This window comes from Pseudomonas sp. 58(2021), from assembly GCF_017491585.1.
GTDB lineage: Bacteria > Pseudomonadota > Gammaproteobacteria > Pseudomonadales > Pseudomonadaceae > Aquipseudomonas > Aquipseudomonas fluorescens_BT.
The window spans coordinates 1-110788 of sequence record NZ_JAFGYZ010000013.1; the positions used below are offsets into that span (position 1 = coordinate 1).

109 protein-coding genes and 1 pseudogene are annotated in these 110788 nt (G+C 60.9%); 42 read left to right on the plus strand and 68 right to left on the minus strand.

Annotated features, from left to right (window positions below):
• From J5M72_RS16355 to tssB, 12 genes are all read right to left on the minus strand, one after another.
• Positions 1-442 (minus strand): helix-turn-helix domain-containing protein (locus J5M72_RS16355; RefSeq protein ID WP_207866390.1); only part of this gene is annotated, 442 nt, incomplete at its 3' end.
• A gap of 255 nt (positions 443-697) precedes the next feature.
• The gene (locus J5M72_RS16360) at positions 698-1240 is read right to left on the minus strand and encodes a toxin-antitoxin system YwqK family antitoxin (protein ID WP_169430835.1); all 543 of its coding nucleotides are present in this window, start codon (positions 1238-1240) and stop codon (positions 698-700) included.
• 12 nt (positions 1241-1252) lie between these two features.
• Positions 1253-3262, minus strand: coding sequence for a type VI secretion system tip protein VgrG (gene tssI, locus J5M72_RS16365; RefSeq protein ID WP_207866392.1), 2010 nt, complete (start codon positions 3260-3262; stop codon positions 1253-1255).
• A gap of 32 nt (positions 3263-3294) precedes the next feature.
• Positions 3295-3876, minus strand: a complete 582-nt coding sequence (locus J5M72_RS16370; protein WP_169430833.1) for a hypothetical protein — start codon at positions 3874-3876, stop codon at positions 3295-3297.
• An 82-nt stretch (positions 3877-3958) separates the two neighbouring features.
• Positions 3959-4597, minus strand: a complete 639-nt coding sequence (locus J5M72_RS16375; protein WP_207866394.1) for a YopT-type cysteine protease domain-containing protein — start codon at positions 4595-4597, stop codon at positions 3959-3961.
• Positions 4598-4634: 37 nt separating this feature from the next.
• A complete protein-coding gene (gene tssH / locus J5M72_RS16380; RefSeq protein ID WP_207866396.1) occupies positions 4635-7175 on the minus strand; it encodes a type VI secretion system ATPase TssH in 2541 nt (846 codons plus the stop codon).
• A 1-nt stretch (position 7176) separates the two neighbouring features.
• Positions 7177-8202, minus strand: a complete 1026-nt coding sequence (gene tssG, locus J5M72_RS16385) for a type VI secretion system baseplate subunit TssG (protein WP_207866397.1) — start codon at positions 8200-8202, stop codon at positions 7177-7179.
• Positions 8166-9959, minus strand: coding sequence for a type VI secretion system baseplate subunit TssF (tssF, locus tag J5M72_RS16390; RefSeq protein ID WP_207866401.1), 1794 nt, complete (start codon positions 9957-9959; stop codon positions 8166-8168). Before tssF ends, tssG begins: the two co-directional genes overlap by 37 nt.
• On the minus strand, positions 9943-10386 hold the full coding sequence (gene tssE / locus J5M72_RS16395; RefSeq protein ID WP_207866402.1) for a type VI secretion system baseplate subunit TssE: 444 nt from the start codon (positions 10384-10386) through the stop codon (positions 9943-9945). The genes tssF and tssE overlap by 17 nt, the downstream gene beginning before the upstream one ends.
• A gap of 15 nt (positions 10387-10401) precedes the next feature.
• Positions 10402-10899, minus strand: a complete 498-nt coding sequence (locus tag J5M72_RS16400) for an Hcp family type VI secretion system effector (protein WP_169430827.1) — start codon at positions 10897-10899, stop codon at positions 10402-10404.
• A 77-nt stretch (positions 10900-10976) separates the two neighbouring features.
• Entirely contained in the window at positions 10977-12461 is a 1485-nt protein-coding gene (tssC, locus tag J5M72_RS16405) for a type VI secretion system contractile sheath large subunit (protein WP_169430826.1), read from the minus strand.
• 29 nt (positions 12462-12490) lie between these two features.
• Positions 12491-13033: a type VI secretion system contractile sheath small subunit gene (tssB, locus tag J5M72_RS16410; protein ID WP_169430825.1), complete on the minus strand. Its 543-nt coding sequence runs from the start codon at positions 13031-13033 to the stop codon at positions 12491-12493.
• A gap of 228 nt (positions 13034-13261) precedes the next feature.
• Between tssB and J5M72_RS16415 the strand changes: the two genes are divergently transcribed.
• Genes J5M72_RS16415 through tssA form a run of 5 tightly spaced genes read left to right on the plus strand, consistent with a single transcriptional unit; the run spans position 13262 to position 20766 of the window.
• A complete protein-coding gene (locus J5M72_RS16415) occupies positions 13262-13708 on the plus strand; it encodes a type VI secretion protein (RefSeq protein WP_085732262.1) in 447 nt (148 codons plus the stop codon).
• A 46-nt stretch (positions 13709-13754) separates the two neighbouring features.
• The gene (gene tssK, locus J5M72_RS16420) at positions 13755-15086 is read left to right on the plus strand and encodes a type VI secretion system baseplate subunit TssK (protein WP_207866408.1); all 1332 of its coding nucleotides are present in this window, start codon (positions 13755-13757) and stop codon (positions 15084-15086) included.
• An 18-nt stretch (positions 15087-15104) separates the two neighbouring features.
• Positions 15105-15869: a DotU/TssL family secretion system protein gene (locus tag J5M72_RS16425; protein ID WP_207866410.1), complete on the plus strand. Its 765-nt coding sequence runs from the start codon at positions 15105-15107 to the stop codon at positions 15867-15869.
• On the plus strand, positions 15866-19687 hold the full coding sequence (locus tag J5M72_RS16430; protein WP_207866412.1) for a type VI secretion protein IcmF/TssM N-terminal domain-containing protein: 3822 nt from the start codon (positions 15866-15868) through the stop codon (positions 19685-19687). Before J5M72_RS16425 ends, J5M72_RS16430 begins: the two co-directional genes overlap by 4 nt.
• Positions 19684-20766 (plus strand): type VI secretion system protein TssA, encoded by a 1083-nt coding sequence (gene tssA / locus J5M72_RS16435; protein WP_169430821.1) that lies wholly within the window; start codon positions 19684-19686, stop codon positions 20764-20766. The genes J5M72_RS16430 and tssA overlap by 4 nt, the downstream gene beginning before the upstream one ends.
• On the opposite strand, the gene J5M72_RS16440 is transcribed toward tssA, so the two are convergent.
• On the minus strand, positions 20763-21731 hold the full coding sequence (locus J5M72_RS16440) for a 2-hydroxyacid dehydrogenase (protein WP_169430820.1): 969 nt from the start codon (positions 21729-21731) through the stop codon (positions 20763-20765). The genes tssA and J5M72_RS16440 overlap by 4 nt on opposite strands.
• A 172-nt stretch (positions 21732-21903) precedes the next feature.
• Positions 21904-22287, minus strand: coding sequence for a tautomerase family protein (locus tag J5M72_RS16445; protein ID WP_007958838.1), 384 nt, complete (start codon positions 22285-22287; stop codon positions 21904-21906).
• 499 nt (positions 22288-22786) lie between these two features.
• Here J5M72_RS16445 and J5M72_RS16450 point away from each other — a divergent pair, with 499 nt between their 5' ends.
• The 3 genes from J5M72_RS16450 (at position 22787) to J5M72_RS16460 (ending at position 26237) form a co-directional block, all read left to right on the plus strand.
• A complete protein-coding gene (locus J5M72_RS16450) occupies positions 22787-24067 on the plus strand; it encodes an HAAAP family serine/threonine permease (protein ID WP_207866414.1) in 1281 nt (426 codons plus the stop codon).
• Between the two features lie 138 nt (positions 24068-24205).
• Positions 24206-24589 carry a ParB/Srx family N-terminal domain-containing protein gene (locus J5M72_RS16455; protein ID WP_207866416.1) on the plus strand — a complete coding sequence of 128 codons (384 nt, stop codon included), beginning with the start codon at positions 24206-24208 and terminating at the stop codon, positions 24587-24589.
• On the plus strand, positions 24579-26237 hold the full coding sequence (locus tag J5M72_RS16460; protein WP_207866417.1) for a SulP family inorganic anion transporter: 1659 nt from the start codon (positions 24579-24581) through the stop codon (positions 26235-26237). The genes J5M72_RS16455 and J5M72_RS16460 overlap by 11 nt, the downstream gene beginning before the upstream one ends.
• A gap of 67 nt (positions 26238-26304) precedes the next feature.
• Here J5M72_RS16460 and acnB read toward each other — a convergent pair whose 3' ends face one another.
• Entirely contained in the window at positions 26305-28914 is a 2610-nt protein-coding gene (gene acnB, locus J5M72_RS16465) for a bifunctional aconitate hydratase 2/2-methylisocitrate dehydratase (RefSeq protein ID WP_039767143.1), read from the minus strand.
• A gap of 468 nt (positions 28915-29382) precedes the next feature.
• Between acnB and J5M72_RS16470 the strand changes: the two genes are divergently transcribed.
• Positions 29383-29853, plus strand: a complete 471-nt coding sequence (locus J5M72_RS16470) for a DUF1289 domain-containing protein (RefSeq protein WP_065260613.1) — start codon at positions 29383-29385, stop codon at positions 29851-29853.
• 42 nt (positions 29854-29895) lie between these two features.
• Here J5M72_RS16470 and J5M72_RS16475 read toward each other — a convergent pair whose 3' ends face one another.
• Entirely contained in the window at positions 29896-30759 is an 864-nt protein-coding gene (locus J5M72_RS16475; protein ID WP_207866419.1) for a universal stress protein, read from the minus strand.
• Between the two features lie 159 nt (positions 30760-30918).
• Between J5M72_RS16475 and miaE the strand changes: the two genes are divergently transcribed.
• The 3 genes from miaE (at position 30919) to J5M72_RS16490 (ending at position 33661) form a co-directional block, all read left to right on the plus strand.
• The gene (gene miaE, locus J5M72_RS16480; RefSeq protein WP_011334764.1) at positions 30919-31527 is read left to right on the plus strand and encodes a tRNA isopentenyl-2-thiomethyl-A-37 hydroxylase MiaE; all 609 of its coding nucleotides are present in this window, start codon (positions 30919-30921) and stop codon (positions 31525-31527) included.
• Between the two features lie 139 nt (positions 31528-31666).
• The gene (locus tag J5M72_RS16485; RefSeq protein WP_207866421.1) at positions 31667-32374 is read left to right on the plus strand and encodes a response regulator; all 708 of its coding nucleotides are present in this window, start codon (positions 31667-31669) and stop codon (positions 32372-32374) included.
• Positions 32375-33661, plus strand: coding sequence for an ATP-binding protein (locus tag J5M72_RS16490; RefSeq protein ID WP_207866423.1), 1287 nt, complete (start codon positions 32375-32377; stop codon positions 33659-33661).
• A 33-nt stretch (positions 33662-33694) separates the two neighbouring features.
• Here J5M72_RS16490 and J5M72_RS16495 read toward each other — a convergent pair whose 3' ends face one another.
• Entirely contained in the window at positions 33695-34594 is a 900-nt protein-coding gene (locus J5M72_RS16495) for a bestrophin family protein (RefSeq protein WP_207866425.1), read from the minus strand.
• A gap of 28 nt (positions 34595-34622) precedes the next feature.
• The gene (gene moaA, locus J5M72_RS16500) at positions 34623-35621 is read right to left on the minus strand and encodes a GTP 3',8-cyclase MoaA (RefSeq protein ID WP_207866427.1); all 999 of its coding nucleotides are present in this window, start codon (positions 35619-35621) and stop codon (positions 34623-34625) included.
• Positions 35622-35977: 356 nt separating this feature from the next.
• Here moaA and J5M72_RS16505 point away from each other — a divergent pair, with 356 nt between their 5' ends.
• The 4 genes from J5M72_RS16505 (at position 35978) to J5M72_RS16520 (ending at position 40999) form a co-directional block, all read left to right on the plus strand.
• Positions 35978-38302: an FdhF/YdeP family oxidoreductase gene (locus J5M72_RS16505; RefSeq protein WP_207866431.1), complete on the plus strand. Its 2325-nt coding sequence runs from the start codon at positions 35978-35980 to the stop codon at positions 38300-38302.
• Between the two features lie 109 nt (positions 38303-38411).
• Positions 38412-39827, plus strand: a complete 1416-nt coding sequence (locus J5M72_RS16510; protein WP_207866435.1) for a cytochrome ubiquinol oxidase subunit I — start codon at positions 38412-38414, stop codon at positions 39825-39827.
• 16 nt (positions 39828-39843) lie between these two features.
• Positions 39844-40860: a cytochrome d ubiquinol oxidase subunit II gene (cydB, locus tag J5M72_RS16515; protein ID WP_207866437.1), complete on the plus strand. Its 1017-nt coding sequence runs from the start codon at positions 39844-39846 to the stop codon at positions 40858-40860.
• On the plus strand, positions 40847-40999 hold the full coding sequence (locus J5M72_RS16520; protein ID WP_074688757.1) for a DUF2474 domain-containing protein: 153 nt from the start codon (positions 40847-40849) through the stop codon (positions 40997-40999). Before cydB ends, J5M72_RS16520 begins: the two co-directional genes overlap by 14 nt.
• Positions 41000-41081: 82 nt before the next feature.
• Here J5M72_RS16520 and J5M72_RS16525 read toward each other — a convergent pair whose 3' ends face one another.
• The gene (locus J5M72_RS16525; RefSeq protein ID WP_207866439.1) at positions 41082-41933 is read right to left on the minus strand and encodes a CAP domain-containing protein; all 852 of its coding nucleotides are present in this window, start codon (positions 41931-41933) and stop codon (positions 41082-41084) included.
• 201 nt (positions 41934-42134) lie between these two features.
• Between J5M72_RS16525 and J5M72_RS16530 the strand changes: the two genes are divergently transcribed.
• Positions 42135-42755, plus strand: a complete 621-nt coding sequence (locus tag J5M72_RS16530; protein ID WP_169430807.1) for a cell wall hydrolase — start codon at positions 42135-42137, stop codon at positions 42753-42755.
• On the opposite strand, the gene J5M72_RS16535 is transcribed toward J5M72_RS16530, so the two are convergent.
• Positions 42752-43639: a LysR family transcriptional regulator gene (locus J5M72_RS16535; RefSeq protein ID WP_207866441.1), complete on the minus strand. Its 888-nt coding sequence runs from the start codon at positions 43637-43639 to the stop codon at positions 42752-42754. The two genes, J5M72_RS16530 and J5M72_RS16535, sit on opposite strands and share 4 nt — an antisense overlap.
• Before the next feature lie 104 nt (positions 43640-43743).
• Here J5M72_RS16535 and J5M72_RS16540 point away from each other — a divergent pair, with 104 nt between their 5' ends.
• On the plus strand, positions 43744-45144 hold the full coding sequence (locus J5M72_RS16540; protein WP_207866443.1) for an MFS transporter: 1401 nt from the start codon (positions 43744-43746) through the stop codon (positions 45142-45144).
• Here the strand turns inward: J5M72_RS16540 and J5M72_RS16545 are convergent.
• The 4 genes from J5M72_RS16545 to J5M72_RS16560 form a co-directional block, all read right to left on the minus strand.
• A complete protein-coding gene (locus J5M72_RS16545; protein ID WP_207866445.1) occupies positions 45089-46504 on the minus strand; it encodes a heavy metal sensor histidine kinase in 1416 nt (471 codons plus the stop codon). The two genes, J5M72_RS16540 and J5M72_RS16545, sit on opposite strands and share 56 nt — an antisense overlap.
• Positions 46501-47172: a heavy metal response regulator transcription factor gene (locus J5M72_RS16550; protein ID WP_169430803.1), complete on the minus strand. Its 672-nt coding sequence runs from the start codon at positions 47170-47172 to the stop codon at positions 46501-46503. The genes J5M72_RS16545 and J5M72_RS16550 overlap by 4 nt, the downstream gene beginning before the upstream one ends.
• 9 nt (positions 47173-47181) lie before the next feature.
• The gene (locus J5M72_RS16555; RefSeq protein ID WP_207866447.1) at positions 47182-47439 is read right to left on the minus strand and encodes a DUF2790 domain-containing protein; all 258 of its coding nucleotides are present in this window, start codon (positions 47437-47439) and stop codon (positions 47182-47184) included.
• 167 nt (positions 47440-47606) lie between these two features.
• A complete protein-coding gene (locus J5M72_RS16560; protein ID WP_169430801.1) occupies positions 47607-48320 on the minus strand; it encodes a murein L,D-transpeptidase catalytic domain family protein in 714 nt (237 codons plus the stop codon).
• 152 nt (positions 48321-48472) lie between these two features.
• On the opposite strand from J5M72_RS16560, the gene J5M72_RS16565 reads away from it, so the two are divergent.
• A complete protein-coding gene (locus J5M72_RS16565; protein ID WP_207866449.1) occupies positions 48473-50068 on the plus strand; it encodes a L,D-transpeptidase family protein in 1596 nt (531 codons plus the stop codon).
• 3 nt (positions 50069-50071) lie between these two features.
• Here the strand turns inward: J5M72_RS16565 and J5M72_RS16570 are convergent, their stop codons facing one another.
• Together J5M72_RS16570 and J5M72_RS16575 are read right to left on the minus strand one after the other, a co-directional pair.
• Positions 50072-50587, minus strand: a complete 516-nt coding sequence (locus J5M72_RS16570) for a DoxX family protein (RefSeq protein WP_207866451.1) — start codon at positions 50585-50587, stop codon at positions 50072-50074.
• A 57-nt stretch (positions 50588-50644) separates the two neighbouring features.
• Entirely contained in the window at positions 50645-50842 is a 198-nt protein-coding gene (locus J5M72_RS16575; RefSeq protein WP_207866453.1) for a hypothetical protein, read from the minus strand.
• Between the two features lie 240 nt (positions 50843-51082).
• Between J5M72_RS16575 and glsB the strand changes: the two genes are divergently transcribed.
• Both glsB and J5M72_RS16585 read left to right on the plus strand, forming a co-directional pair.
• Positions 51083-51991 (plus strand): glutaminase B, encoded by a 909-nt coding sequence (gene glsB / locus J5M72_RS16580; RefSeq protein ID WP_085711458.1) that lies wholly within the window; start codon positions 51083-51085, stop codon positions 51989-51991.
• Between the two features lie 69 nt (positions 51992-52060).
• Positions 52061-53563 (plus strand): aldehyde dehydrogenase family protein, encoded by a 1503-nt coding sequence (locus J5M72_RS16585; protein WP_207866455.1) that lies wholly within the window; start codon positions 52061-52063, stop codon positions 53561-53563.
• A gap of 47 nt (positions 53564-53610) precedes the next feature.
• Here J5M72_RS16585 and J5M72_RS16590 read toward each other — a convergent pair whose 3' ends face one another.
• The 4 genes from J5M72_RS16590 to cynS all read right to left on the minus strand — a co-directional run bounded on the left by J5M72_RS16590 (position 53611) and on the right by cynS (position 56012).
• Positions 53611-54384 (minus strand): alpha/beta hydrolase, encoded by a 774-nt coding sequence (locus J5M72_RS16590; RefSeq protein WP_207866457.1) that lies wholly within the window; start codon positions 54382-54384, stop codon positions 53611-53613.
• Between the two features lie 171 nt (positions 54385-54555).
• The gene (locus J5M72_RS16595; RefSeq protein ID WP_207866459.1) at positions 54556-55215 is read right to left on the minus strand and encodes a carbonic anhydrase; all 660 of its coding nucleotides are present in this window, start codon (positions 55213-55215) and stop codon (positions 54556-54558) included.
• Positions 55216-55227: 12 nt separating this feature from the next.
• The gene (locus J5M72_RS16600; RefSeq protein WP_207866461.1) at positions 55228-55464 is read right to left on the minus strand and encodes a DUF2790 domain-containing protein; all 237 of its coding nucleotides are present in this window, start codon (positions 55462-55464) and stop codon (positions 55228-55230) included.
• Between the two features lie 83 nt (positions 55465-55547).
• On the minus strand, positions 55548-56012 hold the full coding sequence (gene cynS / locus J5M72_RS16605) for a cyanase (RefSeq protein WP_011334741.1): 465 nt from the start codon (positions 56010-56012) through the stop codon (positions 55548-55550).
• Between the two features lie 120 nt (positions 56013-56132).
• On the opposite strand from cynS, the gene cynR reads away from it, so the two are divergent.
• The gene (cynR, locus tag J5M72_RS16610) at positions 56133-57011 is read left to right on the plus strand and encodes a transcriptional regulator CynR (RefSeq protein ID WP_207866463.1); all 879 of its coding nucleotides are present in this window, start codon (positions 56133-56135) and stop codon (positions 57009-57011) included.
• A gap of 74 nt (positions 57012-57085) precedes the next feature.
• Here the strand turns inward: cynR and J5M72_RS16615 are convergent, their stop codons facing one another.
• The 4 genes from J5M72_RS16615 to J5M72_RS16630 form a co-directional block, all read right to left on the minus strand.
• Positions 57086-57415 (minus strand): hypothetical protein, encoded by a 330-nt coding sequence (locus tag J5M72_RS16615; protein ID WP_047293552.1) that lies wholly within the window; start codon positions 57413-57415, stop codon positions 57086-57088.
• Positions 57416-57590: 175 nt separating this feature from the next.
• Positions 57591-57980 (minus strand): hypothetical protein, encoded by a 390-nt coding sequence (locus J5M72_RS16620; RefSeq protein WP_207866629.1) that lies wholly within the window; start codon positions 57978-57980, stop codon positions 57591-57593.
• The gene (locus J5M72_RS16625) at positions 57928-58431 is read right to left on the minus strand and encodes a GNAT family N-acetyltransferase (RefSeq protein WP_207866466.1); all 504 of its coding nucleotides are present in this window, start codon (positions 58429-58431) and stop codon (positions 57928-57930) included. The genes J5M72_RS16620 and J5M72_RS16625 overlap by 53 nt, the downstream gene beginning before the upstream one ends.
• A gap of 47 nt (positions 58432-58478) precedes the next feature.
• Positions 58479-60422, minus strand: a complete 1944-nt coding sequence (locus J5M72_RS16630; protein WP_207866468.1) for a DNA topoisomerase III — start codon at positions 60420-60422, stop codon at positions 58479-58481.
• Between the two features lie 279 nt (positions 60423-60701).
• On the opposite strand from J5M72_RS16630, the gene J5M72_RS16635 reads away from it, so the two are divergent.
• Entirely contained in the window at positions 60702-62108 is a 1407-nt protein-coding gene (locus J5M72_RS16635; protein WP_207866470.1) for a serralysin family metalloprotease, read from the plus strand.
• 93 nt (positions 62109-62201) lie between these two features.
• On the opposite strand, the gene J5M72_RS16640 is transcribed toward J5M72_RS16635, so the two are convergent.
• Genes J5M72_RS16640 through J5M72_RS16665 form a run of 6 tightly spaced genes read right to left on the minus strand, consistent with a single transcriptional unit; the run spans position 62202 to position 68368 of the window.
• On the minus strand, positions 62202-63416 hold the full coding sequence (locus J5M72_RS16640) for an MFS transporter (RefSeq protein WP_064379501.1): 1215 nt from the start codon (positions 63414-63416) through the stop codon (positions 62202-62204).
• A gap of 45 nt (positions 63417-63461) precedes the next feature.
• Complete coding sequence (locus tag J5M72_RS16645) at positions 63462-63848, minus strand: ectoine synthase (protein WP_169430789.1); 387 nt, start codon at positions 63846-63848, stop codon at positions 63462-63464.
• A gap of 37 nt (positions 63849-63885) precedes the next feature.
• Entirely contained in the window at positions 63886-65067 is a 1182-nt protein-coding gene (locus J5M72_RS16650; RefSeq protein WP_169430788.1) for an acyl-CoA dehydrogenase family protein, read from the minus strand.
• Positions 65060-66094 carry a class I SAM-dependent methyltransferase gene (locus J5M72_RS16655; protein WP_207866472.1) on the minus strand — a complete coding sequence of 345 codons (1035 nt, stop codon included), beginning with the start codon at positions 66092-66094 and terminating at the stop codon, positions 65060-65062. The genes J5M72_RS16650 and J5M72_RS16655 overlap by 8 nt, the downstream gene beginning before the upstream one ends.
• Before the next feature lie 16 nt (positions 66095-66110).
• Positions 66111-67652 carry a class I adenylate-forming enzyme family protein gene (locus J5M72_RS16660; RefSeq protein WP_169430786.1) on the minus strand — a complete coding sequence of 514 codons (1542 nt, stop codon included), beginning with the start codon at positions 67650-67652 and terminating at the stop codon, positions 66111-66113.
• Between the two features lie 35 nt (positions 67653-67687).
• Complete coding sequence (locus tag J5M72_RS16665; protein ID WP_169430785.1) at positions 67688-68368, minus strand: class I SAM-dependent methyltransferase; 681 nt, start codon at positions 68366-68368, stop codon at positions 67688-67690.
• 424 nt (positions 68369-68792) lie between these two features.
• On the opposite strand from J5M72_RS16665, the gene J5M72_RS16670 reads away from it, so the two are divergent.
• The gene (locus J5M72_RS16670; protein WP_207866474.1) at positions 68793-69161 is read left to right on the plus strand and encodes a DUF427 domain-containing protein; all 369 of its coding nucleotides are present in this window, start codon (positions 68793-68795) and stop codon (positions 69159-69161) included.
• A 49-nt stretch (positions 69162-69210) separates the two neighbouring features.
• On the opposite strand, the gene J5M72_RS16675 is transcribed toward J5M72_RS16670, so the two are convergent.
• Both J5M72_RS16675 and J5M72_RS16680 read right to left on the minus strand, forming a co-directional pair.
• Complete coding sequence (locus J5M72_RS16675; protein WP_207866476.1) at positions 69211-70833, minus strand: MFS transporter; 1623 nt, start codon at positions 70831-70833, stop codon at positions 69211-69213.
• 70 nt (positions 70834-70903) lie between these two features.
• Positions 70904-72550, minus strand: a complete 1647-nt coding sequence (locus J5M72_RS16680; protein ID WP_207866478.1) for a GMC family oxidoreductase N-terminal domain-containing protein — start codon at positions 72548-72550, stop codon at positions 70904-70906.
• A 133-nt stretch (positions 72551-72683) separates the two neighbouring features.
• On the opposite strand from J5M72_RS16680, the gene J5M72_RS16685 reads away from it, so the two are divergent.
• Entirely contained in the window at positions 72684-73571 is an 888-nt protein-coding gene (locus J5M72_RS16685; protein ID WP_207866480.1) for a LysR family transcriptional regulator, read from the plus strand.
• A gap of 98 nt (positions 73572-73669) precedes the next feature.
• Positions 73670-74932, plus strand: a complete 1263-nt coding sequence (locus J5M72_RS16690; RefSeq protein WP_207866482.1) for an MFS transporter — start codon at positions 73670-73672, stop codon at positions 74930-74932.
• 31 nt (positions 74933-74963) lie between these two features.
• Here J5M72_RS16690 and J5M72_RS16695 read toward each other — a convergent pair whose 3' ends face one another.
• The 7 genes from J5M72_RS16695 to J5M72_RS16725 form a co-directional block, all read right to left on the minus strand.
• A complete protein-coding gene (locus tag J5M72_RS16695) occupies positions 74964-76331 on the minus strand; it encodes an ATP-binding protein (RefSeq protein ID WP_207866484.1) in 1368 nt (455 codons plus the stop codon).
• A complete protein-coding gene (locus J5M72_RS16700; RefSeq protein WP_169430779.1) occupies positions 76328-76990 on the minus strand; it encodes a response regulator in 663 nt (220 codons plus the stop codon). Before J5M72_RS16700 ends, J5M72_RS16695 begins: the two co-directional genes overlap by 4 nt.
• Positions 76991-77001: 11 nt before the next feature.
• Complete coding sequence (locus tag J5M72_RS16705; RefSeq protein ID WP_207866630.1) at positions 77002-77166, minus strand: hypothetical protein; 165 nt, start codon at positions 77164-77166, stop codon at positions 77002-77004.
• Between the two features lie 82 nt (positions 77167-77248).
• Positions 77249-78058, minus strand: a complete 810-nt coding sequence (locus J5M72_RS16710) for an SDR family oxidoreductase (RefSeq protein ID WP_207866486.1) — start codon at positions 78056-78058, stop codon at positions 77249-77251.
• Positions 78045-78719: an iron-containing redox enzyme family protein gene (locus J5M72_RS16715; protein WP_207866488.1), complete on the minus strand. Its 675-nt coding sequence runs from the start codon at positions 78717-78719 to the stop codon at positions 78045-78047. Before J5M72_RS16715 ends, J5M72_RS16710 begins: the two co-directional genes overlap by 14 nt.
• A complete protein-coding gene (locus J5M72_RS16720) occupies positions 78716-80197 on the minus strand; it encodes an AMP-binding protein (RefSeq protein WP_207866490.1) in 1482 nt (493 codons plus the stop codon). The genes J5M72_RS16715 and J5M72_RS16720 overlap by 4 nt, the downstream gene beginning before the upstream one ends.
• Positions 80187-80864, minus strand: a complete 678-nt coding sequence (locus J5M72_RS16725; RefSeq protein WP_169430775.1) for a thermostable hemolysin — start codon at positions 80862-80864, stop codon at positions 80187-80189. The genes J5M72_RS16720 and J5M72_RS16725 overlap by 11 nt, the downstream gene beginning before the upstream one ends.
• Before the next feature lie 208 nt (positions 80865-81072).
• On the opposite strand from J5M72_RS16725, the gene J5M72_RS16730 reads away from it, so the two are divergent.
• Positions 81073-81627 (plus strand): cytochrome b, encoded by a 555-nt coding sequence (locus J5M72_RS16730; RefSeq protein ID WP_207866492.1) that lies wholly within the window; start codon positions 81073-81075, stop codon positions 81625-81627.
• A gap of 209 nt (positions 81628-81836) precedes the next feature.
• Here the strand turns inward: J5M72_RS16730 and J5M72_RS16735 are convergent, their stop codons facing one another.
• The gene (locus tag J5M72_RS16735) at positions 81837-82415 is read right to left on the minus strand and encodes a DUF4337 domain-containing protein (RefSeq protein ID WP_169430773.1); all 579 of its coding nucleotides are present in this window, start codon (positions 82413-82415) and stop codon (positions 81837-81839) included.
• A gap of 515 nt (positions 82416-82930) precedes the next feature.
• Here J5M72_RS16735 and J5M72_RS16740 point away from each other — a divergent pair.
• The gene (locus J5M72_RS16740; protein ID WP_169430772.1) at positions 82931-83272 is read left to right on the plus strand and encodes a hypothetical protein; all 342 of its coding nucleotides are present in this window, start codon (positions 82931-82933) and stop codon (positions 83270-83272) included.
• Between the two features lie 67 nt (positions 83273-83339).
• Here the strand turns inward: J5M72_RS16740 and J5M72_RS28965 are convergent, their stop codons facing one another.
• Positions 83340-83546 carry a hypothetical protein gene (locus tag J5M72_RS28965; RefSeq protein WP_243433368.1) on the minus strand — a complete coding sequence of 69 codons (207 nt, stop codon included), beginning with the start codon at positions 83544-83546 and terminating at the stop codon, positions 83340-83342.
• A 439-nt stretch (positions 83547-83985) separates the two neighbouring features.
• Between J5M72_RS28965 and J5M72_RS16750 the strand changes: the two genes are divergently transcribed.
• The 4 genes from J5M72_RS16750 (at position 83986) to J5M72_RS16765 (ending at position 87103) form a co-directional block, all read left to right on the plus strand.
• The gene (locus J5M72_RS16750) at positions 83986-84255 is read left to right on the plus strand and encodes a hypothetical protein (protein ID WP_169430770.1); all 270 of its coding nucleotides are present in this window, start codon (positions 83986-83988) and stop codon (positions 84253-84255) included.
• 240 nt (positions 84256-84495) lie between these two features.
• Positions 84496-86025, plus strand: coding sequence for a DUF2235 domain-containing protein (locus tag J5M72_RS16755; RefSeq protein ID WP_207866494.1), 1530 nt, complete (start codon positions 84496-84498; stop codon positions 86023-86025).
• Positions 86025-86681 (plus strand): DUF2931 family protein, encoded by a 657-nt coding sequence (locus tag J5M72_RS16760; protein ID WP_207866496.1) that lies wholly within the window; start codon positions 86025-86027, stop codon positions 86679-86681. The genes J5M72_RS16755 and J5M72_RS16760 overlap by 1 nt, the downstream gene beginning before the upstream one ends.
• 122 nt (positions 86682-86803) lie before the next feature.
• The gene (locus tag J5M72_RS16765; RefSeq protein ID WP_207866498.1) at positions 86804-87103 is read left to right on the plus strand and encodes a hypothetical protein; all 300 of its coding nucleotides are present in this window, start codon (positions 86804-86806) and stop codon (positions 87101-87103) included.
• An 87-nt stretch (positions 87104-87190) separates the two neighbouring features.
• Here the strand turns inward: J5M72_RS16765 and J5M72_RS16770 are convergent, their stop codons facing one another.
• The 3 genes from J5M72_RS16770 to J5M72_RS16780 form a co-directional block, all read right to left on the minus strand.
• On the minus strand, positions 87191-87808 hold the full coding sequence (locus J5M72_RS16770; RefSeq protein ID WP_207866500.1) for a LysE family translocator: 618 nt from the start codon (positions 87806-87808) through the stop codon (positions 87191-87193).
• Positions 87809-87918: 110 nt separating this feature from the next.
• Entirely contained in the window at positions 87919-89022 is a 1104-nt protein-coding gene (locus J5M72_RS16775) for a DNA alkylation repair protein (RefSeq protein WP_207866501.1), read from the minus strand.
• Between the two features lie 2 nt (positions 89023-89024).
• Positions 89025-89630, minus strand: a complete 606-nt coding sequence (locus tag J5M72_RS16780) for a glutathione S-transferase (RefSeq protein WP_207866503.1) — start codon at positions 89628-89630, stop codon at positions 89025-89027.
• A 408-nt stretch (positions 89631-90038) separates the two neighbouring features.
• On the opposite strand from J5M72_RS16780, the gene J5M72_RS16785 reads away from it, so the two are divergent.
• The 3 genes from J5M72_RS16785 to J5M72_RS16795 all read left to right on the plus strand — a co-directional run bounded on the left by J5M72_RS16785 (position 90039) and on the right by J5M72_RS16795 (position 92596).
• Positions 90039-90443 (plus strand): TraR/DksA C4-type zinc finger protein, encoded by a 405-nt coding sequence (locus J5M72_RS16785; RefSeq protein ID WP_039767046.1) that lies wholly within the window; start codon positions 90039-90041, stop codon positions 90441-90443.
• A gap of 229 nt (positions 90444-90672) precedes the next feature.
• Positions 90673-92277, plus strand: a complete 1605-nt coding sequence (locus tag J5M72_RS16790; protein WP_169430762.1) for a methyl-accepting chemotaxis protein — start codon at positions 90673-90675, stop codon at positions 92275-92277.
• Between the two features lie 115 nt (positions 92278-92392).
• Positions 92393-92596: a hypothetical protein gene (locus J5M72_RS16795; protein ID WP_169430761.1), complete on the plus strand. Its 204-nt coding sequence runs from the start codon at positions 92393-92395 to the stop codon at positions 92594-92596.
• 6 nt (positions 92597-92602) lie between these two features.
• On the opposite strand, the gene J5M72_RS16800 is transcribed toward J5M72_RS16795, so the two are convergent.
• Positions 92603-92839, minus strand: a complete 237-nt coding sequence (locus J5M72_RS16800; protein WP_169430760.1) for a DUF2789 family protein — start codon at positions 92837-92839, stop codon at positions 92603-92605.
• A gap of 40 nt (positions 92840-92879) precedes the next feature.
• Positions 92880-93143 (minus strand): hypothetical protein, encoded by a 264-nt coding sequence (locus J5M72_RS28970; RefSeq protein WP_243433369.1) that lies wholly within the window; start codon positions 93141-93143, stop codon positions 92880-92882.
• A gap of 406 nt (positions 93144-93549) precedes the next feature.
• Here J5M72_RS28970 and J5M72_RS16805 point away from each other — a divergent pair, with 406 nt between their 5' ends.
• The 3 genes from J5M72_RS16805 (at position 93550) to J5M72_RS16815 (ending at position 95364) form a co-directional block, all read left to right on the plus strand.
• Complete coding sequence (locus tag J5M72_RS16805) at positions 93550-94020, plus strand: hypothetical protein (RefSeq protein WP_085711422.1); 471 nt, start codon at positions 93550-93552, stop codon at positions 94018-94020.
• Complete coding sequence (locus J5M72_RS16810; RefSeq protein ID WP_169430759.1) at positions 94020-94223, plus strand: hypothetical protein; 204 nt, start codon at positions 94020-94022, stop codon at positions 94221-94223. The genes J5M72_RS16805 and J5M72_RS16810 overlap by 1 nt, the downstream gene beginning before the upstream one ends.
• Positions 94224-94350: 127 nt before the next feature.
• Positions 94351-95364 (plus strand): ABC transporter substrate-binding protein, encoded by a 1014-nt coding sequence (locus tag J5M72_RS16815; protein WP_207866505.1) that lies wholly within the window; start codon positions 94351-94353, stop codon positions 95362-95364.
• A 38-nt stretch (positions 95365-95402) separates the two neighbouring features.
• On the opposite strand, the gene J5M72_RS16820 is transcribed toward J5M72_RS16815, so the two are convergent.
• Complete coding sequence (locus tag J5M72_RS16820; RefSeq protein WP_207866507.1) at positions 95403-97535, minus strand: TonB-dependent receptor; 2133 nt, start codon at positions 97533-97535, stop codon at positions 95403-95405.
• A gap of 94 nt (positions 97536-97629) precedes the next feature.
• On the minus strand, positions 97630-98016 hold the full coding sequence (locus J5M72_RS16825) for a DUF2946 domain-containing protein (protein WP_169430756.1): 387 nt from the start codon (positions 98014-98016) through the stop codon (positions 97630-97632).
• A 94-nt stretch (positions 98017-98110) separates the two neighbouring features.
• Here J5M72_RS16825 and J5M72_RS16830 point away from each other — a divergent pair, with 94 nt between their 5' ends.
• Positions 98111-98551 (plus strand): DUF3995 domain-containing protein, encoded by a 441-nt coding sequence (locus tag J5M72_RS16830; RefSeq protein WP_007950535.1) that lies wholly within the window; start codon positions 98111-98113, stop codon positions 98549-98551.
• On the opposite strand, the gene J5M72_RS16835 is transcribed toward J5M72_RS16830, so the two are convergent.
• The 7 genes from J5M72_RS16835 to J5M72_RS16865 form a co-directional block, all read right to left on the minus strand.
• The gene (locus tag J5M72_RS16835) at positions 98548-98910 is read right to left on the minus strand and encodes a Na+/H+ antiporter subunit G (protein ID WP_169430755.1); all 363 of its coding nucleotides are present in this window, start codon (positions 98908-98910) and stop codon (positions 98548-98550) included. The two genes, J5M72_RS16830 and J5M72_RS16835, sit on opposite strands and share 4 nt — an antisense overlap.
• Positions 98907-99185 (minus strand): K+/H+ antiporter subunit F, encoded by a 279-nt coding sequence (locus J5M72_RS16840; protein WP_003225959.1) that lies wholly within the window; start codon positions 99183-99185, stop codon positions 98907-98909. Before J5M72_RS16840 ends, J5M72_RS16835 begins: the two co-directional genes overlap by 4 nt.
• On the minus strand, positions 99182-99670 hold the full coding sequence (locus J5M72_RS16845) for a Na+/H+ antiporter subunit E (protein WP_207866509.1): 489 nt from the start codon (positions 99668-99670) through the stop codon (positions 99182-99184). The genes J5M72_RS16840 and J5M72_RS16845 overlap by 4 nt, the downstream gene beginning before the upstream one ends.
• Positions 99667-101346 carry a monovalent cation/H+ antiporter subunit D gene (locus J5M72_RS16850; protein ID WP_207866511.1) on the minus strand — a complete coding sequence of 560 codons (1680 nt, stop codon included), beginning with the start codon at positions 101344-101346 and terminating at the stop codon, positions 99667-99669. The genes J5M72_RS16845 and J5M72_RS16850 overlap by 4 nt, the downstream gene beginning before the upstream one ends.
• Entirely contained in the window at positions 101343-101687 is a 345-nt protein-coding gene (locus J5M72_RS16855; RefSeq protein ID WP_003192163.1) for a Na+/H+ antiporter subunit C, read from the minus strand. Before J5M72_RS16855 ends, J5M72_RS16850 begins: the two co-directional genes overlap by 4 nt.
• Entirely contained in the window at positions 101687-104587 is a 2901-nt protein-coding gene (locus tag J5M72_RS16860) for a monovalent cation/H+ antiporter subunit A (protein WP_207866514.1), read from the minus strand. The genes J5M72_RS16855 and J5M72_RS16860 overlap by 1 nt, the downstream gene beginning before the upstream one ends.
• 106 nt (positions 104588-104693) lie before the next feature.
• Positions 104694-105632, minus strand: a complete 939-nt coding sequence (locus J5M72_RS16865; protein WP_207866516.1) for a DMT family transporter — start codon at positions 105630-105632, stop codon at positions 104694-104696.
• An 85-nt stretch (positions 105633-105717) separates the two neighbouring features.
• Between J5M72_RS16865 and J5M72_RS16870 the strand changes: the two genes are divergently transcribed.
• The 3 genes and pseudogenes from J5M72_RS16870 to J5M72_RS16875 all read left to right on the plus strand — a co-directional run bounded on the left by J5M72_RS16870 (position 105718) and on the right by J5M72_RS16875 (position 108092).
• Entirely contained in the window at positions 105718-106281 is a 564-nt protein-coding gene (locus tag J5M72_RS16870) for an XRE family transcriptional regulator (RefSeq protein WP_207866518.1), read from the plus strand.
• A gap of 160 nt (positions 106282-106441) precedes the next feature.
• Positions 106442-106614, plus strand: a pseudogene (locus J5M72_RS28975) (5,10-methylene tetrahydromethanopterin reductase); the annotation flags it as partial.
• A 59-nt stretch (positions 106615-106673) separates the two neighbouring features.
• Positions 106674-108092 carry an FAD/NAD(P)-binding protein gene (locus J5M72_RS16875; RefSeq protein WP_207866520.1) on the plus strand — a complete coding sequence of 473 codons (1419 nt, stop codon included), beginning with the start codon at positions 106674-106676 and terminating at the stop codon, positions 108090-108092.
• On the opposite strand, the gene J5M72_RS16880 is transcribed toward J5M72_RS16875, so the two are convergent.
• The 3 genes from J5M72_RS16880 to ppnN all read right to left on the minus strand — a co-directional run bounded on the left by J5M72_RS16880 (position 108086) and on the right by ppnN (position 110718).
• Positions 108086-108295, minus strand: a complete 210-nt coding sequence (locus tag J5M72_RS16880) for a hypothetical protein (RefSeq protein WP_134826386.1) — start codon at positions 108293-108295, stop codon at positions 108086-108088. The genes J5M72_RS16875 and J5M72_RS16880 overlap by 7 nt on opposite strands.
• A 280-nt stretch (positions 108296-108575) precedes the next feature.
• Positions 108576-108953: a hypothetical protein gene (locus tag J5M72_RS16885; RefSeq protein WP_207866522.1), complete on the minus strand. Its 378-nt coding sequence runs from the start codon at positions 108951-108953 to the stop codon at positions 108576-108578.
• Between the two features lie 391 nt (positions 108954-109344).
• Positions 109345-110718, minus strand: coding sequence for a nucleotide 5'-monophosphate nucleosidase PpnN (ppnN, locus tag J5M72_RS16890; RefSeq protein ID WP_169430747.1), 1374 nt, complete (start codon positions 110716-110718; stop codon positions 109345-109347).
• Positions 110719-110788 lie beyond the last annotated feature (70 nt).

Genomic DNA, 110788 nt, shown 5'->3' on the forward strand with positions numbered 1-110788 from the left:
GGCCCTTGAAGTCCATCTGCCAGAGATCGTTGGGCGCTTCATGCTCGAACCGGATAAACGGTTTGATCTCAGCAGCCTTTGGATCAACGCGCGAATGACGCTGTAAAACTGCATGCACAGTACTGACGGAAGGCATCGCTAAACCTTTGTCTTCCAGCACGCGTTTGAGCTTGCGAGCGCCCCAAGCCGCGTACTCCCGACTCACGGTCAGAATCTGCTTCTCCACCTCGTCAGCACAACGTTTGGGGGACGTCTTCGGTCGTCGTGACTGATTGTTCAGCCCCTCGGCCCCTGATTTTTCAAACCTGCTGAGCCATTTGTAGGCAGTGCTTGGGCTGATGTTGAATCGACGGCAAAGCTGCCGAACATTGGCCCCTTCTTGCAGAGCCAAAAGCACGAATTCTGTACGTAGCTGCACGGTAGACACCTCTTCCCAAGACACAGGCCATCTCCTTCGCGATGAGCAATGTGTCTATTTAAAAGTGTCCACCATGTCTCCGAACACCTGTCCACCATGTCTCCGGTACATACACTCCCGGAGGGAGAGGGAGCTGACCGAGGTGTCATTCGCCCTACATCGACCTGAACGACCGAGTCGATTATGGATTCAGCGCAAATCTTTCACGTCGGTGTAATTCGCCAATATCCCCCAATCGGTTCCCTCTCCCTTTGGGAGAGGGCTAGGGTGAGGGGCTTTTCAGGCCTGCTGCGGATCCGTCCATTTGCGAAACCACCAGCGCACCCGGGAAATCGGCTTGCCATCGGCATCCAGCGGCCGCCCGTCCTCGGCGAACCCTTGCTCCGGCTCCATCAATTGCCCATTCAAATATCGCGCGTCCACCGCCGGTTTGCCGTTGGGATGAAAGCGCTGATAACGCCCCTCGCGCACGCCGTCGCGATAGACCTCGGCCTCCGCCACTTGCCCGTCGGGAAAGTAATTGAACGCCTCGCCATGCAATAACCCGCGCCGATAGGTCGCCTTGCGCTGCAGCCAGCCTTCGGGCGCATAGAAACTGGCGATGCCTTGCAGTTTGTCGCGCACGAACGGCATCTGCGCCGAGACCTTGCCATTGGGGTGGTAGAGCAGGCACGTGCCCTGCAATTGGCCCTGACTGTATTTCAGATCCGCCTGCTGGCGCCCGTCATCCTTGATACTCAACGGGCCATCGAGCTGACCGTCCTGCAGACGCCCCTTGAGGTGTTTGTCATCCTGCTGCAGATCCAGCGGTGTGATCGCCATGGCTTCTCCTTGTCAGTTGACCTGCACCAGCCCGCCCTTGATGGTCAGCATGCCGCCGCCGTCCACGGTCTGTGAGGCGGCGCCCTTGTTGGTCAGGCTGATGCCGGCGTCGTTGGTCAGCGTCGTCCCGGCCTTGTTGTCCAGCGAGGTACCGGCCTGATTGGTCATGGCGGTGCCGGCCTTCTGGGTGATCGAGGTGCTGGCGGAGGTCGCCAGATCCGCGCCGCTCTTGATCGTGAAACTGCCGCCGCTTTGCAGCGTAAGAGTGCCGCTGACCTTGATCGTCAGGTTGCCGTCCACCGTCAGGCTGTAGTCGCCGGTGACCTTGTCGGTGTAATTGCCGCCGGTACTGTGGTTCTGATCGGCGCCGACCTTCACCGTGCGGCTGTCCTTCACATCAAGGCTGTCGCTGCCGGTCTGGATCGTCACGCTGCGTTTGCCTTTCTCCAGCGTGACCGTTTCGTCGCCGTCCTTGACGGTGCGGGTGCGGGCGTTCTGCACCGTGAGGGTTTCGTCGTGGCCGACGGTGGCGGTGGTGTCGTTGAGTACGTTGATCTTCAGGTCTTTCTGCGCTTGCAGGAACACCTCTTCGGCATCCTTCTTGTCCTCGAAACGCAGCTCGTTGAAACCGCCGCCGCCCTTGGACGACTGGGTCTTGATTCCCGACTGGGTCTGGTTCGCCGGCAAGGCATAGGGCAGGGCGTTGTCGCCGTTGTACACACAACCGGTGACCAGCGGCCGGTCCGGGTCGCCGTCGATAAAAGTCACGATCACCTCCTGACCGATGCGCGGCACAAACTGCATGCCGAAACCCTTGCCGCTCCAGGGCAGCACCACACGCACCCAGCAGGAACTGGTTTCATCGTTCTTGCCGTCGCGATCCCAAGGGAACTGCAACTTGATCCGGCCGTATTCATCGGTCCAGATTTCCTCGCCGGACTTGCCGACGACGATGGCGGTTTGCGGATGCATGCGCGGTTTGGGTGTGAGGCGTTGCGGGCGAAAGGGCGTGGCCTTGGGGATCGCCTCGAAGCGGTTGCGATAGTTTTCATGACTGGCGTCGTGGGTGACCCGCGTGATGACCCAATCGATGTTCAGGCTTGCGTCTTCGTGGCCGTCGAGGGTGAACCAGTGACCCGGAATCAGCCAGCGGCAGTCGCTTTCGCCGACAAAACGTTTCTCCTCGCTGCGCAGCCCGTCGACCCGCTGCTTGGTCAACGCATCGCCCCGAGCCTTGGCGTTGTAACCGCCGGGATGCTCATAGATCGAACGCGGCCCGGCCACGGCTTCGGCCTGACCGTAGAGCGAGGTGGTCGGCGTGGTGAACTCGTAATCCGTCGCCTTGTACACGCCGGCCACCGCTTGCAGACACACCTGGCCCGAACGGATGCCGTGCAGCTCGCGCTCGCCTATTTGCTGGCCCAGATATTTGACCTTCGGCCCGTTGGGGATCTGTACGAAAGCATCGTTGCTGTCACCCAGCACCAGCGTGTGCTTGCCGTCCTCGTGGGTGAAGAACCAGAAGATGCCTTCCTCTTCCAGTAGCCGTGAGACGAAAGCGAAATCGCTCTCGCCATACTGCACGCAGTATTCCCTGGGTGCGTAGCTTCCGGTCAGCGAGAGTTTGAAATCGGTGAAACCGTGGGCCTTGAAGATTGTGGTGACAATGTCGGAGGTGGCGAGGTTCTGGAATACGCGGTTGTTGCTGGCCAGGGTCAGCCACCAGAGCCATGGCCTTAGAACCAGTTGATAGCGCTCGGCGGTGGCATCGGCGGGGAGCTGGCGGATCTCGGCGACCAGGGCGTCGAACGGGCGCAACTGCGCATCGTTGTGCAGGGTGGTGGTGACGTGGGTGGCGATGGCGCTGGTCAGGGTCAGAGAAGTGCCGTCGTTGAGCCCGTTGAGGGTTTGCGAGCCCAGAACGTTGAGCGCCTCGTCGCCGGACAGCGAATCAGGGTAAAGCGCCGACAGCGCGGTGGCGGTGAGGGACAGGGTGGTGTTGCTGTCGGTAGACCGGGGCATGAGCTGACCTCAGCTGTTGGTAGAGAAAAAGCTCACCACCTGAACGTACCGCCTTTCCCATGGATTGCAGCCTGGTTGTCACTGACCCACCCATCCATCTCTCTCTCGTTTCCATAAACGTAGCTGTACATCACCACCGAGTTTCTAATGTAAGGCTCGAGTTGCGGCCCACAAAGCGGGCAGGGGCTGAGTTCGATATAGATACGTGTAACGAAGTTGCTGTAATCACCGTCAGGGAGCGCAACACTGTTGATCGCCTGAACCAACGCACTGATTTCAGCGTGCCCGCGAAGGGTTGTGACGACTTTTTTGGTTGTTGTTGTGTAGTTTCCGAGAAGGTCCAGTTTCAGCGCACTGTCGCCGAATTTGTACATCAGTACGCCGCGTGAGGCATCAAAGTGTTCGACGACGGCAAAACAGGTTCCATGGGAGGCGCCCGAGCCGGCCAAGGCTCGGCGAGTTGAAGAGGATTCATGGCAGATGGTGGCCAAGTCAGGAATCGTCCCACCGTTGGTGGCGTGATTGGCCGCCAGCCAGTTGGCGTATAGCGGGTTTGTTCCTGTCATTGCGACATTGCCTCCTGAGTAACGACCGACTTTATGTATCTCTGCCATGGCAATCTCCGCTGGGATTCTTTCTGTTCGCGTCGTCAACAGGCGGCAACAAAAATTAATCTGTCCCCTTATAAAGTGCTTTTCAGCTGAAACCCCAAAGTCGATACCCCGTTGACAGACCCTGGTTGTAAGCCGTTGCGACCGCATCCATGCAAAGGGCTACGCCTTGGGCACCCTCCAGCTTGAATTCGCCAAAATTGGGATCGAAAAATACGCAGCTGCTGCTTTTGCCAAACAGTACCCAAGGTCGGTAAAAGGCCACGGAATGCCCGCCGAGCGTACCTTTGATCGACAGAATGAAGTAGCGACAAGACAAGGTGAGCACGAACTCGCCGATGGCTTTACCGGCAGTGGCGAAGCTCTGGTAGGTTTCCGCTTTTGTCTGGCCCAGCGATCCCACCCCACCGGTTCTCAATGCCCCCAGGGTCGCGGCTGACGGGGATCCGGGCGTATCGCCGCTGATGTCCACATACTCTGACTGGAAGTCCGAGGCCTGGCGCGCCGTCTTCTGTTCGTGCAGCAGTCCGGTTTTCATCGTTGGCTTGACGATGTCCTTGAGGTAGTCGTTGCCTTTTTTCTTGGCGATGAGCCATGCGGTGCTGACACCCCGGCAGATGCCGTCCCGGTTGTCGGCGACGAGCAAAAGAAAGCTGGACTGACCGAAGTTGTAGATGCCTTCGCCATGTCCGTCGATTTTGTCGCATATGGCCTTGTAGCTCATGTTGCCTCCCTGTTTCCGGCGATGCGCTCGCGCACAGCTACTCCAACACCCACTCCGCCAACTTCCCCGTCACCTGCGTCATCAACACGTTCTCGACATCCCGCGCACCCGCCGCACTGCACTTGGCGAGCACTGCTTTAACGATTCCCGAATCGAACTCGAACTGTTTGCCGGTCGCTGCCTTGTAGCGGCCCCGCAGTTTTTCCAGCTTCGCCAGCACAATCCCTTCCAGCGTTGTTTCATCCAGCGGTCGATAGGCGACCACCGTCATGCGTGCCAGAAACGCCGGGCGGAAGGCTTGCAAAAGGACTTTGTGCAGCGCCTCGTTGAAGGCTTCAGAGCCGATGTGTGACGCGGGAGTGTCGAGCAACAGTTCAGCCCCGACGTTACTGGTGGCGAGCATTACGGTGTTCTTGAAGTCGACAACCAGCCCCGTCCCGTCTTCCATCAAACCTTTGTCGAACACGTTGTAAAACGCTTCCAGAACATCCGGGTGCGCCTTCTCGATTTCATCCAGCAACACCACCGAATACGGTTTGCGCCGTACCGCTTCGGTCAGTACGCCGCCACTGCCGTAACCAACATAGCCGGGCGGGGCGCCCTTGAGCTGGCTGACGGTATGGGCTTCCTGATATTCGGAAAGGTTGATGCTGATCAGGTTGCGTTCGCCGCCATACAAGGCATCCGCGAGTGCATACGCGGTTTCGGTTTTACCAACGCCCGTAGGTCCAACCAGCAGGAACACGCCAACCGGTTTCTGCGGGTCGGTCAGTCCGGCGCGGTAGGCCTGTAGGCGCTGCGCGATGGTCGAGAGCGCCGTGGTCTGGCCCATCACACGCAAGCCCATGCGCTGTCCGAGGGTGCGCACGGCATGAGCTTCGTCGGCAAGCATTTTGCCGACGGGGATACCGGTCCAGCCTGCAATAACAGCCGCGACGGTCTTGCTGTCCACCTGTTCGGGCACCAGCGGGTCGTCCTGACGAATCGCATCGAGCCCGGCCTCCAGGCGCAGCAGTTCGGCGGCCAGATGATCGATGCGGCTGTCGGTGGCTTCGTCGGGCTTGTCGCTGTCGGCGCGTTCGCTGAGGTCGAGCAGTTCGCGGCGGGTGTCGAGCAGTTCGCGCACGGCCACGCGTTCTTCGCTCCAGCGGGTTTCCAGTTCGCGGATGGCCTGGACGTTGGTCTTCGATTCGCTTTCCAGCAAGGTGATGCGCTCGCGATGATCCAGCCCGGTGGCCTGTTCGCGGCGCAGGCGTTCGACTTCTTCTTTCAGGCTTTGCTGGCGATGGCGCAGGCTCTCCAGCGGTGGCGGCACGTCGTGCTGACCGAGGGCGACCCGGGCGCAGGCGGTGTCGAGGACGCTGATGGCCTTGTCCGGCAGCTGGCGACCGGAGATGTAGCGATGGGAGAGTTTCACCGCTTCGTGGATCGCCGCGTCCAGCACTTGCACCCCGTGGTGCTGTTCCAGTTTTGCTGCCACGCCACGGAGCATTTCCACGGCGGTGATTTCGTCCGGCTCTTCCACTTGCACCAACTGAAAGCGGCGGGCGAGGGCCGGGTCTTTTTCGAAATACTTTTTATATTCCATCCAGGTCGTGGCGGCCAACGTGCGCAATTCACCTCGGGCCAGCGCGGGTTTGAGCAAGTTGGCCGCGTCGCTGCCGCCTTCGGCACCGCCAGCGCCGATCAGCGTGTGGGCCTCGTCGATGAACAGAATGATCGGCTTGTCGGCGCTGCGAACCGCGTCGATCACACCTTTGAGCCGCTGTTCAAATTCGCCTTTGACCCCGGCCCCGGCCTGCAACAGACCGAGATCGAGCACCCGCAAACTGACTTCCTGTAACGACGGCGGCACGTCCCCGGCGGCGATGCGCAGCGCCAGGCCTTCGACCACGGCGGTTTTGCCAACGCCCGGCGCACCGACCAGAATCGGGTTGTTCTGCCGGCGTCTCAGAAGAATGTCGATGCACTGACGAATCTCGCCGTCGCGACCGACAATCGGGTCAATGCGCCCGGCGTGAGCATCGGCGGTCAGATCCTGGGTGTATTGATCGAGCACCGAGTCTTGCCGTGGTGTTGGACTCCCCGAAGATACAGAGTGCGGGCCAACGTGCTCCCGGGAGTTTTCCGTCCATTCCAGCAGGTTTGCGCGCAGGGCTTCTTTCGGAATTCGCAACAATGAGGACGCGCTGTTGAGCAGCAGGCTGCGGCGCTCGTCACGGTCGATCAGCGCCAGCAACAGCAGCCCGGAACGAATACTCTCGACGCCCAACACACTGGCCTGTACCACGGCGTCTTCCAGCAATCCCAGGGTGTGCGAAGACAACGCCGGCGTGCGCGTGCTGCCAGCCTTGAACAGGTCCAGCGCCTTGTTGATCTCCGCCGTCAGCGCATCACGCTCCAATCCAAAACGCGGCAGCAGAAAGGCAAAATCGCCGCCCTCGATATCCAGCAATTCCAGCAACAGATGCTCGATCTCGACAAAGTGATGTCCGCGCTGCAAGCACCGTTGCGCGGCACGTTCGAGGGCGCGGCGGTTGTCCGGGTTGAGGCGTCCGATCAGGCTGGCCAGTTCCATTTCAGGTGATCTCCAGCTGACGCAGGCGGGTTTCGATCCGTTGCACGGCCAGGCTGGTCTGGCGTTGCAGGCCACCGTTCCAGCTCAACAGGACCGGGGTTTGTCGGCCGAGTTGCAGCGGCCCGGCACCGCGCACCAACAGCACCAGTTTCACGTCCAGATCCGGGCCGAAATACAGTGCAGCGAGGCTCGCCAGCGCCGGATGCGTTTCGCCGTCCGGCAGAAAGCGTCCGGCCTGCGCCGAAGACAATGGCCCGAGCGTCAGGCGAATCCCGGCGTGTTCATCCCACACCCGAGTACCGGCGACAGCGCTGCGGCCGAGTTGCAGATTGCGTCCCCCCGCCTTCATGACGCTGCGGCTGGCACGTGGAATCTCACGCCACGCCCCTTCATAGGCGCTCAGTTCCACCGCCACGGCAAATTGCTCGCGGACAATCGCCGCGAATCCGGCCAACGACCGACGGCCATCGGCGTACAACGCCGTGCAGGCCAGAACGGCGCAGTCGGGAATCGCCTGGCGCTCTTGCAGGGATTTGGGCAACAACCCGGTCAGCGCCCGAAGTTGCGCCTGCACCGGCGAGGCGCCGGGCGTGGTGAAACCGAGGGCGATCCGGTGTTTGCGCATCACCTTGTACAGCAGGCTCAGCAACCGATGCTGGAACAGGTCGAGGAACTCGGCGGGTGCATGATCCCTGGCTCGCGCCCGTTGTTGCAGCCATTCCTGATAGGCGTAAGGCAGCGGGCCGTCGGGGCCGCCGAGGCCGAACATCGGCGAGTTCAGGGTCAGCGGTTCACCGGGGATTTCCTCCAGGCTTTCGATCTGGCTGGCGGCGAACAAGGGGGTCAACGGCCCGCGCAATTTCAGCGCTTCGGCCTGTGGCGATGTACCCGAACCGAGGGAGTCGGCCTGTGGCTGTTCGCGCTCCAGCAACAGCAACGCCTGCAACCATTCGAACGCCTGCGGATCACGGCGCAGGCGCTGGCTGAGGGTCAGAGCGACAGAGGCATGCCGGCTTGGGGTTGCCATGCCTTGACCTCCTTGTCTGCCTGCATGAGCACGGTGCGCACAAAGCGATTGGCCGTGGCGTACACCGAAAAGAACTGCGCGAGCACCGCTGAAAACAACACCGCGCTGCTACCGACGAAATGCTGTGGATCGAGCTGCAGTTGCACTTCAAGTCCGTTGCGCCAGCCGCGCCAGGCGTCGGCGCCGACATGGCCGATCACCCGCTCGCAACCGAGGCTCACCAGACCTTCAATCTGGCGCAGGGCGCTGGCCTCATCGCGCAGGTTGTGCAGGGTGAGGATTTCCTTCAGTGCATCCAGCGCCTGCGGCCCTTCGACCAGCGACAGATGATTGAGGGTCAGTTGCGACACCAGCCGCCAGCGCGAATCGCCGTCCAGTCGCGGCAGACTCTGCGGGCTCGGCGGATTGCGCAGGCGTGCCCACGCCACCGGGCCCGGCCGCTCGAATCCCAGCGGCGTACCGGCGGGCAGGCTCTGGGCCAGATGCCGATTGGTGCACAGCAGTTCGGCAGTCAGGCTGTAATCGGGCAGGTCGGTCTGCGGTTCGAAACGGGTGTCGACGACGCTGACCAGAAGATCGCTGCCGAGCCGGTTCGGCGTCTGCCCGTTGACCCGTCGCGCATGCCAGTAACGTTGCCGGTCAGCGCTGCTGTGCTGGCTGCCGAAATACGCCGGCAGCCGTTGCACACCGCTGGCGGAGCTGGCGCGGATGCCACGAATGCTGTGGATTTCGACGCTGTTTTCCCGGTGGCTGTCGGCGACCAGTCGATACTCGCTGCGGGTGCCGTCCGGGCGCAGCGGCTCCGAGGTGCGCGGAAACAGGTTGATCACCGGCGCGCAGCCGAGGGTGATGTCGCTGGCCTGCAAGTGCAGGCGACCGGCCGGGGCTCGGTCAAAAACGATGTAGAGGTACAGCGTCTGGCTGTCACTCGAAACGCCGGACAGTGGCAGATCAAAGAAGTGGAATTTGTCCGGGAACGCGAAGTACTCGGCCAGCAGGCGCATGCCCGGATGCACGCCGTCTTCGTCCGGCAGCAGCGCTTCGTCGTCTGCAAAACCGACGATCCTCGGCAGGCCTTTCACGCTGGCGGGAATGCTCCCCGGCGAGCCGGCCAGTACCTGCACCGCGTGGGCGCCGAGCAGGTCATAGAGGCTGGCATTGACCACCGGAGACGCGGCCAGGTGAATGCGCAAGTGTTCGATACCCAGCTCCGACCACTGGCTGTCGCCCAGGCAGCACAGACTCAGACGCAGCGCCGAACGGCACTGCGCCACACCGGTCAGGGCCTGCGCTTCATCGCTTCCCAGCAACAAGGCTTCGCTGACTTCGACCGGCCACAGACGCACGGCGGCACTGGTGCGAAAGTGAAGGCTTTCGCCCTTGCTGGTGGTGACGAACAGCGGCGTGTCCCGGGGCAGGGGATAGCCGCCGTCGAGGTTGCCTTTGCTCGGGTCCGGTTCGAACTGGACGATGGCGCAGGACGGCAACGGGCGCATGGCCAAGGGATAAAGCTGTTCGAGCAATGCGTCGCTGAACTCGGCGTAGTCGTCATCCAGCCGCCGCTGCAGGCGTGCGGCGAGCAGGGCGAAACCTTCGAGCAATCGCTCGACGTGCGGATCCGGGCATTCACCGGGAGACAGCTCCAGCCGCCTCGCGACTTTCGGATAGCGTTCGGCAAACTGGCTGCCGGCATGGCGCAACCAGGTCAGTTCACGTTGGTAATAGTCGAGCAGTTGCGGGTCAATCGAGTCGCTCATGGCGCACCTCCAGCCCTTCGTTGCCGGGCTCGATGACAAAGGCCACCGGCCAGTGCTGCGAGCCGCTGCGCAATTCGCCAAGCAGGCGGATGCTCAATCGCTGTGGCTGTTCGGGGAGGGGATTGACCTGAACCTCGCCCAGCAGCAGGCGCGGTTCGAAATGGGTGATGGCCTCGCGAATGTCCCGCGTCAGCCGACGACGGTCATCGCTGCGCTGCTGTTGCAGAGCGCTCCAGTCGGCGATGCCGTAATCGATCACGCTGGGGGGCACCGTCAATGTGCGCGGGCCACGGCGGGTGTTGAACAGGCGCGCCAGTTCGGCGTGCACCGAGTCGAGCAGGCTCTGACGATCGAACGCCTGCACGCCGTCCGCCTCGCCGGACGCGAGGCGTTCGAACAGCGGCGGGAGAATTCCCGAGCTTGTCATGGCCGTTGCGTCCGGTTACTTGCCGGCCTTGTTCGCGGCCAGGTCCCAGACCGTGCCGGCGGTGCCTTCCTTGGTGCCGTCGTCTTTTTGCGCGGTGAGTTCCCATTTGATCTTGGTGAAGTTCAAAGAAAGCGTCTCCACCGGTTTGCCACCGGTGCCGCCACTGACGCTGACGTTGGAGATCACCACGTTGGTCAGGGTGTAGATGATGAACGGCATGATCTGCCCGCTGCCCTCGGCGGCGTTGCGGCCGATGGTGATCTTGGCTTCCGGGATCGGCTTGCCGGCGCAGCAATATTCGTTGAGCGAAGGGGTCGAGCTGTCGATGAATTTGGTCAGGGTAAATTCACCGATGTGCGGCCGGCCGGAGGTGCGCTCCGAGTTGCTGACGTCATTGGTCACCTGCATCGCCACGTTGTGGCTGTAGGACATGACTTCGATCTTGTCCTTGTAGCCCTCGAGCAGGCTGTCGCCTTTGATGTCGCCGCCGAGGTCGAGAATGATTGCATCCATCGCTTGTAACTCCTGAAGGGTGTCGCGCTAGACAAACAGGGGAGCGCCCGCAGGAATATCCTGCGGGCGCAGGCGGGTCAGGCGGCTACCGGAGGCGGCAGCGTGGCGACCAGGCGGATCGATGCCGTCAGTTCTTCCAGCTGGAAGTGCGGCCGCAGGAACACGGTTGCGCGATAGGCACCGGGTTTGCCGGCGACTTCGGTGACGTCCACCCGCGCTTCACGCAGCGGGTATTGCGCCTTGATTTCCTGCGGTGCGTTGTCGTTGATCAGCACGTAGTCGGCGATCCAGTTGTTGAGGTAGGTCTGCACGTTGTCGCGGGTCATGAAGCTGCCGACCTTGTCGCGCATGATCACCTTCAGATAATGAGCGAAACGCGATGCCGCGAGCACGTAAGGCAACATCGCCGAGATGCGTGCGTTGGCATTGGCCTCGTTGGTGTTGTAGACCTTGGCTTTGTTGGTGGTCTGGCCGCCGAAGAACACCGCGATGTCGCTGTTCTTCTTGTGACACAGGGCGATGAAGCCGAGGTCGTTGAGTTCTTTCTCGCGGCGGTCGGTGATTGCCACTTCAGTCGGGCATTTGAGCGACAGGTCGCCGGAGCTGGTGCGGAAGGTGTGTGCCGGCAAGCCTTCGACCGCGCCGCCACCTTCAGCACCACGGATTGCCGCGCACCAGCCGTACTTGGCAAAGGCTTCGGTGATGCGTTGCGACAGCGCCCATGCGGCATTGCCCCACAGGTATTTGCTGTGATCGGTGCCATTGGTGTCTTCGACGTAGTTGATGCCTTCCACCGGCGAAGTGTCCGGGCCGTAAGGCAGACGCAGCAGGAAGTGCGGCAGCACCAGCGAGACGTAGCGCGAGTCTTCGCTTTCACGGAACGAGCGCCACTTGATCAGCTCCTGACTCTCGAAGACCTTCGACAGGTCTCGCGGCACGGCCAGTTCGGTGAAGCTGTTCATGTCGAACAGACGCGGGCTGGCGGCGGCAATGAACGGGGCGTGAGCAGCGGCGGCGACGTTCGACAGTTTCTCCAGCAGGCCGATGTCCTGCGGGTGACGGCCAAAGGTGTAGTCACCCACCAGCAAGCTGAACGGGTGACCGCCGAAGGTGCCGTATTCCTCTTCGTAGATCTTCTTGAACAGGGCGCTCTGGTCGAATTCGACGGCTTTTTCCAGGTCGTTCTGCAGCTCTTTCTGCGTCACGTTGAGCAGTCGCAGTTTCAGCCGGGTGCTGGTTTCGGTGTTCTGCACCAGCATGTGCAGGCCACGCCAGGACGCTTCGAGTTTTTGCAGGTCCGGGTGATGCAGCACTTCGTTGAGCTGGGCGCTGATCAGCTCGTCGATCTGGCTGATGCGGTCGTTGATCATCGCCACGGTGTCCTTGTCGATGGCCATGCCTTCGTCGAGTACCTGGGTGGCGAATTCCGCGAGCATGTCGCGGGCGTAGTCCTGCTGGCTGTCGTCATGGGCCATGCGGCCCTCGGCGATGATCCGGTCAAGCAGGGATAAAGTCTCGGCGGCAGCATTTTCGCTGGCTTGATTCTGGGCGGCGGCGGGCATGGCGAATTCTTCCTCGGTCAGGTGGACGATCAGGCTTGCGGTTCGGCCGGGGCCTCGGCATCAGCGGCCGGGACAGCGGTGTCCGGGCGAGCCGATTTGATCTCTTGCAAGCCTTCGGTGTTGGCGATGACATCGCGCAACAGCTTGTCGAGATCGTCGTTGCCGTCGAGTTTGGTCAGCAGGTCGCGCAGGCGCTGACGGGCCTCGAACAGGCGGCGCAGCGGGGTGACTTGCTCCACCACCTTGACCGGGTCGAAATCGTCGATGTGTTTGAAGTTGAGCTCGATGTTCAGCTTGCTGTCGTCACCGCTGAGGGTGTTGTTGACTTGCAGCGTGGCGCGGGGGCCGATGGAGGCGAGCACTTCGTTGAAGTTGTCGCGGTCGATTTCGGTGAAACGGCGTTCGGTCAGTTTTGCCAATGGTTCGAGCGGCTTGCCCGAGAGGTCGGCCAGGATCCCGACGACCAGCGGCAATTCCTTTTTCTCGATGGCGTTGCCGATTTCGACGTCATAGGTGATTTGCACTCGAGGCGGGCGAACCCGGTCGAGCTTGTGCTGGGTACTTTCTGCCATGTCGGCGGACTCCGATGCGATGAGCGGGCGCAATGCATCGGGGAGGCCCGTTCATCGCTTTCCCTTGCTGGACCACAGGTTAGAAAGGGAGGCAGATGACCTGTCGTTCCTTTGACAAACCTTCCACATTCGGCTGTAGGAACCGAACTACCCAAGACGCTAGAACAGGTCTATAAAAATGCAAGCGAAAAACATTTTTGGACTGTCTCGCGAAAAGGAAAATTCATTTTGTCTTCACGACTTTTTCTAACAATCGGTTTTGCGCTGCTTGCCGGTTGCTCGTTTTTCGGGCCGAAAGTGGACCTCGACAGCTTGACCCTCGACGTCGCGCCCAAGGCCAATGACGACACGCCGATCGCCGTGGATTTCATCGCGGTCAATGACCCTGATCTGCTCAAGCAACTGTCGGGCATCAGCGCCCAGCAGTGGTTTGCCGGGCGCGAGCAGTATCAGCGCGACTATCGTCAGCTGATGAGCGTGTGGGGACTGGAGCTGGTGCCGGGGCAATTCATCGATCGCCAGCCGTTCCCTTTGGGGGGCAAGCGGGCGGCTGGACTTTTAGTCTTCGCCAGCTATAACACACCCGGAGCGCACCGCTTGCGGCTGGACGATCAGAGCGATGCATGGCTCAAGTTCGACAGTCGCGAGATGACGCTGGTCAGCAAGGAAAACTGAAACACACCGTCCGCCGCCGGTTCGCGGTGCAGTCGAAGGGAGTCGTATGAGTCTGCTACCTGACGCGGTCTGCTGGCATGAAGGCATGCAATTGCTGCCACAGCACTTTCAGTTGCAGGGTCTGCGGGCCGAGGCGCTCGGTGCGCATCTGGCCCAGGCCTGCAATCCGTGGTTCTTTGGTGTCAGTCAGATGACGTTCGACCCTTCGGCGATGAGTGCCGGGGTCGTGCGAGTGTTGTCGTTGCAAGGGACGATGCCTGACGGTTTGCCGGTCAATCTGCAGGCGGGTGTCGGGCCTGCACTGGAGCTGGATGTCGGCCCGTCGATCGATGAAACCGATGACGCTACCGTCACGGTGTACCTGGCCATCAGCCCTTTGTGGCGTGCCGGTCAACTGCTGCCGCTCAAGGGACGTTTGCAGTCGGTGGTCGGCGAAGCGTTGCCCGATCTCACCAGCGGTGAATTTCCCGAATCGATTACGGTATGGCGACCCAATCCGCGTCTGTGCACGCAACTGAACAAAGCCGATTCGATCTGCCTGCCACTGCTGAAAGTCCGCAAGGAGGGCGGCGGTTTTTTGCCGTTGCCCTATACGCCGCCGACGCCGGTCCTGTTGCCGGAGTCGCCGCTGGGTCGGCGGATCGCCGGGCTCTGCGCGCGAGCCCGGGAGAAATGCCTGTTCCTGGGCGGGCGCCTGCGTCAGGCACAACAGTCAGGCAATCAGGACGATGCGCTGGAGATTCGCCGTCAACTGACCGCGTTGTGGTCGCGTCTACCGGAAGTCGAAGGCTCGCTGAACAGCCGCATTGCTCATCCGCAGGCATTGTATGTGCAGTTGCTGGGCCTGGCCGGGGCGTGGTCGGCGCTGGACCCGCTGGCAGGCGTGCCGTCGTTCGCGCCGCTGGATTTTTTCGAGTTGCACCTCGGTTACGAGCCGTTGCTGGAGTGGCTGGAAACCACCCTGGAGCTGATCCGTGCGGGTTACCGCAGCATCGCATTCGAACGCAGCGAACACAGTTTTTCCATTCAGTTGCCGGACGAGCAGCCGAGCCAGCGGCTGGTCATCGGCCTGCGCATGCCCAACGGCGCCAGCGAGCAGGCGGCCGGCGAATGGCTGCGCGGCGCGATCATCGCCTCGGCGCCGCACATCGCCTTGCTCAGCCGCCAGCGCATGAGTGGCTTGACGCACCAGGCCATGAGCCGCAACGAGCAAGTGGCCTACAGCGTGGGTGACGACACCCGGCTGTTTGTGGTGACGGCCGAAGGCAACTGGTTCGACGCGCAATTGCCGCTGGTGATCGCCGCGCCGGCCACCCGGTTGACCAGCAGTCCGTGGCAAGTGGTGCTGTTTGTTGCCCAGAACAGTGAACGTGCCTGATCACACAAGGAACGCCGTATGTCGCAAGGAAGTGTCGCAAACCTTGGGTTGCAGGACGCACCGCTGAGCAGCGCGTTCCGTCAGGCGTGGCAGCAATGGCAACTGGACTGGAGTCAGTTGCCCAAGGACAGCGATGACGAAGCGGCGCTCGTGGAGACCGTCGTCGAACTGTCGACCCAGGCGTCCCAACGATTGTGGCGTACGGCGTATTCGCGGGTCGGCGATTCGGCCACCGAGCAGGTCAAGGCGCTGGTGTATGCCTTTGTGGCGCTGGTTGATGAAACATTGCTGTTCAGCCCGTGGCCGGGCCAAGTGGCGTGGCAGGACAAACCCCTGGAGTCACGCTTGTACTCGAGTCGTCAGGCCGGTGAACAGTTGCCGGCTGCAATTCAAACCCTGCTCGATGAACAACAGCCCACCAGTCGCGACCTGGCCAACGTCTATCTGCAATGTTTGATTCTCGGTTTTCATGGCCGCCTGCGTGGTGAGCACAGTCAGGCGCAGCTGGAGAAATGGCGTCTGGCGTTGTTCAGTTTTGCCTGGCAGGACGACGCCAGTTACGAAGGCGTGAGCCAGCGGCTGGTGCAGCCTTCGTGGATCCCGCCGTTGCAGTTACCGGTACGTACCGCGCTGCCGGACGGTTTTCGACTGGCGTTGGGCATGCTGGCGATGGTGCTGCTCTTGACCGGGATCGGTCAGTTTCTCTGGCGTGACATTCGTTCCGAGCTGGAACCGGTGTTGCAGATGATCGACTCGGTGACGGTGTCGGAGCAGGATTCATGAGCACACTGACGATTGTCGCCTGGGTCGTCGCCGTGCTGTTGTTGCTGGTGATCATCGCCGTGGCGGTGTGGTGGCTGCGCACACGGAGCGGCGCGGCGATTCGCAGCTTCTACGGTGCAGTTCGCCATATGGAGCAGGAACAGGGCAGTCGCGATCGCTATCAGATGCCGTGGCTGCTGTTGCTGGGCGATGAGACCCAGGGCACCCAGCTGGTGACTGAATGGCGCTTGCAACCCACGGACAAACCCGCGTGGTTCGGCCGTTGGTGGTCGGACCCCGAGGGGGCGGTGCTGGTGGTGCCACAGGCGCTTTTTCTGCCGGACGAAGGCATGCATTTGCAGCGCGGCGGCTGGTGGCGCCTGCTCGGGCTGATCTTGCGCCTGCGCAGCAAACGCCCGCTGGACGGGGTGATCTGGACGGTTCCGGCCAGCCGCCTGAGCAATCTGGAACAGGCCACGCAGCTTGGTCTGGCCGCGCGACGGCGCTTCATCGATCTGCTGCAGCGCTTCGGATTGAGTGTGCCGGTCTATGTGATCGTCACCGGGCTGGAAGAACTGCCCGGGTTTCAGGAACTGATCAGCGCGTTGCCCGAGCAAGCCCGCGAGCGCACTCTGGGCTGGTCGTCACCCTATGCGCGCGACGCGGTGTGGCAGGGGCAGTGGAGCGATCAGGCGCTGGATCGCCTGCATCGTGCCGTCGCCGAAGCGGTCATCGAAATCGGCACGTTGTCCGGGTACCTGAGCGCCGATCTGTATGCCTTGCCAGAGCGCCTGGAAACATTGCGTCGTGGTTTGCAGAACGTGCTCGAGCCGGTGTTCCAGGGCAATGCGCAGGGTGAGGCGCCGTGTTTTCGCGGAGTGTATTTGAGTGCCAGTCAGCCATCGGAAGATGCGCTGGACGGATTCTCCGTTGACGACAGTGGCCTGCAGCGCAGCGCGTTCATGCGTCCCTTGTGGCGCCAGCGGCTGGTAGGCGAGCGGGGCCTGGCTCTGGGCGTACCGCGCCTGTTGCGCTTGCGCCAGCGCTGGCAGCGGGTGACTGCCGGCATTGCGCTGGTGGTCGGGGTGATCTGGGCGGTGGCGATGGTCTGGGTCTGGCGCGATTCGGTCAGGGATGCTCACGAACTGGCGCGACTGATGCAGAGTGCGCAGAAAAGCTACGTCGCGGTCACCGACGATGAGCACCGTGTCGAGCCAACCCGGCGCAACGTGCAGGGTTTCTGGCGGGTGCTGGAGCGAGCACCGCACTGGCATTACGTTTCGCTGGCGTTTCCGGCTTCGTGGTTTTCCTCGGTGGACGTAAAAATCGAACGGGCACTGTTCAAGTCTGCGCAACGCCAGATGGTGCAGCCGTTGCACGATCTGCTGTTGGCGGAGCTGGCGAAGATCAAGGCGATCCGCGCCACCGATCGGCGCGCCAGCATTGAAAGCGAAGACCCGGCGCAGTGGCAGAATTACCAGAAGGCCACGGATCTGGTCGACCGGGCGTTGCGTCTGGAGCAGCAGAACCAGTTGTTTGCCGAGGTGCAGAACAATCAGCGCGCTCCGCTGGAGGATCTGGTGCAGTTGAGCAACAGCGCGCTGTCGTTGAACCTCAACGCTGCCACGGTTCCCCATTCCGCGTATTACAACCGTCTGCTGGCGGCGGGTGATGGCGATGACTTGCAGGCGCTGGACCTGAGTGTCGAGCGGCCGCTGATCGTCAGTAACTTCAACGGACTTATGGAGCGCTGGCTCGATCAGTATTTCCTCGCCGACAACTTCGTGAGCAAGGCCGGCTACCTCAAGTTGCATCTCGAAAAACTGGAGGCCGGGAGCGGTAACAACCTCAATGAGCTGGAGGATCTCACCGCGCTCATCGACGACCTGCAAGCTGCGGTGGCCCTGACCAATTCGGCCTGGGGCCGGGGCAAGGGACAGGAGCTGGTACCGGGCTATCGCGAGTTTCTCGACAAGGTGCGCAAGAGCGCGCTGCTGGGGCCGCCGGTCCAGCAACAACTGGACATGCAGGCGAACAAGCTGCAACAGAGTTTTCGTGACCAGTGGATAGCCCAGGTCGGCTCGCGCGGCAACCTGCTGGTGCAGCAAGGGAGCGGTCAACTGGCGTTGCAGGATCACGTCGTCAAACTGGACAACGCGGTGCATGCGCTGTTCAAGCGAGACTTCGTTTCGGTGGCGATGCGCGCCGATCAGGACAACGTCAACCTGCAAGGCCAGAACGTGGACGGCGATGACCTCGACACGTCGTTGAACTATTACGCGAGTTACAAGAGTTATCTCGCCGAAGAGCTGCCCCGCATTCCTCCGGCCTATCGCGGTGCGCTGCTGCAAGCAGCCCAAAGTGCTGCGGCCCAGGCCATGTGGCTGAGCCTCAAGGATCACAACGACCAGACTCATGCTTACGCAGTGTTCAACGTCAAGGCCGAGCAAGCCATGGCTCTGCAAAAGGCGTTTGTCGAAGTCCATCGCAGTGACCTGGCGGCTCGGCTGCAAGGTGCGCTCAACCGCCGGGCCTTGGCGCAGATCGTCAGCGGGCTGGATGAAATCACCGCACAACCGCTGTTCGGTGGCCGGACTGAAATCAGCCAGTGGGACGGCTCGAAAAACCTCGGCCTGCAACTGTACGGCGCCAGCGATGTGCAGGATTTGAAGCTGAGCCTCAAGCAGCAATTCAACACCATGCTCGGCATCACCGAGCGGCGTACATCGGCATTGCAGTGGCTGATGACCCAGCAGGGCAATCTGTCGGCGCTGGACTATGAACGGGTGACTCAGTTCAGCGCACTGAACGACGAACTGCTCAAATACAAGGATTCGAATCCGGCCAGTTCACCGGCGCAAATCGAGCAACTGGTCAGCCGCGATTTCATCGACATGGACACCGGTTCCTGCGTGCAGGTGCTACAGACCGCCAATCTGGCAGGCGGGCGCGGCACGCTGGCAATGCGTGCAGTGGAGTTGCAACAGTCGGCCATGCAACGTTGTCAGTACCTGCAACAGCAGCAGGCCGCGGCGGCATGGAATGAACTGGCCAACTATTTCAATCAGTACCTGGCCGATCGCTTTCCCTTTGCCAGCGGCGTGCAGGCCCAGGATGCCGACCCGGCGCGGGTCCAGCACTTTCTGGAAATCATCGAGAAGCGCTTGCCGGTGGCCCAGGCCGGACTGGTTCTGAGCCAGACCCCGGAGCGGCTGGCGGCGGAAGATTTTCTCAACCGCCTGAAGCAGGCGAGCCTGTGGCTGACGCCGCTGTTCGTGCGTGACAAGAGCGGCATTCTCGGTGTCGAGATGGACGTTCGCTGGCGCACTGATCGTGATGATGAGCGCGGCGCCGATCAAGTGATCGCCGGGGGCTTGCTGGCCGGCAGTCAGCAAATCAGCTATCCCGCCGCCGAGCAGCCGAACCTGCGCTGGATGGTCGGCCAGCCGATCCGCCTGACCCTGCGCTGGGCGCGTAACGGTCGCGAGCGCCCGGTCAACGATCCACTGCAACCGAACCTGGTGGTGCGGGACCTGGAGGCAGGGTGGGAATATGGCGGGCCATGGTCGTTATTGCGGCTGATGCGCGCGCACTTTTCGGTCCTGCGCCAACCGAGCACGGATTACACGGATTTCCCGCTGACGCTGCGCTTGCCCGTGACTGCGCTCAACGACAGCGTGACCACCGAATTCACCCGCATGTTCGTGCGCCTGTCGTTGATGAGTCAGGGCTCGAAGCAGCCGTTGTCGATTCCGCCGTTACCGACCCGGGCGCCGCGTTCGCCGTTCCAGGTGACCGCAACCACTGCGTCCATTGAATCTCGAAAGGAGGGCCTGTGAGTCTGCCATCTGCCACGTTGCCGAACCTGATGGATCAATTGCTCGAACCGATCAGCGAAGACGCGCCTTGTGGTGCGGATCTGCGTTACGAACATGAGTTCGATCTGATTCGCGAGCTGCGTCGTGAAGACGACGCCAGCCTGCCGACCGGGGTCTGGCAATCAACGCTGAAACAGGCGAACTGGCCGCAAGTGCAAAGGCTCACCACGACGTTGCTGATCGAACGCAGCAAGGACCTGATGCTCAGTGCCTGGCTCGGCGAAGCCTGGTTGCATCTGCAGGGGCTGGACGGACTGCCTGGCAGCCTGGCGCTGATTGTCGGATTGTGCGAGCGCTATCCGGAACAGTTGCATCCACAGGCCGAGGAGGGCGACCAGTCGTGGCGCGTGATTCCGCTGGAGTGGCTGGTGCGCCGGTACAGTGAAGTGCTGCTGACCCGGGTGCCGCTGTTCGGTTCGCACAACAGCGATTTCGAGGCGTACAACCTGGAAAGCTGGCGCCGTCTGCAGGTGCAGCAGGTGCTGGTCAATGACAGCAAAAATGCCAAGGCTCTCGCTGAATCGGCGCGCAATGAACAGAAGAAACTCAGCGATCAGGTGCGTGCCACGCCGCTGGCGTTCTGGCTGCGGCAACAGGGCAACCTGCTGCTGAGCCAGCAACATCTGCAACGTCTGAGCGCCTGGAGTGATACGTATCTGGGCGATCAGGGGCCGGGATTACGGCCCCTGCAGGACATCCTTCAAGCGCTGCTGACTCTGGTCCAGGAGTTCATCGCCATGCATCCACAAAAACCGGTGCCGGTCGCACCTGTCGAAGCCCTTGCGGTGGAAGCGCAACCGGTCGATGAAGCGCCTGTCGCGGCGCAGGTCTTTCGTGAACCGGCGAGCCGTGAAGAGGCCTATCGGCAATTGCTGCTGATCGCCGAATACCTGGCCCGCACCGAACCCCACAGCCCCGTGCCTTATCTGATCCGGCGCGGGGTCGAGTGGGGCAACAAGCCGTTGAGCGAGTTGCTCGGCGAGTTGATCTCGGCCGACGCCGAGTCGCGGCGCTTGTGGACGTTGCTTGGCGTGCTTTAGTGCACGCGCTGGTTGTTCTGTTTTGGTGGCAGTGTCAGCGGTGTCAGTACCGGTTCTCCGGAAAAAAACGCCACCAGGTTTTTTCCTGCCAGTTCCACCGTGCCCTGTGTGGCTTCCGGTGACAGGCCGGCCACATGCGGCGTGAGAATCACGTTGCTCAAGGTTTTCAGTGCATCCGGCACCTGCGGTTCGTGATCGAATACATCCAGTGCAGCGCCGGCGATCCGCCGTTGTTCGAGGGCGGTGATCAGGTCCGCGGTGTTTATGACACTGGCTCGAGCGATATTGACGATGAAGCCTTTCGGTCCCAGGGCATCGAGCACCGGGCGGGTCACCAGATGCTGGCTGCCAATACCGCCGGGCGTTGCGACCACGAGAAAGTCCGAGGCCCGGGCCAGTTCGGTCGGAGTCGAGCAAAACGCGTAAGGCACGTCACTGCGCACCTGACGGTTGTGGTAGCTGATCTCCATGTCGAAACCCAGGTTCGCCCGTTTGGCGATGGCCATGCCCACTGCGCCGAGCCCGAGAATCCCCAGCCGCTTGCCCGCCAGGGACGGGCGCATGATCTTCGGCCATTCACCCCGACGCACGGCGGCATCGCAGCGCGGAATGTCGCGTACCAGCGCCAGTAGCAATGCCATGGCATGGTCGGCCACCGACGAGGCGTTCACCCCGGCGCCGTTGGTTACGGTCAGGCCCCGATTGCTGGCGGCTTGCAGATCCACCTGCTCATAGCCGGCACCGATCACGCAGATGATTTTCAGTGCGGGCAGCGCGGCGATTTCTTCAGCGTACAAACCCAGCGGGCCTCGGGTCAGCACCGCGTCGATGCGGGTGCCATGGGTGGCAATGGCCTGGGCGCGTTCGGCGGGAGTCGGGGCGAGGATCAGGTGAAAGCCCTGTCGTTCAAGAATGGGCAGGTAGTCATTGATGGTTTCAACCAGTACCAGAACGGTGGCGGGCATTGCTCGGCTCCTTTGATCGTCGGTCTTCGGGCGCAAAAGTCGGTTCAGAGTGCTGATTCCAGAGCGGTTTGGCAATGGCTGGCGCGGCCCCGCATCAGGCAGTGTAGGAGCTGATGCGAGGAGCGCGCGGGTGCTTCGTCAGAAGGTGATGTCGGCGCGGGTGGTCACAGGATCAGGTCACGTACTGGGCGATGCCGTTGCCGAACGACCAGTTCTCTTTTTTCACTTCCACCAGATTGATGAACACGTCTTCCTGGCGCACGGCCAGTTGCTGGTTCAGGTTGCGCGCGATGGTCTGGAACAGCCGTTGTTTCATCTCCACGGTACGGCCTTCGCTGATGGTCAGCTGGATGAACACGATGCCGTCGCTGCGCTGGATCCCAAGGTATTGCGGGTCGTAGACGAAGTGCTGGTCGTCGTGCTCGGCCAGCACCTGGAAATTGTCGTGTTCCGGCACATTGATCTCGCTGCGCAGTGCGGCGTAGATCACTTCGCCAATGCGTTTGGCGAAAGTCGGGTCCGGGTTTTTCTTGATGTCGACGCGGACGAGGGGCATGGGATGGCTCCACAGGCGAGGGGACTGGACGGGGATGTCAGTCAATTCGCCATTGGGTATAGCCGAAAAATGCCAGTCAGTGAGGTTGTTTAAAAGCGATAGGAAATGGACGCACCGTCCTGCGGGATTTACGGATGTTGCCTACGAATACTGGTGGATTCATCGAAATGCTTCCGATGTTGGGGTTACCGGGTTTCGGCATCTTTTGTATGTCTCTTGGCTTCATGTTGGCCCGATCGATCTGAACAGGCCCTCATGAGCAAGTTCGGCGCCGGCACATGCCATAAAACGACATTTTACGTATCTGTTGCCGACAGTCTTTTTCCCAAAAACGACAACGCTCCCATCTGCTCCGCACAACCATTCCTCAGCTAAGTCTTTGCTTCCGCTCATTTATCGCGGAGAATCGCGCCCCTGTTTCGGCCGGAGCATGTCTGTCGGTTTTTTCCGACGCGTCCTGACCGAGTGGCAAGTGACCGGAATGCGGAGATCCGACCGGATGAATGATCAGGCCAATAGCGTCGAACAACGCTTTGAAGCGGCAGCACCAGCCGAACTGTCGAGCTGGAATCGCCATGACACTACCTGGATGTTGGGACTGTTCGGGACGGCCATCGGCGCCGGTACCCTGTTTTTGCCGATCAACGCAGGTCTGGGTGGCTTCTGGCCGCTGGTGATCCTGGCGCTGCTGGCATTCCCCATGACCTTCTTTGCACACCGCGGCCTGACCCGCTTCGTGCTCTCCGGTCGTGAAGGCGCCGACATCACTGAGGTGGTGGAGCAGCATTTTGGCATCAAGGCCGGTGCGCTGATCACCCTGCTGTACTTTTTCGCGATCTTCCCGATCCTGCTGATCTATAGCGTCGGCCTGACCAACACCGTCGCCAGTTTCCTCGAACACCAACTGCACATCACGCCGCCACCGCGCGCGCTGCTGTCGTTCGTGCTGATCCTCGGCCTGCTGGCTGTTGTTCGTTGCGGCGAGCAGGTGATCGTCAAGGCCATGACCCTGATGGTGTATCCGTTCATCGTCGCGCTGCTGTTCCTGGCGGTGTACCTGGTTCCGCACTGGAACGGCGGCATCCTGAGCACCGCTTCGCAGGTGCCGGCTCCATCGGCGCTGTTGCACACGCTGTGGCTGGCGATTCCGGTGATGGTGTTCTCGTTCAACCACTCGCCGATCATCTCGGCGTTTGCGGTGGACCAGAAGCGTCGCTACGGCGTTCACGCCGACGAGCGCAGTTCGCAGATCCTGTCGCGCGCCCACCTGCTGATGGTGGTGATGGTGCTGTTCTTCGTCTTCAGTTGCGTGCTGACCCTGTCGCCGGAACAACTGGCTGAAGCCAAGGCGCAGAACCTGTCGATCCTGTCGTACCTGGCCAACCACTTCAGCAACCCGACCATCGCGTTCGCAGCGCCGTTGATTGCGTTCGTGGCCATCTCCAAGTCGTTCCTCGGTCACTACATCGGTGCCAGCGAAGGCCTGAAAGGTTTGATCGTCAAGAGCGGCAAGCGCCCGGGCGCCAAGGCCCTGGATCGCATCGTTGCGGCGTTCATGCTGGTGGTGTGCTGGATCGTGGCGACCCTGAACCCGAGCATCCTCGGCATGATCGAAACCATCGGTGGCCCGGTCATCGCGGCAATCCTGTTCCTGATGCCGATGTACGCGATCCGCAAGGTGCCGGCGATGGCGCGCTATCGTGGTCAGGCGTCGAACGTGTTTGTCACCGCCGTAGGCCTGGTGGCGATTTCGGCGTTGATCTACTCGCTGGCGGCCTGATTCCAGTCCGGCAGTACCAGACGGGGGCGAGCCATGCGCTCCCGTTTTCTGCAAATCCTCCCCGATGCCTGATCCAGGGCACACTTCCCAAGGCATAAACGGCTACGCTTGAAAGGCACTTTTTCCCGGAGATGCCTCATGCCCCGAGCCCGACCGCAACTGATCAGCGCCAAACTGGAAAAACTCCATCCCACGCAGCTTGCGGTGGGCCTCGCTGAAGTCGCCGACAAGCGTCAGGAATGGAAAAAGCTCAAACGCAAGGAGCGGGCGGCAGCGCTGGACAATCACTGGTTCCCCAGTGTGCTTGGGCCTGAAGGCGTCTACTACATCGTTGATCACCATCACTTTGGTCTTGCGCTGATCGAGGAAGAGGTCAAAAAGGCTTCGCTGCTGGTGCTCAAGGATCTTTCGTTTGTCGACACGGTAACCTTCTGGAACGTGATGAAAGCAGACCAAAGCCATGAACCTGGCGCGCAGCCAGGAGGCTCGGTATCTGCCAGGGTGGGTCCGATTGTCAACTGAACCGCTGAGTGCCGCTTCCCGGCCCGAAGTACCCAGTCGCAGTCAGGACCTGCTGGCCGGGCTGTCGATTGCCGGTCTGTTGCTGCCCGAAGCGGTGGCGTATTCCAGCATTGCCGCTCTGCCACCCCAGGCCGGGGTGATCGCGTTGTTCGCCGGACTGCTGTGTTACGCGTTGATGGGCACCAGCCGCTTTGCCGTGGTCTCGGCGACGTCGTCATCGGCGGCGGTGCTGGCGGCTGCGACGGCCTCGCTGGCTGGCGGCGATCCGGCATTGCGCCTGAGCCTGGCGGTCGGTCTGGTGATGATGACCGGTGTGCTGTTTCTGCTGGCGGGGTTGTTCAAGCTCGGCAGTGTGACGTCCTTCATCGCTAAACCGGTGTTGCGCGGCTTCGCCCTGGGATTGGCGGTGACGATCATCCTCAAACAGGTAGCGAGCGTCGTCGATGTCCACCTCACGGACAGCAACCTGATCCGTTTCCTGCCGCAACTGATCGAGCAGTGGCCAAAATGGAACCTGGCCGGCGCCGCAGTAGCGCTGGTGGCGTTGCTGGTGCTGATGGCCTGCGCCCGCTTTCGCCGGGTGCCGGGTGGGCTGATCGTCGTGGCGCTGGGCGTTGCCGCCAGCCAATGGCTGAACCTGCCGGCCTATGGGGTGAAACTGATCGGAGTCATCGACCTGGCGCTGGAGATGCCACAGCTGCCGAACATGCCGTTTGCCGATTGGCTGCGCCTCGGCGAGCTGGCGTTTGCCATGGTGATGATCCTGTACGCCGAGTCCTATGGGTCGATCAGCTCGTTTGCCCTGAAGCACGGTGACCGGGTTTCCTCGAACCGCGATCTGCTGGCTCTTGGCGCGTCCAATCTGTTATCGGGCCTGTTTCACGGCATGCCCGCCGGGGCCGGGTATTCGGCGACTTCGGCCAACGAAGCGGCGGGCGCTACATCGCGGTTGGCGGGCGTTGTCGCCGCGGCAGTGGTGTTGCTGATCGTGTTGACCGTGCTGCCGTACATCGCTCTGACCCCGGAACCTGTGCTGGCCGCGATCGTGATTCACGCCCTGGGACGAGCGTTGAGCCTGCAACCGCTGGGTCGCTACTTCATCTGGCGCCGTGATCGCTTGCTGGTGATCTGCGCGGTGGCAGCGGTGCTGGTGCTGGGCGTGCTCGACGGCTTGCTGCTGGCGGTGGCGATCAGCGTGGTGCTGATGCTGAGGCAGATGTCTTCGGCGGAAATTCAGGTGCTGGGGCAAATGGGCGGCGGTCACGATTATGTCGACCTGCAACGTCATCCGGATGCCCGGGAAATCCCCGGCGTGCTGATCGTGCGGCCGAGTGAAGCGCTGTTCTTTGCCAACGTGGAACGGATTCTCGGCGGCGCGCTGCGGTTGGCTCGTCATGCGCCGGCGGCGGTGCACACGATCATCCTGAGTCTTGAGGAGTCACCCGACCTGGACGGCACCAGCATCGAAGCGCTGGAAGCGTTCTTCCTGCAAGTGCGGGCCGAGGACAAACTGTTGATTCTGGCGCGCCTCAAAGATCAGGCGCAGACCGTGCTGGCGCAATTGCCAGAGCTGGAACGCGAGCAGGTGCTGTTGAGCGGTTTGAGTGTGGATGAGGCGGTTCAGCAGGCACTCAAGCTCAATGCCTGAATGTCAGAGGGCATAAAAAAACGCCGCTCATCTCGCGATGGGCGGCGTTTTTCATTGCGTTGCAGCGTCAGGCTTGAACGACAGGGATCTTGGCGTTCGCAGCAGCTTCACGGAACTCGGCAATCTGGTCGAAGGACAGGTAGCGGTAAACGTCGGCCGCCATGCTGTCGATCTTGCCAGCGTATTCCATGTACTCCTCGACGGTCGGCAGGCGACCCAGGATCGAAGCAACGGACGCCAGCTCAGCCGAAGCCAGGTAGACGTTCGCGCCGTCGCCCAGACGGTTCGGGAAGTTACGGGTCGAGGTCGACACCACGGTGCTGTTCGGCTCAACGCGTGCCTGGTTACCCATGCACAGCGAGCAGCCTGGCATTTCCATGCGGGCGCCGGCCTTGCCGTAGATGCCGTAGTAGCCTTCTTCGGTCAGCTGGTGAGCGTCCATCTTGGTCGGTGGCGACAGCCACAGACGGGTTGGCAGCTGACCCTTGACCTGATCCAGCAGCTTGCCGGCAGCACGGAAGTGACCGATGTTGGTCATGCACGAACCGATGAACACTTCGTCGATCTTCTCGCCAGCGACGCTGGACAGCAGACGGGCGTCGTCCGGGTCGTTCGGCGCGCACAATACAGGCTCGCTGATGTCGGCCAGATCGATTTCGATGACTTCGGCGTATTCGGCGTCGGCATCGGCTTCCATCAGTTGCGGGTTGGCGATCCAGGCTTCCATCGCTTGGGCACGACGCTCCAGGGTACGCGCATCGCCGTAGCCTTCGCCGATCATCCAGCGCAGCAGGGTGATGTTGGACTGCAGGTACTCGGTGATCGACTCTTTCGACAGCTTGATGGTGCAACCGGCAGCCGAACGTTCGGCCGAGGCGTCGGACAGTTCGAACGCCTGTTCCAGGGTCAGACCTTCCAGGCCTTCGATTTCCAGGATGCGGCCGGAGAAGGCGTTTTTCTTGCCTTTCTTCTCGACGGTCAGCAGACCGTTCTGGATGGCGAAGTAAGGAATGGCATGAACCAGGTCACGCAGGGTGATGCCAGGTTTCATTTTGCCTTTGAAGCGCACCAGGATCGATTCCGGCATGTCCAGCGGCATGACGCCGGTGGCTGCGGCGAACGCGACCAGACCGGAACCGGCCGGGAACGAGATGCCCATCGGGAAACGGGTGTGCGAGTCACCACCGGTACCCACGGTGTCCGGCAGCAGCATGCGGTTCAGCCACGAGTGGATGATGCCGTCGCCCGGACGCAGGGAAACGCCGCCGCGGGTCATGATGAAGTCAGGCAGGGTGTGGTGGGTGGTCACGTCGATCGGCTTTGGATAGGCCGCGGTGTGGCAGAACGACTGCATCACCAGATCAGCGGAGAAGCCCAGGCACGCCAGGTCTTTCAGTTCGTCACGGGTCATTGGACCGGTGGTGTCCTGAGAACCTACGGTGGTCATCTTCGGTTCGCAGTAGGTGCCAGGACGAACGCCTTTGCCCTCTGCCAGACCGCAAGCCTTGCCGACCATTTTCTGCGCCAGGGTGAAGCCCTTGGTGCTTTCAGCCGGAGCTTCAGGCTTCTTGAACAGGTCGAACGCTGGCAGACCCAGTTCGGCGCGAGCCTTCTCGGTCAGGCCACGGCCGATGATCAGCGGAATACGACCGCCGGCACGGACTTCGTCCAGCAGCACAGGGGTCTTCATTTCGAAGGTGGTGATGACTTCGTCGGTACCGTGCTTGCAGACTTTGCCAGCGTGCGGGTACAGGTCGATCACGTCGCCCATGTTCATGTTCGATACGTCGAACTCGATTGGCAGTGCGCCGGCATCTTCCATGGTGTTGTAGAAGATCGGAGCGATTTTGCTGCCGAAGCAGAAACCGCCAGCGCGCTTGTTCGGTACGTAAGGAATGTCGTCGCCGAAGAACCACAGGACCGAGTTGGTCGCCGATTTACGCGAGGAACCGGTACCGACCACGTCACCGACGTAGGCGATAGGGAAGCCCTGGCCGCGCATTTCTTCGATCTGCTTCATCGGGCCGGTCTTGCCTTGCTCGTCCGGCACGATGCCGTCACGGGCCATTTTCAGCATGGCCAGGGCGTGCAGCGGGATGTCAGGACGCGACCAGGCGTCTGGAGCAGGGGACAGGTCGTCGGTGTTGGTTTCGCCGGTCACCTTGAACACGCGCAGGCTGATCTTGTCGGCCAGCACAGGGCGTTTCTTGAACCACTCGCCGTCAGCCCAGGATTGCAGCACGGCCTTGGCGTGAACGTTGCCGTTCTTGGCTTTTTCAGCCACGTCGTGGAAGGCATCGAACATCAGCAGGGTGTGCTTGAGTTCTTCGGCGGCCACTGGTGCCAGCTCGGCATTGTCCAGCAGTTCGACCAGGGTCACGATGTTGTAGCCGCCCTGCATGGTGCCGAGCAGTTCTACAGCGCGTTTCTTGTCCAGCAGAGGGGAGGAGACTTCGCCCTTGGCCAGTGCGGAGAGGAAACCGGCCTTGACGTAGGCGGCTTCGTCCACTCCTGGTGGTACGCGATTGGTGATCAGGTCAACGAGGAAAGCTTCTTCGCCAGCCGGAGGATTCTTCAGCAGCTCGACCAGGCCTGCAGTTTGTTCGGCGTTAAGCGGCTGGGGAACGATACCCAGGGCTGCACGCTCTTCGATATGTTTGCGGTAGGCTTCAAGCACAGTTATTACCCTCATCAGTGGTCCCAAATGGGTGTCCGGGACGCTCATCCCGAAATTGCCGTACTCATGCTCCTCACGACGTTGTGGGTCGTTCGGCCAGAATTACCGGCAATTCCTTACAGAAGCTGCTTTCAAAGTTTTACGCCTGCAGAACGGGGAGCTGATGAGGGTTGGCGTTGGGTTTTTCCCCGCTGGAAAAACCCTTCGCCAACACCGCTCTGAAGGAACGACTGTGCTCGTGACGCTTTGAAAACAGCTTCTAACGGACATTGGCGCCTAAAAAGGCTGGCTGATTCTACGGCAAAAAAAATTTAAAGGTAAGTCGGGCTCTATTGGACTTTGGTGGCGTTGTGCGCGGGCGGGGCAAACCTTGATCCAGCGCTTGCCCCTGACGTTTGAGGGGTGATGTATGCCGGACAAAGGGCTAACATGCCGACCTGTTCCGCGTTTCAAGTGTTCTGCCCATTTATGCCCAATCAGACCATCAAGACCCCCTGCGTCGGCCTCTGCTCCACTGTTTACGGAGATCTGGTGTGCCGTGGCTGCAAGCGTTTCCACCACGAAGTGATCCACTGGAACGGTTACAACGAGGAGGAAAAGCGCGCGGTGTGGCTGCGTCTTGAGCAATTGCTGTCACAAGTGATGGCGAGCAAGGTCGAGGTCTTCGACCCGGCGCGCCTGCGCCAGCAGCTTGAGCAGAGAAAGATCCGCTTCGTGCCGCATCAGTCGGAGTATTGCTGGGCTTATCAGCTGATCGCCCGGGGCGCGCGAGTGATCATTAATCTGGAAGCCTACGGAATGGTGCTGCTGCCGGAGTTTCGCGACTGGAACCTGCCGGAACTGCGCGATGCCATTGATCGGGAATTTTTCCTGCTGTCGGAAGCGCACTATCAGCGCTACATCGCGCCCGGTTTTCTCAAGGATGCCCTCGGCGACTGAGACTGGCTGGCGGCCAGGGAGATTGTTCCCTGGCTGCCAGGATCAATGCTTCACCGCCAACTCCACCAAATGGTCTTCAACCTCCTGCGGCTTGAGCACCAGCACGTCGCTTTCCAGCTGATCCAGCACCTGTTCGGCCGTATTGCCGATCAACGCCCCCGACACACCGCTGCGCGCCACCGTGCCAATCACCGTCACCGCCGCCTGCAGCTTGTGCGCCATGAACGGAATCAGTACATCCGCCGGGCCTTCCTCGACATGCAGATGCTCGTCGTCGACATCGAATTCAGCCTGAAACGCCCGGCATTGCTCGCGATAGCGCGCTTCGATGGTTTCCTTGAGTTGGAACGTCGGATCCGCCGCCGAGAGCATCGGTGACGGATGAGCGGTAATCACGTGCAGATACCCTTTGGCCAGGCTGGCAATGTCGAACCCATGGTCGATGATGGTGGTGTGCAGGTGACGGTGCTCGCCGTCGGCATTGCCCACGTCGACCGCGGCCAGAATCACCCGGTCTTTCCAGGAGGCGGCGGTTTTCACCAGCAGCACCGGAGTAGGGCAATGGCGCAGCAGTTTCCAGTCCGCGGGGGTCAGCAGGGCCTTTTTCAGCGAACTGTCGGGGAAGTGCTGCTTGATCACCAGGCCACAGCCTTCGGCCTGCTGCACGTCGATGATGGTTTCGTGCAGGCTCTCGTTCCACGCCTGTTCGGTGGTGACGCTGTAACCGTCCGCCAGCAGCGCGGCCTTGAGCACGCTGAGCATGCCGGCGTGATCGTGCTTCTTGTCGCAGACCAGCAGGTGCAGATGGGCCTGGGTCACCCCGGCGATCAGCTTGGCGCGCTTGAGCGCCAGGCTTTCCGCGTGTTCGGGTTCGATGACCACCAGAATGCTGCGAATGGCTTGCATGAGTGAGTCTCCAGCAATGAAAAGGCACGGCGTTGCACAACTATAGTTGTTGCTGATGCGCTTGCGACTTGATGCATATCAAGGGCTGGCGCTGGTGGTCTGCGGGCAGGCCGGTATAATCGGCGCCCTTCGCTCGAACACCTTTTGACCGTGAGCCCCATGATCCTTCCCGAAATCCACGAATTCCTTGGCTGTCGCACGCCTGACGCCTGGGTCCAGGCCGCGCTGGCCGATCAGGAAACCCTGCTGATCGACCACAAGAACTGCGAGTTCAAGGCCGCCAGCACCGCGTTGAGCCTGATCGCCAAGTACCACTCCCATGTCGATCTGATCAACATGATGTCGCGCCTGGCCCGGGAAGAGCTGGTGCACCACGAGCAGGTCATGCGCATCATGAAACGGCGCAAGATCGAACTGCGCCAGCTCCACGCCGGCCGTTATGCCTCAAGCCTGCGCAAAGTGGTGCGCAGCCACGAACCGGTGAAACTGGTCGACACTCTGGTGGTCGGCGCCTTCATCGAAGCGCGCAGTTGCGAACGTTTCGAAGCGCTGGTGCCGCATCTGGACGAAGAACTCGGCAAGTTCTATTTCGGCCTGCTGAAAAGCGAGGCCCGGCATTTCCAGGGTTACCTGAAACTGGCCTACCAGTACGGCGACGCCAAGGACATCGCCCAGGTGATCGAGAGAGTCCGCGCCGCCGAGCAGGACCTGATCGAGTCGCCGGACGAGGAATTCCGTTTCCACAGTGGCGTCCCCGTCGCGGCATGAATTGTTAAAAACTCTTAAGAGTATGAAACATCAACGAAAACCGGCCCCAGAGGCCGGTTTTTGCTGCCCCCGCTAAACGTCTTGTCCACGAATGCCGCCATAATGGCGCCCACTTCACTGAGGGTTGGCGACGATTGTTATGGATAACCTGGGTTTTGGCAGAGTCCTGCTGGTGGAAGACGATGAGCGCCTGGCCGCACTGATCGCCCACTTTCTTGAACAACACGGCTATGAGGTGCGCACGGTGCATCGCGGCGATCTGGCCGTGGCCGCGTTTCTTGAATTCAAGCCCAAAGTCGTGGTGCTCGACCTGATGCTGCCGGGGCAGAGCGGCCTGCATGTGTGCCGGGAAATCCGCAGCGTGTCTGACACGCCGATTGTCATCCTGACGGCCAAGGAAGATGACCTCGACCACATTCTGGGTCTGGAGTCCGGCGCCGACGACTACGTGATCAAACCGATCAAGCCGCCCGTCCTGCTCGCACGCCTGCGGGCCCTGCAACGCCGGCAGGTGCCGGACAGCGGCGTGGTCAGCTCGCTGGAATTCGGCAACCTGATCATCGACCGCAGTTGTCGCGAAGTGCGTCTGGCGGGCGAGTTGATCGAGCTGACCACCATGGAATTTGAACTGCTGTGGCTGCTCGCCAGTGCCGCCGGCACCATCCTGTCGCGCGATGACATTCTCAATCGCATGCGCGGCATCGCTTTCGATGGCCTCAATCGCAGCGTCGATGTGTACATCAGCAAGCTGCGCAACAAACTCAAGGACAATCCCCGCGAACCGGTGTGCATCAAGACCGTGTGGGGCAAGGGCTATCTGTTCAATCCGTTTGCGTGGGAGCTGTAGATGCTGCGGTTATTCCTCGGGCTGTTTCTGGTGATGACCGTCGGGCTGGTGGCGGCGCTGCAAACTGTCGAGCACACTTTCAACGCGTTGCTCGACAACCAGATGCAAGCCTACAACCGTGAGGCGGTGCGCGGTCAGGCCTGGTCGTTGATCGAGCACATGCGCGATCAGCAGGGCGCGGCGCGCGAGGCGCAGTTGGAGGCGTTGCGGCCGCACTACGGGTTGACGCTGAGTCTGGTGGAGGCCGATCAACTGAACCTCAGCGATGAAGAAAAAGCCGAACTGGCCCAAGGCCTGTTGGTGATCCGTCACGACTACACCCAGTTCATCAGTGACATCGACGGCGGCTCGCAACTGCTCAGCATCAAGCTGCCGCCCGAGCCGAGTCTGATGCCGTTCTATATCTCGGCGGCTTACATGATGCTGGCCGTGCTGCTCGGTATCGTCCTGTATTTCTGGGTGCGCCCGCACTGGCGTGACCTGGAAAAACTGCGACTGGCGGCAGAGCGCTTCGGCGACAACGACCTCTCGTCGCGCATCCAGCTCTCCAAGCGTTCGAACATTCGCGATCTGGCCGAACACTTCAACCTGATGGCGGCGCGCATCGAAGGCCTGATCGCCAATCAGCGCGAACTGACCAACGCCGTGTCCCACGAACTGCGCACGCCGATTGCCCGGTTGTCGTTCGAACTCGACCAACTCAAGCAACAACCCGACGCCAGCCAGAACCGCGAACTGATCGCCGACATGTACGCCGACCTCGGCGAACTGGAAGAAATGGTCTCCGAGCTGCTGACCTACGCCAGCCTCGAACGCGGCGCGACCGTGATCACCCGCGAGAATATTCAAGCTGCCAACTGGCTCGACAGCGTGGTCGGCAGCGTGGCACTGGAAGCCGAGGCGGCCGGGGTGCAGCTATTGATCGTTGATTGCCGGGTCGATGAAGTGCGGATCGAGCCGCGGTTCATGGCGCGGGCGGTGATCAATCTGCTGCGCAACGCCATTCGTTATGCCGAGCAGCGGGTCGAAGTGTCGCTGGTGCGCATCGGCGATCAATACGAAGTGCAGGTCAATGACGACGGGCCGGGTGTGCCGCTGGCAGGGCGGGAGAAAATCTTCGAACCGTTCTCGCGCCTGGACGCCAGTCGCGACCGCCGCACGGGCGGCTTCGGACTTGGTCTGGCGCTGGTGCGGCGGGTGTCGCAATCCCATGGCGGGCAGGTCGAGGTCGGTGATTCGCCGTGGGGCGGCGCATCGTTTCGCATGACCTGGGCGCATCTGGATTGATGACTTTCCCTCCCCGAAGGGGGAGGCAGTCGATTAACTGAGGACGTAGTCCACCGGTTTCAGCGCCGGCGGCAAAGGCTCAGTCCCCAGCTCCGAAAGAATGTCCCGCTCGATACCCCGCACCAGCGCATCGGTCGGCAGGTCGTTTTCATCCCGGCCGAACGGGTCTTCCAGCTCATCGGCAATCGCATCCAGGCCGAAGAAGGTGTAGCTGACAATCGCCGTGAACAGCGGCGTCAGCCAGCCCAGCGGTTCGGCCATGGCGAACGGCAGCAGGATGCAGAACAGGTAAATCGTGCGGTGCAGCAGCAGGGTGTAAGGGAAGGGCAGCGGCGTGTTCTTGATCCGCTCACACACCGCCTGCGCCTGAGTCAGGCTGGTCAGGTGATTGGCCAGCGCCATGTAGCGCCATTCGCTGAGATCGCCCGCTTCATGCAGATCGGAACATTGCTGACCGACGGTTTGCAGGATCCGCCCGCTGTAGTCCGGCACCTGCGCATCGTGTTGCGGGGTGATCCATTCGGCGCTGGCAGCCGCTTCGTTTTCCCGGCGCAACCGCGCATTCAACGCATGAGCGAACCCACAAAGGTTAAGCAGCAATAACCGACGCTGGGCCGATTCGCGGATCACATGGGTCTCGCGAATCACCGAGCGCACATGCACGATCACTTCACCCCAGGCCTTGCGTGCTTCGTACCAGCGGTCGTAGCAGGCGTTGTTGCGAAAATTCATGAAGATCGACAGCGACAGACCAAGCAAGGTGAACGGCGTGGCGTTGACCTTGGTGAAGTTGCTCGGGTGGAGCATTTCCACCAGCACGATGGCCGACGCCAGCAACGTCACCATCAGGGTGCGCAGGGCGATGCGCTTGGCAATTGAACCCTTGAGGGTAAACAGGACGGCGAACTGATTGATCTTGGGCCGGATGATCATGCTTTTTTTGCCTTGAAAACGTGGCGGCTCAGCCGCCGGTCATGTTCATGAAACGCACCACTTGCACGTCGTCGTTCACTTCAAAATTGTGCCGGTAAGGCTTGAGTTTCATTGCTTCGATGATGGCTTTCTCCAAGCGTTCCGGTTGGCCCGGATGAGCCCGAAGCACCGCTTTCAAGTCCACCGAATGCTCGTTCCCCAGACACAGTAGCAAACGCCCCTCGACGGTCAGCCGCACCCGGTTGCAGGTGCCGCAGAAGTTGTGGCTGTGGGGCGAAATGAACCCCAGCCGGATGTGCGGCGCTTCGGCCAGCCGCCAGTAGCGCGACGGGCCCTGGGTCGACTCGGCGGAGTCGATCAGGGTGTAGCGCTCGGCAATCCGCTCACGCACCTGGGCACTGGAGAAGAACGACTCGGCGCGGCTGTGTTCGCTGATGATCCCCAGCGGCATTTCCTCGATGAAAGAAATATCCAGATCCCGCTCGATGGCGAACTGCACCAGATCGTTGATCTCGTGATCGTTGCGGCCCTGCATCACCACGCAGTTGAGTTTAGTGCGGGTAAATCCGGCGGCGCGCGCGGCGTCGATGCCGTCGATCACCTGAGTCAGGTCACCGGTGCGGGTCATCTGCTTGAAGCGCTCGGCATCAAGACTGTCGAGGCTGACGTTGAGGCGTTTGACCCCGGCGTCGAACAGCGGACTGGCCAGTTTGCCGAGCTGCGAGCCGTTGGTGGTCAGGCACAGTTCGCGCAGGCCGGGCAGGGCGGCGATCTGCTTGCACAACCCGACGACACCGGGGCGAATCAACGGCTCGCCGCCGGTCAGGCGAATCTTGCGGGTGCCCAATGCAACGAAGCTCTGCGCCAGTTGATAGATCTCCTCCAGCGTCAGCACCCGTTGGCGCGGCAGAAACTGCATGTCTTCGGCCATGCAGTACACGCAACGAAAGTCGCAGCGGTCGGTGACCGACATGCGCAGGTAGTCGACGCGGCGGTTGTAACCATCGATCAAGACGCGCTCTGACATGACAGCCTCGCTTGGGTGAAATCCGCTATTGAAGGGATTGGGTCGGCGCAGGTTATGAGCAACTTGAGACAGCGTCCAATCACTCTTGATTACCGGCCGATTGATGCTGTCGATGATGAAATAATTATTGCGGATTTATCGCTTCCCGGTTTTGCAAGTGCCCGAATTTAAAGGGTTTAAGTCCGTGATAGATGCTTTCGATAACGCAGTCATTAATAGCGATTAGACAAGCTTTTGCAGCGGTTCCTATCCTTGGCCCCGTCAAACGAAACGACCGCTTTTGAACTTGAAAGTCAGTCGTCGCTGTTTAAACCCGATCAGGTTTTTGCCTGTGTGCATCGTCATGGAGAAGTCCCATGTCACAAGTCGACCGTTACAAACCCTACAAGGGCGCCGCTGCGGGTTGGGGCGCTGTGATCAGCCTCACCAGGAACTGGCTGGGCAGTGAAAACGCCCTGAAGAACATCCGCGCCATGCTTAAGACCAACCAGAACGGCGGCTTCGACTGCCCCGGTTGCGCCTGGGGTGAAGCACCCGGCGCGAGCATGCTCAAGTTCTGCGAGAACGGCGCCAAAGCGGTGAACTGGGAAGCCACCGGCCGCCTGGTCGACCCGGCATTCTTCAACAAGTACACGGTGTCGACCCTGGCCGAGCAAAGCGATTACTGGCTCGAATATCAGGGCCGGATCACCCATCCGATGCGCTACGACGCGCGGGTCGACCGCTATGTCGAAACCACCTGGGACGACGCTTTCGCGCTGATCGCCAAACATCTCAAAGGCCTGAAATCGCCCCACGAGGCCGAGTTCTACACCTCGGGTCGGGCGAGCAACGAAGCGGCGTTTCTCTATCAGTTGTTCGTTCGTGCCTACGGCACCAACAATTTCCCGGACTGCTCGAACATGTGCCACGAAGCCAGTGCGGTGAGCATGGGCGAGAGCCTGGGCGTGGGCAAAGGCACGGTGGTCTATGAAGACCTGCACCACGCCGACGCGATTTTCGTGATCGGCCAGAACCCCGGCACCAACCACCCGCGCATGCTCGAACCGCTGCGTGAAGCGGTGAAGCGCGGCGCTCAGGTGGTGTGCATCAACCCGCTCAAGGAGCGTGGGCTGGAGCGTTTCCAGAACCCGCAGAACCCGATCGAGATGCTCAGCAACGGCTGGGAAGCGACCAACACCGCGTATTTCCGTCCGGCACTGGGGGGCGACATGGCGATGATTCGCGGCATGGCCAAGTTCCTGCTGGAGTGGGAGCGCGAGGCCCAGGCCACCGGCGGCGAACCGGTGTTCGATCACGCCTTCATTGCCGAGCACACCTCGGGTCTCGACAGCTATCTGGCCGAAGTCGATGCCACGCGTTGGGAGCACATCGTCGAGCAGTCCGGCGTGCCGCTGCATGACATCGAACTGGCCGCGCGCATGTATGCCCGGGCCAAGAGCGTGATCATGTGCTGGGCCATGGGCCTGACCCAACACGTGCACTCGGTGCCGACCCTGCAGGAAGTCATCAACCTGCAACTGCTGCGCGGCAACGTCGGCCGTCCGGGCGCCGGGCTGTCGCCGGTGCGCGGCCACAGTAACGTGCAGGGCGACCGCACCATGGGCATCAACGAACTGGCCCCGACCGAACTGATGGACGCCCTGGAAAAACGCTTCAACTTCAAGGTGCCGCGCATGCACGGCCACAACACGGTCATGGCGATTGGCGCCATGGAACGTGGCGAAGCCAAGGTGTTTATCGGTCTGGGCGGCAACTTCGCCCAAGCCACGCCGGACACCCCGCGCACCCATGCAGCGATGCGCAAACTTGATCTCACCGTGCACATCTCGACCAAGCTCAACCGCAGCCATCTGGTGACCGGGCGTGATGCGTTGATCCTGCCGTGCCTGGGCCGTACCGACATCGACGTGCAGGCCGAAGGCCCGCAAGGCGTGACCGTGGAAGACACCTTCAGCATGGTGCATTTGTCGTTCGGCCAACTGAAGCCGAAGTCGGCGCACCTGAAATCCGAGCCGGCGATTATTGCCGGGATCGCTGCCGCCACATTGGGCAAACACCCGATCGATTGGGAATGGGCGGTGGGCGACTACGGGCGCATCCGCAACCTGATCGCCGACGTGATTCCGGGTTTCGAGAACTTCAACGAGAAGCTGCTGATCCCCGGCGGTTTCCACCTCGGCAACAACGCTTCCGACCGGGTCTGGAACACCGAATCCGGCAAGGCCCAGTTCACCCCGTGCGTGCTGCCGGAACATTTGATCAGCGAAGGCGTGCGCAACCTGCCGGTCAAGCCGCACCTGATCCTGCAAACCATGCGTTCCCACGATCAGTACAACACCACGCTGTACGGCCTCGACGACCGTTATCGCGGGGTCTATGGCATGCGCGACGTGGTGTTCGCCAACGAGCAGGACATCCGCCGGCTCGGTTTTGAACCGGGGCAAAAGGTCGATCTGGTGGCGCTGTGGGGCGACGAGCGCGAGCGTCGGGTCAGCGGTTTCACGCTGATCGCCTACGACATTCCCGCCGGGCAGGCTGCCGCGTACTACCCGGAAACCAATCCGCTGGTGCCGCTGGAAAGCTACGGCGAACGCACCTACACGCCAACCTCCAAATTCGTGGCGATCCGCCTCGAAGCGGCCGAGGCGAGCAACCTGATTCCGTCGTCGGTGGCGTAACCGACTCACGCGATCCAACCCTTTTGCATTTTGACTGGCTGCAGGCGTTCGCGCTTGGCGGTGGCCCGGCCGTGTGCTGCCGCTTTTCAGCCTGGATGAGGACATCATCATGTTCAACCTGGAGGCACTGGACCTGGCGCGAATTCAATTCGCGTTCACGGTTTCGTTCCACATCATTTTCCCGGCGATCACCATTGGTCTTGCGAGTTTCCTGGCGGTGCTCGAAGGCCTGTGGCTGAAAACCCGCAACGACACTTACCGCGATCTCTACCATTTCTGGTCGAAGATCTTCGCCGTCAACTTCGGCATGGGCGTGGTGTCGGGGCTGGTCATGGCGTACCAGTTCGGCACCAATTGGAGCGGATTCTCTGATTTTGCCGGCAGCGTCACCGGGCCGTTGCTGACTTATGAAGTGCTGACCGCGTTCTTCCTCGAGGCCGGGTTCCTCGGGGTAATGCTGTTCGGCTGGAACCGCGTCGGCCGTGGCTTGCACTTCTTTGCCACGGTAATGGTCGCCATCGGCACGCTGATTTCGACCTTCTGGATTCTCGCCTCCAACAGCTGGATGCAGACCCCGCAAGGCTTCGAACTCGTCGACGGCCGGGTGATGCCGGTCGACTGGCTGGCCATCGTGTTCAACCCGTCGTTCCCGTTCCGCCTGGCGCACATGGCGATTGCCGCGTTCGTCGCCACGGCGTTCTTCGTCGGCGCTTCGGCGGCCTGGCATTTGCTGCGCGGCAATGACACCAAACCGGTGCGCAAGATGTTTTCCATGGCGCTGTGGATGGCGCTGATCGTTGCACCGATTCAGGCGGTGGTCGGTGACGCCCATGGCTTGAACACCCTGGAGCACCAACCGGCGAAAATCGCCGCCATCGAAGGCCACTGGGAAAACCCCGACAACGGACCGACCCCGCTGGTGCTGTTCGGCATTCCGGACATGCAGGCGGAGAAAACCAAGTACGCCATCGAGATTCCGTACCTCGGCAGCCTGATCCTCACCCACAGCCTCGACAAACAGATCCCGGCGCTCAAGAGTTTCCCGAAAGAAGACCGGCCGAACTCGACCGTGATCTTCTGGAGCTTTCGCGTGATGGCCGGGTTGGGCATGTTGATGATTCTGGTCGGCGTGCTGGGGCTGGCGTTGCGGCGCCACGGCAAGGTCTACCGACATCGCGGCTTCCAGCGACTGGTGCTGTTGATGGGGCCGAGTGGTCTGATCGCGTTGCTGGCCGGCTGGATCACCACTGAGGTCGGGCGTCAGCCGTGGGTGGTGTATGGACTGATGCGTACCCATGACGCTGCGTCCCACCACTCGGTGGCGCAGATGAGCACCTCGCTGGCGCTGTTCGTCGTCATCTATTGCTCGGTGTTCACCGTGGGCATCGGCTACATGATGAAACTGGTGAGCAAGGGCCCGCAGCCGCACCACGAACATCCGCCCGAAGGCACTCAGGTGCAGACCCCGCGCCGGCCACTTTCGGCGGTCACCGACAACCTCGAATCCGCGACCCGGATCCACTGAAAAGGAGCGTTGAGTCATGGGTATTCAAGGTATCGATCTCTCGTTGATCTGGGGCGTGATCATTGCCTTCGGCGTGATGATGTACGTGATCATGGACGGCTTCGATCTGGGCCTCGGGATCCTGTTTCCGCTGATCGGCGACGAGCAGGAACGTGACGTGATGATGAACACCGTCGCGCCGGTCTGGGACGGCAACGAAACCTGGCTGGTGCTCGGCGGTGCGGCGTTGTACGGCGCATTTCCGCTGGCGTACGGAGTGATTCTGGAGGCGCTGTATCTGCCGCTGATCTTCATGCTGGCGGGGTTGATTTTTCGCGGGGTGGCGTTCGAGTTTCGCTTCAAGGCACCGGCCGAAAAACGTCATCTGTGGGACTGGGCGTTCATTGGTGGTTCGCTGCTGGCGACGTTCTCTCAGGGCGTGGTGATCGGCGCTTATGTGGCCGGGATTCCGGTGGTGGATCGGCAGTTTGCCGGTGGCGGTCTCGACTGGCTGGCGCCGTTCCCGCTGGTCTGTGGCGTCGGTCTGGTGATTGCTTACGCGTTGCTCGGCAGCACCTGGCTGCTGGTCAAGACCGAAGGCATGCTCGAATCGCGGATGCGTCACTACAGCCGTCCGCTGGCGTGGCTGTTGCTGGCGATGGTGGTGGTGATCGGCGCGTGGACGTTGCAACTGCACCCGGAACTGGCCACACGCTGGTTCAACCATGCGCACCTGACCGTGTTCGCCGGGCTGGTGGTGCTGGCGGCGCTGTCGCTGTTCGGGCTGTTGCGTTCGTTGCGTCAGCGGCACACCCACTGGCCGTTCGTGTTCACCCTGGTGCTGATGTTCCTCGGTTACATCGGGCTGGCGCTGAGCATCTGGCCGAACATCATCCCGCCCTCGGTCAGCCTGTGGGCGGCGGCTTCACCGGCCACCAGCCAGCTGTTCGCCCTGATCGGCGCGCTGTTCATCCTGCCGGTGATCCTGATGTACACCTTCTGGAACTACTACGTGTTCCGCGGCAAAGTGAGGATTGGCGATGGCTACCATTGAGATGCGTGAAGTGAAAAGCCGCTGGTACAAACGCCTGGGCTGGCTGCTGCTGATCTGGTCCGGCAGCGTGGTGTCACTGGCGGTGGTGGCGAGTCTGCTGAAACTGGCGATGTATGCGGCGGGAATGAGAACCCACTGACCATAAAAAAACCGGAGCCTGGCTCCGGTTTTTTATTGCCTGCATTTTGGGTTTTCCTCTTGGGGGGAAGGAACCTTGAGGTTTATTCCCCGCCAAACATCGCCGTCCAGTAGATCCCGGCGCTGCTCTTCGGGTCGACTGCGTAAGCAGCACCCAGTTCGCGATACTGCGGGTTCATCAGGTTGGCGCAGTGGCCGGGACTCGCGAGCCAGCCATCGACGACCTTCTGCACGGTGTCCTGCCCGGCGGCGATGTTCTCGCCAACCAGCTGGCCGCTGTAACCGGCCAGTTCGGCGCGATCACCGGGGGTGCCGCCGTTGCGATCCTTGTGGTCGAAATAGTTGTTGTTGGCCATCTCGCGGCTGTGATCCTGAGCGACACCGCCGAGCACCGCATTCCACGCCAATGGCGCAGCCGCGGAGAAGGCCTGGCCGCCGCACTGGCGTGGCTGGCTGCGGGCGGCGTTGAGTTGCATCAGCAGTTTCTGGCCCTCGGCTTGTCCGTCACCCAGGCGGGCGGACAACAGCGGCCGCGCCAACGTGATGCGCCAGTCTCGGTCGGCGCGGCTGACGCCGATATCGACAAACTGCGGATCCAGCACCACCTGACAGAAGCTCTCCTGAATCGCCTTCATCGCTGAAACCGGATCGCGAGGGCCGTTGAGGGTGATCGCCTGCACGTTGACCATCGGGTAGCTGGCGCTGGCCATGGCCTGTTGCAGATCGACCATGCCACTGGCGGGCAGACGCAGGCGCGGGTCGGCCGACAGTGGCGGCAATTCACTGGACGCCTGCGCACCGCAACGCTGGGGCTGGCTGCGGTAGCTGTTGATCGACTCGATCAATTGCGACTCATCGCTGGCCATGGCCGAAGCGGCCAGCGCCAGGCCCACGGACAACGCGGCGAATCGCAGAACGGATGGCATGAAGCGCATGGAAATCTCCCTTGGGCTGAGAGTGCCCATGATGCGCGAAACGCCCCGGGGTCGTGCAATGTCTTTTTTCTTCATCGAGTGGTTTTCAGCGCGGAACGTTGCGCCGGATTCTGCCGTCTACACTCTGCGAAGTCCCCGGAAACCGGGCGTCTCAGCCACGCAACACTTTGCCCGCATCGGGCGCTGCCGGAAGAAACGATCATGAAATTGCACGGGCTGATCTGTTGTTTTTTATTGACCCTGCTGAGCGGTGCGGTGCTGGCCACCGATCAGGCGCCGATCAAGGAAAAGGCCGAGGCAAAAGCCGAGGTACTGGAAGAGAAAGCGGCCGACAAGCCCAACGCGCCCCCGGCGCCGAAGTCCGAAGCCATCACCCCCAAAGAGGTGCAAGCCGTCGACCCGGCCGGCACCGCGCCGCTCGACGACCCGATCACCTGTCTGGCGCGCAGCATCTATTGGGAGGCCAAGGGCAAGGACACGGCAGAGATGGAAGCCGTGGCCAGCGTGGTGATGAACCGCCTCGGCCACGACGGATTCCCCGGTACCGTGTGCGAGGTGGTCAAACAGGGTTCGGAAACCAAGAGTTGCCAGTTTTCCTGGTGGTGCGACGGCAAGTCCGATCAGGTCAAGGAAGACGCCGAATATGCGCTGGCCAAGGAGATCGCGGGCAAGGCCCTGAACCGTCAGCTCATCGATCGCACCCGCGGCGCTTTGTACTTCCACGATCACAACGTCGACCCGAGTTGGGCCAAGGAGTACACCAAGACCGCCGAGACCGGGAAATTCCTGTTTTACAAACCCAAGGATGGAGAGGCGCGCTAAGCGCAGACTTCCCTCACGCAGTTGCGCAACCAGCGATGCGCCGGGTCGGCGTCCATGCGTGGATGCCAGAGCATGGACACGCTGATGTCCGGCATGCGCAATGGCAGGGCGAAACTGAACAGTCCCGTTCGCAGTTTGCTGGTGTGGCGTTCCGGGACGGTGGCGATCAGGTCGGACTCTCGGACCAGTGTCAGCGCTGCCGAAAACCCGCCGAACGAGGTGACGATGTCCCGCGTCAGGCCGAAAGCAAGCAACGCCTCGTCCACCGGTCCGCTGCTGCGACCACGGCGTGACACCAGAATATGCTGGCCCGAGGCGAAGCGTTTGGCGCTGACCTTGCCGCTGCTCAGCGGATGTCCCTCACGCACCACACCAATCCACTGATCGCGGAACAGGATGCGGCTGTGCAGCGTCGGGTCGGTGCTGTCGTCGACCACGCCGGTTTCCAGATCCACCCGACCTACGCGCAGCAATGTGCTGTCCTTGTCGGCCTTCTGCACAAAACGCAGGCGCACGCCGGGCGCCTCTTCGGCGATGCGGGCGAGCAGGGCGGCGGCAAAGGTTTCGACAAACCCGTCGGTGTTGCGCAGGGTGAAGGTGCGCCGCAACTGACCGGGATCGAGCACTTCTGCCGGGCGCAGAACCGCTTCGGCTTCCTGCACCAGATAACTGACCCGGTCGCGCAGCTCCAGCGCACGCGGGGTTGGCACCAGCCCACGACCGGCGCGCACCAGCAGCGGATCCCCGGTGGTTTCGCGCAGCCGGGCCAGCGCGCGGCTCATGGCTGACGGGCTCAAACGCAGGCGCTCGGCGGCGCGGGCGACGCTGCCTTCGCTCAGCAACACGTCAAGGGTAATCAACAGGTTCAGATCCGGTGCATTCATGACATGGCGTTCCATGCAGGTATCAAGTGCAAAGCATGCGTCTTGCGCCTTGTATTGTCGAGGCTCAGGCTATGTCCCATGACCTCTGCCGCAATGAGCCTCCCATGCACCGAGAACCCCTGAGCCCTTCCGCCCGCTGGGCGCTGACCAGTCTGGCGCTGTCGATGTTGATGCCGTCGCTGGACACCAGCATCGCCAACGCCGGATTGCCCACGCTGGCGGCGGCATTCGATGCGACGTTTCAACAAGTGCAGTGGATCGTGCTGGCCTATCTGCTGGCGGTCACCACGTTGATTGTCAGCGTCGGGCGGCTGGGTGACGGCTTCGGGCGGCGGCGCTTGCTGTTGATCGGCATCGGTATTTTCAGCGCCGCTTCCCTGGCTTGCGCACTGGCGCCGAGCCTCGCCTGGCTGATCGGCGCGCGGGCGGTGCAAGGCCTGGGCGCGGCGATCATGTTCGCGCTGACGGTGGCGCTGGTGGCCGATGCGGTGCCCAAATCCCGGGCCGGCAGTGCGATGGGCTTGCTGGCCACGATGTCGGCGACCGGCACCACCCTCGGGCCGTCGCTCGGTGGGCTGTTGATGGCGCATGTCGGCTGGCAGTCGATCTTTGTAATCAACGTGCCGTTGGGATTGCTCAATGGCTGGCTGGTGTATCGCTATCTGCCGAAGGATCGAAGCGCTCGCACGGGTATGGCGTTCGATTATCCCGGCACCGCCGTGCTGATGCTGACATTGGCGGCCTATGCGTTGGCGATGACGGTTGAAGGATTCACCCCGGCATTGCTGTTGCTCAGCCTGTTGGGCGTTGGGTTGTTCATCCTGGTCGAGAAACGGAGCAAGGCACCGCTGATTCACCTGTCATTGTTCACCGATACGCGAATCAGCAGCAGTCTTGCGCTGACCTTGCTGGTGACGACGGTGATGATGACCACGCTGGTGGTCGGGCCGTTTTATCTGAGCCGAGGCTTGGGTCTCAGCAGTACTCAGGTCGGCCTGGTGTTGTCGGTCGGGCCGTTGCTGGCGGCGTTCAGCGGCGTACCGGCCGGGCGTCTGGTGGATCGTTTCGGCGCGCGGCGGGTGGTGCCCGGCGCTTTGCTCGGCCTGGGCTGCGGTTGCGGTTTGTTGGCGCTGTTGCCGATGAGTCTCGGAGTGCTTGCGTATGTGCTGCCGATCACGGTGGTGGCCTTGAGTTATGCGCTGTTCCAGGCCGCCAACAACACCGGGTTGATGTCCGGCGTCGCGCAGGATCAGCGCGGGGTGGTCTCGGCCATGCTCGGGTTGTCGCGCAATCTGGGCTTGATCACCGGGGCGGCGGCGATGGGCGCGGTGTTTGCCCTGGCCACGGACGATCCGACTCAGGCGCCGGCCGCGGTCATCGCGGGCGGCTTGCACATGACCTTCGGCGTTGCCACGGCGCTGATGTTCGCGGCCCTTGCGCTCGGCGCCTTCACACACGTCCGTCTTGCGTCTGCCGCGCCGGAAAGAACAGCTCAAAGCAGGTGACGCCGTCCACGCTGGTGACGCTGTAGCGGCCCTGATGCAACTGCATGATGGTCGCGACGATCGACAGGCCCAGACCGTTGGATTGGGCCGAGCGTTCGCGAGACGGATCGACGCGGTAGAACCGCTCGAACAGTCGCGACAGATGCTCGGGGGGAATCGTCGCCCCGTGATTGCGCACTCGCAGGTAGCTGCCATCCGCTTCGGCGATGGCTTCGACCTGCAACGTCGAATCCGCCGCGCCGTACTTGATCGCGTTGGCGCACAGATTGGCCAGCGCCCGGCGCAGCAGCATCGGCTCGGCCCAGATCACGCCGCTGCCACTGGCCTCGATGGTGACGCCGACGTCCGCCGCCAGCCCTTCGAAGTAATCGGCAATGCGTTGCATCTCATCGCAGGCGTCCAGCTCCTGCCGCTGGCTCAGCGCGCTGGTTGGGTCAGTGCGGGCGAGAAACAGCATGTTGTCGAGCATCCGCGCCAGCCGTTCGAGTTCTTCGACGTTGGAGGCGAGCAACTGCTGGTAGGCGTCGACACTGCGGTGCTGTTGCAGGGCGACCTGGGTTTCGCCGAGCAGGTTGTTGATCGGCGTGCGCAGCTCGTGGGCCATGTCAGTGGAGACCTGGCTCAGTTGCGCAACACCTCGGTCGAGCCGGTCCAGCATCGCATTGAAGGCTTCGATCATCGGCTGCAATTCCCGGGGCGTGCCGTGGCGGTCGAGGCGTTCACCGAGGTTGGCGATGCCGATCCCGTGGGCATGCCGGGCAATCCGCCGCAGCGGCAGCAGGCCGCGATACACCAGCAGACAGCCAACCAGCGCCAGCACAATCGCCGCCAGTGACGCCAGGCCATACACGCTGAGTCGATAGCTGGCGAGCATCGCCGTGCGCTCGCTCATCACCTTGCCGATCAGCACTTGCAGATTGCCCTGATCGCCGGAGTCGATATTGGCCGCCACCGCCGAGAACGGAACGCCGTTGATACTCGGCAGGTGCTGCACATCGTTGAGGGCCATCACATGGTTGATCGGCACGGCGGGCACGGTCGGCAATGTCAGGTTGCTGGGATTGACCACGAACAAGGGCGGTTGCCCCGGCGCGCCGATGGTCAACAGCGCTTCGCGGTTGCCGAGCATGTTCTGGAACAGCGCCGGTTTGTTCTGGATCAGTTCAAGGGTATTGCTGTCGTTGAGGATGGTGCGCAACTGATCGATGCGGCTGACCAACTGGATGTCGTCGCGGCGGGTCAGTTGTTCTTCCAGCTGGTTGTAAAGCGCCGCGCCCAGGCCCGCCAGGGACGCGAAGGCGAGCACCGCGAACACCAGCGCCAGGCGCAGCGTCAGGGAATACGTGCCGGCGATTTTCATGGCTGGGTATCGAAGCGGTAGCCGATGCCGCGCACGCTGTGGATCAGCTTGAGCGGGAACGGATCATCGATCTTCGCCCGCAGGCGGCGCACGGCGACATCGACCACATTGGTGTCGCTGTCGAAATTCATGTCCCACACCCGCGAGGCGATCAGCGAGCGCGACAGCACTTGCCCTTCGTGGGTGGCGAACAGTTGCAGCAGGGCGAACTCCTTGTTGGTCAGGGTGATCCGGCTGCCGGCGCGGGTGACCCGGCGCTTGAGCACATCGATCTGCAGATCGGCCACCTGCAATTGCTCTTCTTCGTGAATCGGCCCGCGCCGGGTCAGGGTGCGCAGGCGCGCCACCAGTTCGGCGAAGGAAAACGGTTTGATCAGGTAATCGTCGGCGCCCAGCTCCAGGCCCTTGACCCGGTCGGCGATGTCGTCCCGGGCGGTGAGGAACAGCACCGGCGTGTGGGCTTCCTTGCGCAGCCGGCGCAGGACTTCCCAGCCATCCATTTTCGGCATCATCACGTCCAGCACGATCACGTCGAAATCGAATTCCAGTGCCAGGTGCAGACCGTCGGCGCCGTCCCGGGCCAGGCTCACGCTGTAGCCCAGTTCCTGCAAGCCGTTGAGCAGGTAGTTGCCGGCCTTGGGTTCATCTTCGACGACAAGGATGTTCATGAACGTGCCTCAATGATCATTCGTGCAGCCGCTGCCTTGCACTTGATAGTCCAGCACATGTTCGCGGCCCTGGTGGTCGAGGTAATTGAGCCGAGCGGGGATGATGCCGCAGGCCTGGGAAATATCGGTGCTGGAAAGGACTTTGTCGACATCCAGATGCACGTAAAAGCCGTTGGTGTCGTGAATGACCGTGCGCTCGGGCATTTCGGCGGCGAACACGGAGCCGGCGGCGAGGAGGGCGGTGAAGGCCAGAATCAGGGTTTTCATGATGAGTCACTCGGGTCGGTGAAGTGGATCGGCAGGTGTGCCGGAACAACTTCAGGCTACCGAGCGATCCGCTCGGCAAACCGACAACTCAATGACAAAGTTGTAATGAAACCCTGAAAACAAAAATCCCCTGTGGGAACAGGGGATGATTTTTACAGCGCAGACTTTCAGCTGCCGTGAGTGCTGAGAATGCTCGCAATCTGCTGTGGCTGGCAGTTGAGGTACGGCGAGGACTTCAGCCAATGCTGGTCCGGATACCAGGAAAACATGTACTGCCCGTCCTTCAGGCTGTCGATCACCCGTCTGGCGACCTGCGGCCGCACCGCCGGGCAACCCTGGCTGCGACCCAGTCGGCCCGTACGTTTGCTCCAGAACAGATTCACGTAGTCGGCGGCATGGATCACGATGGCGCGATCGCGGGCCATGTCGTTGACGCCCGGCTCCAGACCGTCCATGCGCAGCGAATAACCGTGGGTGCCTTCGTAACTTTCCTGGGTGCGGAACAGGCCGAGGCTGGACTGAAAGCTGCCTTCACGGTTGGAGAACCGGGTGGCGAAGTTGTCCCCGGAGTTTGAGCCGTGGGCGACCAGGTCGCGCAGGATCAGTTTTTTCTGCGTCAGGTCGAAGATCCACAGGCGCCGCTCGGTGGACGGTTGCGAATAATCGATGATCGCCAGGTGCCGGGACTGCTTCGCGCCGTTGTTGATTGCGCATTGCATGGCGTTCAGGGCACCTTTAAGCGCCTGGGGATTGAGTTCCGGAGCGGCGTGGGCGAGGCTGCTATAGAGAACCGGCTGCGAGGTGCCGGCGGCAAAAACCTGACTGGTCACCAGCCCGATGGCAGTGGCAGTCAGCAGAAGTCGGCGCAAAAACGTCAACATTTAAAGTGAATCCTCACTGGCTACATGTTTGGCACTTTGGCTCCTGACGTCCAGTCGTCCCCGGCAGGCCCGCGAATCGGACCTGACTGTATCACCGCACCTGATGTAAGGTTGACCGTCAATCAAGACGGCCATGGATTGGAGTAAAGCAGTTGTTCAAAAAGTACGCATGCTACTTGAGCATTTGTTTGCTCGCTGCGCCGTTTGTCGCTTGCGCCGAAGAGCCATTGCCGGCACTCCCGGCGCAAGTGCCCGTGGAGCCGCAAAGTCCGTTGCACGCCGTGCTGATCGGTTTGCCGCAGGCTTGCCCGGCGATTGCCGCCCGTCTCAGCGGCCCGGCCCTGGAGCAGTTGCAGTCCTTCTACCAGCAGCATGACTGGATGCCGGTCTGGGCGGCGGCCGGGCAATTGCCGGCCTTGCACGCGCAATTGCAGCTGTTGGCCGACGATGGCCTCAATCCGAAACGCTATCCGGTCGCCGACACGGCCCCGCAGGATGGCGAGCTGTGCGCTGACATCGACATCAGCCGCAACTACCTGCAGGCCTTGCAGGACCTGCATTACGGTCGCCTTCTGCAGTCTCACTTCGAGCCGCTTTGGCATGCCGACGATACGCCCCGTGACCGACAGGCGGAGCTGCTCGCCATCGCCGTGCCGGGCATGCATGACGTTGCCGCCGCCTTCGATCTGGCCCGCCCGCGCCTGGCGCAATACCAGAATCTGCGCCACCTCTATGCCGCGCAACGCCTGCAGGCCTTGCCGCACTGGCAATCGGTGGGCAACGGGCCGCTGCTGCGCCCGGACATGGAAGACAAACGCGTGCCGGAACTTGCCAGGCGGCTGTACAGCGAAGGTTATTTGAGCCATGTGGTCGGCACGCCGGACAACGCTTATCACGGTGTTTTGGTGGAGGCCGTGAAAAGCTTCCAGGCCAGCCATTCGTTGCAGGCCGACGGCGTGGTCGGGCCGGGAACGATTGCCGAAATGAACATCAGCCCACTGACTCGCCGCGAACAGCTGCGGGTCAACCTTGAGCGTTTCCGCTGGCTGGCCCAGGACATGGAGCCCGACGGCCTGCTGGTCAACGTTGCCGCTGCCGAACTGACCCTGTATCAGGGCGGCCTGCCGGTGTGGCAGACCCGCACCCAGGTCGGTCGCGCCGAACGCCAGACACCGCTGCTCAAATCCCGGGTCACTCGCTTGACGCTGAACCCGACCTGGACCGTGCCGCCGACCATCTGGAAAGAGGACAAGCTGCCGGAAATCCGCAAGGACCAGACCTTTCTCAGCCGTCAGAACCTGCAAGTGCTCGACGCCAACGGCCAGCCGCTGGCTGCTGCCGACATCGACTGGGACAACCCCGGCAATATCCTTTTGCGCCAGGACGCCGGGCCGCGCAACCCGCTGGGGCAAATGGTCATCCGTTTCCCCAACCCGTTCTCGGTGTACCTGCACGACACTCCGAGCAAGGCGCTGTTCGACAAGGGGCCACGGGCGTTCAGTTCCGGTTGTGTGCGGGTCGAGCATCCGATGAAACTGCGCGACTTCCTGCTCAGCCCGGCGGAAAGGGCCCGCACCGACACCTTGCTCGCCACCGGCACCACCCATGAGTTTCGCCTGAGCAATCCGGTGCCGATCCTCATGACTTACTGGACGGCGCAGGTCGACGGGCAGGGCCGGCTGGTGTACGCGCCGGACATCTACAGCCGTGACAGCGCATTGCTGGCGGGGCTCGACCGGGCGCCTTGATCTTCAGTGGCTGGCGCGTTTCCAGAAACATTGCGCCAGCCACGCATCCACGCTCAACTTGCCGGCCCCGGCGAACACCAGCGGCACCAGTGCGGCCAGGTAGATCGCCGGCAGCTTGAAGTTGCCGAAGCCTTTGTTGGTGATCGCGTAGCCCTGGGCCAGTTCGCTCAAGGACGACCAGTCTGCCGGCCAGTGCACCGCAGCGGTGGCGACGACCGTCACCACGATCAGCGAAATCGCCGAGATCCGCGTACCCAGCCCGATCAGGATCGCCAGGGCGCAGATCAGCTCGGCCCACATCGACAGCTCCCAGTTCAGCGTGGCCGGCAGACGATCGAAGGGAAACGGGAACCGCTCCTGAATGTCTTCGAACCAGTTCTGGCCGTTGAATTTCTCCAGGCCCGATTCGAAAAACTCCCAGGCGATAAACAGGCGCAGTGTCAGCGGCGCCAGCCATTGGCCTGCGCGATCAAGATTCAGGTGCAGGCCTTTGACGACGGTCGAGAGAGCAGTGGTCATGGGATGGCTCCGTTCAATCAAGGGAAAACGGGGCACCGACGTGCCCCGTGAAGAGGGTTATTCGCCGGCACCGCACTTGCCTTCGCCGCACTTGCCTTCCGAGGTTTTTTCCGGGGTGTCGGCCTGGGCCTGGCTGTAGCCGTGATCCAGTTGCTTGACGCTGAAGGCCTCGGAAGCCGAAGCCGCGTTGGACAGGGCCAGGCCGCCAGCCAACAGCAGGCCGAGCGTCAAAGAAGTTTTCGAGAGCTTGGTCATGGTGAATCTCCGATAAAAATGTGAGTTCAAAGGCTTGATCGGGGCTGCCGATCGACAGGTTCATTTGAGCGTCGGGCTGTATCGGGGATGTGTCGCCAGCGGGGGGATTTGTGCTCATGGTGTGTCCGTAGCCTTGCCGTATACAGTGCGATACACGAACGCGGTGTGATTCGGCCGGCGGGCGCAGCGTCTAGCCACGGTGTCCCCGCAATCCCATGGGGCGAGACTTCGAGACCCGGCATGCAAGCGCTGTTGAACGAGATCCTTGACGCTGTCCGGCCCCTGATCGGGCAGGGCAAGGTGGCTGACTACATTCCCGCCCTCGGCACCGTGCCGCCGGACCAATTGGGCATCGCCGTGTATGGCAACGACGGCGAAATGTATTGCGCCGGCGATGCCGAGACGTTGTTCTCGGTGCAGAGTATTTCCAAGGTGTTCAGCCTGGTGCAGGCCATCGAACACTCCGGCGAGGCAATCTGGGAACGCCTGGGTCACGAGCCGTCCGGCCAGCCGTTCAACTCGCTGGTGCAGCTGGAGTTCGAGCGCGGGCGCCCGCGCAATCCGTTCATCAATGCCGGAGCACTGGTGATCTGCGACATCAACCAGTCGCGCTTTGCCGCCCCGGCGTTGTCGATGCGTGATTTCGTGCGTCGGTTGTCGGGCAATCCGCAGGTGATGGTCGATGGCAAGGTCGCCGATTCCGAATACCAGCACCGCGCACGCAACGCGGCGATGGCCTACCTGATGCAATCCTTCGGCAACTTCCACAACGACGTCGAAGCGGTGCTGCGCAGCTACTTCAGCCACTGCGCGTTGCGCATGAGCTGCATCGACCTGGCCCGGGCGTTCTGCTTCCTGGCCAACGACGGCTATTGCAAGCACAGCGGCGAACAGATCCTGACTCGCCGCCAGACCCAGCAAGTCAACTCGATCATGGCCACCAGCGGTCTGTACGACGAAGCCGGCAACTTCGCCTACCGCGTTGGCCTGCCGGGCAAAAGCGGTGTCGGCGGTGGCATCGTCGCGGTGGTGCCCGGGCAATTCACGGTGTGCGTGTGGTCGCCGGAACTCAATGCGGCGGGCAACTCGCTGGCGGGCATGGCGGCGCTGGAAATGCTCAGTTCGCGGATCGGCTGGTCGGTGTTCTGAGCCTGTGTTGCTTTGAGGGAGGCCAACCTATACATTTTCCGGCCGCCCTCAATATGGTGAATCCGCTCCATGTCTCTCGCGCTCGAACGTCTCGTCGCTGGCACGCCTATCCCTTTCGCCGGTAACCGCGTCACCGTGGTCAGCCCCGAACTGGCCGAGCGTTTCCGACCCGGCGACCACCTGTTGGTGGAGCAGGTGAGCGGCGAGCTGTTGCTGATTCCGGTGGCGGATCAGCAGGCCGCGTCGGTGGCGATCGAGCGTGCAGCGGCGGCGTTTACTGCGTTGTCTGCTGTGTCGGATGAGGCCATCAGCCGCTTCTTCGATCTGTTCGCCCAACGCCTGGAAAGCCCGGACGCCTGGGCACTGATCGAAACCGCCAACCTCGCCGACATCGAACGGGCCAAGGCTCGCGGTCGTTCGACTACCCGTTTGCTCGCCGACGAGCGCATGCGCCGCGACATGATCGCCGGCCTGCGTGCCTGGCGCGACGCGCCGGCCACCCGTGGCAAGGTGATCAGCAGCGTCGAACATGACGGCTGGAAGGTCGAGCAGGTGGTGTCGCCGCTGGGCATCGTTGCGTTCGTGTTCGAAGGTCGGCCGAACGTCTTCGCCGACGCCGCTGGTGTATTGCGCACCGGCAACACAGCCGTACTGCGCATTGGCAGCGATGCATTGGGCACCGCACAAGCCATCGTCACCCATGCCCTGAACCCGGCACTGGCCGATGCGGGTCTGCCGGCGGGGGCGGTGTCGCTGGTGGAGAGCGTCAACCACGCCGCCGGTTGGGCGATGTTCGCCGACCGGCGTCTGTCGCTGGCCGTGGCCCGTGGTTCGGGCTGTGCGGTCAGCCAGTTGGGCAGCATTGCCCAGCAGGCCGGCACCGCTGTCAGCCTGCACGGCACCGGTGGCGCGTGGCTGATTGCCGATCGTGATGCCGACGCCAAACGCTTCGCCGCCGTGGTGCGCAACTCGCTGGATCGCAAGGTTTGCAACACTTTGAACGTCTGCCTGATCCAGCGCGATCGCGCCGCTGAACTGGTGCCGTTGTTCCTCGATGCCTTGCAACAGGCCGGTGCTGCGCGCGGTCAGGGCTGCAAATTGCACATCGTCGAAGGCAGCGAAGGTTACCTGCCGAGCGATTGGCAGAGCGCGACGGTCGAGGTTTATCGTGCCGAGGGCTATCAGACCGAAGCCTTGGCCGAACCATTGCCGCAAGCACAACTGGGCCGTGAGTGGGAATGGGAAGAAACCCCGGAAACCAGCCTGATGATCGTCGACGATCTGGATCAGGCCATCGCGCTGTTCAACCGCTACAGCCCGCAGTTCACCGTATCGTTGATCAGCGAAGACGCAGCGGTTCAGGAGCGTTTTTACAGCGCGGTCAACGCGCCGTTCGTGGGCAATGGCATCACCCGTTGGGTCGATGGCCAATATGCGCTGAACAAGCCGGAGCTGGGGCTTTCGAACTGGGAAAGCGGTCGCCTGTTTGCTCGCAGCGCGATTCTCTCGGGTGACGGTGTGTTCACCGTCCGCAGCCGCATGACCCAGGTCGATCTGGGCGTAAAACGCTAAAACAAAAACGCCGCGCCTGTCGCAATGACAGGCGCGGCGTCTTCTTGTCACTTGGCGGTGGCGGCGGATTCGATCAGGCTGGCCACGGCTTTCGGATTCGACACCATCACCACGTGGGACGCACCCTTGACCACAAGGGTCTTTTTGGCGTGCGCCCGTTCGGCCATGAACGCCATGGCTTGCGGCGGGATGTTCTTGTCCTTGTCGCCATACACGAACCATGACGGAATCGTCTTCCACGCTGGCTCACTGGCGGCTTCGTTGAGCGCCGCCTCGGTAACGGGGCGCTGAGTCGCGGCCATCAGTTTCGCGTCGGCGTTCGGTACGTCGGCGGCAAACTGGTCGTGGAACTTGTCCTGCTGGATGTACAGATCCTTGCCGCCGTCCTTCAACGCAACGGGCGGCGCCAGAGTCGGGCCGAGGGTGCTTCCGGGGAATTTTCCGGCCAGCCCGGCCACGGTTTCACCCGCTTCGGGCGCCAGCGCTGCCACATACACCAGTGCCTTGACGTTGGCGTTGCCGTACGCGGCTTCACTGATCACCGGCCCACCATAAGAATGGCCGACCAGCACCACCGGCGATTTGATGCCGGCCAGCACGTCGGCAACCGATTGCGCATCACCCTTGAGCGTACGCAGCGGGTTGGCCGCCGCGATTACCGGATAACCGTCCTTTTCCAGAATCTTCACCACACCGTTCCAACTGCTGGAATCGGCAAAGGCACCGTGCACCAGCACCACGGTGGGTTTCTCGGCGGCCATCGCCGAGGTGGCGCCGGCCATGGCGGCGGTAAGGGCCAGTCCTGCAAACAGCTTGTTCATCGAGTGTTCCTTGTGTCGGGAGGAGGGATGCAGCGTTCGGGCTTATTCAAGGCGTTCGCTGTATCGGGGATGTGTCCGCCTCCCGGTTCGGGTGCATGGAACTGTGTCTGGCGGGGTGCTGGCTACACGCTGATACAAAGCAAACGCCCCGACAGGTGCGGGGCGTTCGGTTCAGGCGGCATCGACCGTCTGGCCATGCACTGCGCACGTCGACGGCTGTTCGGCCAGCGAGACGAAGGTGCGACGGTCGGCTGTGAGGGCATCGATGGAACCGGTCTCGATGTCGTAGACCCAGCCGTGCAGGTTCAGCAAGCCTTTCTCCTGGGCCAGACGCATACTCGGGTGGGTCTGGATGTTCGCCAGTTGGGCGATCACGTTCTCGCGCACCATCGAACTCAGCTTGGCCGCGTCATTGGCGTGTGGCCGTGATTCGTTGACCACTTTCGCCGACTCGGCATGTTGCAACCAACCGCTGACGGCGGGCAGGTGATCCATGCATTTGCACTGGGCGATGGCGGTCATGGCGCCGCAATCGGAGTGACCGCAGATCACTATGTCGGTGACGCCGAGCACGGCTACCGCGTATTCCACCGTCGCCGAAACCCCGCCCGGATGCGGGCTGTAGGACGGCACGATATTGCCGGCGTTGCGGATCACGAACAGCTCGCCGGGTTCTTGTTGCGTCAGCAGCTCGGGCACTACACGGCTGTCGGAGCAAGTGATGAACAAGGTGCCCGGGGTTTGGGTAGTCGCCAGGTGTTTGAACAGTTCAGTGCGTTGCGGGAACGCTTCGTTCTGGAACTTCAGAAAGCCTTCGATCAGGTTTTTCATGGGGCAGTCCTCTCAGTTCGAGCAGCCGGTGCCGAACTCGCTGTATTGAAGAATGTGTTTTGCGCCTTGACTGTCGAGGTAAGTCATCTCGACCGGCACTACACCGCAGACGTCGGCGACCGGGGTGATGCTCACGACTTCAGCGATATCCAGAGACATGCCGTAGTGATAGGCGACGGCCTCTTCATCAGCCTGAGCCTGGGCGGCAAGGCCGGCGAGCAGGGCCAGGGTCAACAGAATTTTTTGCATGGGGCAGCCTCCAGGCAGGTGGGGTGACGACTTGGCGAATCAGGTTTGGATGAGCCCGCACGCGAGGTGCGGGCCCGGAGGGATCAGAACGGACGCAGCGGGAGGAACTTGCCGTCGAGGGTGACCACGGCGCGGGAACCGCCTTCAGGATCTTCGACTTTCTTGATGTCGAGCTTGAAATTGATCGCGCTGATGATGCCGTCACCGAATTGCTCGTGAACCAGGGCTTTCAGGGTGGTGCCGTAGATCTGGATCATCTCGTGGAAGCGGTAGATGGTCGGGTCGGTCGGCACACCGTCGAGGCTGCCGCGCAGCGGGATGATTTGCAGGGCGGCGACGTCTTCGGCGCTCAGCTCAAGCTTGTCGCCGACCACTTCGGCAGCGGCTTTCGGCAGTGGATGCTGGCCGAGGAGGGCGGCGGTGACGTAGGCCAGGCTCAGGCCGGTGCCGTCCGCCAGATCCTGCCACGACAGGTTTTTCTGAGCCTTGGCATCCAGGGCGCGGGTGGTCAGGGCGATGCGGCTGTCGTTGTAGGCTTGGGATTGCATGGTGCTTCTCCTTTCGGGGTTGGCTTGCTGTGTGGGATTCATCTTCTGCCGATTGATCCATAGCGTCCAAGACCGATATACAATGCAAGGCATAAGCACTGCCTATAGATGGAGCGTCCCATGCTGTTGCGACATTTGCGATACCTGCTGGCCGTGGCCGATCACGGTGGCTTCACCCGGGCGGCCGAGGCGCTGCATGTGTCGCAGCCGACCTTGTCGCAACAGATCCGCCAGTTGGAAGAAAGCCTCGGTGTGGATTTGTTTGATCGCACCTCGCGTTCGGTCAAACCCACCGACGCCGGTCAGGCCTACATAGAATGTGCGCGGCGGGTGCTGGTGGAGCTGGAGGCGGGCAAACGCGCGTTGCATGACGTGAAGGATCTGTCCCGAGGCTCGTTGCGCCTGGCCATGACCCCGACCTTCATGGCATATCTGGTCGGGCCATTGGTGCGAGACTACGTGGCGCGTTATCCGGGGATTCACCTGGAGATTTTCGAGCTGTCGATGGACGACATCGAGGCCGGGCTGGCGGATGACTCGCTGGACATCGCGATTGCCTTCACCCCGGTGCGCAACCCGGACATTGAATGCATTCCGGCGTTTGTCGAGACGCTGGGAGTGATGGTCGGGCGTGGGCATCCGTTGTATGACAGCGCTGGAGTGCTGACGCCGGATGACATTGCGCAACTGGATTTCGCCTTGCTGGCACCGGACTTCATCACGCGGTTGTCGATTGACGAGTATTTCCGTCAGCATGGGATTGCGCCCACGGTGCAGATCGAAGTGAATTCGGTGAGCACGTTGCTGGAGGTGATCCGGCATGCGCCGATTGCGACCATGTTGCCGGAGGCGATTGCGACCGAGGATCGAGCGTTGCGCCGGTTACGTGTGGAGAGTGAGGCGCCGCAGCGAGGGGCGGCGTTGTTGCGGCGCCAGAACAACTATCACAGTGCGGCATCTGTGGCGTTCATGGAGATGGTGCTGGAAACCCGTTCATGAACAGGGTTTGCGATCAATAAAAAAGGGCCTGCTCCTTATCGGAAGCAGGCCCTTTTGTTTATTGAAAATTCAACTTAGCAGAACCGATCAATCACCCGAACTTCGTTCTTGTTCTGCATCGAGTCCCACGCCTGTTTCAGCGTTTGCAGAACATTACCGATGAAGTCCTTGTCGGCCGCGGCTTTCTTGCCGACGTAGCCGTGGCCGCGGCGGTACATCTTCAGGCGGGCCAGCAGGTTCTGGTTGTTCCGGTCGAACTCTTCTTCACCAGCATGGGGCGACAGGCAGTCGATATGCACCTGACCCGACTTGCTGATCCACAGAATATGGCTGTCATGGCTGTCTTTTTGTGCAGCGAACATACGAGCCAGTTCTTCGATAGTAGGTTGATTGTTCAGATTCATGATATTGCCCCTTGACCAGTCTGGTGATCTTTCAAAGTTGATTCGCTAATACAGGTAGCCCATCGGTTAGTTGATCCCTGGCACCGAAACCAGGACGTCAGCGGTCGCCCGTGTGAAGTACGGGGTCATGCGTCTGTTGCATGTAGTCGTGTTGAATAACTGCTACGCAATAGCGTCACAACGAGGAGAAGCAGCGAAAACCGGGAGGCTCCTTGACGACGTTTTCAGGGTCGACCACAAGCGTCTTGAGAATTTTCGCCAGCGCTTCTCGTCCTTGTACTGGACGTTCAGGCCAGGTCAGCTTCTTCAATCTGCCTTGTGGGCAGCGTGTATCCGGAAAAAACAGCTCGGCGGTCAGACGAGCTTGCTCAAGCGTGTTGCCAGTGCTCCCGATCAGGGAGACGTCTGCATCATGCAAAAGCCAAACGACGCCGTCAACGGTTTTGTAGTGATTATTTTCAGTAACTACATATTGTCGGACAAAGTCATTCTGGAATGAAAAAAGGAGGGCTTCAGGCAGCGGGAGAAAGGCTTCGCAGGCCGTAGAAGGTGCAGGGGTAGCCATCCACGGTTTTGGTCTGGCGGGTAAAGTCGCCGCCGCTCAGCTCGGGGATGAGCCGGGCCCAGAACCGCTGCGCAGGCAGGTTGGCGTCGACATGGAAAATCTGCCATCGACCGGGCAGGTGGCTCAAGAGGGCAGAGGCGACAAACTGCGCGACACCTTGGCCACGCCAGCGTCGGCTGACGAAGAAGTAGCCGATGTTGTAGTCGGCGCCTTCGATGAGGAGGTGGTCGTCCACGGTCACGAACCCCGCCAGCTCATCGTCGACGTGGATCAGGAATGGCCGGGTCGCCGGTTGACGCCAGTAATCGTCTTTCAACTGGATCGGGAAAAAACCATGCCCGCCCAACTTCAACGGCACCCACTCGCTGAAGTCATAGGTGTAGAACTGCATCAGGTTTTCGAGGGTTTCCAGTTCGTCGCGCCGGGCGACGCGCAGTTCGATGACAGACATGCCGCAGGCTCCTGACAATCACTGCAGAAACAGTAGCGCGCAACGAGCTATCTGGCAGCCGGTTTTGCCGTACGTTTGCCGGTACCCGTGGTTTTTCGCCGGGTGGTCTTGCGCTTGTTCTTCCACGGTGCTGCGGCCTTGCCGGCAGGCGGCGGGCCGCTGATGGTCAGGCTCAACCCGGCACAACGGGTCACTTGCTTGCTCATCCACGCCGCCTGTTTGGTGACGAACTCTTCCAGACTCATCTCGCCACTCTGCACCATGTCCAGCGCCTGTTCCCAGATTGCCGTGGTGCCGGGGTCGGCAATCGCGCGCGGCACGGCGTCGATCAGGCTGAACGCGGCGGGCGTGGCGGACAATGCCTTGCCGTTCTTCACCAGATAACCGCGATCCAGCAGGCCTTGAATGATCGAGGCGCGGGTGGCTTCGGTGCCGATGCCGGTGGTGTCCTTGAGTTTCTGCTTGAGCAGCGGATCTTCCACCAGTTTGGCGACGTTCTTCATCGCCTTGATCAGGTCGCCTTCGGTGTAGGGTTTGGGCGGTTGCGTCCAAAGGTCCTTGAGCTTCACGTCCGCCACGGCGCATTCGGCACCTTGGGTCAGTGTCGGTAGCGTTTGTGGCGTGGGGGCTTCACGGCCCTTGGCCGGGGCCAGCGCTTCGGGCAATGCGCGTTTCCAGCCCGGTCCGATGATTTGCTTGCCGACGGCGCGCAAGGCCTCCCCGGCGCAATCGAAATCGGCCTGGGTGCGGTCGTATTCATGATTGGGCAGAAACTGCGCCAGATACCGCGCGCGGATCAGCGTGTAGACCGCGCGGTGCTTGCCGGTCAGGCGTTCGAGATTTTTCGCGGCAGCGGTGGGGATGATGCCGTGGTGAGCGCTGACCTTGGCGTCGTTCCAGGCGCGGGAGCGGCGCTGTGGCTCCAGATGGTCACGCAACGCTTCGAGGCCCGGATCGGCCTGACGCAACGCCGCGAGAATCCCCGGTGCCTCGCTGTGCTGGCTCAGGGGCAGGTAACCGCAATCGCTGCGCGGGTAGGTGATGACTTTGTAGGTTTCGTAGAGGGCCTGGGCGATGTCGAGGGTTTCCTGGGCGCCGAGGCCGAGCTTCTTCGAGCAGACCTCCTGCAAGGTGCCCAGATCGAAGGGCAGGGGCGCTACTTCGCGCATGCGCTCGGTGCGCAGCTTGACCACCCGGGCGCTGGCGGCGCTGCCGATTGCGGCGGCCGCTTGCTGGGCGAGTGCCTGATTGAGGCAGCGGTCCTGATCATCGCAGGCATCGTTCGGGGCGCGCCATTGGGCGGTGAACGATGTGCCGTTGTGCAGCAGTTGCACATCGATGGCCCAGTACGCGACCGGCACGAAATCGGCGATGCTGCGGTCGCGATCCACCACCAGCCGCAACGTCGGCGTCTGCACCCGGCCTACCGGCAGCACGCCTTGATAACCGGACTGCCGGCCGAGCAGGGTGAACAGGCGACTCATGTTCATCCCGATCAGCCAGTCCGCCCGTGAGCGGCCCAGTGCCGAGTGATACAGGCTGAAGGTTTCGGCGCCCGGCTTGAGCGCCGCCAACGCCTTGCGAATCGAGGCTTCGTCCAGCGCCGACAGCCACAAGCGGCGGATCGGCCCGCGATAGCGACAATGCTCCACCAGTTCCCGGGCGATCATTTCGCCTTCGCGGTCGGCGTCGGTGGCGATGATCAGTTCGCTGGCCTCGCCCAGCAGGCGCTTGACGGCTTTGTACTGGCTGGCGGTACGCGGCTTGACGGTCATTTTCCACTTGTCCGGGATGATCGGCAGGTCGGCCAGCACCCAGCGCTTGTATTTGGCGTCGTAGGCGTCCGGCGGCGCGGTTTCCAGCAGGTGGCCGATGCACCAGGTCACCGTGACGTCCGTTCCCAGCCAGCAGCCGTCGCCTCGGCGCTTTGCGCCCAGCACGGCCGCAATATCCTTGGCCTGGGAAGGTTTTTCACAGAGGTACAGCCGCATAACCACCGTCGTCGATCATTGCCCGAAGAGGCGCACAGAATGGCCTGAGTCGGGCGCCGGGGCAACTTTTATCTGTATGGATATACAGATAAAGGAATTACCGGTGATGACAGACGTCGCCGGGGCAATCGGGGACGCTATCGAGAAATTGAATGGCGTTCACGCCCGGCACTGTGTCAGGTTCGAGTCGCCTCAAAAGGGCGAGTGACAGGACGATCTCGCCAGAAGATCGCCGTTTTACTGTCTGACACTGACTCTTCAGCAACAAGGACGTACACCATGTCTCAACCTTCCTCCCAGGCCAGCAGCGCCTTCACTGCTGTCGACACCTTCAGCCACCTGTATGACCGTGGCACCGGGACCGTCAACGGCAAACCGTCGTTCACCGCCGACCAGGCCGCTGCCGAAATCCTGCGCAAGGGCATGTCCTGGCAAGACAAGAACGCCGACGGCAAGATTGATCTGACTTACACCTTCCTGACCGACAAACCGTCGAACTACAACCCGAAACTCGGCAACTTCAGCGAGTTCAGTGCCCAGCAGAAAGCCCAGGCTGTGCTGTCGATGCAGTCGTGGTCGGATGTGGCCAAAGTCACCTTCACCGAGGGCAAGGGCGGTGACGGTCACATGACCTTCGGCAACTACGATGTCAGCACCGGCGGCGCAGCGTTCGCCTACCTGCCGCAGGGCAGCAGCTACGACGGTCAATCGTGGTATCTGATCAACGATCAATATCAGGTCAACAAGACCCCGGACACCAACAACTACGGGCGTCAGACCCTGACCCACGAAATCGGCCACACCCTCGGCCTGTCGCACCCGGGCGCCTACAACGCCGGCAACGGCAACCCGACCTACGGTGACGCCAAATACGCCGAAGACACCCGTGGCTACAGCCTGATGAGCTACTGGAGCGAGGCCAACACCGACCAGAACTTCAGCAAGGACGGCAGCGGCGCCTACGCTTCGGCACCGTTGATGGACGACATCGTCGCGGTGCAGAAACTCTACGGTGCCAACCTCGAAACCCGTGCCGACAACACTGTGTACGGCTTCAATTCCAACGCCGATCGCGACTTCTACAGCGCCACGTCAAACACCTCGAAAGTGGTGTTCTCGGTGTGGGATGGCGGTGGTAACGACACCCTGGATTTCTCCGGCTTCAGCCAGAACCAGAAGATCAACCTCAATGAAGGTTCGTTCTCTGACGTCGGCGGTCTGGTGGGCAACGTGTCCATCGCCTATGGCGTGACCGTGGAAAACGCCATTGGCGGTTCGGGCAATGATTTGCTGATCGGCAACAGCGCGGCCAACGAACTGATCGGCGGTGCCGGCAACGACATCATTTACGGCGGTGGCGGCGGTGATTCGCTGTGGGGTGGTGAAGGCGCGGACACCTTCGTGTTCGGCGCGGCCAGCGATTCGACCATGACCGCGCCGGACTGGATCATGGATTTCACCAGCGGCCTGGACAAGATCGACCTGTCGGGCATCGCCGGGTTCGCCACCGGCGTAGCCACGCTGAACTTCGTCAGCGGCTTCACCGGCCACGCGGGCGATGCGATCCTCACTTACTTCGAACAGACCAACCAGACCAGCCTGATGATCGACCTGACAGGCCAGGGTTCGGTGGACTTCGCCGTGGGTGTGGTGGGGCAGGCCGTGGCGACCGATATCGTCGCCTGATCTGAAAACGGAAATCTGAAACGAAAAAACCGCAGTCCTTCGCAGGCTGCGTTTTTTTTGTTTTCGGACATCGCTCTACGACATTGAAATCGGTTACTGCTCGGTTTCGAGGATCGAAGCGGCGGATGTATTACGTACTCTGGCAAACCACCAGAGAGCCGCAACGCCCAGCAGCGTCGCCAGCACAGCCAGGATCAGGATCACACGTTGTGCCCCCAAAGGCGCGGCGAGCAGCGCAACAAGCAGTCCCGCGAGCGGTTGTGACAAGTTGTTGAGCAGGGTGATCACGCCCACGGTCTTGCCGAAGTCCTGAGGGGGAATGACTCGCTGGCGAATGCTGCGCATGTAAACGTTGAACATCTTGTCGAAGCCGACGATCAACAGGAAACCCAGCACATAACCCGCCAGGTTCGGGCTCAGGGCGCTGATGAAGGCGCCGGCGGCGAGCATCGAACAGGCAACGCCACCCAATACGCGCAACGGCAATACCACCCGGGCGAGGAAAAACAGAATCACGATGGTGGTCACCGCGCCAGCCGCTTGCAGCACGGCGTAGTCGTCCTTGCCGGCGCTGTATTGACCGAGCACCATGGCCGCCGAAGTGGCCAGGGTGACCCCGACAATCAGGTTGACCCCGATCGCCAGGGTGATGATCTTTTTCAGCTCCGCCAGTTCGCGGATATGCCTGAACGCGATGCGCAGAGGCTGCAGCCAGATGTCCTGATGCTGCTCAAACACCTCGAGGGTGATACGACTGAAACGTTGCCACACCAGCATGCTCAGGTCGGCCAGCAGGAACAGCCCGGCCACCCACAGCACCACCCAGTGCCAGGCCGAAACCTCCAGCAGCAATGCCGCCACCAAGGGTCCCAGAACCAGTCCGGTCTGGTCGGCTATCTGCGAGTAGGAAAGGGTTTTGGTGTAGCTGTAGTGCTGGAAAATATGCGGCATCAGCACTTCGCGGGCCATGATGCCCTGAGTAGTCAGCACGCCGCACAGCGCAGACAGCACCACAAGCCACGCGATACCGCCGAAGACGGCATAAAGCCCAACCGCCAACACGCAGAGCAGCGCCCGGTAGACCTGACTGATGTGCAGAATCCTGATGGGCGAGAACTTGTCGCACAGGGCCCCACATAGTGGAAACGCGAGAAAACGCGGCAGCGACTCGACGAAAAATGCGAGCCCCGCCCAGGACGCGCTGTTGGTGGTCTGGAACACCACCAGCGGCACGATGAACAACAGGATCTGATCCGCCAGCCGCGACAGGAACAGCGAGATGAAGAAAGCCAGGTAATCCTTACGCATGATGACACTCCTGTGGGTGGGCGCCCTGGCGGGGCTGCCGCAACATCAGTAAGCCGAGCCCGAGCTGTCGTTGAGGTTATGTCGCTCGTCGCCACGCAGGGGCGGGTTGAACACGCTGACCAGAATCAGATCCTTTTCCTTGCCCCCGCGCAGATAATGGCGATCGTGCTGGTCAAGCACATACACATCGCCGGGCCGAATCGGGTAGACATTTCCCTGCATATCTTCGACTTCGCCTTCCCCGGCAATGCAATAACACGCCTCCAGATGATTGCGATAGTGCAACAGCGATTCGGTGCCGGCGCGGACCACGGTGTGACACAGGGTAAAGCCCATGGCATCGCGTTCGGTGAGCAGCCGATGGCTGGTGCCGGCGCCCCATTCGACGAAGTACGGGGTTTTTTCTACATCGGATTTGTTGCGAATGAACATGTAAACCTCGCTGAGACAATCGCTAATGAAATATCAGTCAGGCCGTTTTGGCGTCGACGCTGGAAGGGTTCAATATGGCCTCGCCACAGGCCAGCATCGTGTCGTTCCACACCAGGTCGCGGTGCGCGGCGATGGCCTGGATATCGCGCCAGTGACGCTGGAGCGGGTTGCCGGCCACCAGTGACGAGGCACCAAGTCGTTCCACCAGGCGCCGGACCACTTGCACGCATTGCTGTGCCAGATAGGCGCGGTCGCGCTTGAGCTGTAACACCTGGCCGCTGTCCAGTGGGCAATTCTGGACACCTGCCTCATGCAGTCGGGAAACCAGCGAGTCATACAGCAACCCGGCGCTGTACAACTGCGCGGCCGAATGGGCTGCTTGTTCGGCAATCCGTGGGTCACTGGCCAGGGACGATCCGGTGAGCGCCGTCACAAACGCGGCGTGGGCGCCCTCGGCGCAACCCAGCAACGGACCAATGATCGAGGTCGTGAGATAAGGCACCAATGGAGCATGGTCGATGTAGTCGGTGCCGGGCATAGGCGAATGTCGGGCAAATACCTCATGCAGCGCGAACACCCGTTCATGGGGTATTAGCAACTGATGGGTCAGCACATCGTGGGAACCGGTGGCCGACATGCCACAGCTGTCCCAGCTGTCGAGCCGCTGAACATCATTAGCAGCGACCAGCAGCAGGAATCGAGGAGTCTTTTCGGCATCCGGATGGTTCGGGCAGGGAGCATTGAGCATCAGCCAGGTGGCGTCTTCGATACCCGAGCTGAAGCGCCACCGCCCGTTGACCCGAATGCCATCGGATTCTCGGGATAACTGGCTGTTGGTGCTGCCGGACGCCGAAGCGAACAATTGCCGGGACCCTTCGGCGTACAACAGGTCCTGGCAGGCCGGCGGCAGGCGCCGGGCGATGCAGCCGTGGCCGCCGACCAGGGCCAGCATCCAGCCCGTGGAGGCACAGGCTCTGGCGGCGATGCGCGCGCTTTCCACCAACGTTGGCCAGTGCCCGCTGCTGGTGGTCTGCGCGCGCGGCGAGAGCAGGTCCAGCCAGTCGCCAGCGAACAGTTCGCTGAAGGTGCTGCTGCTCAGTCGGCGGTTCTTTTCTGCCGCGGCTGCGCGTTCGCGCCAGACCGGAAGATGCTCCAGCGCCCGTTGGCACAGTGCGGGTGACGCGGCGTGGTGAAACGCTTGGCCGGTGCGATCAATCATCGACTGGCTCCGCGACAGCATTGTGGGGAGCTGACAAGTCGCCAAGGCGCGCCCTTTCAAAACAGAATGCTGCGGGTTGCACTACCGGTCCCAGCAGACCGAGGAAACGTTCGATTTGCGCTGGATCGTCCGAGGCAACGAATTCGCAGAAATTGCTGCTGCTCCACAGCAAGTGGACATGCTTGAATCGGGCCGACAGGGCACTGACCAATTCTTCCAGGGTGACCTGTCCATTCTGCATCTGCTCAAGCATCTGCTGGCGTTTCCAGCGGATTTCTTCCTCGCTGAAGTAGCGAGTCTTGAATACTTCGTCCTTGATCCGTTCGCGCCGCAGGTATTCCTGCGGGTCGGGGTGGTTGAGTTTTTCAAGGAAGAACACCAGCCCCCCAGGTTTGAGAAACTGTTTGATATGACCGATCTGCCGCTCGCGATCGCGGGTATAGAACTGAAACGCGGCCATTTCATAAATGAAATCGAACCCCTGGCTGAAGCGTTCGTAGTCGGGACTTTGCAGCAGCGCAGGGGTGACTTTGAAGACCGATTGCGGATAGAACAGCGACAGCGCCGGGTCTGCATGGCGCTCGAACGGAATCCGGTTGGCCTGGTTGGGCGATGAGGTAAAGCTGCGAATCAGGCCCTGCGAGTGGCCGGCCAATGCGCGGCCGTTGCTGCCATCGAAAGCGTCCACCTCGAACAGACTGAAGGTCTGGTCGACGCTTCGGGTGTTGGCCCGGGCCAGGCGGTTCAGGGCCACGCCGACCCTCGACAGTTCTTCGAGGATGTACGGCACGCTGGCCAGAAAGTGCGAGAACAGCGGACCCGCACCTTCGATCAGACGATCGTGATAGTCGAGGATCTCAGGGTCTCCGATCTCTGACATCAGATGGCTGTGCAGCGACTGCAAAGGCACCTGGCTGGCGCCCGTGGCCAGACTGTGGAAGTGCCCGGCCAGTTTCAGCATGGCGCTCTGTTGCAGATTGTGGTCCAGACCGATGTCATCCAGTGACGGCTGCGGACAAGTGTTCATGAAGTAGCTCCTGCTGTCAGATCAGTCCTTTGGCGGTGAACTTGCCCGAATCGGTTTTTGGCAAGGCTTCGAGAAATACGAATTGGGCCGGCACCATGTGCCAGTCCAGGCGGCTTTTGCAGTAATCCAGCAAGGCCTGTTCGCTGGTCTGGCGATGGTCGGTGTCAAGTACGATGCAGGCCTTTGGCACGTGCCCGGCCGATTCGTCGGCGACCGGCACCACCAGCACTTCGGCGACGGCGGGGTGGGAGGCCAGGCACTGTTCGATTTCCCTCGGGTTGACGTTCCAGATGTTGCGCGCAAACACGTCATCCTTGCGCGCCACGTAGTAGAGATAACCCTCGGCATCTCGCTTGAACAGATCGCCGGTGCGGTACAGCCGCGAATGGCCGAACTTATCGTGGACGAAGGCCCTGGCATTAGCCTCGGGCATGTTCCAGTACTCCAGCATCAGGTAGTCGCTGGTCACCAGCAACTCGCCGATTTGTCCGGGTTCGTCAATGGCACGACCCTGTTCGTCGACCAGATAGAGGCTGACGCCGGGCAGAGGTTTGCCCACCGACGTCGGGCGCAGGTCAATCTCTTCAGGGGGGAGATAACTGACACGTTTGCATTCGGTGAGCCCGTAATTGGAAAAAATCCGCACCTGGGGCAAGGCCTGGCGGATTCGCTGAATATGTCGGGTGTGCAAGGCCTGGCCGCTGCTGGAGATATAGCGCAGCTCCGGGACTCGTGCCTGCCACTGCGGGCCGGTATTGGCCAGCAGAAAAAACACTGGGGGAAACACATGCATGGCGGTTACGGACTCGCGCTCGACCACCCTGAGGACATCCTCCGCGCTGGCGGCGGGCTTGCTTTCAATGACGCTGGTGGCGCCGGCAAACAACGGCATCATCACGTTGTAGACGCCGTAGTCGGAGGCCAGCGTCGAGTAGCTGAGGATGCGGTCGTCGGGACTGTTCTGCAGGTAGGTGGTAACCCTGCTGGAAGCCGCCAGCATGATCCGGTGATTGACCAGCACGCCTTTGGGATTGAAGGTCGAGCCTGAGGTATAGAAAATCGAGGTGGCTCGTTCAGGGTCCGCGTAAAGTGGTGCGGTGGCCGGGGTATCTTGTGTACGGTGCGCGGCAAGGGCATCGGCCAGGGGGATGACATTTGGCGTAGCGTCGGGGACGGGAACGGTCAGCAGGATCAGCTCCAGTCCGGCGGCTTCGATCAGGCCAGGCAGGTCGTCAGTGCAATCGGTGATCAGGACCCGGGCGCCCGAATGCTTGAGCTGGTGAATCAGCTTGGCGCGACTCAGTGTGTGATGGGTGGCGGCGGTGATCGCCCCGGCTTGCAGCAGCCCGAGGTAGGCGGCGATGAGTTCGATGGATATGGGCGAATACAGTCCAACGCGTTCGCCGGGGGCGACTCCCAGGGTGGATACAAGGGCGGCGATGGCATCCGCTCGTTGCTGCAGTTGCTGATAAGAGGTTGCGACCCCATCCAGAACGATGGCCGGTTTGGTCGGGTATTGACGGGCGTTATCGGCGATGACCTGATGAAAAAGTTGCATGGCTCAATATCCTTTCAAGCACAACTTCGGGGGAGTTAATTGCGTTTTCTTGCGCACACCGAAACATAGGTGCCCTGCCAGGTATAAGGATCGATGGGCAAGTTGTCAGAGTTACTCAATGGCCAACTTTGCTTGTCGAAAAATTTATTGAAGGAATAGATATCAAAGTCGCCCAGCCAGGCATCAAAGAAACCTTCGCTGTCTTGAATGGATAGTCCGGCTTCCTTGTCCCAGATAAAAGGCTCGCCGCTTGCTTGGAAGTAACGTGTCAGGTCGGATAACAAGTCGAGAAATATATAGCCACCCGTTTTTACTGCGCTGATGATTTTGGGCATCACCTTGTTAAGCTCCTCCTGAGTGAAGAAGTGCAACACTTCGGAACAGACGAGTACGTCGTAAGTCGCAGGGGCGGGGTCATAGTTGAGGATGTCCGTCTGCTGGAAGTCGAGCTCGCGTAACAAGGGGTTGAGCCTGCGGCTCCGAATCGTGCTGTCAACCATGTCCACACCGCTCAGGCTGTAGCCCTTGCGAGCCAAGGCCGTGAGGTTGCGACCATCGCCGCAACCCAATTCCAGTGCGCGACCCGGGCCGTCGGGAAGACTGGTCAGAAATTGCTTGAATTCATCGCGTAATTCACCGAACAGGGTGCCGTTGTCGCAAGCGCTGTATTCTCTGTCATACCATTCCTTCAGGACGGAACTGTTCACTACTTTCATAGTTATTCTCTGGCATCGATAGATGTGGCACACAGGAAAATGCGCTGGGTAAGAGCGTGCGATCAATTGATCAGGCTGGGGGCGGGAAATATGAAATATTTATGAGGGAGAAAGAATGTGGCTGGCGAAAGCAAGGCATGCTGAAACTCCATTTCATTATTTTTTTGAGAGCGTCCATGGTTATCGGAGATTGAAGTTTCTCGATAACGGTAAGGATATTTCCATCGCGTGGCTGGCGCTGTCAAGGCGAACTACGGGAGGACAAGAGTTATTTTTGTCACAAGTTGGTGACCTTCAAAGTTACAGTCTCCACAGGCCACGATTTTATTTGCTCGGCAAAAAACCGTTCGGCTGCGAACCCGACGAGTTTCCCCCGCATGGGTTATACCTGAACCGGTGCCTTCGCCGCCGTCAGGAGAAACCGATGAAAACGTCCGGTCTCAGTCCCGTTATCACCATCGCCGAGCAACCAGGCTGCCTGCTTGTGAAGTTCCACGGCATACAGGTCGCCGCCTCGGCCCGAGCCCTGGTGCTGCTCGAAGCCAATTACCCGCCGGTCTACTACATCCCGCGCGAGGATATCGACGAAAAATACTTCGCCCGCACCGACCACACCACCTACTGCCCGTACAAGGGCGATGCCAACTATTTCAGTCTGCAAGTGCCGGGGCATGAAGGGGCGAATGCGGTGTGGACGTACGAACATCCGAAGATTTCGGTCAGCCAGATCAAGGACTACGTGGCGTTCTATCCCGATCAGGTGAATTTTGAGTTGCTGGAGGCGGAGGTTTGAGATCCAGCAGGGTGGCGAGGGCATTGCGCCCCCGCCACACGAATATCAATCAGTTCTTGTCCAGATCGATATTCTTCGTCTCACGCAGACAGATCATCCCCACCACCAGGCTCACTCCGGTAATCAGCACCGGGTACCACAGCCCATAGAAAATATCCCCGGTGTACACCACCAGCGCAAACGACACGGTTGGCAGGAATCCGCCGAACCAGCCGTTGCCGATGTGATACGGCAGGGACATCGAGGTGTAGCGGATGCGGGTCGGGAACAGTTCGACCATCAGCGCGGCGAGCGGGCCGTAGCACATGGCGGAGATGATGATCAGCGCGACGATCAGGGCCACGATCATCGGCTTGTTGATCTGCTGCATGTCGGCCTGTTGCGGGTAGCCAGCCAGGGTGATCGCGCCGCGCAGGGCGGCCTCGTCGAAGCCGTCGAGTTTCACATCGCCGACGCTCACTTGCACCGTGCTGCCCGCCGGGGCGGCGACGCTGGAGTAGGGCAGACCTTGCTTGACCAGGAAGGTCTTGACCTTGTCGCACGGGCTGTCGAATTTGGCCTTGCCTACCGGGTCGAACTGGAAGGTGCAGGTGGCAGGGTCAGCCACCACGGTGATTGGCGCCTGTTGGCTGGCCTGATCGATGGCCGGGTTGGCGTAGTGGGCCAGGGATTTGAAGATCGGGAAGTACAGCGCCGTGGCTAACAACAGGCCGAGCATCAACACCGGTTTGCGCCCGACCTTGTCCGACAGCCAACCGAAAATGATGAAGAATGGCGCGCCGATCACCACACTGATGATCAGCAAGCTGTTGGCCACCGCCGGGTCCATTTTCAGGAACTGGGTGAGGAAGAACAGCACGTAGAACTGCGCGGCGTAAAAGGTCACCGCTTGCCCGGCGTTGATGCTGAACAGGGCGATCAGCACGACTTTGAGGTTTTCCCATTTGCCGAAGGATTCGCGGATCGGCGCCTTGCTGGCCTTGCCTTCCTCTTTCATCTTCAGATAGGCCGGCGACTCGTGCAGGCTCAGGCGAATCCAGGTGGAAATGCCCAGCAGCACGATCGACAGCAGGAACGGAATACGCCAACCCCAGACTTCGAACTGATCACCGGTGAAGTAGCGGCAACCGAGCACCACCAGCAGCGACAACAGCAGGCCGAGGGTCGCGGTGGATTGAATCCAGCTGGTGTGGAACCCGCGCTTGCCGATCGGCGCGTGTTCCGCGACGTAAGTCGCGGCGCCGCCGTACTCGCCGCCCAGGGCCAGGCCCTGAAGCATGCGCAGCACCACCAGAATGATCGGTGCGGCGATGCCAATGCTGGCGTAGGTCGGCAGCAGGCCCACCGCGAACGTTGCCACGCCCATCAGGATGATGGTCGCGAGGAAGGTGTATTTGCGCCCGATCATGTCCCCCAACCGACCGAACACCAGCGCCCCGAACGGCCGCACGATGAAGCCTGCGGCAAACGCCATCAGCGCGAAGATGAACGCCGTGGTGTCGTTGACCCCGGCGAAGAACTGCTTGCTGATCACCGCCGCCAGGGCGCCGTAGAGAAAGAAGTCATACCACTCGAACACCGTCCCCAGGGACGAGGCGAAGATGACCTTTCGGGTATCGGGGCTGGCGTCCGCGCTGCGCACGGCGTCCAGCGGCTGAACGTGTTCTGACATATCGGTATCCCTCACAGTGATTGTTTTTGTTGTTTCCACTGGTGTTGCGTGTCCGGGTGAAGCGCGATGTCTACAGGGTGTGAGCCATTTCGGTTTTCGGTGTGATGTTCCTGGTCTCGGGGTTGAGAATCAGCTGTGCCGCTTTTTCAGCAATCATCAGCGTAGGCGAACAGGTGTTGCCGGAGGTAATGCGCGGCATGATCGACGCATCGGCAATCCGCAGGCCCGGCACGCCGTGCACCCTCAATTGCGCATCGACCACCGCATCTGCGTCGTTGCCCATGCGACAGGTGCCGACCGGGTGGAAAATCGTCGTGCCGATCTTCGCCGCCGCTTCGTGCAGTTGTTCTTCGGTCTGCAGGCTGGCGCCGGGCAGGTACTCCACCGGGTTGAAGGCTTGCAAAGCCGGGGCGCTGACGATGCGGCGGGTCAGGCGGATCGCATCGGCGGCGACGCGCAGGTCTTCGGGATGGCTGAGGTAATTGGGCTGAATCAGCGGTGCTGTTTGCGGATCGGCGGAGCGGATCTCGACCCGGCCACGGCTCTGCGGACGTAAATCACACACTGAAGCGGTGAACGCGGGGAAGCTGTGCAGCGGCTCGCCAAAACGCTCCAGCGACAGCGGCTGCACGTGGTATTCGAGATTGGCCGAGGTCTGTTCCGGCCCCGAGCGGGCAAACGCGCCCAGCTGACTTGGCGCCATCGACAATGGCCCGCTGCGGTCATACAGATAGCGCAGGCCCATGCCCATCTTGCCCCACACACTGCCGGCGATCTGGTTGAGGGTGCGGGCGTTTTCCAGTTGGTAGATCAGGCGCAGTTGCAGGTGATCCTGCAGGTTGCCGCCCACCCCCGGCAATTCATGCACCACGCCGATCCCGAGTTTTTCCAAAAGCGGACGCGGCCCGATCCCGGAGCGTTGCAGAATGCCTGGCGAGCCCACGGAGCCTGCGCACAACACGATCTCTTTGCGCGCCTTGAAGCGCTTTTCCTGACCCTGCCAACGTGCGCTGATCTTTGCGGCGCGGCCATCCTCGAACAGCACCCGATCAACCTCGACGTCGGTCAACACCGTAAGATTGGCGCGATCTCGAATCGGCTTCAGAAACGCCTTCGCCGCATTCCACCGCACCCCGGCCTTCTGATTGACCTGAAAGTAGCCGCAACCCTCGTTGTCGCCCTGATTGAAGTCATCGATGCTGGCGATGCCGCTCTGCTCTGCTGCGCTGCGAAAGGCGTCGAGAATCGGCCACGACAGGCGCTGGCGTTCGACCCGCCATTCACCCTTGTCGCCATGGAATTCCGCTGCGCCGGCAAAGTGGTTTTCGCTCTGTTTGAACAGTGGCAGCACATCATTCCAGGCCCAGCCCGGATTGCCCTCGGCGGCCCAGCCGTCATAGTCGTTGGCCTGGCCGCGCATGTAGATCATGCCGTTGATCGACGAGCAGCCGCCCAGCACCTTGCCGCGCGGATAACTCAGCGCGCGGCCATTGAGGCCCGGTTGTTCTTCGGTCTTGAAGCACCAGTCGGTGCGCGGGTTGCCGATGCAGAACAGGTAACCCACGGGTATGTGAATCCACGGATAGTTGTCACGCCCGCCGGCCTCCAGCAGCAACACACGCTGCTGCGGATCCGCCGACAGCCGATTGGCCAGCAAACACCCGGCCGGCCCGGCGCCGACCACGATGTAATCGAATTCATCGAGGGAAGTCTGCATTCCCTGACCTCGCTTATTGTTTTTGTTATCAGTCATCCTAGTTGTTAGCTTTCGTCAAAAGAATGTTAGTTTTTGCGCAGCCGCTGTGCGTTTTCAAACAGTACTTTCTGACGATAGCCGACAAGGACAAGCCATGTTCGACTGGAACGACCTGCGGTTCTTTCTAGAGTTGCAGCGCAGTGGCCGACTGCTTACCGCTGCCCGCCGCCTGGACACTACTCACGCCACCGTCGCCCGGCACATCGAGGCCATCGAAAAAAGCCTCGGCACCGCGCTGTTCGTCCAGCACGCCCAAGGCTACGAAATGACCCCGGCAGGGGAGGCGCTGCTCAAACACGCCGAAGCCATGGAAAATGTCGCGCTGCTGGCTCAGGAAGAAATCACCCAGTCCACGGCGCCACTGGGCAAGATTCGCGTCGGCGTGACGGAAGGGCTGGGCATCATGTTCCTGGCCAGCCGCATGATCGGGTTGTTCGAGCGCTATCCGGGGCTGGAAGTGGAGCTGGTGGCGGTGCCGCGCTTCGTCAGTATTCTCAATCGCGAGGCGGAAATCAGCATTCACCTGGAGCGCCCGGCGGCGGACATGCTGGTCACCCGCAAACTCACCGATTATCGGCTCGCGCTCTATGCCAGCCGTGCTTACCTCGACCATGCGCCGCCACTGCGTACCCGCGAAGATCTTGGCCAACATGCCTGGATCGGTTACGTGGATGATCTGCTGTTCAGTCAGGAGCTGATGTTTCTCAACAGCTTCTGCCGCAATCCGCGTGTGGTGTTTCGCAGCACCAGCGTGATTGCCCAGCAGCAGGCGGCGCGTTCGGGACTGGGGATTGCGGTGCTGCCTTGCTATATGGCGGCGTCGGACCCGGATCTGGTGCCGCTGTTGCCGGATGAGAGCATCGAGCGCAGTTACTGGATCAGCACGCGGCGCGAGCTGCACAAGTCGGTGCGGTTGCGAGTGGTCTGGGATTACGTGGTGGGGTTGTGCGAAGGCGAGCGCGAGTTGTTGATGGGCCAGTAAAGACGGCTGTTTCATGCAACTAAAACGCTTGGCAAAAGGTCATTCGATTTGCGGAGGTTGAGTCATTTCGCAGAACCTCGACAACGAAGAAGTTACCCGTGGCTACTCACCTCGATCACCGCAACAACCTGTCCCTCGACAGCCTGAATTTCTTCCTCGCCGATGTACGCGACGGGCTCGGTCCCTATCTGGCGATTTACTTGCTGGCGGTTCATCACTGGGAGCCGGCGAGTATCGGGCTGGTCATGACGATTGCCGGGATCGCCGCGCTCATCACGCAAACCCCGGCGGGTGCGCTGGTCGACAGCACACGCTTCAAACGGGCGCTGATCGCGATTGCCGCGCTGGTGGTCACCGGAAGCTGTCTGCTGTTGCCGTTCGTGACGTCGTTTACCCTGGTGGCCGTGACGCAAGCCATCAGTGCCGTTGCCGCTTCGATCTTCGCGCCGGCCATCTGCGCGATCACCCTCGGCATTACCGGACCTCGCGCGTTTACGCGCAGAACCGGGCGTAACGAAACCTTCAACCACGCCGGCAACGCCTGCGCGGCGCTGTTGGCCGGTTTGTCCGCGTATCTGTTCGGCCCGGTCGCGGTGTTTTATTTGATGGCGGTCATGGCGCTGGCCAGCGTGATTGCCGTTTCGTTCGTATCGGCAGAAGCCATTGATCACGATCTCGCCCGAGGTCTTGCACCGAGCGGGTCGGGGCAGAGCAAGCAGCCTTCGGGCTTTTCCGTATTGCTGACCAACCGATCGTTGCTGATGTTCGCGATTTGCTGCGCGCTGTTTCATCTGGCAAACGCGGCGATGTTGCCGCTGGTGAGTCAGAAACTGGCGCAGGCCAATCTGCAGATGGCCACGCCACTTACGTCCGCCTGCATCGTCGCGGCGCAACTGGTGATGGTGCCGGTCGCGCTGCTGGTGGGAGCAAAGGCCGATCTGTGGGGACGCAAGCCGTTGCTGCTGGCGGGGTTTCTGATCCTGCCGTTGCGCGGCGTGTTGTATGTGCTGTCGAACGATCCGTGGTGGCTGGTTTCGGTGCAGTTGCTCGATGGCATCGGCGCGGGGATTTTCGGCGCGCTGTTTCCGGTGGTGGTGAAAGACCTGACGCTGGGGACCGGACACTTCAACGTCAGCCTCGGGGCGATCTCGACGGTGTTCGGTCTGGGCGCGGCATTGAGCAACAGCCTGGCGGGGGTTGTGGTTCAGGAGGCGGGGTACAGTGCTGCGTTTCTGACATTGGCCGCCGTTGCGGCGGTGGCGCTCATGTTGCTGTGGGTGACGCTGCCGGAAACCTTGCAGCGCTCCCGAATGGAATCCGCCGAGTCAGACGCTGCCGCACGGCCAATCGTGTCATCTTGAGTTCTCTTCTGAACGGCAAACCGCGCAATGCTCAGCCGACCGGAATCGACAACGTCGCCCGTAACCCGCCCTCTGCCCGGTTGGCCAGCGTGATGCGCCCGTGCAAGCGCGTTGCGATGGTGTTGACGATGGCCAATCCCAGTCCTGCCCCCTGCGGATTGCCCCGACTGTAAAAGCGCTCGAACAACCGGGGCCTGTCCGCTTCATCAATGCCTGGCCCCTGATCCTCGACACTCAGGTGATAGAAGCCGTCTGCCTGATGAAGAAACACTGAAATCACGCCATGCTCGGGTGAAAAATTGGCGGCATTGGTGATCAGGTTGTTCAGCGCGATGTCGATGACGGCCGCATCGGCGTGAACGTTGAAAGGGTGGTCGCTGGCATCGAATGCCACTTCCAGATGCCGGCTCAGCAGCCACGGCGTAAGTTGCACCAGCGTGTTGCGCACGGTTTCCCCGAGGTCGATTAGTGGGCGGACGGGCTTGTCGGCCGTGGGTTCCAGGCGGGCCATGGTCAGCAACTGGTTGACCAGACGGCTGGTACGGTCCACGCCTGCGATCAGAAACTCCAGCGATTCACGCCGTTCCTGTTCGGTGCCGGCTTCCTGCAGGTTTTGCGCATGCAAACGCAACACGGCCAGCGGCGTGCGCATTTCATGGGCGGCATCGGCAATGAAGCGACGTTCGCGCCCCAGTACTTCCTGAATCTGAGCAAGCATGCGATTGAGCGCCGCCTGCATGGGTTCCAGCTCGCTGGGCAACGGTGTCAGTTGCAAGGGTTCAAGGGAACCACTGTGCCGGGCACGAAGGGTCGCCGCCATATTGGCCAGGGGCTTGAGCCCCCAGCCGATGGCGAGCCAGACCATCGCCGCGAGGATCAGGCTGCCAACCACGTTCGGCCATAGCGTGTGACGGACGATGCGGTCGACCAGGTCGGCACGGACATCACTGCGTTCGCCGGCCCAGATACGGAAACCGTTCTGCGGGTCTTCGAGGATGAAGGCTCGCCACTGGCGCTGGTCCAGGTCCACTACATCGCTGAAGCCGGGCTGGGACGGCGGCGTGGTGAACGTCGGTGCGCTGGCGGTGTGTACCAATACCTCGCCCCTGGCGTTCCACACCTGAAAGGCGAGCTTTCGCTCATAGGGATGGCCGTCGCCCCGAGGGACCCCTTCAGCCAGCGCAGCGTTGAAGGCGCGGTACAGGTCCGCGTGTTCGTGCCCCGTCAGAGGCATGCGCATGACGCCCTGCAGCAGACGCGCGTTCTGCGCCAGTTGCGCGTCGTAGACTTCGGCGATTTCATGGTTGCTGTCGTGCAGGTTGAACACGCTGAGTACCAACAGGCCGGCAAGCAGCAGGCCGGTTATCAGGGTCAGGGTACGGCGACGGATCGAGGTCATTGACGCTCCTCCACCAGATACCCCACACCACGGATGGTACGGATCAGCTCGGTGGAGAATTTTTTCCGCAGGTGGTGAATGTGCACTTCCAGGGTGTTGCTTTCGGCTTCTTCGTTCCAGCCATAGAGCAGTCGCGTCAAGTGATCGCGGGTCAGGACCCGCCCCGGCGGCGACAACAATTCATGCAGCAGTTGATACTCCTTGGGCGTCAGCACCACCGGTTCGCCCAGATAGCTGACTTGCTGGGTACCGGGGTTGAGGCTGATGCCGGCATGCTCGATCAGCATCTGTGCGCGGCCGGCGCTGCGCCGCAGCAAGGCGCGAAGGCGTGCCTTGAGCTCAGCCAGATCAAAGGGTTTGACCAGGTAATCGTCGGCACCGGCGTCGAGACCGGCGATGCGATCCTCGGTGGCATCTCGAGCCGTGAGGATCAGCACCGGCAGGTTGGCGCCGCTGGCCCGGACCCGGCGCAGTACATCGAGGCCGTCCATGCGTGGCAGGCCAAGATCCAGCACCGCCAGGTCAAAGGTTTCGCTGAGCAAGGCGTGCAGGGCGCTGCTGCCATCCTTGAGCCAGTCGACGGTATAACCTTCGCGCCCCAGCGCCTGGTGAATGCCCTCACCGAGCGCTACGTCATCCTCGATCAGTAATAAACGCACACGGACTCCTGTCATTCGAGTTTCTTGTTCACGTCCACCAGCAACGCGTCGATTTCTTCGTGGTGCCCGCTATCGGCACTTTCCCGGCCAGCGTGGGGAGCGGCCTGCCGGGTCTTGAGCAGCGTCGCCCTGGCTTCAGCGTAGCGTTTTTGACGGTAGAGATGATCGCCCCGCAAGCACAGGTTGTCGCTGCTGATCGACGGCGTCCAGTGCCCGGAGCGTGCGAGGCACCCGGCAACACAGGTGCAAAGAGTGGTTTCATGGCTTTGGCGTCTCGTTGTCGATTTTTTCACTCAAGCGACGAATCAATGGCAACTGCTTGCGCAGACCGCGATCCACCAGATTGGGCAGCAGGTTGTTCAGGCGCACGAAAAAACGCTCGGGCCAGCCCAGATAGAGGTCGCGTCGATCACCGGCAATCGCATGCACCACTGCCGTGGCCACGGCTTGCGGGTCGTCGACGCTGGCGTTGAGCGCATCGTTCAGTGCCTGGGCTGCGGGACTGTTCATCGATGTGCGGGTGGCTCGGGGAGCGACGTACAACACGCCGACATGGGTGTCAGCCAGCTCGCGGCGCAAGGCTTCGGAAAACCCGCGCAAGGCGAACTTGGTTGCGCAGTAGCTGGCATAGCCGGGGTAGCCGATCGAACCATAAGTCGAACCGACATTGACCACCATCGCGCTGTCAGCCTGCTTGAGCAGCGGCAGCAAGAGTCTGGTCAGGCAGATCGGCGCACTGATGTTCACCGCCAGCATCGCGTTGATTTCGCTGTCGTCGAGCTGTTCGAGCATGGCGAAGTGATTGATCCCGGCCGCGTTGATCAGCAGGTTGAGGCCGCCAATCGCCTCGGCGGCGGCCAGCACCTTGCGCCGGTCGCTCAGAAATGTCAGATCGGCGGCGACCCAGCACAGGTTCTGCGGATAACGCTCGAGCAAGGGCTGCAAACGTGCCTGATGCCGGGCGACTGCCAGTACCTGCGCGCCGGCTGCGCAAAGGGCGTCGGCGATGGCGAGGCCGATGCCGCCGCTGGCACCGGTCAGGACCACCCGGGCTTCATGCAACTGCATGATGGGCCTCCGCATCGCGGGGCAGGCCACGGAACATATCGGAGTAGAGCCGGTAGACGACTTTTGAGGCGTGGATCACTGCGGCCTGGTCGGCGGGATCCTGCAACTGATTCATCAGGTGCCGATAGGTTTGCATGTGCTCGATGTCGAGTGCGCCGTGAGAATTGAGGTAACTGAAAGCGGTTTCCGGCAGCCCCAGTTGCTCGCGGATACTGCCCGCTGCATGGGTGGCCAGGGCAATGCTGGTGCCTTCCAGTACATTGACCATACCGAACAGACCCACCGGGTTACCCCGGGCGATCAGGTCGTAAAGGAAGCTGACCATCAATTCGATCGGCAGTGACGGCTGCCCGCCGCGCACGGCCTCGCGGTCGCCGCCACAGGCTTCGATATCGTCCAGCACCCATTGCTCATGTCCATATTCGTCCTCGATGTATTCGCACACCGCCTTGCGCAGCCATTCAAGGTGCGTCGGCAGGCGAGCACCGCACGCCATCATCAGCGGTACGGTGTGGCGTACGTGGTAGTAGGCCTGGGCAAGAAATGCCCGGTAACTCTCAAGGCTGACCTTGCCCTGCAGGGCATCTTGGATGATCGGCAGGTTGAACAGCGCATGACGCTCCTCGTGCGTGGCTTCTTGCAGGGTGTCGAAAAAACTCATGATGCGGACTCCTGGGATTTGGCGAATTCAGTCAGTTGCGCCTGATACATCGAAACGATGGCGTCGCGACGCGGGCGGCCATTGGCGGTGAGCAGACCGTTGGACGCGGTGAACGGGTGCGTCAGGCGTGTCCAGTGGTGCACCTGGGCATAGTCGGGCAAGGCCTCGTTGGCGGCGGCGACATCGGCCGCCAGTTGCGCATCGGTACACGCCGGGCTGTGTGGCCAGAGCAGGGCGTGGTTATGGGGCATGGCTTCGCCGTAGACGAAGGCCTGGGCGATGTGACGGCGTTGGGTCAGTTCCGATTCGACCCATTCCGGGTTGACGTTGCGCCCGAAACTGGTGACGAACTGATGCTTCTTGCGACCCTTGAGATAGAGAAAACCTTCCGGGTCGAATTCACCCAGATCGCCGCTCGGCCACCACTGCTCGGTGCAGGCCGGCTCACCGAGATAACCGAGCAGGGTCGACCCCTTGATCAGTACCTCTGCGTCTTCGGCCAGGCGCACCTCCACATGGGGAAGAGGGCGGCCAACGCTTCCCGGACGGCACGCCCCGGGACGATTGAGACAGACCACCGAGGCGCACTCGGACAATCCGTAACCCTCGTACACAGGCAGGCCCACTCGTTGGGCACGCTGCAACAGATCTGCGGAAACCCGCGCACCACCGACCGCAGCAAAACGCAGGGATTGCGGATCGAAGGCTTTCTGTTCGGCGGCACTGACCAACAGAAACAACAGTTGCGGCACCAGAATCAGGCTTTCGGGCGCCCGACTGGCCAGACAGTCAAGCAGGCGCGGCACGTCGACACTGCTGGCCCCCTGGATGCCCAGGGTCTTCTGGCTTGGCACACTCAGTGTCGCGCCGGCATACAACGCGGCGTAACAACCGAGGTTTTCCAACAGAATCGCCAGCGGCAACAACGCCAGGTGATGGCGCGGTGCGGTGGGTTTACTGGCCTGATCGAGTTCGCGTGCCACCCGAAGCAGGCTGTCTGCGCTCAGGCACACGCCTTTCGGGGTGCCGGTGGTGCCGGAGGTGAATGTCAGTTTGGCGGTGCCTGGGAGCAACCCACTGGGTCCACTGAAGCGGCGGTGCCAGAACTCGCCGTGTTGTTCATACCCTGCGGCGCGTAACTCTCGCTCCAGCTCCGGTCCCGCGATCACCCATTGCGCCTTGCTCTGCTCCAGGCAATGGGCGCGTTGTGCCGGGCTGAAAAACGGTGGCAGAGTCACGCACGTCAAACCTTCGAACAGTACCGCCAGATCCCAGAGCATTGCCTGGACCCCGTTTTCCAATGCCAGTGCAATGACCGTCACGTGTTCATCGCGCAGACGTTGCTGGCGATACATCACTTCGCTGTACAGCGTCGTGTAATCGAGCTTCAGGTTGTCGCCCCACAGCGCGATAGTGTTGTCGTTGCGCCGGGCATGGCTGCGCAGGGTTTCCTGGAATTGTTGCCGTTCAAGCGACATGGCAGGCTCCTTCCAGCGAGGTCTGCAGGCCAAGCCGGGTAAAAAGGCCGATATTGCGCAAATGAAAGAAGCCGGCGCGGATATTGCCGACATGCACCCAGGGCTTGCTTTCGTAATAACTGCCCCAGTGTTGACGCTCGTCACCCAGGCGTTCCGGATCCGCGGCGCACAATGTCACGGGTTTGAGGCCCAGACGATGGAAGCTGTTGACTAGCCCGACATTGCCGGTGAAGGTCACCCATTCCAGGCCACCCATGGCCAGCAGATAGGTGATGGCGATGATGCTCAAGCGCGCGCTGCCGGCATCGCTGGAGGCGAGGTTGCCGACTTCGACTATGTCGCGGCGCTCCACCGGTTTACCGGCAGCGGCACTGATCAAAGGCTCGATAGGCTCGTCCAGGTAACGCTCCAGAAACAGCGGTTCAAGATGGGCGCGGCGTACCCCGGCCACCGCGCACAACTCGCCATCGCCGGTGTGAACACCGAACAGCTCGGGCATGAAGTGCCGGATGTCGGCGCCATGTGCCTTGCGGAATCGATGCTGGATGAAGGCTTCGAACGTCTCGCGCAGCGCATCGTCCGGCAAGGCGGCGGTCAACGTCATCGGCGGTGTTTCGGCCTGGCCGAAGTGCAGGGGCAGGGGAATATTCCAGACGGGATCGGGCATGGGCTGAACGCCTCCCTCATTAGGTTCGAGGGAAGTATCCAGACCATTTCTTAACGAAGTCTGAAGGTGAAATAAAGTTTACGGGCAGTCTATCTTCAGACTGCCTTAAGGCTGGGCAGGCAGGGTGGCACCGTCGGTTTGCCCGGCAACAAGATCGAGACTGTCGAACGAATCGACCGTCGCCCACGACAATCACGAGGCGCTTCTTATGACCCGCGACAACGCCGTAACCCGTTATGGAAAACTTTCAATCACGCTTCACTGGCTGATGCTGGCGCTGTTCGTCGGCGTGTATGCGTGTGTTGAAATCAAAGGTTTCATGCCCAAGGGCAGTGAAGCCCGAGGTCTGCTGATGGGCCTGCATGGCGCATTTGGCGCGGGTATCTTCGCCCTGGTATGGGTTCGCCTGCTCGGGCGCCTGACGCCGCGCCCGCCGATCACCCCCAAGCCGCCAGCCTGGCAGACGGGCATATCGCACCTGATGCACTTGGCATTGTACGTGCTGATGATCGCCACTCCGGTACTGGCCTGGCTGATGCTCGCCGCTGCCGACAAACCGTTTCCGTACTTTGGCTTCCATCTTCCAGCCCCGGTGGCTATCGACCCGGACTTTGCCAAACGCCTCAAATACTGGCATGAACTGCTGGGCAGCACCGGCTACTGGCTGATCGGTCTGCATGCGGCGGCGGGGCTTTTTCACCACTATTGGGTGCGGGATAACACCTTGGTGCGGATGTTGCCGGGGCGCAGCAATTCGCAGTAGGCCTGTTCGAATCGACTCCTGGAATGTCGCCATCCTGGCGCCTGTCCGCCGCATGTTCGTGCAGGTAGTGATGTCGGGGGCATTGGTGGTGAAGCAGGCATTGGAGAGCGTGGAGCCGAAGGGGCAGAGGCCGTTTCCAAGCGAAAAGGAACAGATTCATGCACTGAGTCTGTTCCTTTTTTCGTCAGCTTCAGCGGTTTCTGCCTCTTTCAGATATGCAACCAGGCCAAGGAGCCCAACATGACACCCAGGCCCGCCGCCCCAAACGAGACGCGTCTGAGCCATTCCTTGCGCGTCAGCAGGGTGATGGCTGCCAGCGAAATAGCGATTTGAATCGCGGTCATGGCCTGGGCCCAGCGGTGATGCTGATGCAGGACCTGCTCTGACTTTTCGTCCCACTCTCGCGCCTGCTGCTCAAGTGTTTCCGCCTTTTTGCGCGCTTGCTCTTTCTGCTCGGCATAGCGCCGAGCCTCGGCAACATAATGAGCGGAATCCAGTCCCGGAAGATGGCTGGCCAGCTCCGACAGGTTCTGCCGACTGGACTTGGCCTGGTAATAGCTCCACTCGTTGGCCGCTTCGGTCTTCTGAATGGCCGCGTTGTTTTTGTCCATGGCCGCCTCACTCTCCGTCGAGCCGGCCTGATAACTCATCAGGGCGCCGACCGTCGCCATGATCGCTGTCATGACCGCAATCTTGCTGGCAAAGCGATCGCCTTTTGCGTGGGCGTGATGGGTGGTGTGTTCAACGTGTTGCTCGTGAGGACTGGGGACTTCGAACTCTTCAGGCATGACGGTCGGACTTGGGTTGATGGGGAAATTTGCGCGGATTATGCCGGGTGGCCGGTTCTTTAGACACAGGGGAATGGTGGTGTCTGAGTGAAAGCGGACGGCCTGAATTACGTATTCCCGTCGGACTGCGAAACAGTCTTTTTTGTCAGACATTAAACACAGAATACGTGGCCTGTTTATGCGTGGTCTTTCGTCACATCCCGATGCCCACAAGGCCTTGCGCCACGCCCTGCACCTAAGACAGAATCCGCCGGCTTGTGCGTCTGGCGCTCCCTCCGTAACTTTATTCCCGTCACTGCCTATCAGTGATCGGGTCTGCAAGCCCGCCGGAAAAACCAGTCGCACAGCCCTGCCAAAAAGGACGCTCGTTTGTGTCCGCTCAATGGCGGCTTTGTGCGGGAGACCCTCGGGTCTGCCGGGTGCCTGGTTTCCCGGTCTTGCAGACCCGCACTTGGCTGCCACCCATCATCTGCAAGTGATGCTGGTAGCTCCTAATCAAAATCAGGAGTTTCACCATGATCAAACCAACACCGAATCCGCCAGAAACTGATCCGGTCTCACCCTACAAATTCCCCGATTCGCGAACCTTGAACGAAGCCGCAGAACGCGCCCTTGATCATTACCTGACCCCGCAACAACGCATCATGGGCAGCCACACCACACACGACCCCATGTTCCTGGCCAACCCCGCCTACAACAGCGAATCCCTGTTGGCCAGCGCCAGCGAAATGCTCAGCAACTTCGCCGCCATCCTCGAGCCCGCCCACCGTAAAACCGCACTGGGCATCGCACAAGTGGTCATGGTCGCAGGGCTGGCCGTGAATCAGGCGCTGGATAAGCTAGAGCTGAAAGCGTAGAGGCTGCCCTCAAGTAAAAAGGAGCAGATTCATTACCTGAATCTGCCCCCTTTTTTGTTCGATGAGCTCAGCCGTTGGCGCCGGCTCGCTTTTCCGCCGTCACGATGCAAGCCTTGTAGAAATTGGAATGGAAATCGCTGATCGCTTTCTGCTGCAAGCTCTCGCTTGAGTACTGCGGAATCGCGTACGCCTCGCGAATCAGCGTCTTGAACAACTCACCCACATACTCGCTCTGCTTGCCTGCCGCTTCGGCCAGTTCCCACACCGAATCCATGGGCGCGCCTTGCTGCCTGCTTTTCATGACCTGTTTGGCCGAGTTTTCTATTCGCTGGCACTCTTCGAGCTCTTCCTGCGGCACAGGAGAGGCGAGAGCGGAAAGGCTGATGGTGAAGGTTATTGCTGCTGCAAGACATTGTTTGTGCACGAGGTGTCGTCCGTGATTTTGAGGCTGAACCTTATCATTCGGGGCTTGGCGCCACCATTGCACACAGGGTGATAGACAGGAAAAGAACCCGGCGCGTTGCCCGAGTCTTGAGCGTTCGAAAAGATCTCTCCCCTCACTCCATCAGCTTGTCAATAGCACAGTTGAGCGACTGTGCAGCCGGCAGCGCGGTGGTAGGCTTTTTACGAGCGCCCGATCTGTTCAGATTATTGATTAAGGCAGGTCAGGCCAATGCACAAGCCGCATGTCAGATAACTGAAAGGATTCGAAAATGAAAAAGTCCATCACTGCTCTGGCCGTATCCGCAACGCTCGCTTTCACCGCCACCGTTGCGAATGCTTCCGTACATCCGACCACCCTCAAGGCTCCTCAAGCTGTCAATCAAGTAACAGCTTCTATTGGCACGCCTTTCGGTACCCAACAAACAGCGGGCGGAATCCACATGGCCAGTCTGGCCAGAAGTTGCTCCGATGATCGATATTCCTGGTGGGAATACAGCGGTTGGGAAATCGTCGGCTGTCTCGCAAGCGGCCAGTGGTAACTGCTCAAATGAGCCTGGTGCGTGACTTGCGTGGTGAGTGCGCACCAGCGCTTGTTGTGAGGTTGGTTGTGAGTCAGCTGCTGGATGTATCTAAAGGCATAAACCCAATTCTGCTGCGACAAGAGGAGCCGTTCTTCGCCGCATGAAGCCAAGCGCTGGCACTGGGCCACGGCTTGCGCCACCCCGCATCGACTGTCACCCTTCGGCCCGTTCTCAAGGATCAGAACGAGGTATCAAGGATTGAGTGGCTACGTTCCCAACCCGCCTAAACATTTCCGCAACACAGGCACCAAACCCGTCGATATCCATGCCCAGCGTTGGGCGGAGTATGAGAAACACGGGAAAGAGCCTGCGCGTGCGCCTGAAAAAATCGGCATAGCCCTGCGGATCGGAGTGTTCTTCGATGGTACGGGGAATAATGCCAACAACGCTGCGGCCGGACTTCTGTGCGGCGCTCATCATCCGATTGCGGCTAAAGATATCGATGCAAGCTGCAAGCCGTATATGAGTGATCCGGATAGTAGTTATGGCAATGATGTCAGTAACATCAAAAAGCTCAGTGAGCTGTACGACGCAGTTCCGATAGCACAAGCGGGACGAGCCTCTCGCGTTGTCTACGTCGAAGGTATCGGTACTCGATCCGGAGAAAAAGACAGCACATTCGGTGCAGGTACGGGGCGAGGGGAGACAGGAGTTGCCGGGCGAGTCGAATCCTCGTTTCCCATGATTCAACAAGCAATCAATCGAGTCCTGGAAGATAACCCAGACAGTGAAATCACCTCACTGACGTTCGATACGTTCGGTTTCAGCCGTGGTGCCGCTGCTGCACGTCATTTTGCTAACGAAATTGTTCGTGGCAGTCGCGGTCCTCTCGGTCATGTGTTGCGAAACCTGCCCAGAGCCCTCAGCTCCAAATTCAATGACCAATACAAAAGCGATATCAATATGGGGTTTATCGGCTTATTCGATACAGTACCCTCGATAGCCGGTTGGTCAAATTTGGGAGATATCAAAAGCCCAATCGCGACGGGTATCAAACTTTACCTTGATCGTCGTTTTTTCACTGATGTCGTCCAGTTGGTTGCTCGTGATGAACGCAGAGCCAACTTCGCACTCAGTCGCGTCAAGCCGGATCATCTGGAGATTACTCTGCCTGGAGTGCATTCCGACATCGGTGGGGGGTATCTGGAGGACGCGCAGGAATGTGTTCTTGTAAGCCCGATGCAAACACTCATCGTGCCCCTGAACACCGATGTCGTGACAACCTCGATCTATAGGGATGCGGTTAACGTTAGAAACCAGTGGTTATCCAAGGGATGGCCTGCAGACATGCTTGAGGTTGTGACTCCTGAAGCTCTTATTGTGCCGAACAGTCCGCAGGATCGGCTGAGTCCAAGCGCTAAACGTGTTTACGCAGCTGTACAGCTCAGGCGTCCGGTGAGTGGCATGCTATCCAGGGTTTACCTGAGAGTGATGCACCATCTGGCAAAAGAGAAAGGCGTTCGCTTCAACGATATTCCTGACACGCCCGATTTGACCATCCCAGCAGAACTTCAAACTTTGTGTGATCGGTTCGTTGCGGGTGACTACAGCACCACGCTTGAAGAGGAGCAACTGCTGAAACTCAAGTACATTCACATGTCCGCAAACTGGAACCATCCACTCGGCCGCAGAGATGGTAGCGGACTAAATGCGGTATACATCAACGCCCCGACGGCCGACACCATCCGCGTGCTGCATCCCCACGTACCTGATTGGACGCTTTGGTAATGAGAGTTCTTGTAACCCTGCTTTGTGCTTTGTTCACGACTGGATGCCAGTCTGCGGATCCACTGTCTGCCAAAAACGACCCTAAATCCGAGTCGTGGGAGCTTGCGTTTACTGAGCCTTACTACATGAAAGTGTGGGTGGAGGACAGCGCCGTCGAAGATATAAACGGCAAGCTGTTCAAGCGTACGGGGGGAGGTACGGCCGCTGGTGGGGAGCCTGAAGACGGTAAAGAATCTGCACGTGGATGGCACGCCGTAGGCGCTGCTGCAAAGCCAGTGATTGGTGCCGATCTCCCCAAACGCATTTACGTGCGTTGGCAATCGATTGTCGAACCTCAGACCTATAGTGTTTGGTTGGATGTGCCCGAAGAGGCTAGGCAACTAATGAGGACTTCGGTCAACCAGCGTTGTTTGGAAACTCCGAAGGAGCAAGCGAGTTATTCCGCTTCTATTTACCTGGGGTTGGCTCCCGGCGGGGTTGTACAAGTCTGGGTCAGGGACTCGTGCCACCATCCGGTGAAAGTGGCCAGGGCCAAAGCCGAAATCGAACCTCTTGGTCCGAGTCAGGGTAAGAATCAAGGGCGTTACGCTTATCCGATCAGTGAAAAATCCAAGCGTTATATCGACAAATTCGGCATTCCATATGGCAGTTGGTAACTCTTGGAAAATGGGCGCGAGTCGGAAAAGATAGGGCGGCTCTTTTGATAAATCGATGAGTCCCCATTTTTTGCATTTCTTTGAAACGATCCTTCTATGGTGATCGAATACTGGATGCCACTTTGAAGATAATAAAAGCTACTCGCTTTGATGACGTCGACCACGACCTCGGGTATGAGTATCGTGGTTATAACTACGAAATACAGAGCGAAGAGGATACGTTTCTGATCAGGATTTACGATGACGAACTCGAACAGGCAACGGTGGTACGTCCGGCTTTGCTGTCCAAAAACAAGAACCTCAGAAAGCTTGTCGAACTCTTACAGTCCGAGCTGGAAGTGTCCAGGGTCTCGCTTTACAAGGGGGATATGGGGTGTTACGCCGAGATCAATCTTGATAGTTTGACATTCCTTCCAGCCTGAAGCCTGCCGCGAGAAAGTGCCACGCGTGTTTACAGGATCTGGGCCAAAAGCAGTCCGAAAGTAAATCTATCCGCATTCCTCCCTGACTTATTGGACAAGCTGCCGGATCCCCAGAGATAAAATCAAAGCGCCGCATAATTGATCAATAGCCTTTTTCCTCCTTTGATACGCTGACGCGATGTCAGGCTGCGAAAGAGCGATTGCGACCATTCCATACCAAGTCATTGAAACCACCACTACGACTGCCAGCATCGACAAAAACGTGCTTGTTGACACGTGGGCGGGGGCCGCCGCTGAGAAAGTAGCGGCGTAGAAGGCCATGGATTTAGGGTTGCCGATGTTCGTGATGACTCCTTGAATGAATGATTGCTGAAAATTTCCGACGGCAGCCTCATTATTGGGGGAAAGCGTGGTCTTCCCGGCATTTAGCAGCAGTCGCAGTCCAAACCACATCAGATAGGCTGCCCCCAGAACTTTTACGAATAGCGCCGCCCAAGGAAACGCAGCAAATACAACGCCGATACCTGCTATTGCACAGGTGGCCCAGAGTAAGTTGACCAATACAATGCCTGCCACCAAGGCCAAAGCTTCTGACCGCGACGCAGCTACCGCTTTGTGGACTACCGCAACGAAATTGGGTCCTGGAATAACGACACCGGCCAGGTAAACCAAAAAGACTGTCAAAACAGCGGGACCATCGATCATGTGCGTTCCTTTGCGAGCTCAGTGGTTGGAGAGGTCATCATTCGGTTCAAGATCCAACTTACCTGCTACTTTCGGTTGTCATCCGATGAGCAGACCATTTTTGACGCTTATTAAGTGATGATGTCAACGGCAGTACTCCCCAGCCGCTCCCCGTTAACCACCACATGCACCGCATGTACCCCCGCATAGTGCTTGCGCGTAGTGAAGTCCTTGATCACCTGCCGCCGCGCCACAACCTCATTCCCAAACCCCGCCAACACCAACGTCTTCAACTTGAAAACCTTGGCCGAAGTCCCGCCATTCGCCTTCACATAGTCAATCGCATAATCAATCACCAACCGCTGCTCCACCGGCACCAACGACCGGACGGTGAACGACAACGTGATCGTCTCCCCAAGCCGCACAACCGCCGGTTCCACTTTCATATCCAGCAACTCAACCTCAGCCTTCGCCCCAGCACCAATAACTGTGAGCGCCCGCAAATCCCCCTGTTTGATCAAGCTCCGCAACGCATGCTTGGCAATCCATGCCGTGTGCCTGTTCTCCAGCGCCCACCCCTCAATCGTATCCAGCACCCATTCCGGATGCTCCTTGGTCACATCATTCAAATGATTCGCCACTGACTTGCGAACGTACAAACTCTCGTCCGCCTTCAATCGATCAAGAATCCCGGCGGCCAATTGTGGATTTGCCTGCACCGGTTCCAGCCGAAACGACCATGGCAGGCGAGGGCGGCTGCCTTCGCTGGCGAGGCGGCGGACGTGGTGGTTTTCGTCTCGTGCCCAGTCGTGCATCAGTTCCAGCGAGCGCTCCAGGTCGCTGCGCAGGAAGTGGCGGATAGCGAATTCGGAGGAGCCGAAAGTGGTGAAGTACTTCAGGGCTTCCATCGAGGTGTCGAATGCGTGCGCGCCGTAGCTCGCGACGTAGTGCGGCAGGCACATGCTGACGAAGCCGCTGTTCAGGCGCGGCGCGAGTTCGCGCAGTACGGAGAGGGAGTCGGTGTAGTCCAGTGGCAGCACGGCGTGCAGGCTTTCGCTGACGCGGGCCATGCGTTGCATGACCGAGAGTTCGTCGAGGCCGTCGTTGGCATGCTTGAGAAAGGCCTTGGCCTTGAACGCCGGATATACGGCGCTCATCTCGCTGGCGATGTGTTGCAGGCGTTCGGCGTTGAAGATTTCTTTCAGGGCCGGGGCGGCGGTTTCGGTTGTGCTCATGGTCAGGTCATCGGGGTGCTGATGAACGCTTGGAGGCCTTCGGCGTAGGCGGTGTATTGGGCGATGCGCGGGAAGCGTTCAGCGTCGATCTGATCGGGAACGACAAGGCCGGTGAAACTCCAGGCGACGGCGAGGGTGATGCCGTCCTGTTGCAGCGTCCCGTCAGTGGACAGTGGATGTTTTTCCAGTTCGTGTTCCAGGGCGGTGAAAGCGGCGGCGAGCTGGCCTTCGACGCGCTCGACCCACGGCTGGTATTGAATGTCGGCCGGACGCAGGTTGCGTTCATAGTAGAGCTGCACGGCTTTTTCGCAGGCGGCGAGGCCGAGGCCGATCAGGCGCAGGGCTTTTACCCGTCGCGGCAGTTCCGTCGGCAGCAGGGTTTTGCCGGACAGGGCTTCGAGGTAGTCGAGGATCAGCGTCGAGTCGATCAGCACTTCACCATCGTCGAGGACCAGAGTCGGCGCCTTGACCACCGGATTGATCTGTTGGAAGCGCTCGAAATGGCGGAACACCGACACCGGGTCGTGTTCCAGTTCAATCCCCAGGCATTTGGCGGAGATCGCCACGCGACGCACGTAAGGGGAGTCCAGCATGCCGATCAGTTTCATGACGCGTTCCTTCAAGTCGAACCGGGGAGGGCATAACGTAGCTGAGGTTGGGAGGAATGTCAGTCCTGAGGGCGGACTGGTTTTGCCGTCGGCGATTGTAAAGAAATGCGACAAAGCGCCGCTCATCCGCCGTTTGTCTTCTATATACAGCCGCTCGACTGAATTTCTTGCTATAAACGCACTCCGATGAGCGCCGTGAAGCCTGTGTCAGAGCAGTTTCCGGGCTTTGTCGGACAAATTCCCGGTATTTAGAGTTGCTGAGGCCTCAAACGGGCCTTAGACTGCCGCCCCTTCGTAAATTGAGTGCCGGGTGGCGTTTGCAATAAACGATGCCTTTCCGATGACCGCAGGCGGTTCGCCGGAACGCTCCCTAATTCGCCTTAATGCACGTTTTTTATAGAGATATCAATGACAAAGGACAAGTTGCTGGCGATGCCGGCAGATGACTACATGAATGCCGAGCAACACGCTTTCTTCCAGGAGCTGTTGCAGAACATGAAAGTCGAAACCCACGAGCGCATTGAGCAGAACCGTATTGCCATCGAAAGCCTGGACACCCCGGCTGACCCGGCGGACGCCGCATCGGTGGAAGAAGAGCGCACCTGGCTGGTGAACGCGATCGATCGCGACCAGCGCATGCTGCCGCAACTCGAGCAGGCCCTTGAGCGTATCAAGGAAGACAGCTTTGGCTGGTGCGACGACAGCGGCGAGCCTATCGGCCTGAAACGCCTGCTGATCAGCCCGACCACCAAGTACTGCATCGAAGCTCAAGAGCGTCACGAGCAGATCGACAAGCACCAGCGTCAGGCCTGATTCCTGAGGCGACCCCTTCAATGCGGGTCGTCGCGAAAAGATCGCAGCCTTCTGCAGCTTTTGTTTAAAGCTGCAGAAGGCTGCGATCTTTGCTTTTTCTCGTCTGCCGGAAATCCCCCGCACCGTTCCATTGACCTGCCACAGACCCACGACTAACGGACCATGGATAATGGCCTTGTAGTGGCGTTTAATGCAGTCACAACAATGAGAACAAGCGTGGGGTCACAACATGACGAGAGATGGATCTCTGGTTGCAGATCTGCCTGCACCAGTTGTTTTGCCGAAAAATCGCTGGCTGATGCCGACCCTTCAAAGCATCGCCCTGATGCTGGTGCTGGCCGGGATAAGCCTGGGTGAATGGCCCTTGTATGTGGGCATGCCATTGGCGGTGCTGATTGTATGGCTGCCGCGCCTGCGTGCCCGTGCCGTCGCCGATGTGCAACCCGTCGTCGGTAACGACGCGATGTCCGAGCTGACTCGCGACCTTTCCTACACCACCAGTCATAACGCGCTGTCGGCCGCCGGTGTGGCTTTTTCCGTCAAGGAACTGGCTGGCCGCCTGCAATCGCAACTCGACGCCGCCGCGCAGATCGTCAACAACGCCGAAGTGATGATTGCCACTGAGCAAGCCACGTCCCAGCTCAGCCGCGAAGCGCTGGGTGCCGCCAGTGAAGCCCATCACAGCAGCGCGGCGGGGCGCACCGAACTGGTGGATTCGATTTCGCGCATGCATCAGCTCAGTCAGCGTGCCAATGCCAGTCGCGAACTGATCGAGGCCTTGAGCGAGCGCAGTGATGACATCCAGCGCGTGACGCTGGTGATTCAGTCGATTGCCAGTCAAACCAATCTCCTGGCATTGAACGCCGCCATCGAAGCGGCCCGGGCCGGTGAGCACGGTCGTGGGTTTGCGGTGGTGGCGGATGAAGTGCGCGGTCTGGCGGCTCGTACGGCGACGGCCACTGGCGAAGTGGGCGAGATGGTCGCCGACATCCAGCAACGCACGGCGCAGGTGGTGGAGCAGATTCGTCAGCTCTCCGACGATTTGCATACCGGCGTCGAGCAGGTCGAACACACCGGTCAGCACCTGGAAAACATCGCAAGGCTGGCGGCCGGGGTGGAAACCCAGGTCGGCGAAATCGCCCGGGGCGCCGAAACCAATCGCGAACAACTCGACAGTCTGTTCACCGCCATCGAGCAAATGCGCAGCGATCTGGCGATCAGCGATCAACAGACCCGGCGCCTGGCCGAAGCAGCGGTGCAGATGGAAGGGCAGGCGGAAACCATCAGCGAACGCCTGGCCGAAGTCGGTCTGGATGACTATCACCAGCGTATCTACGACCTGGCCCGGGAAGGTGCGAGCCAGATTGCCGCGCGTTTCGAGGCTGACATCGAGCAGGGGCGGATCAGCCTCGAAGACTTGTTCGACCGCCAGTATCAGCCAATCCCGAACACCCAGCCCGCCAGGTTCCAGACCCGATTCGACCGTTACACCGATCAGGTGCTGCCGGCGATTCAGGAACCGTTGTTGCCGCGCCACGAAGGCCTGGTGTTCGCCATCGCCTGCACGCAACAGGGTTATGTGCCGACCCACAATCAGGCGTTCAGCCAGCCACTCACCGGGGATGTGCAGGTCGATACCATCAACAATCGCACCAAACGCAAATTCGCCGACCGCACCGGCATCCGCTGCGGCAGCCATCAGCAACCCGTGCTGTTGCAGACCTACACCCGCGATACCGGCGAGCTGATGCACGACCTGTCGGTGCCGATCATGGTCAAGGGCCGCCACTGGGGCGGATTGCGTCTGGGCTACAAACCGGAGAAGCCGCGGTGAGGCATTGTTGCCGGAACTGCAATTAAGCTGTGCACGCGCGTTGCTGTTTCCTCCTGATTCCAATCATTAACATGCCTGCATAGTTAGGTAGCTAATGAAAAGATTGGAGGTCAGCATGCAATGCAGAGTCGATGTCGCCGTGATGATCGGCAGTGGTGTTCCGGCCGGGCTGCGTGCGATGGGGCAGAGTGTCTGCTGGGTGGTGTTGCTCAACGGAGAGCGACGGGGCACGGCGTTCGCCAGTCGTGACGAAGCGGAAGAGTGCAAAGCCGCCTGGCTCGCGCAATTGGGCGACGAGCCCGGAGACTGCGTCCATTGATCGAATTTATTTGCCTCTGTGCAGGCGTACGTTGAGTTCGTCGACCATCACGGCTTCCTCGCCATCGGCACGCAACCACTCCTTGAGCAATTGGGCCTGCTGCGGGCTCCAGAAATCGGCGTCGATCAGTTTGGTCTCGGCATCCAGCGGATGGGCTTCGATGAAGTCGTCTATGGCCATTTCCTCCGAAGGCAGCCCTAATTGATCGAACAGGGTTGTCAGATTGTAGGCAGGCAGTTCCATGGTGTGCTCCTTGGCGGGTGGGGTGGTCGATCACTCTCTTTTATCTGAGGGGGACGTTGGGCAGGAGTTCGATTCGTGATTCCAGCGAACGCGCAAGCGCACACGCGGCATTGTGATCTTCACGGAAACCTCTTACGCGGCCGGTCGACTTTTCCTTGATATGGAAAAAGGCGTTTCCGGCGAGAATCACTTGAAACTGGGGCTCCCGGCCCGTGGAGTCGGGTGCGGAGTCAGTACCAAAGTCAGGGTTATTCAAGTCAAAGGGTTGTTCGTAAGCCACGGCAAAATGCGTCAAAGTGCACATATGAAGTCCTTTTCATGGATTGACCCGCATTTACAGACGGTTGCGGGTAGTCGCGAGCAGCATCGCTGCTCTAGAATCGCCAACACCTGTTGACGGCATGGCGTTATCTAAAGCAATTTTTTGCGTGCGATATGTCGGAAAAGTGCTTTTCTTGGTGAGTTTTTTCCCTAAAGTTCGTAGTCAGTTTTCTCTGGCCGACCGTGAAGCTTTTTCCTTCAACATTTGGAGAACGTCTTTGCAGGTTTCGCGAGTGCCATTCCAGTAGTCTTGTGAACCTCGCGCTGAATGAGCTCTTTGCTCGCTCAGGCTTTTATCCGAGTCATTGCGCAACACCATCGGCCTGGCCGTTTTTACTGTCGTGCGCGTTTTCCGCGTGCGGCACTCTTTCAAGTGTGGGGATGTTTCTTTGGCAGTCAGTAACCTCGATATGCATGCTTTGTTCGTGCTGGGTGATTTGCGGGCAAAGCTGGTCAAGCAGTTCCAATCGCGTTTTGTTTACATCACCGAGCAAAACGCTGAAGGCATTTACGTTGCCGAGATCGACACCGAAAGCGCATTGGTGGTCGACGACAAGCCCGGCCTGAAGCTCAAGGTTGGCGATCACTTCAGCGCTTCGGTATTGCCCAGTCGTGAAGGCGGCAAGATGGATATCCGTTTTCGCGAGATCAAAATGACCGTGTACGGTCTGGGCGACTATGCCTTTGTCAGCACGGCCGACGGCCATGCCATCGTGTTCAAGGAAGGCCATAGCGCGGTCACCGTGTTTGCCGCCAATGAACAACTGCAGGAAGGCCTGACCAAGACCCTGAAAGCCGTTACCGCCAAGGCTGCCAAATGGCGCAAGGGCGAGCTGGTGACCTTCAAGGCCAGCGAGTGATGACGGTGAGTCGCGCCGATTTCCATTTGCAGAACCTCGACAGCGCCCGCGACGAAGCCCGGCGCCTTTTCGATGCCAGGGCCGAGTTGAAGGGCGTCTGGCTCGGTTGGGTCGCCTCGCAGATCTACGCTTTGCAGCCTGCCGAGTACGCCAGCATGGTCAGACGCGAGCTGCAACGCTTGCAGGAAATGTCTGAAAAGTAGCCTCGTCCGTGGCATGCCCCTGAAAAAGCAGGAACCTCGTCTACAGTCAGTTGACTGAGTACTCAGAGGCTGGCGGACTTCTGTCAGGCCTTCCTGCTATTGCTGCGAACAGCACGAGGTGCAAAGCATGAACGGATTTCGACGGTTGCTGGGCGCTTGTCTGGCCACATTCGGTTTATTGACAGCGGTGCCAGCGGTCAATGCCGCACAAGCGCCGATTCACTTCGCCGACCTGAACTGGGAAAGCGGAAGCCTGATCACCGATGTCCTGCGGATCATCGTCGAGAAAGGCTACGGCCTGCTGACGGACACGCTGCCGGGCACCACCATCACCCTGGAAACCGCGCTCGCCAACAATGACATCCAGGTGATCGGCGAGGAGTGGGCGGGGCGCAGTCCGGTGTGGGTCAAGGCTGAAGCCGAAGGCAAGGTTGCCAGCCTGGGCGATACGGTCAAGGGGGCTACCGAGGGGTGGTGGGTGCCGGAGTACGTGATCAAGGGCGATGCCGCCAAAGGCATCAAGCCAATGGCGCCGGACCTGCGCAGTGTCAGTGATCTGAAGAAGTACAAGGATGTGTTCAAGGATCCGGAGAACCCGAAAAAGGGACGGTTCCTCAACAGCCCGATCGGCTGGACATCGGAAGTGGTGAACAAGCAGAAGCTCACGGCTTATGGGTTGCAGGATGACTTCACCAATTTCCGCAGCGGCTCCGGTGCGGCGCTGGACGCCGAAATCAGTTCATTGATCCGCCGGGGCAAACCGGTGCTGTTCTATTACTGGTCGCCAACGCCGTTGCTTGGCAAGTTCAAACTGGTGCAGCTGGAAGAGCCGCCGTTCGACGCCGAGGCCTGGAAGACCCTGACCGACGCCGATAACCCCAACCCGAAACCGACCCGTTCACTGGCGTCGAAACTGTCGATCGGTGTGTCCACGCCATTTCAGAAGCAGTATCCGGAGATCGTTGCGTTCTTCAGCAAAGTCCATTTTCCGATCGAGGACCTGAACAAGGCGCTGGCCGAGATGAGCGAGAAGCACACGCCGCCAAGGGATGCGGCGCGCGCGTTCATGAAGGCCCATCCGGATGTGTGGCAGGCGTGGCTGCCGAAGGATGTGGCGGACAAGGTTCAGGCAGGTCTTTAGATTTGAGGCGAGGAAGCCTGCTCCCTCGCCCGACCCAATCAGAACCGGGTCTGTACGGCCAGTTCAAAGGTGCGTGGTGTGCCCAGGTAATACGCCGGCGACACATGGGCGAATTCGGCATACACCTCGTTCGTCAGGTTGCGCACCCGCCCCGTGACAGTGGTGTGTGCGTCGACCTTGTAGCTGAGGAAACTCCCGAACAACGTGTACGACGGCACGGTCATGGTATTGGCACTGTCCGCATACACCGACGCCACATACCGCGCATCGACCCCGCCTTGCCATTGTGGGGCGAAGTCATAGGTCAGCCACAGATTGCCGACCCGGTCCGGCACGTTGGTCGGTGTGTTGCCCTTGCGTGAAACCACCCCACCGGCGGCGTTCTTTTCGTTGAACTCATCGTACTCTGCATCGACCCAGGCGAAGTTGCCCTCGGCCAGCAGCCTGTCGGTGATCCGCAGTGAGCTGGCAATCTCGATACCCTTGGACGTCTGTTGGCCAACAGGAATGCTGTTGGTCGGGTCCAGCGGATCTGTAACGGCAAAGTCCTTGCGCTCGATGGTGTAAGCCGCGACCGTCGCCGAGCCACGTCCGTTCAGGTAGTCGAACTTGCTGCCGATTTCCCATTGCTTGCCCGTTGAAACATCGAAGTCCTGAGTACCGTTGGGTTGTTCGGCGGCGGTGCTGTATTGCGCGTAGACATTGGCTGATGGCGTGAATTGGTAGGTCAGGCCGACACGTCCGGTGACCGGCTCCCAGCTGCGCTTGAGGTGGCGCGGGTTGCTCGCCGTCACCGTGCGATGGTTGGTCACGTCCAGATCGATGTCGTCATGGCGCAGGCCAGTGAGCAACGAAAGTTTGTCGGTCAATGCCAGGCGGTTTTCAGCGAACAACGCTTTGGTGGTGACCTCGTTGGTCTTGTCGCTGACAAAACCCGGCTTCGTGCCCGGTATGTCGTAGAAGTGTCCCGGGCGATAGTTGTTCGGATCCACGGTGCTCGCGCCTTTGACGTTGAGTGGCGAGTTGGTGGTCTGGTTGACCTTGTACTCGAAACCGCCGGACCAGGTGGTGTCGAGACCGAACAGGGTGTTGTCGTGACGCAGTTCGAACTGGTTGCCGTCCTGCTCGCCCTGATGCCGCACCTGATACGCAGTGGAGCGGTTCACGGCGCTGTTGTCGGCGTTGTATTGATAGGTTTCCAGGTTGCGGTAGTCGCGCTGGCTGTCGAGGTGGTAGAGCGTGTTGCGCAGGGTCGTGCTGTCGTTGATCCGGTAGTCGATGATCGAGCGCACCCAGATTGTCCGTTGCTCGTAGCGGCCGTCCTCGACGTTGTAGTTGTTGAAGCGATTGTGTTTGTCGATCCTCAATTCGCCGCCCTTGGGGTTGAGCACCGGCGTGCCCCAGTACGGGCTGTCTTCGTGTTCGTCCTGATATTCCAGGGCCAGGGTGTGCGAAAGGTTCGGCGTCAGATCGCTGAGCAGCGAGAACGCCACGCTCCAGGCATCGCGTTCCTGGCGGTCGATGTAGCCGTTGCTGGTGTTGTGGCTGACGTCGAGGCGCGCGTAGTGCTGCACGTCGGCACCGGGTTCGGTCAGCGCGTGGTTGAGTCCGAACGCGGCTTCGGTGGTGTCGTAGGTGCCGTAGCTGACCCGGCCTTCGGCGGCCTGCTCGTCGCGCGTGGCCAGTCTGGTCACGTAGTTCAGCGAGCCGCCGACCGAGCCTGCACCATTGATCAGCGACGACGGGCCGCCGACCAGTTCCACCCGGTCATAAATCCACGAATCCACCGGCCGCGCCAGCCCGCCGGAGACGTTGACGCCGTTGAACATCTGGGTGATCTGGCTGCTGGTGAAACCGCGATAGGAGACGAACCCGCCAAACCCCGGCGGCGCACTGGCGTTCACCCCCGGCAAGGTGTTGGCCGCGTCCTGAAAGTTTTGCGAACCGTGACGTTCGATGTCATTGCGGTTGGCGATGGCCACCGAGGCCGGAGTGTCACGCACGCTGAGGCCGAGGCGCGAGGCCATGCCGCTGGACTGGTCGAGGCTCAGGCCCGGTTCGGCGCCGGACTCGCCATCAATGGTGATCGGCGCCAGATCCACGGTGGATTGCGCCCAGACGTTGACGGACAGGCAGCCGCACAGGCTCGCCAGCAAGGTAAGTTGTTTCATCGTTTGAATCCTGAATGCTTGTTCTCGGAGTCAGCGCACAGGTGAAGGCCGCGCGTTGGCGCAGTGGGCTGACAAATCAAAAAGGCAAAGACACTCAGGCGAGCGGTGGGGCGCGGGGGTTGGCCGAAGGCCAGATAAAGCGGGCAGGGAGGTTGATGCTGACGATGACCGGCAGCGGCGGGCTGTGTTGTTCCGGCAGGATCGCCAGCGTCAGGCTGGAGTTGAACGCCGGGCCCATGCCGCCGGTGGAGCACAGCGGACAGCCAAAGGCCTTGGCCAGGGTCGGCAGTTTTTCTTCGGCGGGATTTGAGGCCAGCGGCGCCTGGGTGCTCGGGTCGACGGCGCAGAACTGGCCACCGATTCCGTTGAGCTGCATCCCGACCATTTGTCCGTGACCGATGCTGCAGGCGAACACGTTGAACAGGACGCAGCAATAGAGCATCCAGGCCAGCATTGAGCGATCGGTACGGGTGAATTTCATGGGGCGGCACTTTACCGCACCGCCGATCGGTCGTGCACATGGAAAAATGCCGACTAGGATGTTTTGTTCAAATCCCTTTAAAGGATTCTCGACCATGACCTTTGTGTTGGCTCAATGGCTGGTGACGATATTTGCGGTGATCAGCCTGATGCATGTGTATTGGGCGATGGGTGGGCAGTGGGCGGCCGTGGCGGTGGTGCCACAGGTTCCGGTGGATAACGGCGGACTGACGCTCAGGCCGGCTTTCAAGCCTTCAGGCTGGATCACGCTGGTGGTGGCGGCAGCCCTGCTACTGATTGCTGCACTGGTGTGCATGCGGGTGGGATGGTGGCTGCCCGCCGTGCATCACTGGGCGCTGCAATGGGTGATCAGCGCGATTGCGCTGCTGATGTTTGCGCGGGCGATTGGCGATTCGGAGCTGGTGGGTTTTTTCAAGGAAGTGAAGGGGTCGCGGTTTGCCCGGCTCGACACTTGGGTTTACTCGCCGCTGTGTCTGATATTGGGAGCCGGGCTGTTGGCTGTCGCCTGGATCTAGCTGCCGGTTTCAGTACGCCGGCTGCTGACCTCGGCCGGCACATCATCCCCGGCCATGCGCTTGCGGAACAACGCCGCTCGCGCCAATAGCAAGGTGGTCACCGGCACGGTGATCGACAGAAGAATCGGGATCAGCCACGCGTGCAGCACGGGTCCGGACTTGAGCGCGGAAAAGCAGATGATCGATGCCAGCGCCACGCACCACGCGCCGAGGGTCGAGGCCAGCGCCGGAGGGTGCATGCGCTGGAAGTAGTCCTTCATCCGCAACAGGCCGGTTGCGCCGATCAGGGCAAACACACCACCGAGCACCAGCAGGATCGCCACCGGGATTTCCACCCACAGAGACAATTCAGCGTTCATTCGATCACCTCGCCACGCAGCAGGAATTTGGCCAGGGCAAACGAGCCGACGAATCCGAACAGCGCGATCAGCAGCGCCGCCTCGAAATAGGTGTCGCTGGAGTAGCGAATCCCCAGAGTCAGCATCATCAGCATGGCGACGATGTACAGGTAGTCCAGTGCGAGTACCCGATCCTGTGCCGATGGCCCTTTGAACAGGCGAATCAGCGTGAGCACCATCGCCAGGGAAAACAGGAACAGCGTCAGCAGAATCGCGTTCGACAGCAGCGGGCTCATTCGAAAATCTCCATCAACGGCTGCTCGTAAGTGACCTTGAAGTGCTGGATGAATTGCGCTTCGTCATCCAGGTCCCAGACGTGCAGCAACAGAATGCTGCGATCCAGCGCCAGTTCCGACCATACCGTGCCGGGCACGACCGTGCAGATCATCGACAACGCCGCCAGGCCATGGGCATCGCGCAGGTCCAGCGGCACCTTGATGAAGCTGGAGCGGGGCGGACGGCGACCGGCGTTGAGGACGCCCCACGCCACTTGAAGGTTGGAGACGATCACGTCACGCCCGACCAGTAGAAACAATCGCAGGATGGTGCCCGGGCGGCGGATATGGATCTGTTGCGGGCGCAGCTTGCGCATCATCAGCGGGGCACAGAAACCGAGTACGGCACCCAGCAGCAGGTTGCCCGGGCTGGCCGACAGGTTCAGCACCAGCCACAGCAACCACAGCGCGAGCGACAGCCACGGAGCAGGAAACAGACGCTTCATGGTTGCACCTCCAGCAGCGCAGCCTTGGCTTCCGGGCTCGGCACGGCGCGGGTGCCGAGCACCGCCATCACATATTGCTGCGGATTGTTCAGGGCATCTGCGGCGGCCTGGGTGTAGCGCAGCAGCGGCTCGGCCTTGAAAGTCAGGGCGATGCTCAGGCCCAGCAGCAGGAAAATCGGTACGCATTCGAGTTTGCGCAGCACCGGGGACGGGCGCTCTTCCGGTGACCAGAAACGCTGGATGCCCAGGCGCGAGAAGGCCATCAGCGAACCGAGACCGGTGAGGATCAGCAGAGCCAGCAAACCCCAGGCGGCCATCGAGATCGGTTCGTCGGTACCCAGACCCAACGGATTGAGCAGGGCGCCGATCAGGCTCAATTTACCGATGAACCCTGATAGCGGCGGCATGCCGATAATCAGCAGCGCACAGGCGATGAAGCTCAGGCCCAGGAAGGCCATGGTCCACGGAATCACCTGGCCGACCACGGCTTTCTGGTCATCATCCAGGTTGATGCCTTTGACTGGCCGCTGCCATTCTTGCGGACGCGGCAGCAGTTCGTTCTCGTCTTCCAGCGGTACTTCGATGGCGGTGCGCGAACGTTCGATCAGTTCCGCCAGCAGGAAGAGTGCGCTCAGGGCCAGGGTCGAGCTGACCAGATAGAACAGCGCCGCGCCGATCAGGTTCGGCTGGGCGAAACCTGCGGCCGACAGCAGAATCCCCGCCGACACCAGAATGCTCAGGCTGGCCATGCGCTCCAGGCGTTGCGCGGCGATGATCGCCACGCCGGCGCAGAGCATGGTCGCCATGCCGCCGTAGATCAGCCAGTCGCCGCCGAAGTAGGCCGAGGCGCCTGCCTGCCCGGAGAACAGCAGCGTCCACAGGCGCAGCAGGGTGTAGACGCCGACCTTGGTCATGATCGCGAACATCGCCGCTACCGGTGCGCTGGCCGAGGAATAGGCCGGCACGAGCCAGAAGTTCAGTGGCCACATTCCGGCCTTGGCCAGGAACGCTACTGCCAGAATGGCCGCGCCAGCATGCAGCAAGCCACGGTCGGCTTCCGGTACCAGCGGAATCTTCATGGCCAGGTCAGCCATGTTCAACGTGCCGGTGACGCCATAGATCAGTGCTGCGCCAATCAGGAACAGCGACGAGGCCAGCAGGTTGATCGAAATGTAATGCAGCCCCGACGACACCCGCGCCCGTCCCGAGCCATGAAGCAGCAAGCCATAGGACGCTGCAAGCAGCACTTCGAAGAACACGAACAGGTTGAACAGGTCCGCTGTCAGGAACGCGCCGTACAGGCCCATCAACTGAATCTGGAACAGCGCGTGAAAGCTCGAACCTGCGCCGTCCCAGCGGGCCATGGCGAACAGCAAAGCGCTGACACCGATGATCCCGGTCAGCACCAGCATCAGCGCTGACAGCCGATCGACCACCAGCACGATGCCGAACGGCACCTGCCAGTTGCCCGGCAGGTACACGCCGATGGAACCGGGCACGCCGGTGGTCTGGGTCCATTGCAGCAACATCACCGAGATGCCCAGGCCAAGCAGGCTGGAGAACAGGTTGATTTTCGCCTTCAGCGGACGGTGCTTTTCACCGAGCATCAGCATGATGGCAGCCGTCAGCAGCGGCAGCAGAATCGGTGCGGCGATCAGGTGTGTCATCGCCGTCATTCCTTGGGCTCCCTTCCGTCAACGTGGTCGGTACCGGTCAGGCCCCGCGACGCGAGCAGCACCACCAGGAACAGCGCGGTCATGGCGAAGCTGATGACGATGGCCGTCAGTACCAGTGCCTGGGGCAGCGGATCGGTGTAATTGAGCAGGTCCTGCGGTACGCCGTCCTTGATGATCGGTTCTTTGCCGATGAACAGGCTGCCCATGCTGAAGATGAACAGATTGACGCCGTAGGACAGCAGGCACAGGCCCATGACCACCTGGAACGTCCGCGGACGCAGGATCAGCCAGACGCCGGAGGCAGCGAGCACTCCGATGGCGATTGCGATGACTTCTTCCATCAGACGGCTCCTTTGATGGCAGCGGTTTTGTGGCCCCGGACCGACTGGTGGGCGAGGGCAGTAAGGATCAACAGCGTCGAACCGACCACCACTGCATACACGCCGATGTCGAAGAACAATGCGCTGGCGACATGGATGTCACCCAGCACCGGCAGACTGAAGTGCCAGGTATGCGTGGTGAGAAACGGATAACCCGCCAGCATCGCGCCGAGTCCGGTGACCGTGGCGAACAGCAGTCCGGTGCCCATCCAGCGCAGCGGCCGCAGACTCATTTGAGCCTCGACCCATTGGGTGCCGGCGACCATGTATTGCAGGATGAACGCCACCGACATCACCAGACCGGCAACGAAACCGCCCCCCGGCTGGTTGTGTCCACGCAAGAACAGATAGAAAGACACCACCAGCGCAATCGGCAGCAGCAGGCGCACCAGCACCGCCGGCACCATCATGAACCCGAGCGCGGTGTCGCTGGCCGAACGCGGGTTGACCAGATCGGTGACCACGTCCGGTGCCAGCAGGCGTTGCTGGGCGGGCAGTTGCAGGCTCTCTTTCGGTGGGCGGAAGCGGCGCAGCAGGGCGAATACAGTCAGCGCCACGGCCACCAGCACGGTGATTTCACCGAGGGTGTCGAAACCGCGGAAATCCACCAGCATCACGTTGACTACGTTGCTGCCGCCGCCTTCAGGCAAGGCACGGCTCAGGTAGAACGAGGAAATGTCGTTCGGAGTCTGCCGGGTCAGCATCGCGTAGGACAGCAAAGCCATACCCCCACCGACGGCGATCGACAGCAGCAAGTCGCGCAGGCGCCGGACCCGGGCCTTGCGCAGGCTGCTCGGCAACGGCGAAACCTCTTCGATCCGCCGTGGCAGCCAGCGCAGGCCGAGCAGGATCAGCACCGTGGTGACCACTTCGACTACCAATTGCGTCAGGGCCAGATCCGGTGCCGAGAACCAGACAAAGGTCACGCAAGTCATCAGACCGCAGACGCTGACCATGGTCAGGGCGGCGAGACGGTGATACTTGGCCTGCCACGCGGCGCCGAGGGCGCAGGCGATTGCCAGCAGCCACAGGGTCACGAACACGATGGAGCCGGGGATTTTCGGCCGGTCGCCCCAGCTCAGGCTGCTGTGCAGCATCGGGATCAGCCCGGCGAGCACCGCCGCCAATACCATCAGGAACAACTGGGTTTGCAGGCGTTTGGTGCCGATTCGCCGCTCCAGGCGTCGAGCCAGGCGCATCATCGCCACCAGACTGCGTTCGAACATTCGCTTGCCGTTGAGGCGACCCGCCAGCGGCGGATACTTGAAGCGGCCGCGCTTGAGCTGGTTGCGTAGCAGCAGATACAGCACGATGCCGCCGGACATGGCGATCAGGCTCATGATCATTGGTGCATTGAGGCCGTGCCAGATCGCCAGGCTGTATTCCGGGAGCACGCCGCCGACTACCGGCAGTGCAGCGGCAGCCAGCAACGGGCCGACTATCTGGGCCGGGAAGATCCCTACCAGCAGACAGGTGAACACCAGCAGTTCCACCGGAGCACGCATCCAGCGTGGCGGTTCGTGCGGGGTGTGGGGGAGATCGGTGGCGGTGGGGCCGAAGAACACGTCGACGGTAAAGCGCAGCGAGTAGGCCACGCTGAACGTACCGGCGATGGTCGCCACGATTGGCAAGGTCGCTTCAACCCAGGCGGTGGCATTGATGAACACGGTTTCGGCGAAGAACATTTCTTTCGACAGGAAGCCGTTGAGCAGCGGCACGCCGGCCATGGACGCACTGGCCACCATCGCCAGGGTGGCGGTGAACGGAATCAGTTTGAACAGACCGTTGAGCTTGCGGATGTCGCGGGTGCCGCTTTCGTGGTCGATGATCCCGGCGGCCATGAACAGCGAAGCCTTGAAAGTCGCGTGGTTGAGAATGTGGAACACCGCGGCGACGGCGGCCAGTGGACTGTTCAAACCCAGCAGCAGCGTGATCAGGCCGAGGTGGCTGATGGTCGAGTAGGCCAGCAGTCCCTTGAGGTCGTTCTGGAACATCGCGCAATACGCGCCAAGCAACAGCGTGGCGGCGCCGGCGCCACTGACGATGTAGAACCATTCTTCGCTGCCGGACAGCGACGGCCACAGCCGGGCCAGCAGGAAAACCCCGGCCTTGACCATGGTCGCCGAGTGCAGATAGGCCGAAACCGGTGTGGGCGCCGCCATTGCGTGGGGCAGCCAGAAGTGGAAGGGGAACTGGGCGCTTTTGCTGAGGGCGCCGATGAGGATGAGGGGAAGCAGGATGGGGTAGAGGGCATGTGCGCGAATCAGATCGCCGGCGGCCAGGACCTTGTCGAGGTCATAGCTGCCGACCACATGGCCGAGGATCATGACCCCCGCCAGCAGACACAACCCTCCGGCACCGGTAACCATCAACGCCATGTAGGCGCCGCGGCGCGCGTCGTGGCGGTGGTGCCAGTAGCCGATCAACAGGAATGAGAAAAGGCTGGTCAGCTCCCAGAAGAACACGATCTGGATCAGGTTGCCGGAGATCACCAGCCCGAGCATGGCGCCCATGAACGCCAGAAAGAACGCAAAGAAACGCGGCACCGGATCATCCGGCGACATGTAATAACGGGCATATAAGGAAACGAGGGTGCCGATGCCCAGCACCAGCATCGAGAACAGCCAGGCGAAGCCGTCCATGCGCAGGACGAAGTTCAGGCCCAGGCTGGGCAGCCACGTGAATTCTTCGCGGATCACGCCGCCGTGGGCGATCTGCGGGTACAGCATCGCGACCGAGACAGTGCCGATCAGTGCGACCAGACCTGCCAGCAGGGATTCGGCGTTACGTGCGTTGTGCGGCAGCACGGCTGCCAGACAACTGCCCAGAAAAGGCAGAAGCAGTAGAACTATCAGGGACATAGGCTTCTAATCTGCGGAAGTTTGTGAAGCATCATACGTGCCAGCTCCCGGATCGCCAAACGCGAGGATGTCTCTGAATCCTACAAAGTAGCCGTAAAACCCCCGTTCAGCCTTCGGTCTCGTGCTCCAATTCTTCCGTGACCGTTTGTGTCTCTTTACCTTTGGTCTTCAGTTCACTGACGATCACTGCCGCCACGATCAGTCCCGCACCCACCAATGCAATCGCTGGCAGACGCTCTCCGGCGATGCGTCCGACGATCCCGGCCCACACCGGCTCACCGGCGTAGATCAAGGTCGCACGGGTCGGCGAAACGCTTTTCTGAGCCCAGTTCATTGCGACTTGAATTGCCGCACTCATCGCGCCCAGGCCCAGGGCGGTGCTCAGCAACAACCACGAGAAGTCCGGAATCGTCTCTCCGGTCGGTACCACCATCAAAAACGACAGCACCGAAGTCGTCGCCAGCTGCACCACGGTTACGCGGCGCACATCGACCTGACCCGCATAGGTGCTGATCAGAATGATCTCGGCCGCTATGGCAATGGCGCTGATCAGCGTGGCGATTTCACCAGGGCTGAAATTCAACGAAGCGCCGGACGGCCCCGACAGCAGCATCAACCCGGTAAACGCCAGCATGATGCCGATGCTCGGCATCAAACCCGGACGCCGGCCCAGCACCAGCCATTGCAATAGTGGTACGAACGGCACGTAAAGCGCGGTGATGAACGCCGACTGACTGCTGGGAATGCTCTGCAAACCGACGGTCTGCAAGCCATAACCGAGCATGATCGCCACCCCGATAAAAGCGCCGGCCTTGAGTTCGAACAGAGTCAGTTCACGCAAGTGCTTCCAGGAGAACAGCGCAACAATGCCTGCGGCAGCGGCAAAGCGCAGACCGACGAAAAACATCGGGCCGCTGACGGTCATCGCGTGCTGCACCAGCAGAAAGGTGCCGCCCCAGAGCATGGTGATCAGCACCAGCACGCACTCGGCTTTGCTGAACCGGGAAAATCGCAGGGGAGTTTGAGTGGAGTTAGCTGACGTCATGACCTTGCGTACTTTTAAGGAGGGGACGCACAATGCGCCAAATGTTGCGCAGTATACTGCCCAACCCCAGCCAGTGAGCAATATAGTGCACAGAGATTCCGTTCAGCGGGCTTCGGTCCTGCAACACGTCAGCCAGAACGTCCGACGCCTGCGCCACGCCGCCGACATGAGTCAGACGGCCCTCGCGGAAAAGTCCGGGGTCAGCCGGCGGATGCTGGTGGCGATTGAGGCCGGCGAGAAGAATGTCAGCCTGACCACCCTCGACCGCGTCGCCGAAGCCCTCGAAGTGGCCTTCAGCGATCTGATCCAGGCCCCGGACAATCGTGATCCCGGCCGTATCAACGAACTCGCCTGGGCCGGCAGCATCCCCGGCAGCAAAGCCGTTTTGCTGTCCAAGGCCAACGCCACTCGCGCGGTGGAACAGTGGGAATGGTGCCTGCAACCGGGCGAGGTCTATCCCTCGCAACCGGACGCCGACGGCTGGAGCGAGCAAATTTTCGTGTTCGAAGGCTGCCTGACGCTGATGCTCGGCGATGAACCCCAACAGATCGCGGCCGGGGAGTTTTTCATGTTCGCCAGTAACCAACCACACACCTATCGCAACGATGGGGACGTGGCCGCGCGGTTCGTGCGCAATGTGGTGATCTGACTGTTGCAGGGCCGACAGCGGATAAACAGTTTGCTTCACCCTGCGTGCAGACTGCTTTAAGTTGTTATCTCAATCTATTGATAAATAAAGAATATATATTCAGGCATGACTCCTGCTAAGGGTTCTGGATCCTCAACCGGAAACCACGGAGTCGCCTCATATGCGGGTGCCGGCGTTGCAGAGGCGCGGTGTCTACAAGACCGAGTACGCGCCGGGGACCTTGCGCGAGAAACTGTTTGGCGAGGGGCCAGGTTGCCGGAGATCCCTCCGGGCAGCGGGTATCGAAACCTGGGCGAGCTGCATCGGCAGGAGAAAAAAGTCGCGTCCGTCTAGACGCCTTCGCGGCGTCTGCACGACACTGACTTGAGCATATCCTCAGCTGCGAGAACGGCATGACTCAAACCGATACGACCGCACTGCGTCACGCCGACATCCTGATTGTCGGCGGCGGCCTCAGCGGCACGATGTTGGCGGTGCAATTGCTGCGTTTGCCGGGGCGCAGAAAGATTCTGGTGATCGAGCCTCGGGCCGAACTGGGCCGAGGCGAAGCGTACAGCGCGGTGGAACTGGGCCATACGCTCAACGGCAACGCGGCGCGGATGAGTGTTGATCCGGACAATGCCGATGATCTGACCCAATGGCTGACCGCTCACATTGCCGCTGGTGGTTGGCCGGAGTCGGATCAGCAGCATGTGCCGGTCAGCGAACTGTTTCCGCCACGGGGGCTGTTCGGTGTGTACGTGCAGCAGCGTCTGGCCGAAGCGCAGCAGGTGGGCGCGCAACAGGGTTCGACGGTCGAGCATGTGCGCGCCGAAGTGGTCGATGTTCAGGCTGCCAGCGATTCCGTGCAGCTCACCTTGAATGACGGTCAGCATCTGCAGGGCGCTTTTGCAGTGTTGGCGACCGGGATGTTCCCGGCTGCCCGCACCCCTCAAAAAGAATCCAGCGGCCTCAATGCAGCGGCGCTCGATCCGTGGGATGTCGCGGCCATGCGTCAGCTTGATCCGCAATCCACGGTGCTGATCATCGGCTCCGGCCTGACCATGGTCGATGCCGTGGTCTCGCTGGAACAGGCCGGGCATCGCGGGCCGATCGAGGTGTTTTCCCGGCACGGGCTGCTGCCCCATGTTCGACGACAGCCGCCGGCGTGGGTGGATTTCCTTGCCGAGGACCACAGTATTCACACACCTCGTCAGCTATTGCGCGAGTTGCGCCGGCATTGCAAAGACGCAATCGCCCAGGGTATCGACTGGCAGGCGCCGCTGGACACAGTGCGCGCTCATATCGGTCGGCTGTGGAGCCAGGCGAGCGACGTGCAGCGCCGGCAGTTCGTGCGGCATGTGCGGCCGTGGTGGGAAAGTCATCACCATCGCTCACCGCCGCTGAGTGCGGAACTGGTCGAGCGTCTGCACAGTGAGGGGCGTCTGCAGATTCATGCCGCTTCTTATAAAGGACTTGAACAGGTGTCGGGTGCAGGCGTCGGTATCCGCATCCGTCGTCGGGGCGAAAATGAAACTTGCGTGGTGCAAGGCGCGACGCTGATCAATTCCAGTGGTATCGAATACGATTGGCGCCGGGTCGATCGGCCTTTGCCGCAGCAGTTGCTGGCCCGTGGGCTGGTGCAACCGGGGCCGTTGGCGCTGGGGATCGCGGCGGCAGAGGATGGTGCGGTGCAGGATGCGCAGGGGAAAGCGTCACAAAGACTGTTCGCGATGGGCCCGCCACTGAGAGGGATGTGGTGGGAAAGTACGGCGGTGACCGATGTTGCGTCGCAGGCCAAGGCGTTGGCCACGCGGCTGGTGGCTCAATAGTCGTAGGCGAATCCGGAATCGTTTTGCGCGACGTAAAGATTCTGCTCCACACTGCCACGGGCCTCACGGTCAATGCCAACGGTGTCGACATTCACGGTACCGGTCATGGCGACAGCCGGCCCGTGGCCATGTGCGCTGGCGATTGCGGCGGAAGTGGCACCGATCAGGGCGACGATAAACCCAAGGGCAATGAAGTCTTTCATGGGTCTGTACCAGAAAGTGGGAGGAAGGTGACTGCCACTTTAGGGCGACCGGCGCCAGAAGAAAAAACACCTTTTCAGATAGTTGTTATCAAAGACGTTGATGCGTGATCAGCGCGGCACGGTGATCCGGCCCAGGTGATCGGCCTCGCGCAGGCTGCGTACCGGTGGCTGTCTTGGGGAAACAGCGGGGCGTTTGTGTCAGAGAACAAGGCTTATCGTTAGTGATCGCTGCGGGGGCAGAGCGCCCCCGGCAGGAATCGACAACAGCCGGTACAAATGATCAGTAGCGCTGGTACTTGGAACCGAACTCGGGACGGTTCTCGGCGACCAGCACGCTGCGGGCGGAACGTTCGCGCAGTTCCTGCAAGCGGTCGGCACCACCCTCGGCGACGCGCTCATGCAACTCCTGCAAGCGGTCGGCGCCGCCTTCAGCCACCCGCTCACGCAACTCCTGCAAACGGTCGGCGTCACCTTCAGCCACCCGCTCACGCAGTTCCTGCAAGCGATCCGCGCCACCTTCGGCAACGCGATCCTTCTGCAGGTTTTCCGAACCGTATTCGGCGATCAGCGGCTGGGAGCTGGCGGATGCCAGGTCGGCCAAAGCCAGGCCGCCGAGCAGGCTGAGTGCGAGTACCAGGGATTTCGAGGACTTGAACATGGTGCTTCTCCTTGCGTTTGAGATGAGTGAGCCAGTGCTTTCTGGTGGGTTCATTCAACCGCGAGGGTGTATCGCTGATATGTGGTGATGGGGCCCGAAAACACGGGTTACGTATCTGCGCGGCGAATTTATACAGAGCGATACAAATCCATCAGGATTCGGCGCCCGTTTCCAGGCCGAGGACGCGGTCGGTCTGGTCGTCGCGGGCGGTGAGCATCAGGATCGGGATGTGGTGGGTTCACACTCTTTTTGTGGAAGCGAGCTTGCTCGCGAAAGCGGTCTGTCAGTCAACAATGATGCTGAATTCGATGGCGCCTTCGCGGGCAAGCCCGCTTCCACAATGTTGTGGGGTGCCCTGAAGAACGGGTCTTCAGGGCTTGTACATTGATGGTCAGGACACCACGCGATAGCACGGCACATACGCCGCGCCGCCCGGCAGTTTCATCCGGTGCTGGGCGACGAAGGCTTTGAGCAGTAGATCGAGGGGCTGCATGATCGCGGCGTCACCACGGATCTGGTACGGCCCGTGTTCCTCGATCAGACGGATGCCCTTGTCCTTGACGTTGCCGGCGACGATCCCGGAAAACGCGCGGCGCAGGTTGGCCGCCAGTTCGTGGGGCGGCTGGTCGCGATGCAGTTTGAGGTTGGCCATGTTTTCGTGGGTCGGATCGAACGGGCGCTGGAAGCCTTCGTCGATCTTCAGCAGCCAGTTGAAGTGGAACGCGTCGGCGCGCTCGCGGCGGAACTGCTTCACGGCTTTGAGGCCCGCGGTCATCTGCCGAGCCACTTCGACCGGGTCGTCAATGATGATTTCGTAGTGCTGCTTCGCTGCCTCGCCGAGGGTGGCGGTGACGAAGGCGTCCAGTTGTTCCAGGTACGGCGCGGCATGTTTCGGCCCGGTCAGGATCACCGGAAACGGCAGGCCGGCGTTGTCCGGGTGCATCAGGATGCCCAGCAGGTACAGGAATTCTTCGGCAGTGCCGGCGCCGCCCGGGAAGATGATGATGCCGTGGCCAACGCGGACGAAGGCTTCCAGGCGCTTTTCGATGTCCGGCAGGATCACCAGCTCATTGACGATCGGGTTCGGCGCTTCGGCAGCGATGATGCCCGGCTCGGTCAAGCCCAGATAGCGACCGCCATGAATCCGCTGCTTCGCGTGGGCGATGGTCGCACCTTTCATCGGGCCTTTCATCACGCCGGGGCCGCAGCCGGTGCAGATGTCGAGGCTGCGCAGGCCCAGTTCGTGGCCGACTTTCTTGGTGTATTTGTATTCTTCGGTGTTGATCGAGTGGCCGCCCCAGCACACCACAATTTTCGGCTCGACGCCCGGACGCAGGGTGCGCGCGTTGCGCAGCAGGTGGAAGACGTAGTCGCTGATGCCCTGGGAAGTGCTGAGGTCGATGCTCAGGGCATCGAGTTCGTTTTCGGTGTAGACGATGTCGCGCAGGGCGCTGAACAGCATTTCCCGGGTGCTGGCGATCATTTCGCCGTCGACGAAGGCGTCGGCCGGGGCGTTCAGCAGTTCCAGTCGCACGCCGCGATCCTGTTGGTGGATGCGGATTTCGAAGTCCTTGTAGGCTTCCAGAATGGTTTTTGCGTTGTCGACATGGGCGCCGGTGTTGAGGATGGCCAGGGCGCACTGGCGGAAGAGGGTGTAGGTGCTGCCGGTTCCGGCCTGGCTCAGTTGCTGAACTTCACGTTGGGAAAGGGTTTCCAGGCTGCCTTTTGGGCTGACCGAGGCGTTGATTACGTGTCGTTGGGTCATGCAGTGATCCTTAAAACGATGTCATTGCCGGCTGGCCAATGGCATCCGAATAGAGTGTATCCATGAATGA

Excerpts from the sequence above, each read along its gene's own strand:
- J5M72_RS16660 (WP_169430786.1), bottom strand. The coding sequence starts at position 67,652 with ATGCAACTTTTTCATCAGGTCATCGCCGATAACGCCCGTCAATACCCG.
- J5M72_RS16715 (WP_207866488.1), bottom strand. The coding sequence starts at position 78,719 with ATGAGTTTTTTCGACACCCTGCAAGAAGCCACGCACGAGGAGCGTCAT.
- J5M72_RS28970 (WP_243433369.1), bottom strand. The coding sequence starts at position 93,143 with ATGTGCACTTTGACGCATTTTGCCGTGGCTTACGAACAACCCTTTGAC.
- J5M72_RS16845 (WP_207866509.1), bottom strand. The coding sequence starts at position 99,670 with ATGAAGCGTCTGTTTCCTGCTCCGTGGCTGTCGCTCGCGCTGTGGTTG.
- J5M72_RS16780 (WP_207866503.1), bottom strand. The coding sequence starts at position 89,630 with ATGAAACTGATCGGCATGCTGGACTCCCCTTACGTGCGTCGCGTGGCG.
- J5M72_RS16585 (WP_207866455.1), top strand. The coding sequence starts at position 52,061 with ATGTCTCTCGCGCTCGAACGTCTCGTCGCTGGCACGCCTATCCCTTTC.
- tssF (WP_207866401.1), bottom strand. The coding sequence starts at position 9,959 with ATGAGCGACTCGATTGACCCGCAACTGCTCGACTATTACCAACGTGAA.
- J5M72_RS16680 (WP_207866478.1), bottom strand. The coding sequence starts at position 72,550 with ATGCAGACTTCCCTCGATGAATTCGATTACATCGTGGTCGGCGCCGGG.
- cydB (WP_207866437.1), top strand. The coding sequence starts at position 39,844 with ATGGGTATTCAAGGTATCGATCTCTCGTTGATCTGGGGCGTGATCATT.
- J5M72_RS16655 (WP_207866472.1), bottom strand. The coding sequence starts at position 66,094 with ATGAACACTTGTCCGCAGCCGTCACTGGATGACATCGGTCTGGACCAC.
- J5M72_RS16730 (WP_207866492.1), top strand. The coding sequence starts at position 81,073 with ATGACCCGCGACAACGCCGTAACCCGTTATGGAAAACTTTCAATCACG.
- J5M72_RS16495 (WP_207866425.1), bottom strand. The coding sequence starts at position 34,594 with ATGATCATCCGGCCCAAGATCAATCAGTTCGCCGTCCTGTTTACCCTC.
- cynS (WP_011334741.1), bottom strand. The coding sequence starts at position 56,012 with ATGCAATCCCAAGCCTACAACGACAGCCGCATCGCCCTGACCACCCGC.
- J5M72_RS16835 (WP_169430755.1), bottom strand. The coding sequence starts at position 98,910 with ATGAACGCTGAATTGTCTCTGTGGGTGGAAATCCCGGTGGCGATCCTG.
- J5M72_RS16635 (WP_207866470.1), top strand. The coding sequence starts at position 60,702 with ATGTCTCAACCTTCCTCCCAGGCCAGCAGCGCCTTCACTGCTGTCGAC.
- tssH (WP_207866396.1), bottom strand. The coding sequence starts at position 7,175 with ATGGAACTGGCCAGCCTGATCGGACGCCTCAACCCGGACAACCGCCGC.
- J5M72_RS16825 (WP_169430756.1), bottom strand. The coding sequence starts at position 98,016 with ATGAAATTCACCCGTACCGATCGCTCAATGCTGGCCTGGATGCTCTAT.
- J5M72_RS28965 (WP_243433368.1), bottom strand. The coding sequence starts at position 83,546 with ATGGATTCGGTGTGGGAACTGGCCGAAGCGGCAGGCAAGCAGAGCGAG.
- J5M72_RS16775 (WP_207866501.1), bottom strand. The coding sequence starts at position 89,022 with ATGAGCACAACCGAAACCGCCGCCCCGGCCCTGAAAGAAATCTTCAAC.
- J5M72_RS16485 (WP_207866421.1), top strand. The coding sequence starts at position 31,667 with ATGGATAACCTGGGTTTTGGCAGAGTCCTGCTGGTGGAAGACGATGAG.
- J5M72_RS16590 (WP_207866457.1), bottom strand. The coding sequence starts at position 54,384 with ATGAACAAGCTGTTTGCAGGACTGGCCCTTACCGCCGCCATGGCCGGC.
- J5M72_RS16570 (WP_207866451.1), bottom strand. The coding sequence starts at position 50,587 with ATGACCACTGCTCTCTCGACCGTCGTCAAAGGCCTGCACCTGAATCTT.
- miaE (WP_011334764.1), top strand. The coding sequence starts at position 30,919 with ATGATCCTTCCCGAAATCCACGAATTCCTTGGCTGTCGCACGCCTGAC.
- J5M72_RS16525 (WP_207866439.1), bottom strand. The coding sequence starts at position 41,933 with ATGCGCTTCATGCCATCCGTTCTGCGATTCGCCGCGTTGTCCGTGGGC.
- J5M72_RS16760 (WP_207866496.1), top strand. The coding sequence starts at position 86,025 with ATGAGAGTTCTTGTAACCCTGCTTTGTGCTTTGTTCACGACTGGATGC.
- J5M72_RS16795 (WP_169430761.1), top strand. The coding sequence starts at position 92,393 with ATGCAATGCAGAGTCGATGTCGCCGTGATGATCGGCAGTGGTGTTCCG.
- J5M72_RS16750 (WP_169430770.1), top strand. The coding sequence starts at position 83,986 with ATGAAAAAGTCCATCACTGCTCTGGCCGTATCCGCAACGCTCGCTTTC.
- J5M72_RS16685 (WP_207866480.1), top strand. The coding sequence starts at position 72,684 with ATGTTCGACTGGAACGACCTGCGGTTCTTTCTAGAGTTGCAGCGCAGT.
- J5M72_RS16370 (WP_169430833.1), bottom strand. The coding sequence starts at position 3,876 with ATGGCAGAGATACATAAAGTCGGTCGTTACTCAGGAGGCAATGTCGCA.
- J5M72_RS16720 (WP_207866490.1), bottom strand. The coding sequence starts at position 80,197 with ATGTCGCTTGAACGGCAACAATTCCAGGAAACCCTGCGCAGCCATGCC.
- J5M72_RS16800 (WP_169430760.1), bottom strand. The coding sequence starts at position 92,839 with ATGGAACTGCCTGCCTACAATCTGACAACCCTGTTCGATCAATTAGGG.
- tssI (WP_207866392.1), bottom strand. The coding sequence starts at position 3,262 with ATGCCCCGGTCTACCGACAGCAACACCACCCTGTCCCTCACCGCCACC.
- J5M72_RS16425 (WP_207866410.1), top strand. The coding sequence starts at position 15,105 with ATGTCGCAAGGAAGTGTCGCAAACCTTGGGTTGCAGGACGCACCGCTG.
- glsB (WP_085711458.1), top strand. The coding sequence starts at position 51,083 with ATGCAAGCGCTGTTGAACGAGATCCTTGACGCTGTCCGGCCCCTGATC.
- J5M72_RS16445 (WP_007958838.1), bottom strand. The coding sequence starts at position 22,287 with ATGCCCCTCGTCCGCGTCGACATCAAGAAAAACCCGGACCCGACTTTC.
- J5M72_RS16640 (WP_064379501.1), bottom strand. The coding sequence starts at position 63,416 with ATGCGTAAGGATTACCTGGCTTTCTTCATCTCGCTGTTCCTGTCGCGG.
- ppnN (WP_169430747.1), bottom strand. The coding sequence starts at position 110,718 with ATGACCCAACGACACGTAATCAACGCCTCGGTCAGCCCAAAAGGCAGC.
- cynR (WP_207866463.1), top strand. The coding sequence starts at position 56,133 with ATGCTGTTGCGACATTTGCGATACCTGCTGGCCGTGGCCGATCACGGT.
- tssK (WP_207866408.1), top strand. The coding sequence starts at position 13,755 with ATGAGTCTGCTACCTGACGCGGTCTGCTGGCATGAAGGCATGCAATTG.
- J5M72_RS16595 (WP_207866459.1), bottom strand. The coding sequence starts at position 55,215 with ATGAAAAACCTGATCGAAGGCTTTCTGAAGTTCCAGAACGAAGCGTTC.
- J5M72_RS16555 (WP_207866447.1), bottom strand. The coding sequence starts at position 47,439 with ATGAAAACCCTGATTCTGGCCTTCACCGCCCTCCTCGCCGCCGGCTCC.
- J5M72_RS16560 (WP_169430801.1), bottom strand. The coding sequence starts at position 48,320 with ATGTTGACGTTTTTGCGCCGACTTCTGCTGACTGCCACTGCCATCGGG.
- J5M72_RS16615 (WP_047293552.1), bottom strand. The coding sequence starts at position 57,415 with ATGAATCTGAACAATCAACCTACTATCGAAGAACTGGCTCGTATGTTC.
- J5M72_RS16855 (WP_003192163.1), bottom strand. The coding sequence starts at position 101,687 with ATGGAAGAAGTCATCGCAATCGCCATCGGAGTGCTCGCTGCCTCCGGC.
- J5M72_RS16880 (WP_134826386.1), bottom strand. The coding sequence starts at position 108,295 with ATGAAAGACTTCATTGCCCTTGGGTTTATCGTCGCCCTGATCGGTGCC.
- J5M72_RS16520 (WP_074688757.1), top strand. The coding sequence starts at position 40,847 with ATGGCTACCATTGAGATGCGTGAAGTGAAAAGCCGCTGGTACAAACGC.
- J5M72_RS16430 (WP_207866412.1), top strand. The coding sequence starts at position 15,866 with ATGAGCACACTGACGATTGTCGCCTGGGTCGTCGCCGTGCTGTTGTTG.
- J5M72_RS16860 (WP_207866514.1), bottom strand. The coding sequence starts at position 104,587 with ATGTCCCTGATAGTTCTACTGCTTCTGCCTTTTCTGGGCAGTTGTCTG.
- J5M72_RS16820 (WP_207866507.1), bottom strand. The coding sequence starts at position 97,535 with ATGAAACAACTTACCTTGCTGGCGAGCCTGTGCGGCTGCCTGTCCGTC.
- J5M72_RS16545 (WP_207866445.1), bottom strand. The coding sequence starts at position 46,504 with ATGAAAATCGCCGGCACGTATTCCCTGACGCTGCGCCTGGCGCTGGTG.
- J5M72_RS16535 (WP_207866441.1), bottom strand. The coding sequence starts at position 43,639 with ATGAATGCACCGGATCTGAACCTGTTGATTACCCTTGACGTGTTGCTG.
- J5M72_RS16865 (WP_207866516.1), bottom strand. The coding sequence starts at position 105,632 with ATGACGTCAGCTAACTCCACTCAAACTCCCCTGCGATTTTCCCGGTTC.
- tssG (WP_207866397.1), bottom strand. The coding sequence starts at position 8,202 with ATGGCAACCCCAAGCCGGCATGCCTCTGTCGCTCTGACCCTCAGCCAG.
- J5M72_RS16725 (WP_169430775.1), bottom strand. The coding sequence starts at position 80,864 with ATGCCCGATCCCGTCTGGAATATTCCCCTGCCCCTGCACTTCGGCCAG.
- J5M72_RS16885 (WP_207866522.1), bottom strand. The coding sequence starts at position 108,953 with ATGTTCAAGTCCTCGAAATCCCTGGTACTCGCACTCAGCCTGCTCGGC.
- J5M72_RS16360 (WP_169430835.1), bottom strand. The coding sequence starts at position 1,240 with ATGGCGATCACACCGCTGGATCTGCAGCAGGATGACAAACACCTCAAG.
- J5M72_RS16550 (WP_169430803.1), bottom strand. The coding sequence starts at position 47,172 with ATGAACATCCTTGTCGTCGAAGATGAACCCAAGGCCGGCAACTACCTG.
- J5M72_RS16650 (WP_169430788.1), bottom strand. The coding sequence starts at position 65,067 with ATGATTGATCGCACCGGCCAAGCGTTTCACCACGCCGCGTCACCCGCA.
- J5M72_RS16830 (WP_007950535.1), top strand. The coding sequence starts at position 98,111 with ATGACCTTTGTGTTGGCTCAATGGCTGGTGACGATATTTGCGGTGATC.
- J5M72_RS16710 (WP_207866486.1), bottom strand. The coding sequence starts at position 78,058 with ATGCAGTTGCATGAAGCCCGGGTGGTCCTGACCGGTGCCAGCGGCGGC.
- J5M72_RS16675 (WP_207866476.1), bottom strand. The coding sequence starts at position 70,833 with ATGTCAGAACACGTTCAGCCGCTGGACGCCGTGCGCAGCGCGGACGCC.
- J5M72_RS16440 (WP_169430820.1), bottom strand. The coding sequence starts at position 21,731 with ATGCCCGCCACCGTTCTGGTACTGGTTGAAACCATCAATGACTACCTG.
- J5M72_RS16790 (WP_169430762.1), top strand. The coding sequence starts at position 90,673 with ATGACGAGAGATGGATCTCTGGTTGCAGATCTGCCTGCACCAGTTGTT.
- J5M72_RS16510 (WP_207866435.1), top strand. The coding sequence starts at position 38,412 with ATGTTCAACCTGGAGGCACTGGACCTGGCGCGAATTCAATTCGCGTTC.
- tssE (WP_207866402.1), bottom strand. The coding sequence starts at position 10,386 with ATGACAAGCTCGGGAATTCTCCCGCCGCTGTTCGAACGCCTCGCGTCC.
- J5M72_RS16505 (WP_207866431.1), top strand. The coding sequence starts at position 35,978 with ATGTCACAAGTCGACCGTTACAAACCCTACAAGGGCGCCGCTGCGGGT.
- J5M72_RS16600 (WP_207866461.1), bottom strand. The coding sequence starts at position 55,464 with ATGCAAAAAATTCTGTTGACCCTGGCCCTGCTCGCCGGCCTTGCCGCC.
- J5M72_RS16840 (WP_003225959.1), bottom strand. The coding sequence starts at position 99,185 with ATGAGCCCGCTGCTGTCGAACGCGATTCTGCTGACGCTGTTCCTGTTT.
- J5M72_RS16475 (WP_207866419.1), bottom strand. The coding sequence starts at position 30,759 with ATGCAAGCCATTCGCAGCATTCTGGTGGTCATCGAACCCGAACACGCG.
- J5M72_RS16450 (WP_207866414.1), top strand. The coding sequence starts at position 22,787 with ATGAATGATCAGGCCAATAGCGTCGAACAACGCTTTGAAGCGGCAGCA.
- J5M72_RS16375 (WP_207866394.1), bottom strand. The coding sequence starts at position 4,597 with ATGAGCTACAAGGCCATATGCGACAAAATCGACGGACATGGCGAAGGC.
- moaA (WP_207866427.1), bottom strand. The coding sequence starts at position 35,621 with ATGTCAGAGCGCGTCTTGATCGATGGTTACAACCGCCGCGTCGACTAC.
- J5M72_RS16530 (WP_169430807.1), top strand. The coding sequence starts at position 42,135 with ATGAAATTGCACGGGCTGATCTGTTGTTTTTTATTGACCCTGCTGAGC.
- J5M72_RS16625 (WP_207866466.1), bottom strand. The coding sequence starts at position 58,431 with ATGTCTGTCATCGAACTGCGCGTCGCCCGGCGCGACGAACTGGAAACC.
- J5M72_RS16735 (WP_169430773.1), bottom strand. The coding sequence starts at position 82,415 with ATGCCTGAAGAGTTCGAAGTCCCCAGTCCTCACGAGCAACACGTTGAA.
- J5M72_RS16470 (WP_065260613.1), top strand. The coding sequence starts at position 29,383 with ATGCCCAATCAGACCATCAAGACCCCCTGCGTCGGCCTCTGCTCCACT.
- J5M72_RS16785 (WP_039767046.1), top strand. The coding sequence starts at position 90,039 with ATGACAAAGGACAAGTTGCTGGCGATGCCGGCAGATGACTACATGAAT.
- J5M72_RS16400 (WP_169430827.1), bottom strand. The coding sequence starts at position 10,899 with ATGGATGCAATCATTCTCGACCTCGGCGGCGACATCAAAGGCGACAGC.
- J5M72_RS16490 (WP_207866423.1), top strand. The coding sequence starts at position 32,375 with ATGCTGCGGTTATTCCTCGGGCTGTTTCTGGTGATGACCGTCGGGCTG.
- J5M72_RS16665 (WP_169430785.1), bottom strand. The coding sequence starts at position 68,368 with ATGAAAGTAGTGAACAGTTCCGTCCTGAAGGAATGGTATGACAGAGAA.
- J5M72_RS16645 (WP_169430789.1), bottom strand. The coding sequence starts at position 63,848 with ATGTTCATTCGCAACAAATCCGATGTAGAAAAAACCCCGTACTTCGTC.
- J5M72_RS16815 (WP_207866505.1), top strand. The coding sequence starts at position 94,351 with ATGAACGGATTTCGACGGTTGCTGGGCGCTTGTCTGGCCACATTCGGT.
- J5M72_RS16670 (WP_207866474.1), top strand. The coding sequence starts at position 68,793 with ATGAAAACGTCCGGTCTCAGTCCCGTTATCACCATCGCCGAGCAACCA.
- J5M72_RS16810 (WP_169430759.1), top strand. The coding sequence starts at position 94,020 with ATGACGGTGAGTCGCGCCGATTTCCATTTGCAGAACCTCGACAGCGCC.
- J5M72_RS16575 (WP_207866453.1), bottom strand. The coding sequence starts at position 50,842 with ATGACCAAGCTCTCGAAAACTTCTTTGACGCTCGGCCTGCTGTTGGCT.
- J5M72_RS16540 (WP_207866443.1), top strand. The coding sequence starts at position 43,744 with ATGCACCGAGAACCCCTGAGCCCTTCCGCCCGCTGGGCGCTGACCAGT.
- J5M72_RS16770 (WP_207866500.1), bottom strand. The coding sequence starts at position 87,808 with ATGATCGATGGTCCCGCTGTTTTGACAGTCTTTTTGGTTTACCTGGCC.
- tssC (WP_169430826.1), bottom strand. The coding sequence starts at position 12,461 with ATGCCCGCCGCCGCCCAGAATCAAGCCAGCGAAAATGCTGCCGCCGAG.
- J5M72_RS16740 (WP_169430772.1), top strand. The coding sequence starts at position 82,931 with ATGATCAAACCAACACCGAATCCGCCAGAAACTGATCCGGTCTCACCC.
- J5M72_RS16875 (WP_207866520.1), top strand. The coding sequence starts at position 106,674 with ATGACTCAAACCGATACGACCGCACTGCGTCACGCCGACATCCTGATT.
- J5M72_RS16630 (WP_207866468.1), bottom strand. The coding sequence starts at position 60,422 with ATGCGGCTGTACCTCTGTGAAAAACCTTCCCAGGCCAAGGATATTGCG.
- J5M72_RS16850 (WP_207866511.1), bottom strand. The coding sequence starts at position 101,346 with ATGACGGCGATGACACACCTGATCGCCGCACCGATTCTGCTGCCGCTG.
- J5M72_RS16695 (WP_207866484.1), bottom strand. The coding sequence starts at position 76,331 with ATGACCTCGATCCGTCGCCGTACCCTGACCCTGATAACCGGCCTGCTG.
- J5M72_RS16620 (WP_207866629.1), bottom strand. The coding sequence starts at position 57,980 with ATGGCTACCCCTGCACCTTCTACGGCCTGCGAAGCCTTTCTCCCGCTG.
- J5M72_RS16455 (WP_207866416.1), top strand. The coding sequence starts at position 24,206 with ATGCCCCGAGCCCGACCGCAACTGATCAGCGCCAAACTGGAAAAACTC.
- tssB (WP_169430825.1), bottom strand. The coding sequence starts at position 13,033 with ATGGCAGAAAGTACCCAGCACAAGCTCGACCGGGTTCGCCCGCCTCGA.